The organism is Labrys sp. (in: a-proteobacteria), from assembly GCF_047605565.1.
In the GTDB taxonomy this organism is placed as follows: domain Bacteria; phylum Pseudomonadota; class Alphaproteobacteria; order Rhizobiales; family Labraceae; genus Labrys; species Labrys neptuniae.
Genome location: NZ_JASGFM010000004.1, coordinates 1 through 112712, shown reverse-complemented (window position 1 = coordinate 112712; position 112712 = coordinate 1). Strand labels below are relative to the sequence as shown.

Sequence of the window (112712 nt, the reverse complement as noted above, 5' to 3'; positions counted from 1 at the left end):
CCGCCAAGACGGCTTCGGTCCTTCTTACCTTGCTGATCGGCCTATGGCTGGCCGCACCCAATCTGATGCCGGCCAACTGGGTCAAGGCCATGCCGTCCTGGCTGCCGCACAAGACGCTGACGCTCGGGCTCGATCTCCAGGGCGGTTCCTACTTCCTGCTCGAGATCGACAAGAATGCGGTGATCAAGGAACAGGTCGCCAGCCTGCGTTCGCAGGCGCGCCAGATCCTGAACGACAACAAGATCCGCAGCCAGGCCGCTCTGCAGGGGCGCGGCATCCTGGTGACGCTGCCCAACCCGGCCGATACCGAAAAGGCCGTCCAGCTGCTGCAGGTGCTGGGCAATCCGGCCGACGGCAATCTCTTCGGCACCGGCAACCGCACCGCGACCATCGCCTCCTCGACGCCGGGGCAGGTCAGCGTGGCATTGACCGATGAAGGCCTGCGCGACCGCATGACCCGCATCGTCCAGCGTTCGGTGGAGATCGTCGGCAACCGCGTCAACCAGACCGGCGTGGTCGAGCCGATCATCCAGCGCCAGGGCGAAGATCGCATCGTGGTGCAGCTGCCGGGTCTGGATGATCCGGATCGTTTCAAGAATCTGCTGGGCCAGACGGCCAAGCTCGAATTCCGCCTGGTCGATCTGAGCATGCCCGTCGATCAGGCCATGCGGACCCGCCCGCCTGTCGGTTCCACGGTCCTGCCATCGTCGGATGGCGGCCAGAACTATCTGATCGAAGACCAGGTGATGGTTGCCGGCGACGAACTGACCGACGCCCAGGCGAGCTTCGACCAGAACACGCGTGAGCCGGTCGTTTCCTTCCGCTTCAACACCAATGGCGCACGCCAGTTCGGCCGTGTCACCACCGAGAATGTCAACAAGCCCTTCGCCATCGTGCTCGACGGCAAGGTCCTGTCGGCGCCGGTCATTCGTGAGCCGATCACCGGCGGCTCGGGCCAGATCTCGGGTAATTTCACCACACAGCAGGCGCAGGATCTGGCGCTGCTGCTGCGCTCGGGTGCCTTGCCCGCGCCCATGACGGTGATCCAGGAACAGACGGTCGGCCCGGGCCTCGGCCAGGCCGCCATTCGCGCCGGTGAGATGGCCGCCCTGGTCGGCTCGATCCTGGTCATCGGGTTCATGATCGCCAGCTATGGCCTGTTCGGCATCATCGCCTCCGTCGCCGTGGCGCTCAATGTTGGCATGATCTTCGGCATCCTGTCCCTGCTCGGCGCGACGCTGACCCTGCCGGGTATTGCCGGCATCGTGCTGACGGTCGGCATCGCCGTCGACTCCAACGTGCTGATCTATGAGCGCATACGCGAGGAAGTGCGGGCCGGACGAACCGTGCTGATGTCGCTCGATGCCGGCTTTGCCCGGGCGCTGGCGACCATCCTGGATTCCAACATCACCACCTTCATTGCCGCCGCCGTGCTGTATTTCGTCGGCACAGGCGCCGTGAAGGGCTTCGCGGTGACGCTGGGGATCGGCATCATCACGACGGTGTTCACCGCCTTCACGGTCACGCGCCTGTTGGTTTCCTGGTGGTATCGCGGGGTCAAGCCTCGTTCCATCCCGATTTGATAGATTGATGGAGTGAGCGCGGTGCGCCATCTTCGCATTGTTCCCGACAATACCAGTTTCGGCTTCATCCGGTTCCGGCGTATCAGCTTTCCGATTTCGGCCGTGTTGTCGATTCTGGCTCTGGTGCTTTTCTTCACCCACGGCCTGAACTACGGCATCGATTTCAAGGGCGGCATCGCCCTTGGCGTCACGGCCCAATCGGGGCAGGCCGATGTGCAGGCCATTCGCGACAAGCTGGCGCCGCTTGGGCTGGGCGAGATCCAGATCCAGAGTTTTGGCGACAAGGGACAGGTGCTCATGCGCATCGCCCTCCAGCCGGGCGGTGATGCCGAGCAGAATGCGGTTGCCGAGAAGGTCAAGCAGACGCTGGCGCCCGACTATATCTCCGGCAAGGACGACCAGATCCAGATCATCGGTCCGAGCGTTTCGCAGGAACTGGTGACGGTCGGTACCGTCGGCATCTTCGTCGCCATTCTGGGTATTCTGATCTATTTGTGGTTCCGCTTCGACTGGCAGTTCGCCGTAGGCGCCATGATCGCCAACGTCCATGATATCGTGCTGACCATCGGCTTCATGTCGGTGACGCAGATCGATTTCGACCTCACCAGCGTCGCCGCGCTGCTGACCATCCTCGGCTATTCGCTCAACGATACCGTGGTGATCTATGACCGTATTCGCGAGCTCCTGCGCAAATACAAGAAGAAGCCGATGGATGAGCTCCTGGACGAGTCGATCAACGCCACGTTGTCGCGCTCTGTGATCACCCACGTCACCGTGGCACTGGCCTTGCTGGCCCTGCTTCTGTTCGGGGGGCACGCCATTCACAGCTTCACCGCCACCATGCTGTTCGGCGTCGTGCTGGTCGGTACCTACACCTCGATCTTCATTGCCTCGCCCGTCCTGATCTATCTGGGCCTGCGTCCGGGCAGCCATGAGACGGCAGGCGGCGACAAGCCGGAGTAAGCTGCCATGACCGGAGGCGAACGCCGCTTCCTGCCGCGCGTGGCGCCGATCGATGCCTATGGCACCGGCGGCTTCCGCTTTGCGGAGATGTCGCATCGCGGTTCGCTTCTGTGCCTGCCCTCCGGCATGCATGCCTGGCCGGTGACGAGTGCAGCGGAGTTGTCGGCAAAGGCGTTCGAACCAGTCTTCGCCGAAGCCGATGCCATCGAGATCCTGCTCGTCGGCACCGGCCCCGACGTCGTCTTTTTCCCCGAGGCATTGCGCTGGCGTTTCCGCGATCTCAAGATCGTCGTCGATGCGATGCCGACCGGTGCGGCGACCCGCACCTGGAACGTCCTGCTCGCCGAGGATCGTCGCGTCGCCGCCGCCCTGATCGCCGTACCATGAGCGCCGATCGCCCGGCCAATGCCCTGGCCAATTCCAATATCAGCATGAGCAACGAAGCCTATTGCGCGAGCCTGCTGCGCGAACATGACCGCAATCGCTGGCTTGCCAATCTGTTCGCGCCGGCCGAGCACAGGCGCGCCCTCAATGCGCTTTACGCCTTCAACAGCGAAATCGAGCGCGTGAGGGACATGGTGTCGGAGCCTCTGCCGGGCGAGGTCCGCCTGCAATGGTGGCGGGACCTGCTGGAGGGGCAGGCGAGGGGGCAGATATCCGGACACCCGGTTGCCTCCGAACTTCTGGCCGCGATCGATCGCTACCATCTGCCGGCCTCGGCGCTCGTAACCCTGATCGACGCCCACACGCACGACCTCTATGACGATCTGCTGCAGAGCATCACCGATCTGGAAGGCTATTGCGGCGAGACCTATTCCAGCCTTTTCCGTATGGCCGGCCTCATCCTTGCCGATGGCGGTGACCCCGGCAGTGCCGATCTTGCCGGGCATGCCGGCGTGGCCTATGGCATAGCCTGCCTGATGAAGCAGGCCGCCCGGCATGCGGCCAGGGGGCAGATCTTCGTGCCGGCCGATCTCGTGCTGAAGCATGGAACGGCTCGCGAGGACCTGCTGAGCGGCCGCAACACCGGCGAGATGCGGGCCATGTTTGCCGAGCTTGCCGGGGTAGCGCTGCAACATCTGGGCACGTCGGAGCAATTGCTGTCTGCCGCCCCCAGTGCGATTGCGCCCGCCTATGTCGGTCTTGCGCTGGTCGGCCCCTTGCTCAGGCGTATGACACGGCCGGGGTTTGACTGGTTTCGCCAAGAGGCCGGCCTGCCGCAATGGCGCAGTCAATGGCATCTATGGCGTTTTTCACGCAGGCTGCGCTAGCTCGGAATAGGGCTGCCTCGGACTATTTCGGTTTGGCAGCCTGGGCCAGCGCCTTCTCCAGGTCTTCACGCTCCTCGCAGCCACCGGGGCAGAGCTTGACCAGGGCTGCGAGATTTTGCTGGGCCTTGGGAAGGTCGCCATTCTCGATAAAGAGTTCGCCCTGATATTCCAGAGTCCCCTTGTGATTGGGATCGATGGCGAGCGCCTTCTCGTAGAAGGTTTGGGCGGTCTTGCGGTCACCGCTCTTGCGCAGGCTGAATCCGAGCAGATTGTAGACGTCGGGGTCTTTCGATCCGCTATCGGCCAAGGGTTGGAGAGCCGCTATGGCGGCCTTGTAGTCCTCGGCCTTGATCTGGGTTCGGATAGAGGCGAGATCGGGCGTCGCGGCGGCGGGGGTGTCGGACGAAGTGTCGGCAGCCAGGGCCGGGCCTGCAACGAGGAGCAGGGTCAGGACGGATGCGAGGCCATGGAGGCGGAGCATTGCAGGATCCTGTTTGCTGATGGCGAAGCGGGATTACGAACGTCGTCGATCGGACCTTGGTCCCGCCATGATGCGGACAGGGCGGGAACCGAGAGCAGGCTACATCGTTATCGAACCCGTGCCCATCCCGCTTCTTGTCCCGGGACGGCAATCGCCTGAAGCAAATGGCCGCTAGGCCGGGAGTTGTTCGCCGGCCGTCGCGTTCTTCCAGCCCTCCAGGGCTTCCAATGCCCTGGCGCTCACCGCCCTCTTCTTGGCAAGGGTCTTTTCGCTGCCGCGCAGGCGTTTTCCACCTTCCCCCTTGGGAGAGATCTCCAAAGGAGGGAACAAGCCGAAATTGACGTTCATCGGCTGGAAGGAGCGCGGTCCCGCCTCTTCGCTGACGAGGTGACCACCGGTGATGTGGTTGAGCAGGGCGCCGAGCGCCGTGGTGGGCGGCGGTGCCGTTACCGGCTGGCCCAGGCGTTCGGCGGCGGCGAAGCGGCCCGTCATCAGGCCGACGCTCGCGCTCTCGATGTAGCCTTCGCATCCGGTGATCTGGCCGGCAAACCGCAGGCGTGGCTGCGTCTTCAAACGCAGCGTCGAGTCCAGCAATACCGGCGAGTTCAGATAGGTGTTGCGATGCAGCCCGCCCAGACGGGCAAATTCAGCATTCTCGAGCCCCGGAATCATGCGGAAGACCCGAACCTGCTCGGCATATTTCAGCTTCGTCTGGAAGCCGACCATATTGTAGAGCGTGCCGAGTGCATTGTCTTGCCGCAACTGCACGATGGCATGTGGCTTGACCTCGGGATTGCGCGGATTGGTTAGGCCGACCGGCTTCAGCGGCCCGAAGCGCAGGGTTTCGCGACCGCGTTCGGCCATGATCTCGATGGGCAGGCAGCCATCGAAATAGGGCGTACCCTCGAATTCCTTGAAGCCTGTCTTGTCGCCGGCAAGAACGGCGTCGAGAAAGGCTTCATACTCCTCCTTGCTGAGGGGGCAGTTGATATAGTCGGCACCGGTGCCACCCGGGCCCGGCTTGTCGTAGCGCGACTGATACCAGGCGATGTCCATGTTGATGGATTCGCGATGCACGATCGGCGCAATCGCATCGAAGAAGGCGAGCGACGTCTCACCGGTCAAGGTCGCGATCGCATCGGCAAGAGGCTTGGAGGTGAGGGGACCTGTGGCCACGATGACATTGTCCCAATCCGCAGGCGGCAGGCCGTCGACATGTTCGCGGCGGATCTCGATCAACGGATGCGATGTCAGTCGTTCCGTCACAGCAGCCGAGAAACCGTCCCGATCCACCGCGAGGGCTCCGCCCGCCGGAACCTTGTGGCTGTCGGCGCAGGCCATGATCACCGAATCCAGCCGCCGCATTTCCTCGTGGAGCAAGCCGACCGCGTTGGTCTCGGCGTCATCGGAGCGGAAGGAGTTGGAGCAGACAAGCTCGGCAAAGTCCGTGGTCTTGTGGACCTCGGTCGGCTGAACTGGCCGCATTTCGTGCACGATGACGGGAACGCCTGCCCGGGCAATCTGCCAGGCGGCTTCGGAACCGGCGAGGCCGCCGCCGATGATATGAATGGGATCGATGGTCATGCCCGGCTTTTAGACCATCAGGGCCAGCTATTGAAGCGTTGACCCAACAAAAAGCCGCCCTGAAAGGGCGGCTATGTGGCACTCGGCCCTGGTCCTGCAAGGCGGTGCCTACGACTTTTCGCTTAGGCTCGACATTGTCGCTGCCCGATCGCCTGTCGGCATACCACCAACCGGCAAAAGCGATACGACTTTCCACTGCAAAAGGCGGACGCGCGGATGGATCGTCGAAACTGTACCAATGAGCCGTGCAGCCCATTGGTCATTACCTGCAAGGTTAGGCGCGGGCGGCCTGACGCGCGATTGCGCGAACGTCGGCAGGGTTGATACCGATGTCGGCCAGATCGCGTCCGTTCAAGCGCCTGAGCTCGGCCAGCGTCTCGCGCTCACGGCGCCAGATGCGGACACGTTCGATCAAAGCTGCGAACAACATGATAAGGTTCCTCTTCTGCGAGCTTGCGTTGAAGCGAATTCCTCAACGCCGCTCACATTCCCTATATGCCGTTTTTCCCTCGAATGAGGTAGATGCTGCGCTGCACAACAATCATGCAATTTGTGCATACCGCAATGCCGCCATCGTTAGAAAACTGTCAAGAATGGCCAGAGTTGCCTCATTGTGATGCGTGATGTGCATATCTTGTGGCGTTTTGGCGCCTATAACCCTTCAGGGCTGCATATCAGAGACGAAGAGGCGGTATCCGTTCGAGTACCACCTGACGCAGCCGATCATACCGCTCGGTGCACTCAGCAGGGGTCAGAACTAATTTCGCGCCCAAGAATGCCGGCCGAGGCTTAATCGGCGTTACCCCACCAGTAGTACCGCCATACACCAAAGTTGGACTTGGCTTCCCAAGGAGAAGGCGTGCTATAGGGGGCTCGAAAAATAAGAATAAGAAATAGCCTGCATCGTATTTGATTGCGAATTTCCGAAATTGTTTTTCAATATAAAATTTCAATAAATTAGAAGATCGACACATAATATTTTTCAATTGGAGTGATGTTCTTTTTTTTATTGGGTCCTGAGCTTACGTGACGCCGAAGCGCGCCAAACCCTTGGAAGGTTAGCGGGAGACTGGAGCAATGACGACGAACGGTTCGGGAGATGGCTCGGGGATACGAGCCCGAAAATATCTGCTGGTTGCACGGATCGGGCCGAAGAGTCTTCACGCAAAGTGGCTGGCCCCTGGTGTGGATAGACTTTATGACGTTTTCCTCAGCAGCTACGATGCGGGCTTGCCCGTTGTTCGCGGAGATGGCGTTTATTTCGAATACCGATCTGGCAAAAAAGTCGCGGGATATGACGGGTTCTTGCGCGAGCACGCGGAGTTTATTGGTCGATATAAGTATATATTCTTTCTCGACGAGGACATTGATGCGTCCCCGACTTCTATAAATGGAATTTTTTCTCGTTGCGACCAGTATGATCTCAAGATCGCTCAACCGGCGCTGACATGGGATAGCTATTTCACCTATGCCTGCCTGCTTCGGCAGGGGCGATATGTCCTGCGCTATCTCAATTTCGTGGAGATGATGTGCCCGGTCTTCCGGCATGACGTTCTCGAGCGGATCGCGCCGCTATATGCCCTGGGTTATGAAAGCGGCATTGACCTGATCTGGTGCAATCTCGTCGCCGAGGGCTCCCGCGACTTTGCCGTGATCGACGAATTCCCGGTCCGGCATACCGAGCCGGTCGGCGGCAATAAGAGTGCCAACGGTTTTGCCGACGGGCGCCTCTATGAGGACGATATCCACGCCATTCTTGGGCTATTTCGCCTGCCCTGGCTGCGGGCCACGCCATTCTCGGCCGTTGGCCGGTCAGGACGTGAGACGAAGGGCCGAACAAGCCTGCTGCTATGGGCCCTGATCCTGCTTGCGGCAGCACCGCTGCGCAGACCGGTAGCAGGGCGCCTGCGCGCTATTCTGGTTCATTGGCGCCATTTGTGGCTGGGAGCCGCCGGCAATATCCCTACAAAATTTCCCGCTGGCATTGCCGGGAGATCGGCTGGCGCCGGTGTACGCGCCACCCGAAGGCCGATGGAAATGACAGGGCGGCACATGCCAATGCCGGGAGCACTGCCGGTTCCTTCGCTTCGTTCAGGGTTGAGACGGCAGGCCAACCGGCGCGAAACCATATCTGCCGAAAGTGGCCTGACCTTCCGGCGAGAGGATCGCTAGCATCAGCGCCACGGCAGCGGCATTGTCGGCATGCGCCAGGGCCAAGCCATATTCGGGGCCGGTCTCATAGGCTTCGGGCACCTGGATCACTTCCAGGTTCGGCGTAGCCGCCTTGCGCTGCGCCGCGCCGCTGCAATAGCCCATCATCACGTTGATCTGGCCGCTCTTGAAGCCGTCGGCAATCGGATCCTGCCCGGCGGGAACAGGAGCGGTCGAGCCACCAACGATCTTCTGGGCTTTGGCATCCAGCTTGGCGAAGGCTCCCGGGTTTCGCTTGTCGATCAACTGGAACATGGCCCAGGTGTAGTCACCGCCGGGATCGGCCTTGGGCGTGGAGGTGCCGAGCTTCACGGCAGGATCGAGCAGGCGCTCGGCAAAGTTGGAGCCGGCGAGTTTGGCTTCCGGCAGGGCGAAAGCGCAAAGCCGGTTGCGGGTGAACATGACGACGGCGCTCGCCCGGCCATCCTTCTGCAATTTGAGGGGACTGGCCATGTCCGCCGAGGCCAGGATGTCGACCTTGTCGCCCTGCTCGATCTTTTCCCGCATCAGGCCCGAAGGACCGAAGTCCGTATGCACCTTGATGCCGCTCTTCTTGCTGAAATCCTGGGCGATGTCGGTCAGCACCGCACGCAGGCTGCCGGCGCCATAGAGCACCACCTCGTCGGCCCGGGCAGCGGCACTGCCGAGGACCAGACTAGCGGCGAGCAGGATCCTGAACATTTGCTTCTCCCGGAAACGGAGCGGTCGCGCCGACTCGCTATATATGAATGGCTATAGCGTTAACCGGCGAAACACTCGTTTGGCAATGGGAGATCGGGCCGCGCCTGGAAAGCGCGACCCGGGGCGCGGAATCCCCCCGGCTCTTGGCTCCGCATGTCCGCGGGAAGCTGGAATGCAGGCGAGGGCGCCTGCCCAGGGGGTTATTCGGCTGCTTCGCCTCGGCGCCCCTGGGGGCGACGCTCCATCACCTCGCGCAGGAAACGCCCGGTATGGGAACGTGGCTCCCGGATGATCGCTTCCGGCGTGCCTTCGGCAACCACCTCGCCGCCGCCGTCGCCGCCCTCCGGCCCCATGTCAATGACCCAGTCGGCCGTCTTGATGACTTCGAGATTGTGCTCGATCACCACCACGGTATTGCCCTGGTCGACCAGTTCATGCAGCACTTCCAGCAGCTTGGCGACGTCGTGGAAATGCAGGCCCGTGGTCGGCTCGTCGAGGATGTAGAGCGTGCGCCCGGTCGAGCGACGCGACAATTCCTTGGAGAGCTTCACGCGCTGGGCTTCGCCGCCCGACAGGGTGGTCGCCTGCTGGCCGACCTTGACATAGCCCAGGCCGACCCGCGCCAGCGTTTCCATGGTGTTGCGGATGGTCGGCACGGCCTTGAAGAATTCGGCTCCTTCGTCGACCGTCATGTCGAGCACGTCGGCGATCGACTTGTTCTTGAAGCGCACGTCCAATGTCTCGCGATCGTACCGCTTGCCCTTGCAGACGTCGCAGGTGACGTAGACGTCGGGCAGGAAGTGCATCTCGATCTTGATGACGCCGTCGCCCTGGCAGGCCTCGCAGCGTCCGCCCTTGACGTTGAAGGAGAAGCGCCCCGGCAGGTAGCCGCGCGCCTTCGCCTCGGGCAAGCCCGCGAACCATTCGCGGATGGGCGTGAAGGCACCGGTATAAGTTGCGGGATTGGAGCGCGGGGTGCGGCCGATCGGCGACTGATCGATGTCGATGACCTTGTCGATCAGTTCCAGGCCGTCGAGCTTGTCATAGGGGGCAGGGTGCTCCAGCGCGCCGTTCAGCTTGCGGGCGACGGCCTTGTAGATGGTATCGATCAGCAGGGTCGACTTGCCACCGCCGGAAACGCCGGTAACGCAGGTGAACAAGCCGAGCGGCACCTCGACCGAGACATCCTTGAGATTGTTGCCGCGGGCGCCGGTGAGCTTCAGCGCCTTGCCCTTCTGCCGCCGGCGCCGTTCGGCCGGCATGGGGACCGAGAGCTGACCGGTCAGATATTTGCCGGTGAGGGAAGCCGGATTGGCCATCACCTCGGCCGGCGTGCCCTGGGCTACGACTCGCCCGCCATGCACGCCCGCGCCCGGACCGACATCGACGACATGATCGGCCTGCAGGATGGCATCCTCGTCATGCTCCACCACGATGACGGTGTTGCCGAGTTCGCGCAGGCGCCGCAGCGTTTCGAGCAGGCGCTCGTTGTCGCGCTGGTGCAGGCCGATGGAAGGCTCGTCCAGCACATAGAGCACGCCGCTGAGGCCGGATCCGATCTGCGAGGCGAGGCGGATGCGCTGGCTCTCACCGCCCGAGAGCGTACCGGAATTGCGGGCAAGCGTCAGGTAATCCAGGCCGACATCGACCAGGAAGCGCAGGCGCTCGCGAATCTCCTTGAGGATGCGGACAGCGATCTCGTTCTGCTTGGTGTTGAGCTCGGCCGGCAGCGCTTCGAACCAGTGCTGGGCCTGGCGCACCGACATCGCCGAGATCTCGCCGATATGCTTGTGCGTGACCTTTACCGCCAGGGATTCGGGCTTGAGGCGAAAGCCGGCGCAGGCCTTGCATGGCGTGTTCGCCATGAAGCGCGAAATGTCCTCGCGGGCCTGTTCGGAATCTGTCTCCTTCCAGCGCCGCTCCAGATTGGTCACCACGCCTTCGAAAGCCTTGCGGGTCTCATAGGAGCGCAGGCCGTCATCAAAGGAAAAGACGATCTGTTCCTCGCCCGAACCGTAGAGGAACACCTGCTGCACCTTTTCCGGCAGGTCCTTCCAGGGCGTGGTCACGCCGAATTTGTAATGTTTGGCGAGCGCGTCGACCGTCTGGCTGTAATAGGGGCTGGTCGACTTCGCCCAGGGCGCCAGCGCGCCCTTGCGCAGCGACAATGTCTCGTCAGGCACCACCAGCACGGGATCGACCGTCATCTCGGTGCCGATCCCGTCGCAGGACGGGCAGGCACCGAAGGGATTGTTGAAGGAGAACAGCCGCGGCTCGATCTCCGGAATGGTGAAGCCGGAGACGGGGCAGGCAAATTTCTGGCTGAATATCACGCGCTTGGGCGAGCCGTCGGCCTCCTTCTGGTCGGCGAGCTCGACCACGGCAATGCCGTCGGCGAGTTCGAGCGCCGTTTCGAAGGAGTCGGCCAGACGGCTGGCGATGTCGGCGCGCACCACGATGCGGTCCACCACCACGTCGAGGTCATGCTTGAGCTTCTTGTCGAGGGCAGGAGCGTCGGCGATCTCGTAGAAGGTGCCGTCGATCTTGACGCGCTGGAAGCCGCGCTTGAGGAAATCGGCGAGCTCCTTGCGGTATTCGCCCTTGCGCCCGCGCACGACGGGGGCGAGCAGGAACAGGCGGGTGCCTTCCGGCATAGCCATGACCCGGTCCACCATCTGGCTGACCGTCTGGCTTTCGATAGGCAGGCCGGTCGCCGGCGAATAGGGAATGCCGATGCGGGCCCAGAGCAAGCGCATATAGTCATAGATTTCGGTGACCGTCGCCACCGTCGAGCGCGGATTGCGCGATGTGGTCTTCTGCTCGATCGAGATGGCGGGCGACAGGCCGTCGATCTGGTCGACGTCCGGCTTCTGCATCATCTCGAGGAACTGGCGCGCATAGGCCGACAGGCTCTCGACATAGCGGCGCTGCCCTTCGGCATAGATGGTATCGAAGGCAAGCGACGACTTGCCCGAGCCGGAAAGGCCGGTAAAGACTACCAGCTTGTCGCGCGGGATTTCGAGATCGACATTCTTGAGATTGTGCTCGCGAGCGCCGCGCACGGTAATGAAGCGGCGATCGGCAGGCGATGGAACAGCGCTGCCGGAGGTGGGGCGGCCAGACATACGGACGATCCTGTGGGCTTTCAGCCTGAGATAGGCGCTTTGGCTCGCAAATTGAAGGAGGGTGTACGAAAAGACAAGAACAATTCGTGAACTTATCCGCAGAAATTAGCGGCGGCGCGCCAAGCCATACGCTATGCAGGCCGGATGATCGAGATCACACCAACTCTGTCCATCGATGAGCGCGAGATCGTCGAGGATTTCGTACGCTCCTCCGGCCCTGGCGGACAGAACGTCAACAAGCTGTCGACGGCGGTGCAATTGCGTTTCGACATCCGCACTTCGCCTTCACTCCCCAATGAGGTTGCGATCCGGGCCCAGAGGCTCGCCGGGCGCAAGCTGACGCAGGAAGGGGTTGTCGTCATTCTTGCCCAGCGTTTCCGCACCCAGGAGCGTAATCGCGAAGATGCCCGCGAGAGGCTGGTTGCGCTTCTGCGCGAGGCGGCGATGCCGCCACCGCCACCCCGCAAGGCGACCAAGCCCTCCAAAGCCGCCAAGGCGCGGCGGCTTGAGTCGAAATCGCGCCGCTCGAACGTCAAATCGCTACGCGGCAGCAAGATTTCGATGGATTGAGATCCGGAAGCGCGCCGCTACCGACCGCCATCATCCTGGCTCATGCCAGGATCAGCGCCTTCACCTCGTCCATCGTCTCGGCGATGTGATCGGCGCCGGCCGCTACCAGGGTTTCCTCGCTGGGGGGCATATGGTGCAGGCCGCCGACGAAGCCGATCGCCGTCATGCCCGCGGCCTTTGCTGCCTTGACGCCGACCACGCTGTCTTCGACCACGACGGTGTCGGCGGGATCCGCGCCGAGCGCCTTTGCCGCATGGAGAAACAGATCCGGCGCCGGTTTCCCCCGCGCCACCAGCTTCGCGCTAAAGATGTTGGGATAGACCAGTTCGAACAGGTTGGTGATGCTGAGGCCGAGACCAAGCTTGGCAGGTGGGCTGTTGGAGGCGACGCAAAAGGGCATAGGCAGGCTTTGGAGCACGTCGCGCACGCCTGGAATGGGTTCCAGACGCTCTACATAGGCCGCTCGCAGCATACTGCGCGTGGTTTCGGCATGGTTCGGCGGCAGCTTGAGTCCGAAATCGTGCTCGAAGCGCTCCTCCAAGGCCTCCTGGGTCAGACCGAGGAAACGCTGCATCACGTCATGCGCGGTGACTTTTACGCCGAGGGCCGACAAGGCCTCGGCCTCGACTTCGGCCGACAGGATCTCGCTGTCGACGAGAACACCATCGCAATCGAAAATCACCAGAGAGAAGGACATGGGAACCGCCTGATCCAAGAAGACGTGCAGAGGCCGGCGTGCCGCGATTCTTGTCAAGCCAGGTCCGAGCGGGGGGATGATGGCGCGTGGCCACGAGTTCCGGCAAGTTCTTTCCAACGATTCGAGGCTGCCATGTCCATCATCCCGTCGCTGAGCCGCGAAGAAAGCTGGATGCGCAAGTCCGCGCTCCATTATCTCGGCCAGCGATCGACCAGCGTCGCCAACCTCCGTCAGGTCCTGCAGCGAAGGGCACGCCGCAAATTGGGTCCGGAAGCTGACGTCGCCGACCTGATCGAGCGCACGATCGGCTATTGCCGGCAGCGCGGTTTCATCGACGACGCCAGTTTTGTGGAGGCACGCCTTCACGCCGGACGCAGCCGGGGCCTTTCGGCGCGCCGGATCGGCGCTGCCCTGGCTGCCAAGGGCGTCGATCGCACTTTGGTGACCGAGGCTCTTGCGGGAGAGGAAAGTGACGCAGCCGAAGAAAGGGCCGCTGCACGGCTGGCACAGCGCCGGCGCATCGGTCCCTGGCGCCGGACGGACAAGGAAGCCGAGATCGAACGGGAAATCGCTATATTGGCACGCGGTGGCTTTGCCGTTTCGCTGGCACGCCGCATCATCATCGCGGATCCCGACGAAATCCGCGCTCTTCTCGAGATTTGAAATCTTGCGTCTGCCGAGCGCAGCGTGTTTTGTATGATGAATACAGTCCTCTTGGCGGAATCGGCATGTTCGAACTTTTCTGGCGCGGCGTTGCGATTGGCGTTGGTGCAACGATCCTGATGGATCTATGGGCGATCCTGCTGCACAAATTCTTCGGTGAGAACCTGCCGAACTGGGCGCCTGTCGGCCGTTGGTTCTGGCATCTGAAAGAGGGCCGCGTCTTCCATGACGATATCGGCAAGGCCGCACCCTATGCCCATGAATTGGCGTTGGGCTGGATTGGCCATTACGTGGTTGGCATTCTCTACGGCGTGATCCTGGTGGTCTTCGCCGGAGGGGCCTGGCTGGCGAATCCGACATTCCTGCCGGCCTGGATCCTCGGCATCGTCACGGTGGGGGCTGGTTGGTTCTTGCTGCAACCTGGGCTCGGCATTGGCTGGGCTGCGTCGAAAACGCCCAATCCCACCAAGGTGCGCCTGCTCAATCTGGTTGCGCACACGGTATTCGCGATCGGCCTGTGGGGAACGGCCCTGATCATCCGCTGACGGATCAGGGCAGGTCGCGCCAGGAGGCGAACATGGCGGCTTGGCCGTGGCGGATGCCGGCCTCGTCGATGATTTCCCAGACGGTGGCATTCTCGATGAAGAAGCGCCGGCCCGATTTGGCGATGCGCACGCCGCGATAGTCGGCGATGAATCCCTGGCTCCTGACCGTATCGAGCAGGCGCTGGCGTTCGTCTCGATCCGGAAATTCCGCCGATAGGCGGGATGGCAATTGCGTCAACTCCTCCCAACCATATTCAAAACAAGCCTGTACAGCCTTGTTTCCATAGATGAAAATGGGATCTGGCTGGGTGTCGTGAGCCAGGAGGCAGAAGGGCGCCTCGGCATAGAGCCATGCTGCGTCTGGCCGGCTGCCTGGCAGGGGTTGAAAAAGCCCGTGCCCCATCAGGCGACAGAGGCTGCGGTCGAGCAGGGCAGCAAAATCCGCATTGCCGGCAAGGTCTGGCCAGGTCGCGGCGAGCCCAAGGGGGAATGTCATGATCGGATGGCGGTTGAAGGGATGGAGCCGTGCGACCGGCTCGCCGAAGCGAGAGCCGCTGGATGACGTCGCGAATGTCGTCGCCTGACGGCAATCGGTCAAGCCTGGCAGCGGAAAATGATCGGACAAAATTTCCCGTCCGACTTGCGACTGACATGTCAGTCTGTTATCGATAATTGCATATTGAAAATTCGATGGAAGACTGGGATGACGCATCAACGGTTCGGCCTTTCGGCGGCATTGACCACACCCTTCGATGGCCAGGGGCAAGTTGACGTCACCCGTGCTGTCGCCCATGCGCGCTGGTGCCTTGCCAATGGTTGCGGCAGCGTCACGTTGTTCGGCACCACCGGGGAGGGAGCCTCGATCGCTTCCGCTGAACGCGACATCTTGCTGTCGGGCTTCCTGGCTGACGGCATCGAGGCGCGGCAGATCGTGGTGGGCGTGATGGCAAATGCCATTGCCGATGCCGCCGCTCAGGCGCGGCAGGCGCTCGATGCCGGTTGTCGTGGCGTGCTTCTGGCACCGCCTTCCTATTTCAAGGGATTGCGGGACGACGGCCTGTTCGCCTGGTTTGCCACCGTGTTCGAGGCGATCGGGCCGAAGGCGAGGGGCGTCTATCTCTATAACATTCCCTCGGTTACCGCCGTGGAGCTTTCGGTGGACCTGGTCGGGCGGCTGAAGCAGGCATTCCCGTCAGTGGTGGCCGGCGTCAAGGATTCCTCGGGCAATTGGCCGTTTACCCAATCTCTCCTGGAAACCCACGGCGACCTCGCCATCCTGATCGGTGACGAGCGAGGCCTGGCGGCCGGCGTGCGTCTGGGCGGGCAGGGGGCGATCTCCGGCATGGCGAATATCTGTCCCGAGCGCCTGCTCTCCATGGTTCACGAGGGGCGGGACGATGCGGGGCTGGTCGCCTTCGTCGACGAACTCGTCCACTATCCGGTCATCCCGGCCGTCAAGGCGATGGTTGCCTATCGTACCGGCGATGCGGCATGGTCGGCCACAAGGGCGCCGCTGGTGACGTTGCCCGAGAATGATGCCAAGAAGCTGGCGGGCCTGTTTGATCGCATCGGACAGACGAAGGCAGCCTAAAGGCGTCACAATCGAGGCTGGAGAAAGGTGCGATTCGGCAAAAATCGCATTGCTCCGGACCAGGGAGGGGGGGCGAATGGAGGAAGGCGGCGAACCGCTGCGGTTGCGGGAAAAGGCCTATGCCAGTTTCACCCGCCACCTGCTGGCGCGTGATGTCCGTCCCGGCCAATTCGTATCCCAGCGCGAGCTGGTGGCCCTGACCGGCCTGCCGCTCGGCGCCATCCGCGAACTCGTGCCGCGCCTGGAAGCGGAGGGCTTGCTCTCCACCATCCCCCAGCGGGGCATCCAGATCGCCCATATTGACCTCAACCTCATCAAAGACGCCTTTCAGTTCCGTCTCTTCCTCGAAAAAGAGGCCGTGGCGCTTTTCACAGTGTCGGCGTCCGATGGCCTGCTGGCGAAGCTGCGCCGCGAGCACGAGGACATGCTGGCCCGGGGACTGTCGGAGGATCTGGCACCGGAGATGGTGGAACAGGCGCAGGCGACCGACTGGAACCTGCACGACACCATTATCGACTCCATCGGCAACGAGATCATCGCCAAAGCCTACCGCGTCAACTCGATCAAGATGCGCCTGATCAACCAGGAGCGTTTCCGTATCGACGGTCGCGTGGTGCCGGTGATGCGCGAGCACCTTGCCATTCTCGATGCCATCGAGAGCAGAGAGCCGCAAAGGGCAGTGGACGCCATTGCCGAACACATCAACAACGCCCGTGCCCTGGCGCTGAAGGTCTAGCGCCGGGACGACCCACGAGACAGACGATCCAGAAGAAGCTTTGGGAGGAGGAACCTATGAGTTTTGATTTGTTGAAGCCGTCGCGCCGGCAATTCCTGGCCGGTTCCGCCGCACTCGGTGCTGCCGGTCTCACCGGTATCCGGCCGGCCTTCGCGGCGGTAGACTGGAAGAAATATGCCGGCACCACGCTCGAGGTGAATCTGATCAAGAGCCCGCGTGGCGATACGCTGCAGAAATATCAGAAGGAATTCGAGGAACTGACCGGCATCAAGGTCAATGCCGAGCAGACGCCCGAGCAGCAGCAGCGCCAGAAGGCGGTGATCGAGCTGACTTCTGGCAAGCCGAGTTTCGACGTCATCCATGTCAGCTATCACGTGCAGAAGCGCCAGTTCGAGAAGGCCGGCTGGCTGGCCGATCTCGGCCCCTTCCTCAAGAATCCGGAACTGACCGATCCTTCCCTGGTCGAAAGCGATTTCGCCGCTGCGGGCCTTGCCTTCGCCAAGGACAAGAACGGGCGCTTCGGCGCGCTGCCCTTCTCGGTGGACTATTGGATCGTCTATTGGAACAAGGACCTGTTCGCCGCCAAGGGGCTTGAATATCCCAAGACCTTCGAGGAGATGGTCAAGGCGGCCGAAACCATCACGGATGCCGGCAACAATATTGCGGGCTTCGTGGCGCGCGGCGCCAAGAATGCCAATGTGCCGGTGTGGACCAGCTTCCTGCTCGGCCATGGCAAGAACCCCGTCGGCGCCGACGGTTCGCTGCAGACCGATTCCGCCGAGGCGATCGAGGCTGCCGCGCTCTACCAGCGCCTGATGACCAAGTCGGCGCCGCGCGGCGTTACCGGTTTCAATTGGGCTGAATGCCAGTCCGCCTTCCTGCAGGGCAAGGTCGGCATGTGGCTCGACGGTGTCGGTTTCGCCCCGCCGCTCGAAAATCCCCAGAAGTCCCGCGTGGTCGGCAAGGTCGGCTATGGCGTGATGCCCAAGGGGCCGGCGGCGCAGGCCTCCGCTACCTTCGGCGACGGCATCGGCGTCACCGAGGCCTCGGCCAAGAAGGAAGCGGCCTATCTCTATTGCCAGTGGGCGATTTCCAAAGAAATGGGGGCACGGCTGTTGCAGGCCGGAGCGGGCGTGCCGTTCCGCAATTCGATCCTGAACGACGCCAAGGTACGCGAAGGCGTCACCATGCCAGGTGCCTGGGTGGACTGCGTAGCGCAATCGGCTCCGATCAGCCAGCTCGGGCTTCCCGTGATCATCCCGGTCACCGAGTTCCGCGACATCATCGGTGTGGGCCTGACCAATCTGCTCGGTGGCGCCGATCCGGCGACCGAGATGAAGAAGGCGACGGAAGCCTTCAAGCCTGTGCTCGCCCGCAGCGAGGCGCAATGAGCGTCGAAAGCCCGGCCGTGGTGTCCGTCCAGACGAACAATGGTGCGTCCGGCCCGCTGAGGCCGGGCTATTGGCCCTTCATCCTGCCGGCACTCCTACTCGTAGCGGCGGTGATCGTCTTTCCCTGGCTGTTCACCGTCGGCATGAGCGCGAACGCCTGGCAGGTCGGCTCGGCGCCGCGCTTCGTGGGGCTGGAGAACTATATCCGCCTTGCCGGCGATATGCGGTTCTGGGAGTCGATGTGGCACACGCTCACCTACACCGTGCTCTCGGTGGTGGCGCCGCTGATCCTGGGTACGCTGGCGGCCCTGGTGTTCGATTCGAAGATGCCGTTGCGCGGATTGCTGCGCGGCATTTTCGTGATGCCGATGATGGCGACGCCTGTCGCCGTGGCTTTGGTCTGGACCATGATGTTCCACCCCCAGCTCGGCGTGCTGAACTATCTGTTGTCCCTGGTCGGCATTCCGGCCCAGGCCTGGATCTTCGAGCAGGGCACGGTGATCCCCTCCCTGGTGCTGGTCGAGACCTGGCAATGGACGCCGCTGATCATGCTCATCGTGCTCGGCGGACTGGCCTCGATGCCGCGCGAGCCCTTCGAGGGCGCGGAGATCGACGGGGCCAATGCCTGGCAGAAATTCCGCTATATCACGCTGCCGATGATCCTGCCGTTCATGATGATCGCGGTGATCATCCGCTCGATCGATGCGCTCAAGAGCTTCGACATCATCTATGCCATGACGCAGGGTGGCCCGGGCACGGCCTCCGAGACCATCAATCTCTATCTCTACAACGTGGCCTTCTCCTATTACGACATCGGCTACGGCTCGGCGATCGCCGTGGTGTTCTTCATCATCATCATCGTGATGTCGCTGGTGCTGCTGCATCTGCGCCAGCGCGCGAAATGGAACACGTGAGGCCGTGATGATGAGTATTTGGATGATGAAGCTTCGGTCGATGACACCTCGACGTCTCCTGCGTCTCGCCGGCACGCTCTTTCTCGGCTTCGTCGTGGTGTCGCCGGCACTGCTGTTCTTCATCTGGATGCTGTCGCTCTCGCTGAAATACGAGATCGACAATGGCGCCTATCCGCCGATCCTGATCCCCGAGCAGTTCGCCTGGTCGAACTACACCGAGATCTTCGCCACCAACGATTTCCTGCGCTATTTCTGGAACAGCGTGATCGTCACCGGCGCGGCCACGGCGCTGGCGCTGATCGTCGGCGTGCCGGCTGGCTATGGCATCGCCCGCATCAAGGCCGACAAGGCAGCGATGGTGATCATGATCGCGCGCATGACGCCGGGTCTGTCCTTCTTGATCCCGATGTTCCTTCTGTTCCAGTCGCTCGGCTTGCTCGGCACGCTCTGGCCGCAGATCATCATCCACCTGGTGGTGACGATCCCGATCGTGATCTGGATCATGATCGGCTATTTCGAGACGACGCCTTTGGAACTGGAAGAGGCGGCGATGATCGACGGCGCCTCGCGCTGGCAGATCTTCTACAAAGTGGCGCTGCCGATCGCCAAGCCAGGCATCGTGGTCTCCCTGATCCTGGCCGTGATTTTCTCCTGGAACAATTTCGTCTTCGGCATCGTGCTGGCCAGCCGCGAGACGCGCACCCTGCCGGTTGCCGTCTACAACATGCTGTCCTTCGAACAGGTGAGCTGGGGCCCGCTCGCCGCCGCGGCTCTGGTGGTGACGCTGCCGGTGCTGTTGCTGACTCTGTTCGCCCAACGCCAGATCGTGGCGGGCTTGACGGCGGGGGCGGTGAAGTAAGGGACGTGGCAGAACCGTGCTTGGTGACAGCCTCCACCATCACCCCATGCCAGTCAGGAATTACGCAGCGTTTTCTGAGGCGTATGCATCGTCGTGAGGGAGGCTGTAATCGGTTGGCTCAAGCCAGGCACGCATTCGGCCTCGATCGCGTGCCAGTTCGATCTCGAGGGTGACCAAACCGACGGCGTCTGCCCACAAGCTGGAAGCGATGGTGCCCCGCCCATTCGTCCAGCGCCAGCGATCGCCCTGCCATTGCTGGATGGCGTGGAACCCTTCCGAAAGACCTGCATCGTCGAGAGCAATCTTACGAAATCCGCTCGAATCATGCACGTCCAATCGGCGCAAAGGCACACCTAAACGGCGATCATCATAGGTCTCCACATCCGTATGACGAGGCACGAAAGTGGAGGAAAATAATGCGATCGCTTTGACATGAGCTGGGAAAATCAAGCGATAGAATGTGTCGGACAAGGCGTAGACGCTCAGATCCTCTTCTCCCCCTTCAGCCTCAAAGCGCAAAGCTGCCAGGTCGGATAGTGTCCAACCGAGTTGCTTGGCCTGATCCAGCAACTGAACGCGTATAGCCGCCACGATCGGGCCTTCGGTCACCAGTGGTAGGCAAGCATCCGAATTCCAGGTTCTGCGACGCGGTAACTGAGCCTGGGGCTGCCCACTGCGTGCGGGAAAACTCACCTTTCCCTCTTCGAGTTCATCTACCCTGAAGAAACTCTTGCCCCTGGTGTCGAGGAAGCTCTCTGTCGGAAGATTCTCGGCCAGAAGCACGTCATGCTGCTCCAATTCGACATGCCAATAGACCACCCTGTCGACCGGTACTTGCGAAATGGTCGCTCCGTTGTCGAGATGCTTGATCGGAATGAGCACATTTGACAGGCAGGGTACCGCCACCGCGTGATCCGGCGATAGCCACAGATCGCGAGAGGGACGATGATCGCCGAAAGCATGTGCGCGGATTCTAAAGGGATAGGTCGCCTCCGGTTGGGAATGGCGGGTTGGTTCCACCTCATTACACCCCAGCCATACAATGTTGCGACGACTGCCATTCGCAGTGATGACGACGTCGCCAATTCTCAAATGCTCAACCGCAATATTGCCCCGGGTCGTATGAATCATCGTCCCGGCTACGAAGCAGGGGGCATTGCCGAATATTGCCGTGGGTAGTGGGGCGTCAGTTGTAAGCGGGACTGTCTCGAGCTGCGTGCCGGTCCAATAAATGTTCTCGCCCGACGCCGAAACGACGTTACCAAATTTGTCAATAAAGATTGTAACAGTTTTTTCGCTTCCTTTGGAGTTGTAAACGCTGCCAACAAGCTTATATCCTTCGAAATTCTCACCATTAACCGGAGAGTCGTATTCTTCGATAGTGGTTCCGCCGCCAAGACTTCCGATTGATGCGCCGTCTATTATAACCTTTGGTCCCGGATCAAATGGATCTTCCTCTACATACTCCACTTTAATCTTGACGGGGTATGGATCGTTCACGTCGCCATTTGGGTACAATAGAAATGCAGGTACGGTAATATTCCCTGGAACGCTCATCCTCTTCCGACTCCGTATTAGGCCATAATTGGCAGGGGAGATGGGATTGCATCTGGGGTTTAAATTAAAATATTTTCTGCCTAGAAAAATAAAGTATCTATAGAAATTGTATCTGAATCTATTATTTATGCCTTCTTTTGCAATCAATCAACTACCAATTTGTTGCGCCGAATTCTTTTCACGGACGCCATTGGCGACCTGCATGATTAGCATCGAAGGTATTCCGTTGTGGGGTTCTATTGGCCCGCAGCTTTTATAGGGCGACGCCAAAGAAAAACCCGGCGAGGGAGCTCGCCGGGTTCGAATTTTCAACCGTAAAGTCGGACGGTCTCAGGCCTGCCCAACCGGCGGAATGCGCAGCACCCAGCCGGGGAGGATGTGGTCGGGGTCCTTGACCGGCGGGGTGTTGGCCTTGACGATCTCCTTGTAGAGATTGCCCTTGCCCTTGCCGTAATGCTTCTCGGCGATGGCCCAGAGCGTGTCGCCCTTCACCACCGTATACATGGTCGAGGGGGTTCCGGGGGTGTTGACGCCGAGCTGGCTGTCGACCTGCGCCACACCATTGTTGTTGCCGGCCGTGAGGATGATCTTCTCGGCGATTTCCTGGGAAGGAGCCATGCCACCCAGGACGACCTTGTCGCCGTCCACCGACACATTCAAGCCTTCGGCCTTGAGGCCAGCATCCTCGATCTGCTTTTTCACCAGCGCGGCAATGTCGGTGGGAGCCGCTGCCGCCGGCGCTGCTGGCGCCGCCTCGGCCTTGCTCGAACCGAACATCTTATGGCCGGCGTCCTTGATGAAATTGAACAGTCCCATGTTCACTCCAGGCGTGTCAGGCAAAATTACCTAAAGGGAGGCTAGCATGGAACGGTTGTGCGGTCACATAGATTCGAGTGTGACGGGGGTAGCAAGTGCAGCCCCTGTCGAAGAGATTGCCAGCGTAGTCAAAAAGGCTAAAGAACGCCTGTCTTTGTGGTGAAGCGACCCCATGCAGACGATTCTCGCATGCGAATACTGGTTCGACATGCATTGAGAAATGAGTTTCGGCATGGTCACGACAATACCGAGGCGATGTCGAAAAAAGTTCGAAATCAACGATGGATGGCGACGGCGCGAGCCGGAAAGCCGGAGCCTCCCTTCGCCTTCGGCCAGCTTGCCATGATCAAGGCACCGGCTTCCGGCAGACCGTCGAGGTTGGCGAGCAGCTCGACCTGCCAGCGATCGCGCGAGAGGACGTAGTGTTCGAGGCTGAAATCGCCCTTCGAGGTCGCCATGCCGGGATCGGTGTCGATCTGCTCGTGGCCGATTGCGACGATGCCCCGCTTCTCGAACAGTTCTTCGAGCACGGCCCGTGACCAGCCGGGACAATGGGAAACGCCGTCCGCCGAGCGGTTGTAGAAACGCTCATTATCCGGCCAGCGGCTTGACCAGCCGGTGCGCAGAGCAACGAAGCAGCCCGAGGGAATGCGCCCGTTGCGTTCTTCCCAGGCTACGATGTCGCTCAGTTCGGGGTTGGCGTCGGGGCTGTCGGCGACTTTCTCCCGGATGTCCAGCACCACCAGAGGCAGCAGCATGTCGCTGACCGGCAAATCGTCCACGGCGCGTCCGCCCTCGATGAAATGCACGGGTGGATCGACATGCGTGCCCCATTGCCCGACGAAGGCGTAGCGATGCACCTGGAAGGCATCGCCCTTGGGATAGTCGAACACGAGCTGGCGCTCCTCGTCCGGGAAGGCCGAGAAGCGAGGCTGCCCGGGGTGGAAGGCGTGGCTCAGGTCGGTGAAGATCGCGCCGGCGAATGCGGCGCGATAGACCTCCCACAAGGACAGCGGCGTGGCCATGTCAGGGCTCCGCCACGAAGGAGGGTGCAGCCTCGCCGGCGAGCGTGAGCTTGCCGCCCTTGACGCCGATCACCGAGACGGACTTGTCCGGCACCGAGACATTCGGGCGGTAGGTGATCGTACCCGTCACGCCGTCGAGACCGGAGGTCGCCGCGAGCGCGTCACGGATCTTGGCGGGCTCAGGCGCACCAGCCCGCTTGATGGCGTCGGCCATCAGTTTCACCGCGTCATAGCCGAGTGCGGCAAAGGCATTTTCAGGCACGGTGTTATAGGCCTTCTGATAGGCGTCCATGAAGGCCTTCACCTTGGCGCTGGCACCGTCACCGATGAAGGCGTGGGTGGTGAAATAGGTGTCGTTGGCGGCCTCGCCACCGACCTGCAGCAGCAAAGGCGTATCGTAGCCGTCGCCACCCACCACAGGCAGGGTGATGCCGGCTTGACGCAACTGCTTGAGGATCAGCCCGATCTCCTCGGCATTGGCGGCCGCATAGATGAAGGCTGGCTTTTCGGGCAGGGCCTTGATCTTGGCGATCTGTGCGGTGAAGGTCTTGTCGCCGATCTTGTAGCTGTCCTTGCCGACGATCTTGCCGCCGCCATGCTCATAGGCCTTGACGAAATAATCGGAGAGCAGGGTGGTGTATTCGGTGCCGATATCCGTCAGCAGGTAGCAGGTCTTGGCGTTCAGCGTCTTGAGCGCGAATTCCGCGCCCACGGCCGCCTGGACATTGTCGCCGAAGGCGGCAAGGAACACCTCGTTGCCGAGCTGGGCCGGCAGCTTGGGCGACGTGGCGCCAGGAGTGACGAAGGGGATTTCCGCCTTCTGGACCTGGGGGCCGATAGCGAGCACCGAATCCGAATCCGCAAAGCCGACGATGCCGACGACCTTGTCGCTGTCGATCATCTGGCTGGCGACGGTCGAGATCACGGTGGCGTCCGATTTGGAATCATAGGTCACCAGTTCGATCGGCTTTCCGAGCACACCACCGGCGGCGTTGATCTCCTGCGCCGCCAGTTTGGCGCCGTTCAGCATGGGGCCGTCGAGCGAAGCCTGTACGCCGGTGAGATTGGCCGAATAGCCGATCTTGATCGGATCGGCGGCGAGGGCCGGCCCGGCACCAGCTAACAAGGCGGCGGCCGACAGGCCGAGGGCGAGGGTTCTGCGTCTGTTCAACGTCAACATCTGGTCACCTCTCAATTGATGGCTTGCTTGCCGATGTTCTGGTCGCCCCGAATGTCAGTTCGCGGTCGCCCATGATCCCCTTCGGCCGGAAGATCATGATCAGGATGAAGACGATGCCGAGCACGATCTGGCTGGCACCGAACACAGGTGGCACTGTCAGGCCGAGCAGGCTGAAGCCGCGTTCGGCCGAGCGCAGCCCTTCCGAAAGGAGGGAGACGCAGACGACGCCGATCATGGCGCCGGAAAGCGAGCCCATGCCGCCCAGGACGAGCATGGCGATCAGGTTCAGCGTCATGGCGAAATAGAAGGTGATCGGCGAGAAGGAGCCGAGATAATGGGCATAGAGCGAGCCGCCGACACCCGCGAAGAAGGCCCCGATCACGAAGGCGATCAGCCGCGTGCGCAGCACGTCGATGCCGACGGCGCCGGCGGCGATGGTGTCGTCCCTGACAGCCATCATCGAGCGGCCGAAGGGCGAATAGACCAGGCGTGCCAATAGGAGCAGCGTTACCACCAGCCAGGCCATCACCCAGGGCAGGTTGGTCTGCAGCGGCACGCCGGTGAAGGTGCGCGAGCCGCGGGTGAAGTCGACCGCATTGATCAGCACGACATTGACGATGATGAGAAAGCCCATCGTCGCCACCGAGACGAAATAGCCGGATAGCCGCATCAGGGGATAGCCGACGACGACCGCGAGCAGAGCCGTGAACAGGCCGGCGGCCAGGGTGGCCGGCAGGAAGGGCAGGCTGAAGCTCGACAAAAGGCCAGGCAGATGCGGCAGCAGGGCAGCCTTCTGCTGCACCGTCAGCGACAGGATGCCCGAGGCATAGGCACCGGCGCCGACGAAGCCGACATGGCCCAGCGAAAACACGCCGGTGAAGCCGTTGCTGAGCGAGAGGGAGAGCACCAGGATCGAGTTGAGGGCAATCAGGATGAGGATGCGCGTGAGATAGTCGCTCAGGACAAGGGGCGCGCCGATGGCAATCACGCCGGCAACCACGAGGCCGACGGCTGCGAGCAGTGGGATGGGCAGGCCGGCTCTCATAGCTTGATCTCTCGATTGGGCTGCAGCAGGCCACCGGGACGGAACAGCAGGAAGGCGATCAGCAGGCTGAAGACGATGGCATCGCGATAGGGCGTCACCGCATCGGGCAGGAAGGCGACGATGAAGATCTCGAGGGCGCCGAGCATGTAGCCGCCGACGAGGGCGCCCGAGATCGAGCCGAATCCGCCGATGATCGCGGCGACGAAGGCTTTGAGCAGCGGGGTGAAGCCCATTTGCGGCTGGACCACGCCGGCCTGGGCGGCCCAGAGCACGCCGGCGAGGCCGGCATAGGCGGAGGCCACCACGAAGGCGATGACGATGACGCGGTTGACGTCGAGGCCGACGAGATGGGCAGCGGACATGTCTTCGGCTGCCGCCCGCATGCCGAGCCCGATGGTGGTGCGGGTGATGAACCAGCCGAGGCCCAGCAGTGACAGGAAGGAGAGGGCGATGGTCAGGATGTTGATGTTGGTGAAGGTGATCGCCCCATCCGCCAGTTGCCACGAACCGTTGAGCAAATCGGGCAGGGGAAAATTGCGCGGCGAGGAGGTGAAGGCCAGGATGCCGAGATTTTCCAGGATGTAGGTAACGGCGAGGCTGGTCAGCAGCCGGGTCACGTCCGGTGCGTTGCGGATCGGCCGGTAGGCGATGCGCTCGATCACGAAGCCGGCCAGGGCCGCCGCGAGGATGCCACAGAGCATGGCGAGGGCAAAAGGCATGCCGGCCACGCCGAGGATCACGGTGGTGAAGGCGCCCACCATCATCACATCGCCATGGGCGAAATTGGTCAGCTTGAGCACGCCGAAGACGATGGAGAGGCCGACCGCGACCAGGGCATAGAGGCTGCCCAGGCTGACGGCGTTGATGATCTGCTGGAGGACATATTCGAAGCCGTTCATTCATCGGCCCCCAGATAGGCCTGCGCCACGCGGTCATTGGCCGTCAGTTCGGCGGAGCTGCCGGAGAGCACCACGCGGCCGGTGCGCAGCACATAGGCCCTGTCGGCCAGTTCGAGGGCGATTGCGATGTTCTGCTCGACCAGCAGCATGGTCATGCCCTGGCGCTTGAGTTCGGCCAGGGCCTCGAAGATGTGGCGGACCAGCAGGGGAGCCACGCCGAGCGAGGGTTCGTCGAGCAGCAGGAGGCGAGGGGCCGCCATCATGGCGCGGGCGAGGGCAAGCTGCTGCTGCTCGCCGCCCGAGAGCGTGCCGGCCAATTGCGCCAGGCGCTGCTTGAGGATCGGGAACAGGGCGAACATGCGTTCCTGGTCGCGGCCGATGCCGTCGCGATCCCGCCGCGTGCAGGCGCCGAGACGCAGATTATCGGCTACCGTCAGGCCGCCGAACAGGCGACGGCCCTCCGGACTATGGGAGATGCCGATCCGCACGATCTCGGCGGGCGGAAGGGTTGCGATTGCCTGGCCCGCGAAGGTGATGGTTCCGGCTTTCGGACGATTCAGGCCGGAGATCGTGCGCAAGGTCGTGCTCTTGCCGGCGCCGTTGGCGCCGACCAGGGCAACGACTTCGCCCTGGCCGACATCGAGGGAGACACCCTTGAGCGCACGGACCGCGCCGAAATTGACTTCGAGCCCGTCGATCCGGAGCAAAGGAGAGGAGGAACGGGCATCAGGCATGGCCGAGATAGGCCTCCCGGACCCTGCTGTTGCTGCGCACTTCCGCGGGCGTTCCGGTGCAGATGACCTCGCCGGTGGCCAGGACCTGGATGCGCTCGCACAGAGTCATGATCAGGTCCATGTCGTGCTCGACCACGACGACGGCGATGCCATAGCGGTCCCGGATGGCCCGGATCAGCCCTGCGAGCACCCGGGTCTCGTTGGAATCGAGCCCGGCGGCGGGTTCGTCGAGCAGCAGGAGCCGTGGCTGCGTCGCCAGAGCGCGGGCGATTTCGAGGCGTCGCTGGTCGCCATAGGGTAGGGCGGATGCCGGCAGCCGAGCCTTCGGCTTGAGTGCCATCAAGTCGAGCAGTTCATCGGCCGAGTGTTGGGCAGCTGCCAGGCGCTCCCGATAGCGTGCTCCTCGCAAGATTGCGGCAAAAGGGCCGATGGGATGACGAAGCTGGGCCGCAGCCAGAACATTATCGCGCACGCTCAGCGAACCGAACAGACGCGAGCCCTGGAAGGTGCGGGCGATGCCCCGCTCGACGATGGCTGCCGTCGACAGGCCGGCGATCGACTGGCCCTGGAATTCGATCGTACCGGCATTGGGCCGCGAGAAGCCGGTCACCAGATTGAAGAAGGTGCTTTTGCCCGATCCGTTCGGGCCGATGATGCCGACGATCTCGCCGGCCTGTACGCTGATGGCCTGATTGCGCAGGGCGACCAGGCCGCGAAAGGCCTTGGTGAGATCGGCCGTGCGCAGCAAAGGGGCGGTTTGCGGGGAGGTCGCTTCAGCCATCACTGCGCCTCCGCGGGGCCGCCAGTTCTCTCAGCAACTCGTCGGTACTGGCCTGCCGGCAATAGCCTTTGAAGGCGCTGAGGGCATGCGCGTGGCGCTCGGGCGTATCGGTCGTGCAGGCGTCGACAGGGCAGACCATGCGAAAGCCGCGATCGGCGCCGTCGCGCACCGTGTGGTCGATGCATTGATCGGTCAGGAAGCCCGTCACCACGATGGTGTCGAGCCCGATATTGCGGACGAGATATTCGAAATTGGTGGAGTTGAAGAGACTGGATGAGGTTTTCAGCAGCACCATGTCGTCCGGGCCGGGCGCGAGCTCGGCGATGACGTGGGTTTCCGGGCTGCCGGGGGCGAAATGAAAGCCCGTCTGCTTGTAGTCGAGGCTGCGGTCGCGCCCGTCCCGGGTCAGGCTGGCGATGACGGTATAGACGATCTCGGCACCCGCTGCCCGGCCGGCAGCCAGCAGGCGCACGATGTTCGGAATCGCGACATCGCGGGCCGAGCGGTAGAAATAGGGCCGTGTTGCCTCCGCCTGTGCATTGAAGATGCCGTCCTGGGTGTCGATCACCACGATAGCGGTCCTGACGGGATCGAGGGGCGCCTTGCGATCGGGGATCATCGGCCGGCCTCCACGCCGAAATGCGCACAGGCGGCCTTCAGGACGGGAGCGAGGCGCTCCGCCCAGGTTACCTGGCCGGAGGCATCGGCAATCAGATCCTGGCGGATCTCGAACTCGACATAGGGCAGCCGCCGTTCCTCGCCATGGACGGGCACGGAATAATCTTCGGCCATGTTGACCCCATAGGGCTCGTTGCTCCCGATCACGAGATCGCGCTGATGCGCCAATTCTGTGAGGACCAGGTCCGAGAATTGGCGATTGTCATGATAGCAAAGGCCGACATGCCACGGGCGCGGTGCCGGAGCGGCCAGAAGCGAGGGCGTGAAGCTGTGCATCGACACCAGGATCAGGGGCTGGCCGGCGGCCAGCTTGTGGTCGATGTAGGTGGATATCGCGGTGTGATACGGTTCGACGATTTCGCGGATGCGCGCCTGGCGGTCATCAGCCGTCGGATCCTGGTTGGCCGGTACCGGTGTCCCGTCGGAAATGGGTGTCATGAAGCTGGGCGAGTCGAGCCGTCGATTGCATTCGGCCACCAGACGCGAATAGCGTTGGAATATAAGGGGCGCCTGCAGGCGATCGGACAGGGCCATGCTGACGCCCAGGATGCCGATGTCGATGCCGATGTGGCGGTCGAGTTCCGATTGCGGCAGGCCCAGCCCGGCGAGCACGGCGGGCACCGCATTGCCGGCATGGTCGCAGATGATCAGGAAGGGAGAGGAAGCCTCGTCATTGTGCAAGCCTACCGGCGGCGGATCGTCGGCACCGAGCAGGCCGGTCGGAACGGGGCGTGGGAATGAGCCCATCAATAGGCCCTCGCATAGAGGGCGCAGAGGTCTTCCAGGCCCGTGTCCCCGGCCATCTCGATCTCGCCGCGCTTATGCATGAGATAGGCTTTGGTCAGGACTGGGCCGAGCCAAGTGGTAGCCGCAATGTCGGCTTCCAGAGCGTCTAGCGCTTCGCCGAGGCTGTGAGGCAGGTCGCCAATGCCGCGTTCGGCCCGCTCCGTTGCATTCCAGCGCCCGGGATCGCCGCTGGAGATGAAGGGCTCGGGCAGGGCTTCGCGTATGCCCGAAAGACCGGCAAAGACCAGCATGGCCAATTGCAGATAGGGGCTCGCAGTGGCATCGGCGCCGCGATATTCGATGTTGTATCGCTTGGCGACGTCGACGCCTTCGATCTCGGGATAGGGGCAGATGCGCAAAAGCGCCTCGCGGTCCCGATCGGCGAGATTGGCATAATAGGCCGACCAGGAATGTGGTTTCAGCCGCTCATAGGAGATCACGCTCGGTGCGGTGACGGCACACAGCGCTCGGGCATGCCTGAGGATGCCGGCGCAGAAGGAAGCGCAGATCTCGCTCATGCCTCCTGGTCGTCCAGGCTCATAACAGACAGGCTTGCCGGCAAGATCGATCAGGCTGAAATGGATGTGCACGCCATTGCCGACGATGCCCGGGGTCACCACAGGCGAGAAACTGGCGTGACTGCCATGGCGGCGGGCCAGCGAGCGGCAGATCTCGCGGAGTTTCACTGCCTGATCGGCTGCTTTCAGGCCTTCCGCGGGATCGATGGTTATTTCATACTGTCGCGGGCCGTATTCGGGCAGGAAGGTGTCGGGGGCGATGTCGTTGGCACGCAAGGCCGCCAGGAAGGAGCCGATGAAGCCCTCCATGCCTCGGAGGCTGCTGGCGGCATAGGAGTCCCCCGGGCGTTCTTCACCGCCCGCGTACCAGAATTCATGCTCGAAGCTGGCGATGAGCCGCAAGCCCGCTTCAGCCTCGAGAGCGGCGAGGGCCCGCTTGAGCAGGTCGCGCAGGCAGCAATCCCAAGGCGTGCCTGCCATGGTCATGATGTCGCCGAGGATGATGTGCTCGGCGGGCGTGCCGTCGTCATAGGGCAGGCGGATATCACCGCCGGGTTGGGGCACCAGCATGAGGTCGCCCTCCGCGCCGAACGGCGTGGCGGGGATGCGGCCGAAGCAATTGATCATGATGTTGGTCGGGGTCCAGCCGACACCGAAGCGGCGACGGTTCTCCAGGTCGGCCGCTGGAAATCCCTTGCCGCGGACCTGGCCGGCAATGTCGCTGCAGCAGACCGTGATGACGCTTTCAGGCCTTGTTGCCATTGGCGTGCCGTTCCCCTGTTTTTATTGGGACGAACGCTAGCACGCGAGAATTATTTCTTACAAGATGATGTTAAGAGCGGCTATGCCGTAATTTTTGGCAAAACAAATAAAACATCACGGAAGCAATTTCTGCCGAACACCTTCGATGGTTTCGAACCGGGCCCTGGCAATCGGCCATTGCCGGGCGTCGATCGCGAGTGCGACCGCTTCCACCAGGGCGATGACACCGATCAGGCTGTCCCAGGGCGAGGGGACGTCGACGCGGGCCCTCAGCACGATATCGGCAACCTGGGCGGCATCCGACATCCACTGGTCGGTAAAGAGAGCGACCACGGCCTCGCGGCTCTTGGCGACCTCGGCCGTACGCACCGTGTCGGCCTGATAGCGGCGGATGTCGAACAGGATCACGACGTCCTTGCGCCGAAGCTCGGCGAGTTCATCGGCGCGTCGCATCAATCCTGCGGAGAACAGCCTGACCCTGCCGCGAAGCTTGCGCAGGTGGAATTCCAGATGGCGTGCAGCCGGCTCGGTGAAGTCGCCGCCAAGCAGAAAGACCTGGCGTCTTTCATCGACGAGAATGTCGACGAGACGCGCGAGCTCCGCCTCATTGATCATGGCGATCGAACCTTGCACCGTCTCGGCGAGGGCGCGCCCGAACTCGAGAAGCGCCGATGTCGAGGCATCCGCATGGGGGCGCGTCAGGGGGAATTCGGCCTGAGCCTCCATTTCCTCGCGCAATGCCCGCCGGAAATCGGCATAGCCCGGAAAGCCGAGCTTGGCCACGAAGCGCAGAATGGTGGGGGCGCTGACCTTGGCTCTCTCGGCGAACAGCGCCACCGTCTCCATGCCGGTGGTTGGGTAGCGGGCGAGGAGGGCGCGCGCTGCACGCTTTTCCGCATCGCTCAGGGACGGCATGGTCGCCGCGACGCGATCGGCTAGCGTCGTGCCGGTCTGGGGCAGGGCGACTCTCGGGGGCTCCATGGCGATACCTTTTCTCGATGTCCGCGCGGATGTTCTGACGTCCGCACGGGTGCCATTGTCTTTCACGATGTCTCGGTACAGGATAGGTCAATTACGGGAAAAACCGTAATTTGAATTACAACAAGTTCCCCATCCCACGAGGACAGCATGGCAGGCCTTCCAGCCATCGATGCGCCGGGCGGAGCCTACCGAGAGCGCGGGATCGTCCCGGCTCGAACGGCGCTGCTCAATGTCGACATGCAGAATGGCGAATTCAATGCGCAGATCCTGGCGCGTGCTCGTACGCCGGGTACGCCGGAAGCGGCAAAGCGGGCCTTCTATGAACGCATCGACAGCGTGGTGATCCCCAACCAGGTCCGCCTGCAGGAAGCGGCGAGGGCCGCCGGCATCGAGGTGATCTTCACCGTGCTGGAAAGCCTGACCCAGGATGGGCGCGACCGCAGCCTCGACCACAAGATCTCGGGCCTGAATTTTCCGAAGGGCTGCTGGGAGGCGAAAGTGATCGAGACCGTCGGTCCCAGGGGGGATGAGATCATCATACCCAAGACGGCATCCGGCATCTTCAACGCCACCAATATCGAATATGTGCTGCGCAATCTCGGTGTGGAGTTCCTGATCGTCTATGGCGTGGTGACCGATCAATGCGTCGAATCCGCCATACGTGACGCCGCCGACCGCGGTTTCCTGGTGACCCAGGTCGAGGATTGCTGCGCGGCCGAGACGCCGGAGAACCATCTGGCTTCGATCGAGAGCATGAAGGGGCACTATTGCCGTACGCGCAGCACGGATGAAATGATTGTCGAAATCAAGCAAATTTCGAGCTAAAAATCATTATTTTCAATAATGTACCATTATATATCTAATGCAGAAGCTTATCGATTTGGAAGGCCCGGGAAGCGCCCCGATCGACCCGCTTCGTCAACGGCGTGCATCGCAGCTTGAAGCGCTGGATCACGCTCGGCTTCGAGATCGGCCGCGGTGAACAAAGTTATCGGAACATCGGGTGGAACACCTTTTATATCATAGGCTTGTCCATTCTTGTTCAAGTAGATTTCATTGGGAACACCGAAGCGCCAGCCATTCGGCAAATGACGGATCAGCACATCGGAGAAGACGCCTTGTGTGTTCTCTCCGATGAAAACGGGTTTATACGTGCGCCCCTGGAGCGACATGGCGAAAGCCTCGGCCGCGCTGACGCTTTCGTGCCCCATCAACAGCGCCATCGGTCCGTAGAAGCCCGGGCGCGGAGAAGGAGCCACCATGATCGGCTGCGGCTCGCTGAATTTCGTCGGATCCGCCGGGTCGATGCGGAAAATCTTGCTGGAAGCGGGATAGGATGTCGCGGTCAGGCGCCCCGCGATCTGCAAGCCCAGCATTTCGGTGCCGCCGCCATTGAGGCGTATGTCGACAACGAGCCCACGCAATCCGGATGCCTTGCCGAAAATATCGTCCAGCGCTGCATCGAGCGCAGCCGTCTGGGCGGCGGTTTCGGCATTCTTGTCATAGTTCTCGAAACTGACGATCAGCAAATAGCCGACACCGTCGGGCAACATGCCGAATGCAAGCTGCCGGTTGCAGTACCAGGCGAGGGGCGTCGTCAGGAACCGCTTTTCAACGATGGTGAGCGCGCGCTGATGGATTGCCTCGCTCCTGGCTGCGGGTGGGCGCCAGCCGCTGAACTCCAGGCCGAGGGCTGGTGCCTCGACCCAGACATGGGCATCTTCGAGGGGCGCCAGCATCTCGCGAAAATGCCTGAAGAGCGTCTGATCGTCCGTCGTTGGTCCGATAGCCTCCCGATGTGCGGCTGTCGTGGCGTCCCAATCCACGTGATGCTGCTTGAAGAATGGATATTGTTCGGCGAAAGTCCGCGCGAAAATATCGAAATTGACGATGGGATCTGCGGTGGCGGCCTGCGAACAGGCCGCGGGCAATGCATCGGTGCGCGTGAGTTGGGTTTGTGTGGCGACCCCGTCGACAGTCAGCACGAGCTGGTTCGGCTGCCGTCCTGGCCGGAACGCGAAGGCATCGGTGACCCCGGTATCGTTGTTGATGCTGGAGCCGGCAAAGCGTGCGGCGTTTTCCGAAGACGCGACCCGTTCGGCAGAAACCGATTTCTGGCAACTGATCGCCGTGATTTCGAAACGCTGCAAATGCCCGCCGCCAATGGCATAGGCATGGCCGTATCCCGTCGTCAGCCAGATGCCATCCGTAAAGTCCGTAGCGGCTCGGGCCGGCGGCGCAAGCAGGAGCAGGCAGACAAGGAGCATGCAGCGCATTGGACGACCTCCAGGGAAACGGCGGTCCTAGCGGCTAAAATTGGCATGCCTGTGAACGGTCGTCGATGGTCGGCGCTGATATGAACTGGGCGGCACGACCGGCATGGCCCGAAAGCGATGCATCGGCGCTGAAAAACCTTGAGCGACAAGCCGGCAATTTCGGTTGCGGGGAGCGATCAGGGGCGGCAGCAAATACCGGCTGAAACCGGGCCAGGAGTGGGGCGGTGGGCCAGGTCTTTAATTCGCATAAGATATATTATGGAACATAAATCCATTCCCCAGCCTGGCCAAAAGCCCGATAAACCGGGCTTTTCTCAAAAAGCCCGGTCTTCGTTCGCACTGAGGATCGATGCGATCCGAGGCTTGATCGCTCTATCGGGCGACGGTGGCAGCAAGGCCGCTGTCGATCTGGCCCGTCACCGCCTGCGGCAGCTTCAGGCGCCCGGCCAGTACATGCAGATAGGAATTCTCGGCCGGCGATGCGGCACCGACAGCGATGCGCGAAACGGCGTAGACCTCGGCCGCCAGTTCCGGCGTGGTCGCGCCACGCACGATCGGCTCCATGTCGAAGGGCTTGCTCAACTCCTGGAAAAGGAAGTTGCGCTCGTCGTCGGAGAGACTGAGCTTGTCGGCATGTCCGAGGATCAGGCTCTGCTCCTCGGCGTCGACATTGCCGTCGGCCTTGGCTGCGTTGATCATCGCACCCAGCAAAAGCTTGGCGTGGCTTTCAGCCGCGGCGGGCGTTTCCACGGGCAGCGCCTCCACTGCGCGTGCCTCGATGACGGGCGGCAGCGGTTGTGGGCTCGACACTTGCGGCGGCAGGAAGCCGCCCGGCGCGCTATTGGCCGCGGCGGCGCCGTTGTCGCCTGTTGCCGGAGCACCGGCCTGCCCAGCCTGGCTGCGCTGCCAGGCATGCAGCGCGAGCGCGCCGATAGCGGCAATGCCGCCATATTTGACGGCGGCGCCGGCCAGGTCTCGGCCGGTTTCGGTGAACAGGATGCCTGCCGCAGCGCCACCCGCCGCCAGCTTCTTGCCTGGCGTGTTGAGAACTTGACCGCCGGCACCCAGCACTTTTCCAAGCAGATTGTTCAGATCCATTATCCGTTCTTGCTCCTCTACGATCGCCCAGCCCGAGCTCGCCACGAACTTTCGGACGTCTCCATCTTGGGATTCGACCGGATCGATCAGCACGGCCGGATGTGGTGCCAAGAACCCGGCGGCTTCAAGGCCGCCAATATGAAATCTTGGTCATGAAGGCAATGCGAATTTGATATTAAATTACATATTTATTGTTATATTTCAATATATTGAAGTTTTAATCGAATCTAATGTCTTGAGGCGTCATTGCGGTGTCGAGACGCCCGGAACCTTGTCCAGGGACAAGGTGGTGCCGGTTTTGACCCGATCCATCACCACGAAAGTCCGGAAGCGCTTGACGTTGCTGTTGGCGAAGAACAGCCGGCGCGTCAGTGCTTCATAATCAGCCATCGATGGCACGTTCAAGATCAGCACGAAGTCCGTTTCTCCGGCGACATAGTAGCATTGCTGCACGCTGGCTTCGGCGAGGAATGCCTTCTTGGCCTCGTCGATCAAGACGCTTCGCTCGCGCTCGAGATCGACATTGACCACGATGGTCAACGGCTGGCCAATCTTTGCCGGATCGAGCGTGGCAACATTGGCGGTTATGACGCCACTCTCCTCCAAGCGCCGGATGCGGCGTTGTACGGCCGGCGCCGACAGATGGATGGCCTCGGCGATCTTGCGCTGCGGCGTGTGATTGTCGCGTTGCAGGATAGCCAGGATGGCGACATCGAAGCCGTCAAGTTCGAGGGATGAACCGGAAATGCGTGGCATCGCGACCCGACGATACAAAATTGCACCAACGATCTCCAATCAGAGCGCATTCATCGGCTCTTACGCAATAGGATTGCGCTTGAGAAATGGAGATCCCCGATGCTTCTGCTCAATTCCGATGCGTACTATCGCTCCCCACTCCTCGCCGACGACCGTTCCACGCTGGGACGCGCCGGTGCGGACGAAGTCGAGCGCTTCCTGGCCGTTCGGGCCGACCACCATCCGACCCCCCTGCTCTCTCTGCCCGCTCTCGCGACGCGGCTCGGTATCGGCGAACTCCTCGTAAAAGATGAGGCTCACCGTCTAGGTCTTTGTAGTTTCAAGGCTCTTGGCGGAGCCTATGCCGTGGTGCGGCTGGTGATCGAGAAGGCCAGCCGGCAGCTGGGGCGGACAGTCGATTATACGCAACTCGGGCAGGATGAGGTCAGATCGGTCGCCGCCGAAATGGTTTTCGCCTGTGCGACAGACGGCAATCACGGTCGCTCCGTGGCCCAGGGGGCCCGGTTTGTCGGGGCGAAGGCCGTGATCTTCGTGCATGGCGGTGTGAGCCCGGGGCGCGTGCAGGCGATCGCGGCGTTCGGGGCTGAGATCGTGCGGGTGGGTGGCACCTATGACGACTCCGTGGCCGAGGCCGCGCGTGTCAGCCAAGCCAGGGGCTGGACTGTCGTCTCCGACACGTCCTGGGCAGGCTATGAGCGCATCCCGAGCCTGGTGATGCAGGGCTACACCACCATTCTGCGAGAAGCCTTGCAGCAGATGCGCGAACCGCCGACCCATTTATTCGTCCAGGCCGGTGTCGGCGGCATTGCGGCAGCGCTTGGCGGCCATGCTGCACTCGTCCTCGAAGCGCAGCGGCCGAAGCTGGTGGTGGTCGAGCCGGCGCTCTCGGCCTGTATCTTCGCCAGCGCGCAGGCCGGCCAGCCCGTGAAGGTCGACCATGGTGCTCCCACGGTGATGGCGATGCTGGAATGCTACGAGCCGTCCCAGGTCGCATGGCGGATCCTGATGCGCGTGGCGGACGGTTTCATGACGGTGGAGGACGAGGAAGCGATCGCGGCGATGAAGGCCCTGGCGCGTCCCTTGCCGGGCGATCCAGCTATCGTCGCGGGCGAGAGCGGCGCGGCCGGCCTGGCCGGCTTGCTCCGGGCGGCTCGGGGCGATGCCATGCGCCAGGCACTCGGCCTGGATGCCAATGCCCGCGTCCTGGTGATCAACAGCGAAGGCGCCACCGATCCCGCACGATACCGGGATCTTGTCGGCCTCGACCCGGCGGATGTGCGGATGGCAAATGGGGAGATTCAGGCATGAGCGAGGTATCCATCCAGGCCGAGCGCTTGCTGGGGCGGCTGCGCAGTCTCGGGGCGATCGGGCGTGGGGACGACGGCCGGCTGACCCGATTGGCCGCATCCGACGCCGACAGAGCGGGGCGCGACAGCCTGGTTCGATGGCTCGAGGATGCGGGCCTCGAGGTCGCGATCGACAGGATCGGCAATATCTTCGGTATCTGGCGTCCGGAGAGCGTAAGGGACGATGCCCCGGTCCTCCTCGGCTCGCATATCGACACCGTCATCGACGCCGGAATCTATGACGGTTGCTATGGTGTTCTGTCGGGCCTCGAAGTGATCGAGACGCTGAAATCCTCCGGCTGGCGCCCAAGTCGCCCGATCGCCATAGCCGCCTTCACCAATGAGGAAGGCGTACGTTATGCGCCGGACATGATGGGTTCACTGGTCCATGCCGGCGGATTGTCGGTCGAGGAGGCGCTGGCCTCCATCGGCATCGATGGCACCAGGCTTGGCGAGGAACTGCGGCGGATCGGCTATGCGGGCGAACGGGAGCCCGGTTTCCTCAAGCCACATGCCTATCTGGAGCTTCATATCGAGCAAGGCCCGGTACTCGAACGCGAAGGTCTGGCCATTGGTGCTGTCGAGACGCTGCAAGGCATCTCCTGGCAACGCGTCACCATCGAGGGCGTCGCCAATCACGCCGGCACCACCCCTATGTCGCTGCGCCATGATGCCGGCCATGCCGCGGCGCGCGTGATTACCTTTCTGCGCGAGCAGGCCGTTGCCGCCGACATGCCGTCGGTGGCGACCGTCGGCAGTCTTCGGTTCGAGCCGAATGCCATCAACGTCATCCCGGCACGGGCGAACCTTACGGTGGACCTGCGCGATCCCGATGAGATGCGCCTGCGCGAGGCGGAAAGCGCCCTCGCCTCTTTCCTTGATGAGCTCGCCCGGTCGGAGGGCGTCGCGGTATCCGTCGAGCGCCTCGCCCGATTCGAGCCGGTTGTCTTCGACAGGGGGGTGGTGGATCGGATCGAACAGGCGGCCGGCCGCCGGGGCCTACCCTGCCGCCGGATGACCTCCGGTGCGGGCCATGATGCCCAGATGATGGCGCGGATCGCGCCCTCGGCCATGATCTTCGTGCCCAGCATTGCCGGAATTAGTCATAATCCCAAGGAGTTCACGCCGGATGCCGATCTTCTTGCCGGTGCGAACGTGCTCCTTGATGTGGTGCGAAGTCTCACGGCGGCAGGATGATTCCGATCCACTGCAGCCGATCAATCGTCTGAAAAATTCTATTTATCTAATTGATATCAGATGATTATCCAGCATCCTTGAGGCGTGAGGTCGAAAGTTCTCCCGCTGCCTCGAGGATCGGATAGGCCACGGCCGTCAGATGAGCGACGATGCGCTTGAGGTCGCGGATGACGTCCATATGCAGCGAACTGGTCTCGATCGAGGCCAGCGTACCGGCCCGCAGGCGATTGAGGTGGCTCTCCGCCGCCGAGCGTTCGAAATTGCGGATATGATCCTTGGCCACCACCAATTGGCGGGCCATGACGGGATCCTGGGTCATGAACACCGTGATGGCGAGGCGCATCTGCGCCACCACTTCGCGATGCATGGCCTTGATTTCAGCCCAGCCCTCGCTTGAGAAGCTCAGATTGAGCCGCTGCTTCTTGGCGGCCAGTTCAAGCAGGGTCTTATCGAGGATGTCGCCGACATGTTCGAGATTGGTGGTGAACAGGATGAGCTCGAACGCCTTCCGGCTCATGTCCTTGTCGAGCGGCGTGCGGGTCAGCCGGGTCAGATAGAGTTTGATGTTCTCCTGCAACCGGTCGACTTGATAGTCGAGCTGGCTGATTTGCTTGCGCCTGGAATCGTCCTGTTCCTCGAAGGTTATGATCGATTCCCGCAGCATGATCTCAACCAGTTCGGCCAGCCGGATCACCTCGCGCGAGGCAGCCACCAGAGCGACCGAGGGGCTGTCGAAATCCCCTTCGTCGAGTACAGGCGAGGGGCGCTCGCCAATCGGCGCCTCCGGCGCCCTCACCAGCCTTTCGAGCAGGCGGGCGGTCTGGTCGATGAAAGGCAGGAAGACGATCAGAAGAGCTAAGTTGAAGCCGACATGGAAATTGGCGATCTGGCGGGCCCCGGAGGCTTCCAATTGCGCCAGCCAGGGCTGAATGAGGCCGATCAGGGGCAAGAGCACCACGGCCCCGACCAGGCGGGTGCCGAGATTGCCGAGCAAAGCGCGTCGGACTTCGATCGGGGCAGCCAGAGACAGACCGAGAGGAGCCAGTCCCGAGCCGATATTGGCCCCCAGCACCAGGGCAAGGCCGAGTGGAATGCCCACCACCCCTGCCCCCGAGAGCGACATCACCAGCAGCAGGATCGCCACGCTCGAATGCACCAGCCAAGCCAGTCCAGCCCCGATCAGCAGCGCAGCCCAGGGCTGGCCATTGAGGCGTTCGAAGATCAACGTCATGATTTCGCTCTGGCGGATCGGATCGGCGATCCCGACGACCAGGTGCAGCGACAGGATCATCAGTCCGAGGCCGATCATGGCGCGGCCGACATTCTGCGAGACGGATGAGCGCCCGAGCATGAACGAAGCCACGCCCGCGATGATCAGGACGGGCATCAGGGCCGACAGATCGAAGGACAATGCCTGAACCACGAGCGTGGTGCCGACATTGCTGCCGAGTAAGACGGCCAGGGCCATGGCGAGCGTGAGGAAGCCCCGCTCGACGAAGGACATCACCAGAAGGGTCGAGCCGGTCGAACTCTGCAGGGCTGCCGCCACCCCTGCCCCCGCCAGGCAGGCGGAAAACCGATTGGAAGTGGCCCGCGAAATCACGCCGCGCAATCGTTCGCCGAAGGCCCGCATGATCCCCGTCTTGACCAGGCGGGTGGACCAGATCAGGAGTGCGACACCTGCGAGAAGATTGAGAAAAACGTGCTGACCAGCCAACCGAGCAATTCCTTAGGACGAATCCTTTTCATGACAAGAAAGAGGAATCTATCACATAAGCAATTGAAACAGCATGAACATTAACGTCATATTTCGACGCTTGCGGTCAATTTGTTCCGAAACGTTTTGCGATCTGGCGATCACGCCACGGATCGCAAAAACGTGTCGAACCAAGGAGTGAGAGCGGTGGAGCGCTACCGTCTAGGCGCGGCCTGCTCCCGGTGGTGCCAGTTCGATGCGCATGCCGTCATAGCCCGGTTCCACGCCCGCCGGCAGGCTGCGTCGCAAGGTCTGATAATCCATGTCCGTGTGCATGTTGGTCAGGATGGCGCGGCGCGGTTTCAATTTCTCGATCCAGGCCAGTGTCTCCGGCAGTGACCAATGGCTGGGATGCGGCGTGGGGCGAAGCGCGTCGACGATCCAGATGTCGAGGTCCTGAAGCAATGCTTCGCTTTCTCTAGGCAATCCATTGATATCGCTGGAATATGCAAAGTCCCCAATCCTGAATCCGAGGGATTGGATGTCGCCGTGGTCCTGCTCGAACGGCAGAGCCGTGATCGAGCCGCCGGCGCCGTCGACACTGACCGCCTGCCCGACCGTGATCGTGTTGAGCGTCAGGATGGGAGGATAGGACGAGCCCGGTGGCGTCTCGAAGCAATAGTCGAAACGGTTTCGCAGCAGGGCAGCGGTGCGTCGGTCGGCGTAGACGTCGACAAGGCTGCGCTGATAAAGCGCCAGCACGCGCAGATCGTCGATACCATGGGTATGATCGGCGTGATCATGAGTGTAGAGCACGCCGTCGACCGCCTTGACCTCGGCGTCCAGCAATTGCTGGCGCATGTCGGCGCCGGTATCGATCAGCACCGTGGTACGGCCGCCTTCCGCTCCATCCTGTTCGAGCAGGAGGGCGCAGCGCCGGCGCCGGTTGCGTGGCTCGTGGGGATCGCAACTGCCCCAGCCAAATCCGACCCGGGGGATGCCGCCGGAGGAACCGCAGCCCAGCAATGTCGCAGTCAACTTCATGGCGTCAGGCTGCTGCCTTGATACCGTCGGGACGCGGCATCTTGGTGAAGAGGCGGAAGGCGTTCTCGCTGGTTTGCCTCGCCACCTCGCTTTCGTTCAAGCCGATGGTCTCAGCCAGGATCCGCGCGGTATTGGCCATAAAGGCTGGCTCGTTGCGCTTGCCGCGGAATGGCATGGGCGCGAGATAGGGCGCATCCGTTTCAACCAGCAGCCGGTCATGTGGGACGAAGCGGGCGATATCCCGGATCTCCTCGGCCGACTTGAAGGTGAGGATGCCGGAGAAGGAGACGTAGAAACCGAGCGCGAGCCCCCGCCGGGCCAGTTCGGGGCCGGACGAATAGCAATGGAGGACGGCGCTGAAGGCCCCCTTCTCCATTTCTTCCTCGAGAATGTCGCCGATGTCCTTGTCGGCCTGGCGGGCATGGATCACCAGCGGCAGTCCCGTGAGCCGTGCCGCGGCGATATGCTTGCGAAACCCGCGCGCCTGCATGTCGCGCGGTGCGTAGTCATAGTGATAGTCCAGCCCGGCCTCGCCGATCGCCACCACCTTGGGATGGGCGGCGAGTTCCAGGATGGTGTCGAGCGGGATGTCGTCCTCCTCATGGGCGTGCAGGCAATGCGTGCCGATCGAGCCGAAGACGTCGTCATAGCGCTCGATCAGTGCCCTGATCTTCTCGAACTGGCGGATACGGGTCGAGATGGTGATCATGCGCCCGATCCCGGCCTGGCGGGCACGTGCCACGACGTCGTCGATCTCGGCTTGCAGGTCGGGAAAATCGAGATGGCAGTGGCTATCGATCAGCATGGTTCAGCTTGTCCGTCTCAGGCCTTGCCTGCCCCGTCGACCGCCTCGACATAGCGGGGGAACACGGCTGTCGGTGCCGGCAGTTCGGCGTCCGGTGATAGGCGGCCGTCAATGCCGAGATGGTCGAAGTCGCGCGCGTCTTCCGGCACAGCCAACTGGTCGAGCAGTCGCGCTGCCCCTGCCGGGATCACCGGCTGGGCCAGGATGGCAACCTGGCGGACCACCTCGGCCGTGACGTAAAGCACCGTCTCCATGCGCGCCGGGTTGCTGGTCTTCAGCTTCCAGGGCTCTTCGGCCGCAAAATAGCGGTTGGCTTCGCCCACGACGCTCCACAGATCGGCCAGGATGGTGTGCAGGGCGAAATTGAAGATGGCGTCCCGAGCCTGCCAGATCAGGTTGTCCGCCGCCTTCAGCAATTGTTCGTCGGACGGCAGGAGATCGCCGGGGCTGGGTACCTTGCCACCGCAATTGGCCGCGATCATCTTCAGACAGCGATTGGCCAGATTGCCGAAATCATTGGCGAGGTCGGCATTGATGCGGTTGACGATCGCTTCATGCGAATAATTGCCGTCCTGGCCGAAGGGAACCTCGCGCAGGAAGAAATAGCGCAACTGGTCGACGCCGTAATGCTCGGCAAGGGTGAAGGGATCGATCACGTTGCCGACCGATTTCGACATCTTCTCGCCGCGGTTGAACAGGAAGCCATGGCCGAAGACGCGATGCGGCAACTCGATACCGGCCGACATCAGGAAAGCAGGCCAATAGACCGTGTGGAAGCGCACGATGTCCTTGCCGATGATATGCACGCTGGCCGGCCAGAATTTGGAGCGTTCGGTATCGGTATCCGGAAAGCCTGTCGCCGTCAGGTAATTGGTGAGGGCATCGACCCAGACATACATCACGTGCTTGGGGTTGCCGGGAACCGGCACGCCCCAATCGAAGGTGGTGCGGCTGATGGAAAGGTCACGCAGGCCCGAGCGCACGAAACTCAGGATCTCGTTGCGGCGTTCCTCCGGGCCGATGAAGCCAGGATGGCTCTCATAATGCTTCAGCAGGCGATCCTGATAGGCGGAAAGGCGAAAGAAATAGCTTTCCTCCTCCACCCATTCCACCTTGGCACCGGTCTCGATCACCGAACGGGAGCCATCGGAATTGAGAGCCAGGTCCTTCTCGTCGAAGAAGGCTTCGTCGCGCACCGAATACCAGCCCGAATATTTCGACAGATAGATGTCGCCGGCCGCCTCCATCCGGCGCCAGATTTCCTGGCAGGCGCGATGATGGCGCTCTTCGCTGGTGCGGATGAAATCGTCGTTCGACGCATTGAGCACCCGGGCCATCTCGCGGAAATATTCCGAGTTCTGATCGGCCAGGGCCTGGGCCGTGGTGCCCTGCTTGGCCGCCGTCTGCAGCATCTTCTGGCCGTGCTCGTCGGTGCCTGTGAGGAAGAACACATCATTCCCGTCGAGCCGCTTGAAGCGGGCGATGGCATCGGTCGCGATCAGCTCATAGGCATGCCCGATATGGGGTTTGCCATTGGGATAGGAGATCGCCGTGGTGATGTAATAGGTGTCTTTCTCGGCCATCGATGACGCTTTTCCTGACAACGATGCGCGACACCGCCAGTCAGGCCGCGCATCAGGGATTCCTGATGTAGAGCATTTTCGGAGAAAGTTGAGAGACTTTTCGCCGGAAAATGCCTGGGGCGTTTCGCGAGTCGACGCAATTTCGTCTAAACGCAAAACCCTTCAGGCTGCGGAAGCTTCGGCGAGCAAGCCGAGGGTCGCGAGCACGAAAGGTTTGCGGTCGAGATTATAGGCCTCGACATCACGCGCAGCATGGCGGGCCTTCTCCCATACATCAGCCCAGCGCGCAAGGCGGGCCACGGGTTCGCCACGTGCCGCCAGCAGGCGCTGATGCAGCCATTCGTCGAGGAAGTCGAGCAGGAGCGCGAAATTCTCGTCGCCTGCCTTGTTGGCGCAGCGGTCGGCGAGAGCATGGGCTGCAGCCACGTCGATCCGGGGCAGCTTGGCCAGCAGGTCCGTGAGGGAGCGGTGCAGGGATACCCCCTCCCCGTCCGCCAGGGTCAAGGCGCGCCTGACGCTGCCCTGCGCCAGGGCAGCTCCTGCAGCCAGCCTCTCTTCGGGCAGGTCTGGACGCGCCTGTGCCGCTGCCTTGAGGACATCGGCGTCGCCGAGGGGATCGAGCGTGAGCAGCCGGCAGCGCGAGCGGATGGTCGGCAGGAGGCGGGCCGGCTGATGCGATATCATCAGGAAAAGCACCCGCGGCGGCGGCTCTTCCAGGACTTTGAGCAGGGCGTTGGCGCCCTCACGTGCCAGGTCTTCGGCAGAGTCGATGATGGCGATGCGCCACCCCCCTGCCCCGGCGGTCGAGCCGAGGAAACGCACCACGCTGCGGACGTCGTCGACACGAATGTTGGAATAGAACCCCTTGGTCTTGTCGTTGGGAAGGCGACGCAGCACCGCAAGATCGACATGGGATTGCGACACGATCTGGCGTGCCGCCGTGGCGTCCGCGGCGACCGAGAGGCTGGTCGCCTCGCCGAGTTGGTGAGGATCGGGATGGGTCAGCACGAATTTGGCCATGCGATAGGCCAGCGTTGCCTTGCCGACGCCCTCGGGGCCACCCAACAGCCAGGCGTGATGGATGCGGCCTGAACGATAGGCGCTCAGCAAAGCCTGCTCTGCCCGGTCTTGGCCGATCAATTGCATGGTTTCGCGCGGATGCGGGCTGTCGGCCAGCATGTCGCTTTCGAGGCGTTCGCTCATGCCGGCACCCGGGCCGCATCGAGGTCGAGCCTTCTTCGCACGACGCCGAGAATCGCCGCGGCAACCTCGTCCTGCGAGGCGGAGGCATCGACGACGGCGCAGCGGCGAGGTTCGAATTCGGCGATGGCCAGGAAGGCCTCGCGCAGCTTTTCATGGAAAACCAGGCTCTCTCCCTCGAAGCGATCGATGGCCGCGCCGCGGGAGCGGACCCTGGCGAGCCCATCACGGGCCGGCATGTCGAGAATGAGCGTGAGGTCGGGCACGGTGGAACCCACCACCACGCGTTCGATCGAGCGGATCAAGGCTGGCTCGACCTCGCCCAGCACGCCCTGATAGGCGCGAGTCGAATCCATGAAGCGATCGCATAGCACCCACGCCCCCCTTGCCAAGGCCGGCCTGATCGTTGCGTTGAGATGATCGTCGCGCGCCGCATAGAACAGAATCGTTTCGGCAAAGGGGCCGAAATGCTTGGCGCCGCCGGAAAGCAGCACTTCACGCAATTCCTCGGCATGCGGCGAGCCGCCGGGCTCGCGGGTCAGCAGGGTCTCGACGCCGAGCGCGTTCAAGGATGCCGCCAGCCGGCGGATCTGGGTAGACTTACCCACACCCTCGCCGCCTTCGAACGTTATGAACCGGCCCTTCATCGCTTGTCGTGCCCACCCTGTATCAATCCGATGCCAAGCTCGTAGATAGCACCGAATGCGCGTTGGGGAAGACTGCCGACTGGCACATCGGCGGCTGCATACAGGGGAATTTCCAGAGACACCTGTCCCTCGCGCAGGATCTGGAGCCGGCCGACGGCGCTGTTTTTCTGTACCGGGGCCTCGAGGGGCCCGTCATAGAGCAATTTGGCACTGAGTTTTTCCGTGCCGCTGCTGTCTACCAGCATGGAGACGTCGCGATCGGCCACGACGGGCACGGAATTGGCCGTGCCGCCATAGACGGAAGCCTCGCCGACGATCTCCCCCTTGGCGAAGACGAGACGCGGGCGGAATGAATTTTCGGCCCATTCAAGGACCCGTTTGGCTTCCGTCGCCCGTTCGGCATTCGATTGCAGGCCGTGCAGCACCATGATGAAGTGCTGGTCGCCGTGAAGGGCCGAAACGACCACGCCATAGCCCGCCGTGTCGGATGCTCCGGTGACGCCGCCATCGACCCCCAAGCCCTGGGTGAGCAGGGGATTGCGGTTGGTCTGCCGGATCTTGTTCCAGGTGAAATCCCGCTCCTGGTAGATGGCATAGATGTCCGGCTCGTTCCGGCGGAGCCAGCCGAGCAGCCGGGCGAGGTCCCGCGCCGTGGTCAATTGGGCCGGATCGGCAAAGCCGGTGACATTGCGGAACTGCGTGTGCTGCAAGCCGATTTCGGCGGCCAGCGTGTTCATCCGCGGCACCAGGCCCTCGAGCTGGCCCGTGAGCCCCGCCGACAACGCGAGGCAGGCATCATTGGCGGCCTGGACCATCACCCCGCGCAGGAGATCATCGACACGCACCCGGCTCCTCACGGCGGCGAACATGGTGGCACTGCCCGAGGGGGCACCACCCTTGCGCCAGATGTCCTCCGAAATCGGATATTCGGTCTCTCTCGAAGCCTGGCCCTTGCGCAGGGCTTCGGCGACGACGGCGACGGTCATGATCTTGGCCATGGCGGCTGGCTCGACCGGCTTGTCGGCGTTCTTGTCGAGCAGGACCGTGCCCGAACCTGTTTCGATCACCAGGGCGATCGGCGCGGTGGTGGTGAACGGCTCCGCACGCAACGGTGGCACCAGCACGACGGCCGCCAGAAATAGCCCGATGACAACGCTTTTCATCGCCGATGTCCGTTCTGCCCGATAGTACCAAATTCGCGCGCTCCGGCGCAATTGCGCCTGGTCCGCAGCATCCGAAAACAGGTGACGTCCGCTTCAGAGAGCGTTAATTCCATTGAACATCATGCCAGCCAATCGTGAATCAAATCATCGTTCGATCGTCATTGTGGGCGCTGGGCTCGCAGGCTTGGCCTGTGCCGCGGTCCTTGCTGCAAAAGGCTTCAGGACCACCCTGGTGGGCCCGCCCGGCAATGTTGGCGACACCCGTACCACCGCTCTGCTCGACGGCAGCATCCAGGCTCTGGCGAAGGCGGGCATTCCGATTGCGGGCCATCCGGAGGCAGCGCCGCTGCGGGTGATGTCCATCGTCGATGCGACACAACGGCTCCTGCGTGCACGCCCTGTCGCCTTCAAGGCGGAGGAGATCGGCTTGGAGGCCTTTGGCTGGAATATCCCCAATGGCGCCCTGACCCAGATCCTTCAGGCCCGCCTGCAGGAGGCCGGTGTCGAACATCTGCCGGTGCGGGTGCTTGCCGCCGAACGCGGCTCGAGCGGCCTCGTTCTCAAGCTGGATGGACGGCCTGATCTGACCGCCGATCTCGCCGTTGCCGCCGACGGGCGCAGCTCCCTCGTCAGGCAGGCGGCCGGGATCGAGACGCGGAGCCATGACTATCCGCAGATGGCACTGGCCCTCAATCTGAAGATCGGCCGCCTGCATCGCGATGTCTCCACGGAGTTCCACACCGAGTCCGGTCCGTTCACATTGGTGCCCCTGCCGGGGCAGCGGGCCAGCCTCGTCTGGGTGGTCTCCCCTGAAAAGGCGGATGAGTTGCGGGCAATGGATGATGCGGCCCTCTCCCGGGCCATCGAAATCCAGAGCCATGCCCTGCTCGGCCATGTCGAGGTCGACGGCCGGCGCTCCTTCTGGCCGATGAGTGCTGTGGTGGCGGTGACCCAGGCGGCCGAGCGGGTCGCGCTGATCGGCGAGGCCGCCCATGTGCTGCCGCCGATCGGGGCGCAAGGCTTCAATCTGACACTGCGCGATATCGCGGCCCTGGCCAAGGCCCTGGAGGCCGCCCGCGATCCCGGCGATGCCGGCGTGACCGAGGCCTATGCCAAGGCAAGGCGGCTCGACATCGGGACGCGCCATTCGGCGGTCGATCTCTTGAACCGGTCCTTGCTCTCAGGGCATTTCCCTCTGCAGGGCCTGCGTGGTCTGGGGCTCTACGCCCTTGAGCGTGTCGGTCCCCTGAGGCGGGTGATGATGCGGCAGGGGCTCGCTCGCGCCGCCGAGCATTGAATTCTTCCCGCTTCTGGTTTCAATGGCCAGCGGGACGAGCACGTCGTGGAAACAGCGGAAGGCATCGTGGCAGGCGGCGCAGACGAAAAGGGGGGAAGACGCCGCACGCGGCGGATCAAATACGCCTTCGAATATAGCGCACTGCGTGCCCTTGCCGGCTTGTTGCATATATTGCCCATCGACTTCAGCTCATGGGTGATGGGGGCGATTTGGCGCCTCGTCGCGCCGCATCTGCGCCGCCATGAACGTGCCCTTCGTCATCTTGCCGCGGCCTACCCCGAAAAATCGCGTGCCGAGATCGAAGCCATCGCACGGGCCATGTGGATGCAACTCGGCCGGACTTTTGCAGAAGCGCTGATCAGCGAGCGCATCATGCGTGCCGGCCGCATCGACGACCGCACCGGCACGCTATTGGATACGCTGAAGATTTCCGGCAAGGGCAGCGTCTTTGTCTCGATGCATACCGGCAATTGGGAATTGGTGATCTATCCAACCCTGGTCCGCGGCATCAAGGCCGCCGGTGTCTATCAACGCATGAAAAACCCCAAGGTCGACGACTATATCATGCTGGCCCGGCGGGACCGCTATGCGCGCGGCCTGTTCGCCAAGGGCAACGACATTGCGCGCAAGCTGATGCGCATCGTACGCGAAGGCGGTTCGGTCGCATTGCTGGCGGATCTGCGCGACCGCCGGGGCGTCGTGGTGCCATTCTTCGGCCGTCCGGCCCCGACCACGCCATTTCCGGCCTTGCTGGCACGCAGCAACGATGCCGTATTGCTTGCTGCGCGTTGCGTACGCACCCGCGGCGTGCATTTCTATATCGAGACGGAGAGGATCGAGGTGCCGCATACCGCCGACCGCGATGCCGACATCGCCGAAGCGACGCGCAGAATTCATGTCCTGTTCGAGCGGTGGATCCGCGAACAGCCCGAACAATGGATGTGGGCACACCGACGCTGGGGATGATGGCCGGCCATGTCATCCCTCTCTTAATGAAATATTGGACGACTTTGACGAGAATACTGCTATCCTGATAACGGGATAGCAGGTCCGCGCAGTTGTGGCGGACTCGGTATCGCCCGGCTTGCAGGCATCACTATTGCAGACTTGCCGAGCACAGATGACGATTGAACGGCGTATGAATAAAGCGCGGGAAGCAAAGTTCTTTATCGGTCAAGTGGTGCGCCACCGCATCTATCCATTCCGCGGCGTCATCTTCGATGTCGATCCGGAGTTCGCCAATACGGAAGAATGGTGGCAGTCCATTCCGGAAGATGTGCGCCCTTCGAAGGATCAGCCCTTCTATCATCTGTTCGCGGAGAATGAGGAGACCGAATATGTCGCCTATGTCTCCGAGCAGAATCTGGTGATCGACGACAGTGGCAGGCCGGTCCGGAATACGCAGATCGAGGAACTCTTCGATCGCGATGACGATGGCGGCTATCGGCTGAAGCCCGGGACGCGGCACTGACAACGTGGCCCGTTGAGCGTTTCGGCGACTTCTGCGATCGGTGCGAGGCAGCCACCTTCCGATATGAAAAGGCCGGCCCGAAGGCCGGCCTCTGTCATTTCATTGCGCGGGGGCTGCCGGCGCCGCGGGAGCTGCCGGCGCAGCCGGTGTCGCAGGAGCGGCACCGCCCTGCTGTTGCTGCTGCTTGCGCTGGGCATCGATCAGGGGCTGGAAAATCGCCTGCAGCTTCTCGCCATAAGCCTTCTGCTTGGCAGCATAGCCAGCCTGGTCGATGCCCTGGGCATCGAGAGCCTTGCCGAGGCCGTCCAGGCCGATCTCCAGAGAAATGGGCTGCCCCTGGAAGGTGATCGCCTGCACCTTCAGCTTCTTGCCTTTCTTGAGGTTTGCCAGATTGGCATCGGTCAAGGGCATGTCGGCGATGCAGCTCGGCCCCGTGCAGATGCGATACTTGGCCGTGTCGATGGTCTGGTCATCGACGAGGACGCGGGCTCCCAGCGGCAGCACCACACCAGCCGGAATGATCACGGTGAGCTTAGGTTTGCCGCCCTTCTCCTGACCGACCTGCGCGGTCATCATCCAAGCGGCCGTCGGCGCCAGAAGGTCGCGCACGGTCTGGCAGGTGTCCTTGCCGTCGGGGGTCTTGGCGCAGATCTTGGTCCAGTCCGGCTGGTCGAATTTGGGCAGTTCGGGCTGCTGGCCAGCAGGCTGGGGCTGTTGCTGGGCCAGCGCCGTACCGGCCGACAGGATCAAGGCTGCCGCGGCGCCAGCGATCAGAGAGTTTCGCATAATCTGGATTCCTGTTCCTGGGCGGTCTTATTGAGCAGGCGCCGGATTGGCGTTGAGCTGCTGGCGCGCCTTCTCGGCGGCGTCCTGCAACTGCTGCTGCAGCTTCTTCTGCTCGTCGACGATCGATTGGGGATCGAGGGGCTTGTTGTCGAGTGCCTTGGCGAAGCCCTCGGTGCCCAGGGGCAGTTGGACGCCCTGGTTGGGGGTCTTGAAGGCGATCGCCAGGGTCTTGGAGGCGCGGAGGGCCTTGAGCTGTGCCTCATCGATCGGAAGTTCGACCAGGCAGCCTTCGGGAGAGCAGACGGCATATTTGCCGGTGGAGAAGGCGGCATTGTCGAGATAGAGGCCGACACCAGGCTGGATCAGGGCGCCGACCGGCAGGACGAGCCGCAGGATCTGCTTCTTGTCGGTGACGTTCTGCATCAGGATGGCCGTCATCATCGTCTGCCCCGTATCGGACCGCAGGTCGCGACGGGTCAGGCAGATTTCCTTCTTGGCCTGATCGGTCTGGCACAGCTTCACCCAATCGGGCTGGGAGCTGGAGATGGCGGGAGTGGTTGCGCCTTCCAGGCCGGGAACCGGCTCAGCGGGGGCTGCAGCTGCCGCGGGAGCGGCCGCTGCAGGCTTCTGCGCCGGCTTGGCTGCAGGTGCCTTCGGCTTCGTGGCGGGTGCGGCCGGCTTGGCGGGCGTATCCTGTGCCAATGCGGGTGTCACCGCAAGGCTGAGCGCCGCAAGAGCTGCAGTCGCAAGGAGGCGGAACGACATCATGCAAAATCCTTGGATCCTAAGTCCGCCGCCGCAACGCGCTGGGCAAGCGCGGGTTGGCAACGCACCGATGGGGCTGAATGTCTCTCATCGCCGACGAAGGCGCCAAGATGACGATTTCGGGAAAGGTCCTTAAACGAAGCGGGCACGGGTTTCCAGCCTCGAAAACGACCTATGGCGACGGTGTCGCAGCTTGTGCATGACAAATTGAAGAAAACGTGACCAGCCTGCCATATCCGGCATTCGAGTTGCGAAAATTGCGGGAGAGCAAACCGTGCCGCCTTCATCGGAAGGCGATTCGCTTGCCCTGGACCTCAGCGGCGCCCACCCTCCCCCGCCAGGGAGGCCTCTTCCTGCTCTTCCTCCGGCCGCGAAGGGGCTTCCTTGTCGGCCGAGCGCCAGACGATCAGACAAAGGATCGCGACCGGCAGGCCGATGGTCGAGGTTGCCGAGAAAAAGACAGGGTAGCCGAAAAGATCGACCATCTTGCCCGACATGCCGGCCAGCAACTTACCTGGCAGCGCATAGAGCGAACTCAGCAGGGCGTACTGGCTGGCGGCAAAGGCCGGAGATGTCAGAGAGGACATGTAGGCCATCAAGGCGGTGCCAGCGAAGCCACCCGCGAAGCTTTCGACGCTCACCGCCAAGGCCAGATAGGTCGAATCCGCCCCTTTGGCCGCCAACAGGGCCATGCTCAAATGTGAAGTGGCCGCAGCGATGCCGCCGAAGAGCAGCGACGGCATCAGGCCGAAGCGCCAGATGCAAAAACCGCCGACGAACGGAGCCGTCAGGCCGATGGCGAAACCGTAAATCTTCGAAATATTGGCGATCTCGGCCTTGGAGAAGCCAAGATCGATATAGAGGGGATTGGACATCACGCCAGCCAGAAAGTCCGGCAGGCGATAGAGTGCGATGAGCAGCATGATCGGCAGGAGGATCCAGCCTCGGCGCAGGAAGAGATCGCTCAACGCTTCCTTGTAGGCGATCAGCCAATCGGGCCAATTGGATGCTCTTTGCGGACTGGCAGGCTTGCCATCGTCGAATACGGAGACGAGCTTGCCCTCGAGTGTTTCCTTTTCAGCGGCAGGTGGGTCCGGCGCGAGCAAGGCGGCCAGGATGCCGACGAGCATCAATGCAGCCATCGCGCCATAGGCCGCCTGCCAGTCGAAATACTCGGCCAGATAAAGGGCGCCCGCCCCGGCGCACAAGATGCCGACGCGATAGCCGAGCTGGGAGACCGCCAGCATGATGCCCTGACGATCACGGGGGATGACATTGATGCGCCAGCCGTCGATCACCACGTCCTGGCTGGCGGCGAAGAATGCCGTGACCGTGGTCCAGAATATCGTCATTCCCAGCGAGCTTGCAGGATTGCTACCGGCGAGGCCGAACAGGCCCAGGATGACGCCCATCTGCGTGATCAGCAGCCAACCGCGCCATCGCCCCATCATCCGTCCCAGCACCGGCGGGTCGAAACGCTCCAGCAGCGGCGCCCAGAGGAACTTGATGCTGTAGAACAGCGTCGCATAGAACATCAGGCCGATGTCGGTGCGTGTGATCCCAACCTCGCGCAGCCTCGCTGATTGCGTCGAGAACACCAGCAGGAAGGGCAAGCCTGAACTGAAGCCGAGCAACAGCATGAAAGCGAGGCGCTTGTCGGCGGCGATGTCGCGCAGGAGCGTGAGGAATTTCTGACCGGGAATCATGTCCGCGATTATGGATCGCCCGGCCGGGCAGGCCAAATGCTTTGATGTGCAAGACCTCTTGCCGGCACGGGCATGTAGGACGGCAGCTGCTCAAGGTGTGGATGGTGCCCGCGGGTGGGACGACCCGGACCGACAAACCGGCTATGGCTTTGCCGTCATCCAGCGTTAGACTCACCTGGATCTGATTCGTGCCCCGTGAATACCTGAGGCCCCATGACGTCAGACATCACGCCCAGGATTGCCCCCGCTCCCCCGACCCTCGACCAGTTGCTGCGCCTCAGCGCCCAGCGCGGCGGCGATACGCTGGCCCTGGTCGATGCCCCGGATCGCCCGCTCTGGGCCGACGGCGCGCCTCGCCGGTTGACCTGGAACCAGGTCGATGCTGCGGTTTCCGCGGTTGCCGGCCGCTTTTTCGAAATGGGATTGCCGAGCGAAGCGCTGGTCTGCATGCAGGGGCTCAATGTCACGGATACGTTGATCGCGCTGCTCGGCTGCATCCGGGCCGGTTTGGTGGCGGTGATCGTTCCGATCGACTTCTCGCCGGCCGAGATCGTTGGCGTCGCGGAGCGCCTGAATGCCAAGGCAATCCTGGCGGCGCGGCGCATGGGCGATGTCCAGCCCCTGCGCTCCCTTCGTCACCTCGTCGACGAGTCCATTGCCGATATTCGCTTCATCGGGGCCTTCGGCGCGGATCTGCCCGGGGGAACGGTCTCGTTCGAGGATTGCATCGGCTACCCGCGTAGCGGCGTGATCACCCGCCTGTCGCGGCGCGAGCGTCCCGAGGAAAGCCTGGCGATCATGACGATCGATCGAGGTCCGGAGGGGGATTTCGCCGTCGCCCGCAATCACCGCGAATGGCATGCAGTCGCAGCGGTCCTGGTCGCCGAACTCGGCCTGTCGCGAACCTCGCGCCTGCTGTGTCCGATGGCGCCATCAGGGCTTGCCGGGCTTGCCGGCGGTCTGGTGTCATGGCTCAGCACGGGATGCCAGCTCGTCTTGCACCAGGCTTTCGATGCGACGGTATTTGCCGTCCAGATCACGATGCATGGTGTCACCCACGCCTTGCTGCCCGATGCGGTGTTGCGCGCCGGCCTCGTCGACGGCTTGTTCGATAGCCGCAAGCTCGAGAAGGTTGCAGGCCTTGCGCGCGCGCCCCATACAGCCGTCGTGCCGGCAGGTGCTCCCTGCCCCATTCCTCATTTCGCCGTGCTCGGTGAGATCGGCATCGTGCCGATGCGCCCGCTGGAGGATGGCGGGTTCGGGCTCGAAGCCCTGATCCCGTCCCCGGAAGACGCTACGTTGCCGCTGGTCGAGGCCGGCATTGAGGAAGGCGGCTATCTCGCCCTGCGTGGCCAGCAGGTGCCGGGGATCGGTTTCGACGTCAGCGAGCGGGAGGTTTCCTATCCCGTCGGGGCGGAGGGCTGGGTATCGACCTCCTACCCCGCTTCAGGAACCGCGGAGCGAAGCGGCGGCCTCCTCGAGATTACGGGCGCACGCTATGGCAGGCCCATGAGCGCACAGGAAGCATCGCTGCTCCATGAGCCTAGCCAGAGCGTCGATACTTCGAAGGCCAACCAGCCGCTTGCGGGCGCGGCCTGACGTCGGGGCAAAAACGGAGGGCGATCTCGCTCCACTTCTCGATGGAGTTGGAGAGAGCGCCCCTTCCTACCAAACCCGCCCGCGCGCTGCGACAGGCTCGGGACCGACAAGGGTCTCGCCGCGGCAGAGGACCACGAAGTCCAGCATATTGGCGACGACGCAGGCGTGATTGGGCACGATGCGCACGCGGTCGCCCACGGACAGATTGATCGGCTGTTCGGTGACCAGCCTGCCATGCTCTTCCGAGAGCTGGTCGATCGCGATATCCGGACGACCGAGGACATGGCCATGACCCGTCAGGCCGAGCAGGTCTGAGGTCAGAACCTTCGAGCCGGCATCGATGATGGCCCTGTGTGTATCGGGTACCGATACGACGGTGGCAACGACGTTGAGGGCGCAGTCATCGAAACCGCAGACGCCGCGGGTGACGAGGGAACGGTCATTATAGACATAGGTGCCGGGCCGGTATTCGGTGACGATGGACGCCTCATGCGCCCGCCACATATCCGGCGATCCGCCACTCGTGATCGTTTCGACAGGAATTCCAAAGACTTCGATCAGGGATTTCGCTCTTTGCATGAAATCCTGCACCGCTTCGGTTCCACCGACCGGTGGGTAGGTCATCAGTCCGCCGAAGGCGAGTTCGGATGATGCCGCGATGCGGTTTGCCAGTTCCGCAGCCGCCTCGGGCGTGGGAACGCCGCAGCGCCGGGCGCCGGTATCGCACTCGACCAGCACGGTCAGCTTGCGCCCCGTTCCCTTCATGGCCGCCGCCAATTCGTCGACGACAGCAGCGCTGTCGGCGACGACGCTGAGACGGATGCGTTCGGAGAGTGCCCGCAGGCGTTCACGCTTGGCCTCGCCCACCAGGTTATAGGTGATCAGGACATCGTCGAGCCCGGTGCCATCGGTCATGGCGTCGGCCTCCGACAGCTTCTGGCAGGTGATGCCGACCGCCCCTTGCTCGACCTGGAAGCGAGCCAGGCGCGGCAGCTTATGCGTCTTGATATGCGGCCGCAGCTTGAGGCCGTGTTCGTCGCAATAGGCCTGGAGCCGCACGACATTGCGTTCGGCAATGTCGAGGTCGACCTGGACGAAGGGGGTTTCGACGGAAGAGAGGGAGGGCATTGCCATCGTTGTGTCCGATCAGGCGGCTTTCTTCGTCTCGGCGATGCGAGCGAGATTCTTGAGAATGACGGCCGTACCCTTGAGCCGGTCGTCGGGCTTGTCGAAATCGCGCTGGAACAGGATGCGCATGTCGGGGCGGACCTTGGCGAAGGAGCCCTGCTCGGCGATGTAGCGCACCAGCCCGTCCGGATTGGCGAAGGCGTTGTCGCGGAAGGAAACCACGACGCCTTTCGGGCCGGCATCGACCTTCTCGACATTGGCGCGCCGGCACAGGGCCTTGATCGACATCAGCTTGAGAAGCTGGTCGACCTCGGCCGGCCGCTCGCCGAAGCGATCGGTGAGCTCGGCGCCGAAAGCGTCGATCTCGGCATCGGTATCCAGGGAAGACAGGCGGCGATAGAGGCTGAGGCGCAATGTCAGGTCCGGCACATAGTCCTCCGGGATCATCACCGGCGTGCCGATGGTGATCTGCGGCGACCACTGTTCCTCGACCTCGGTCTCGACGCCGCCTTCCTTGAGGGCCGCGACGGCCTCTTCCAGCATCTGCTGGTAGAGCTCGTAGCCGACTTCCTTGATATGGCCGGACTGCTCGTCGCCGAGCAGGTTGCCGGCGCCGCGGATGTCGAGATCGTGCGAGGCGAGCTGGAAGCCGGCGCCGAGGGTATCCAGGGACTGCAGCACCTTGAGCCGGCGCTCGGCCCCAGGGGTGATAGTGCGGTTGGCCGGCAGGGTGAACAGGGCATAGGCCCGGGTCTTGGAACGCCCGACACGGCCGCGTAGCTGGTAGAGCTGGGCGAGGCCGAACATGTCGGCGCGCCAGACGATCAGCGTGTTGGCCGTGGGAATGTCGAGGCCGGATTCGACGATCGTGGTCGAGAGCAGGATATCGTATTTGCCCTCGTAGAACGCTGTCATCACGTCTTCGAGCTGGCCGGCCGCCATCTGGCCATGGCCGATGGCGACCTTGGCCTCGGGGGCGTATTCGTCGAGGAAGGCCTTGGCATCGGCAATGTCCTCGATGCGCGGCACCACGAAGAAACTCTGGCCGCCGCGATAGCGTTCGCGCATCAGCGCCTCGCGCAGCACCACCGGATCGAAGGGCGTCACGAAGGTGCGCACAGCCAGGCGATCGACGGGCGGGGTGGCAATGATCGACAATTCGCGCACGCCGGTGAGGGCGAGCTGCAGGGTGCGCGGGATCGGTGTCGCCGACAGCGTCAGCACATGCACCTCGGCGCGCAACTGCTTGAGGCGTTCCTTGTGGCCCACGCCGAAATGCTGCTCTTCGTCGATGATGAGCAGGCCGAGATCGCGGAAAGCGATGGTCTTGGCCAGCAGGGCATGGGTGCCGACCACGATGTCGACATCGCCCGACGCCAGGCCCGCTCTGGTCTTGCGGGCCTCTTCGGCCGGCACGAAGCGCGAGAGCTGGGCGACCTTGACAGGCAGCCCCTTGAAGCGGTCGGCAAAGGTCTTGGCGTGCTGGCGAGCGAGCAGCGTGGTAGGCACCACCACGGCGACCTGCCTGCCCGTCAGCGCGCAGGCAAAGGCGGCGCGCAGGGCCACTTCCGTCTTGCCGAAGCCGACATCGCCGCAGACCAGGCGATCCATGGGCCGGCCGGAGGCGAGATCCTCGAGCACCGAGTCGATGGCGAATTGCTGGTCTTCGGTCTCGCTATAGGGGAAGCGCGCGGCGAATTCGTCGTAGAGGCCCTGGGCGGGGATCAGCTTCGGCGCCTCCCGCAGTGCACGTGCCGCAGCGATCTTGATCAGCTCACCCGCCATTTCGCGGATGCGCTTCTTCATGCGCGCCTTGCGTTCCTGCCAACCACGGCCGCCGAGCTTGTCGAGCTGCGCTTCGGCGTCTTCCGAGCCGTAGCGCGACAGCAACTCCAGATTTTCCACCGGTAGGAACAGCTTGTCGCCGCCCGCATAGTGGATTTCGAGGCAGTCGTGCGGGGCGCCCACGGCGGTCACTGTCTGCAGGCCGACGAAGCGCCCGATGCCGTGCTCGACATGCACGACGATGTCGCCGGGCGAGAGCGTGCCGATCTCGGTCAGGAAGTTCTGGGCGCGCTTGCGCTTGGCCGTGCGGCGCACCAGGCGATCTCCGAGAACGTCCTGCTCGGAGATGATGGCGAGGTCTGATGTCTCGAAGCCCGTCTCGAGCGGCAGCACGCCGAGGGCGATCTCGCTTTTCGGCAAGGCCAGGGCACGGGCGAAATCGGGAACCGGCTTGGCCTGGGTGAGGCCGTGATCGGCGAGCACGGCACCGAGCCTTTCGCGCGAGCCGTCGGTCCAGCCCGCCACGATGACCCGCTGGCCATCGGCCTGCAGGGTGCGGATGTGGCGGACGACGGCGTCGAAGACGTTGGCGTCTTCCGCTGCGCGTTCCGCCGCGAAGTTATGGCCCTGCCGGCCGCCGCAGTCGACGATTTCACGACCGGGCGCAGGAGGCGATGCGAAGGGCGTCAGACGTGCCAGGGACGCCTCGTCGAGCCGGCGGCGCCATTCCTCGGGCGCGATGTAGAGGCGATCCGGCGGCAGCGGCTTGTAGGGCACGCTCTCGCCGGGTTTGCCCAGCACGTCGCGGCGGGCGTCGTAATAGTCCTTGATCTGCGCCAGCCTTTCGCCGGCGGCATCCTCGGCCAGCGCATCGAGCGCGACGGGAACTTCGGGCAGGTAGTCGAACAGCGTGTCGAGCTTGTTGTGGAACAGCGGCAGCCAGTGTTCGAGGCCGACATAGCGTCGGCCTTCCGAGATGGCTTCATAAAGCGGGTCGCCACGGGTCTGGGCGCCGAATTCGGCGAGATAGGCCTGGCGGAAGCGCTTGATCGTCTCGGTGGTGAGCTGGACTTCGCTCATCGGCACGAGGTCGAGCATGCGCAACTGGGTCTGGGAGCGCTGGGTCTCGACGTCGAAGCTGCGGATGGATTCGAGCGTGTCGCCGAAGAAGTCGAGACGCACCGGAATGGCAAGGCCCGGCGGATAGAGATCGAGGATGCCGCCGCGCACCGCATATTCGCCGGTCTCGCGCACCGTGGAGGAGCGCAGATAGCCATTATGTTCCAGCCAGGCCGACAGCCGGTCCATGTTGACGGCATTGCCGGGCGCCGCCGAGAGCGATTGGGCGGCGATGAGGTCGCGGGACGGCACGCGCTGCAGCACGGCATTGACGGTGGTAAGCACGATACGGGGCTTGTCCCCGCCCCTGGTGGTCGCCAGCCGCGACAGTGCCGTCATGCGCCGCGCCACGACGGTGGCATTCGGGGAAACCCTGTCATAGGGCTGGCAGTCCCAGGCGGGAAAGTTGATGACGTCGATATCGGGCGCGTAGAACTGGAGGGCCGCTTCCAGTGTGGCGGAGCGCGTGCCGTCGCGCGCGACGTGTAGAAGGGCCGCCGGCCGCTCTCGGGCCTGCGCCACCAGCTTGCGCGCCAAATCGGCGAGCACGAGGCCATCCTGGCCATCGGCGCAATTGGAGAAAACGAGTTGTCCGCCGGGGCGATTCAGGACTTCGGCGAGTCGATCGGCGGCTTTCATGCAAACATCGGCTTCATGGTGAAATGGTAATCGCGCAGTCGCCGGAACACGGGCGTATCGAATTCGCCCGGTACCGGCTCTTCGTTCCTGATCCAGGCGTAGAGTTCATGATCGGGGGCATCGATGAGCGACTCGAAGTCGGCGACTTCTTCCTCGGACAGCTCGACGATGACGGCATCGCAGAAACTGCCCATGATGAGGTCCATCTCGCGAAAACCGCGATGCCAGGCCCGGTAGACGATCCGTCTGCGACGCGGGTCAAGTTCCTCAGAAGTGCGTATCGTTCCGGACATGTTCTCGATCCTGTTGGCTCGCTGTATAGAGAGTAAGAGGCCTTGTGGAAACCATGGAAGATCGAAATATCATCCGTGCGGTCAAATTCCCTGGGCGCGGGCTGCGGGGTGACGGGGGGGCCGTGATGCCGATCGGATTGAAACGCGCTTATGATCCACCCGCTTCCTCTGATGGCCTGCGCATCCTGGTCGATCGCCTATGGCCTCGGGGCCTGTCCAAGCCGGAGGCGCATATCGACATCTGGGCCAAGGATGTCGCCCCCAGCCCTGCCCTGCGGCAATGGTTCGGCCACGACCCGGCGAAATGGCAGGAATTTCAGGCCCGCTACGAAAGTGAACTCGCGCACAACAACGAGGCTGTCGTCGCGCTCCGCCGCCTGATCGGTGACAAGGTCGCCACCCTGATCTATGCCGCCAGGGATGCCGAACACACCCATGCGCTGGTAATCAGAGGAATACTGGAGCGCATGCGGGTCTAAGTACGACAATCCGCTTTGTTTTTCTTGCCTTGCCTCGCAATACCCCCTTCTCCCCTTGCGGGAGAAGGTCCCGGCAGGGGGATGAGGGGGAAATGCAGAGCGCCCAAGCAAACCAAAACACTAGATTGCACGGTGCCGCCACCTGTTCTCTTTCGAGGCAATGCGACCGGTTTCCTTCCTCTGAAACTTGCCTCTTGCCGCCTGCCCGGTCAAAAGAGCCGGTGAGGCTTTCATGCGTCCGGCGATTCTGACCCCCCTGTTCGCTTCCGTCTCATCCCTGCCAGGGATCGGGCCGAAGCTGGTGAAGCTGCTCACCCGCCTCCTCGGAGGCGCGGAGCCGGTTGGAGCGCGGGTCGTCGATGCCCTGTTCCACCTGCCGGCCAATGTGCTCGATCGCCGCCGCCGCCCCAAATTGGCGGATGCGCCGATCGGCGAATTGGTAATGGTCGAAGTCGTGGTGGAACGCCACCGGGCCAGCGGCGGCAAAGGCCCCTATCGCGTTTATGTCCATGACGATACGGGGGACCTGACCCTCGTCTTCTTTGCAGCACAGACGAGTTGGATCGAGCATGCCCTGCCCGTCGGCGAGCGGCGATGGCTGAGCGGCAAGATCGAGCTGTTCGACGGTATGCGCCAGATGGTGCATCCCGATCGGATCGTCGATGAGGAAGGGCTTAAATCACTGCCTTTGGTCGAGCCAGTCTATCCGCTGACGGAGGGGCTCTATCCGCGCCAGATCCAGAAGGCAGCTCAGGAGGCTTTGGCGCGCACCCCCGAACTCGCCGAATGGCAGGACCCGGCCTGGCTCAAGGCCCAGCGCTGGCCGGGGTTCCGCGAGGCCTTGGCCGCACTGCATTCGCCGGAGACGCCCCAGATTGTGGCGCCGGACTCAGCGCCCAGGCTGCGACTTGCCTATGACGAACTCTTGGCCTCTCAGCTCGCCCTCGCCATGGTGCGCGCCCATAACAAGGCTCTGCCTGGACTGTCCGTCGCCGGAACGGGGAGCATCTCGGCCCGGATCGAGGCCGCCCTGCCCTTCAAGCTCACGGCGAGCCAGGTCACGGCGTTGGCCGACATTCGTGCCGATATGGCGGCTCCGACGCGCATGCTGCGGCTGCTGCAGGGCGATGTCGGCTCGGGCAAGACGGTGGTGGCGCTGCTCGCGATGGCCACCATGGTGGAAGGCGGCCGGCAGGCCGCGCTGATGGCGCCGACCGAGATCCTCGCCCGCCAGCACCTGACCACCATCCAGCCCCTTGCCGAGGCCGCCGGTCTGCGCGTCGGCCTGATCACGGGGCGCGACAAGGCGCGCGAACGTACGCGCATGCAGGCCGCGCTGAAGGATGGCAGCATCGACATCGTGGTCGGCACCCATGCCCTGTTCCAGGAAGATGTCGAGTTTCGCGATCTCGGGCTTGCCATCGTCGACGAGCAGCATCGCTTCGGCGTGCATCAGCGCCTGGCTTTGAGCCGCAAGAATGCCGGCATCGACGTTCTGGTGATGACGGCCACGCCAATTCCGCGCAGCCTGGTGCTGACCTATTTCGGCGACATGGACTCCTCCCAGCTCCGCGAAAAGCCGGCCGGGCGCAAGCCGGTCGACACGCGCCTGATCTCGCTGGAACGGCTCGACGAGGTGGTGAACGGGTTGGGGCGCCTGCTGCAGACCGGCGCACGGGCCTATTGGGTCTGTCCCCTCATCGCTGAATCCGAGACCCTCGATGTCGCAGCCGCCGAGGATCGCTATGCCCACCTCGTCTCCCTCTTCGGCGACAAGGTCGGCCTGCTGCATGGCCAGATGAAAGGTGCGGCCAAGGACGAGGTGATGGCCCGGTTCGTGGCGGGCGATCTGCGTGTCCTGGTTTCGACCACCGTGATCGAAGTTGGTGTCAATGTGCCGGAGGCGACGGTGATGGTGGTGGAGCATGCCGAGCGCTTCGGCCTCGCCCAGCTCCATCAGCTCCGCGGGCGCATCGGGCGCGGTTCGGACAAGTCGACCTGCCTCCTGCTCTACAAGGGCCCGCTTGGGGAAATTTCCCGCAAACGGCTCGAGATCATGCGCGAGACAGAGGATGGCTTCCGCATTGCCGAGGAGGATCTGAAATTGCGCGGCGAAGGCGACGTGCTCGGCACGCGCCAGTCCGGCATGCCGGGCTTCCGGGTGGCCGATCTCGACAGCCATCGCCATCTGCTTGCCCCCGCCAATGACGATGCCAGGCTGGTGCTGGCCCGCGATCCGGAACTCGTCTCCCCTCGCGGCGTTGCTCTGCGGACCCTGCTCTATCTGTTCGAGCGCGATGAAGCCGTGCGCCTGCTGCGATCAGGATAGCGCAAGGGAAACTGGCGTGTATTCTACGGGTCATGCCAGCCTCTGCCCGGGGAATATCGCAATGACATCAGATGCCCATCCGGCCAACTTCGCCGAAGCCCAGGCCAGGACCCGGGCGAGCTATGACGAGATACCCTATGTTTCCCATGCCTTCCCGCAGACCCATCCGGCAAGGCTCGCCGCCACGGCCAGGCTGTTCGGTCTCGAAATGCCGCCGCTCGGCAAGATGCGCGTGCTCGAGATCGGCTGCGCCAGCGGCGGCAATCTCATTCCCCTGGCTGCCGCCTATCCCGAGGGGCGTTTTCTCGGGCTCGACCTCTCCGGCATCCAGATCGCCGACGGCCGCAAGCGGATCGAGGCGATCGGCCTGACCAACATCGAATTGCGCCAGCAGGACATCACCTTTTTCGACAATCCCGGCCACCGCTTCGATTTCATCCTCTGTCATGGCGTCTATTCCTGGGTGCCCGAACCCGTGCGTCATGCCATCCTCGACATCTGTTCGAAATATCTCGAATTCCAGGGCATCGCCTATGTCAGCTTCAACGTATTGCCGGGCTGGCGACCCAAGCAGATCCTGCGCGATGCCCTGATGGCGCATGTCGGCAAGGCCAGCAATCAGCGCGAGCGCATTTCCAAGGCGCGAGAGTTCATGGGGTTCCTGGCCGAACATGCCCCGCCCGGACCCTATGGGGCTGCGGTCAAGGAAGGCGTTGCCCAGTTGCAAAAGGTTTCTGACGATTATCTGGCCCATGAGTTCCTGGAACTCGAGAATGCGCCGTGCTCGTTCCACGACTTCATGTATGCGGCCGGACGGCATCAGCTTGCTTATCTCGGCGAGAGCGATGTTCACATGATGGTCCCGGAAAACTTCGGCGGCGAAGCGGCGAAGGCCTTGAGAATGCTGGGCGGCAACACCCTGCTCGAGACCGAGAACTACATCGACGTCCTGACAGGGCGCACCTTCCGCCAGACACTATTGATCCCGCCGGCCCGGGCCGCGGCGACAAAACGCAATATCGATGCGGAGCGGATCGAGGATCTGCATCTCATTGCCGATATCGCGCAGGTTCCCTCAAGCGAGCCTGACATGCCCTACTGCTTCGAAAATCGCATCGGCCGGCAGATCCGCACGCGGGTGGAAGTCGTGCGCAAAGCCTATCAGTTGATTGCCGCGAGACGTCCGGCAACCTCGAACTATCGGCAGCTGGTTGCCGATATCGAGGCGACCGACCAGAAAAAGCTCACGCCGCAGGAAAAAAGCGAGATTCGCGGCGCCCTTCTCCAGGGGGTTCTTTCAGGGCTGACGATTGCTTCGACCGAGGCAGTGGCAGTCGGTGCGGCTGAAGTCGATCGTCCCAGGGCGACCATGCTCGCGCGCAGGGATGCCGCCAGCGGCCGTACGCGCACGGTGAACCGACGCCACGAGAATTTCGATCTCGGCGTGGTGGCGCAGCATGTCGTGCCGGTGATGGACGGCTCTCTGACCCGCGGGCAGTTGCTCGATCACCTCAAGGCAAAGGCGGCCGAGGATACTCTCCATTTCCAACGCAACGGCCAGCGTGTCCGCGATGAGGCCGATATCGCAGCCTGCGCCCAGGAACACCTTACGGCCATGCTCGACACGGCCTGGAACAATGCCCTGATCGAGCCCTGAAGCAAGGGTAACAGCAAGCTCAGCTTGGCCTTAATTCTTCTGAGACGGTCAACGTCTCGGGCTGGATCAGGCCGGCTGAGATCACCAGCTTGGTGGCCTGCTCGACGCTGATGGGCAATTCGATCACCTTGGCCTTCGGCAGCAGGAAGAAGAATCCTGTCGTCGGGTTGGGGGCGCAGGGCATGAACACCGAAACCCAGGCTTCGCCATTGCCGCCGGGTAGCCTCTCCTCCACCACCGGGCTCGGTTCGGCGGAAATGAAGACGATCGACCAGGCCCCCTGGGGGAACTCGACCAGCCCCACTTTCCGGAACGAGGTTCCGGATTGCGAGAAGATCGTCGAGAACACTTGCTTGAGAGCCTTGTAGATGCCACGCACCACCGGCGTGCGGTCGAGCAGCTTCTCGCCGAGGCGCACCAGGGTACGGCCCACCAGATTGGCGGTGAAGAAGCCGATCAGGGTAAGGCCGATGATCGCCACGACCAGGCCGAAGCCCGGGATCTGAAAAGGGAGGTAGGTCTCAGGCAGGTAACGCTCGGGAATGAACGGCTTGACCCAGCCGTCGACCCACTGAATGAAGGTCCAGATCAGGTATAGCGTGATCGCGACCGGCCCGGTGACCACCAGGCCGGTGAGAAAGTAGCTGTGCAAACCGCCAAACCTGCTGACCCGTTGAGGCGGACCGGAAGGTGTCACCGTGTGGGGAGGCGTATCTCGTACCATGTCACGCTTCTAGCACGCCCTTGTCACCGCCTGTCGATGCAAATTTGTGCAACCGGTCCAATCGGGCGGCGCCCACGAGTATTCCTACTCGACGGTGACGCTCTTGGCCAGATTACGCGGCTGGTCGACGTCGGTGCCGATGATCACAGCAGTGTGATAGGCGAGAAGTTGAATCGGAATGGAGTAGACCAGCGGCGTCAGGATCGTGGGCATCGATGGCAGGATGATCGTCTTCAGCGTCGTCATCGCGGCCGCCGCCGCCCCCGCCTCATCGGTCATCAGAATGATGCGGCCGCCGCGCGCGGCGACTTCCTGCATATTCGAGACGGTCTTTTCGAAGATCGTGTCGAAGGGCGCGATCACCACTACCGGCATGGTCTCGTCGATCAGGGCAATCGGGCCATGCTTGAGTTCGCCCGCTGCATAACCTTCCGCGTGTATGTAGCTGATTTCCTTGAGCTTCAGCGCGCCTTCCAAGGAGAGAGGAAAGCTGGTGCCGCGGCCGAGATAGAGGACGTCCTTGGCCTTGGCGAGGTCCCTGGAAAACGTCTCGATCTCGTGTTCGAGCCGGAGCGCCTCGGCCATCAGGCGCGGCGCCTCGATCAAAGCGTGCACGAGTTCGCTTTCTTCCTCTGCCGACAGCACACCGCGTGCCTTACCGGCACCGATCGCGAGTCCCGCCAGGGCTGCGAGCTGGCAGGTGAAGGCCTTGGTCGAAGCGACCCCGATCTCCGGGCCGGCCAAAGTGCGCACCATCACCGAGGCCTCGCGCGCGATGGTCGAGGTTGGCACGTTGACGATGGCGAGCGTGTGCTGGCCCTGTTCTTTGCAGTAGCGCAAGGCCGCGAGCGTATCGGCCGTCTCGCCAGATTGAGACACGAAGATCGATAGGCCGCCCTTGTCGAGGGGCGCTTCGCGGTAGCGGAACTCGGAGGCTATATCGACTTCGACCGGCAGACGGGCGTAACGCTCGAACCAGTATTTGGCGATCATGCCGGCGAAAGATGCCGTACCGCAGGCCGATATGGTGACGCGGCTGAGCGCCGCCCAATCGAAAGGCAGATTCTCAGGCAGTCGGATCGTCTCGCCGACCATGTCGATGAAGGAGGCCAGCGTATGGGAAACCACTTCCGGCTGTTCATGGATTTCCTTGGCCATGAAATGCCGGTGGTTGCCCTTGTCGACGATAGTGGCCGAGGCCTGCGATTTCTGGATCGGGCGGTGAACGCGCTTGAAGGAGGCATCGAAGATGGTCGCCGAGCCACGCGTCAAGGCAACGCTGTCGCCGTCTTCGAGATAGGCGATGGTGTTGGTGAAGGGAGCCAGCGCAATGGCATCCGAGCCGAGGAACATCTCGCCCTCGCCATAACCGATCGCCAGCGGAGAGCCCAGGCGCGCGCCGATGAGGAGGTCGTCCTGGCCGGCAAAGAGAAAGCCCAGCGAGAACGCGCCGCGCAGGCGCCTGAGGCTGGCATGCACTGCCTCGATCGGCGGCAGGCCACGATCGAGCTCGCGATTGACGAGATGGGCCACCACCTCCGTATCGGTCTCGCTCCGGAAGCGGGCGCCCTCGGCGCTCAGTTCCTCGCGCAGCTCACGGAAATTCTCGATGATGCCGTTGTGGACCACCGCGACCCGGGCCGTGGCGTGCGGGTGCGCGTTCTCTTCGGTCGGCCTGCCATGGGTTGCCCACCGCGTATGCCCGATACCGATCATGCCGGCGAGCGGATCGCGATCAAGCTTGCCTTCGAGATTGCGCAGCTTGCCTTCGGCGCGACGGCGCGTAATGGCTCCGTCTTCCAGCGTGGCGATACCGGCAGAGTCGTAGCCGCGATATTCCAAGCGCCGCAGGGCGTCCACCAAGGGTAGCGCAACCGCTTCCCTACCCAGAATACCGACAATGCCGCACATACGCCCTACCCTTCATCGATTCGAGACGAACTCTAGACGGGAGGGATTTAGGGCTTCGTGAATGCGCTGAGAAATCAAAATGCCTGACGGTTTGTGACAGAGAGCCTCAGCCCGTCACGACCGTCCGGAAATGCGCTCGATCTCCTGGCGGACCAGGCGCTCGACCAGAGACGGCAGATGGGCATCGAGCCAGGTCTGCAGCATGGGTCTCAGCATCTCCTGCACGACATCTTCGATCGTTCGCGCGTTCTTGGAAAATACCGTGTGATTGAGGGAGGCGAAGGCGGAAGCCGCCTCGGATTGAGGCTCCGCCGAGAGCAGGCCGCCGGCGCCCCGCTCCGGACTGGCCGGGCTGGAGGGTGAAGCCGGTTCTTCCCGGGGGAGAGCGGCCGGACCTGGCAGGTCAGCCAGCGAAGAAGCCTCCGGGGTGGAACGGCGTCCAGGCTTTGCCGGTGGATCGTCGGAGATGATGCGCCGAATGGAAGTGAGAATCTCGTCCATCGAGGGTTCCTTGAGGGTACGAGGCGGATCTGCCCGCGTAGGTGACGACATCGGGCGACTCCTTCCACATCGAGCGCGCCCTGCCACCATGGCGCGCTGGAGCAAAATGCAATGTCTTCGAAGCGCGCTTGGCGCCGGCTCATCGTTTCGAGCTGACTTGGCGATTCTCGACGATTCCATCCAAGCGCGAAACGCTTTGGCGGCACTTCAAGCAAGAACGCCCTCCGATCGCAAGGATGCGGAGGGCGCTGCCGTCATCTTCCTGTGGGCAGGCGCCGCTTAGCGCCCATCCGGAATGTCGGTGCCGATCCACTTGTCACGCACCTGATCGTAATGCGTGGTGGGGTCGTAACGGGCAACCTTGAGGCCGAGCGCCGAGGCGTTGAGCTTGCCGACGGTCGACAGCACGGTATAGGCCGCCACGATCTGGTCGCGCTGCGCCTGGATCAGGCTGGCCCGCGCCTGCAAGAGCAATTGCTGCTGCTGCAGCACGTCGAAGGTGGTGCGCTGGCCGACTTTGGCTTCCTCGCGCACGCCGGCGAGGGCCACGCCCTGCGCATTGACGGCGGCCTGGAAGGCCTGGATTTCACCGCGGGCGCCGTCCAGGGAGCCCCAGGCCTGGATGACGTTGGAGCGTACCAATTCACGATTGACGTCGACCTGGATGCGCGCCTGGCCGAGCAGCTCCTTGGCCTGGCGGATCTTGGAATAGTCACCGCCGCCCGAATAGATTGGCACGGTGAGGAAGGCACCGATCGCGGCCGAGGTGCCCATCTTCGCGCCGGAGGGCTCATAATTGTGTGAGATCGTGCCCTGGGCGTTCAAGCTGGGATAAAGTGCACCCTCGGCGACCTTCACCTGCATGGCGGCCTGGTCGACAGCATGAAGCGCGGCCGTGATGCCAGGATGGTTGGCAAGCCCGGCCTGGATTGCGGCGTTCTGGTTCCTCGGCAGCGAGCGCGGCACCTTGACCGGCTGCAGCTTCTTGGGTTGGGAGCCGATGATCTGCCGATAGATGGCGACCGACGATTTGAGCTGTGCATCGGCGGCGACCCGCTGGGACTGCGCGCTCGCCAAGCTGGAATTTGCCTGCTCGACGTCGGTACGCGTCACTTCGCCGACATTGAAACGATCCTTGGTCTGTTTGAGCTGCTCCTCGAGCACCTCGACATTGTTCTTCTGCAAATTGAGCAGAGCCGCGTCGCGCAACACATTCATATAGGCCGTTACGGCGTTGAGGAGTACCGACTGCTCGGTGTCACGCAACGTCTCGCGCTGGCTGAGCACACCCGATTCGGCGGCACGTACCGAATTCGCGGTCTGGAAGCCGTTGAACAGATTCTGCGTTACTGTGATGTCGGCGCCGCGCGGAAATCGGGTGTCGTTGGACCGTCTTCCCTGCAGAGACTTGGTGAAATCCCGTTCGGCACTGATGCTCGCCGAAGCCGAAACGTTCGGCCTGTAACCACTGAGCGCCTGCGAGACCGTTTCGTCATTGGCCCGGGTGCCGGCGCGTTGGGCATTCAAGGTGGGGTTGGCCGCATAGGCTTGCGCAAGGGCCGATTGCAGCGATTGAGCTTGTGCTCCGCCCATGAAGAAAACAAGCGAAGCACTTGCAGCCAATAACGAAAATACGCTTACAGTTTTCATGACTCGACCCGACCCAAATCAAAAGAGGCAGACAAACCGCCATATTTTTTAAAAAAATAGCCTGTCGAGCAGCTTTCACCAACAACTGATTTCGGCTGCCCAGAGATAAATCCGAGGTTGAAGCAAAAAAGAGACAGTGAACCCCGGGTTCGGTTAATTGCTGGTTAATTTTCTCCTAAGATGCTGTTTTGATAGTCAGAATGAAAAGGCGGGCGCCTTGGCGAAGGCTGCCAGGGCCGGCACGGAGGCGTCGAAGGCGATGCGTCCGGTATGATCCGATCCGACCTTGACGAAGACGGTGGCGCGTCCGGGACGGCCATGGCCGACCACGGCGATGAGGCGACCGCCCTCCTTGAGCGAGGCGAACAAGGCGGGCGGAATGTCTTCGGCGGCGCCTTCGATCAGGATCACGTCATAAGGTCCGGAACCGGCCACTCCCTGCTCGAGCGGGCCGGCCACTACCGTCACATTGGGGTAGGATGCCAGCGCAGTCTTCGCCGAAGCGGCAAGCCCCTCATCACTCTCCAGTGCCACCACTTTCTCGGCGAGTTCTGCGAGAATCGCGGACGAATAGCCCGTCGCCGTGCCGATATCGAGCACGGTGTCGGTGGATTTGATGCCGGCGGCCTGGATGAGCTTGGCCAGATACATCGGCTGAATGAGATAGCGCTGGCCGGCCTCGCCGCCCACTGCCAGATCGGCATCGAGATAAGCCAAGGGCTGCTTGGAGGCCGGCACGAAAGTCTCGCGGGGAACGGTAAGGAAGGCATCCACGACGCGCGCCTCGGTCACGTCATTGGTGCGAATCTGGCAATCCACCATGGTGCGGCGCGCTTGGATGAAGTCGGTCATCGCTCGATATCTCTGTTTGTCACAGCGTTGTTTGCGGCATGGCCTCGCAAAAGGCAAGAAGGCTGGCCTTGCAGCGAGATGGGAGGCTTCAGTTTTACAGCCTGCAATCCGCATTCACGGAAATATTGCTTCGGTCGAGAAAACCGGTTGAACGCGTGAGGCTTGCTTGTTATAGCGCCTGCCTCCGCTTTGTCCTGCACAGCGCGACAATGGATGGCCACGTGGCGGAGTGGTTACGCAGAGGACTGCAAATCCTTGCACCCCGGTTCGATTCCGGGCGTGGCCTCCACTTTTCCTGATACATCGGAACGCCCTGTCCGGGCCGCTGGCAATAATGACGGCGGAATGGATGTGTCCGTTGTTCGATTGCGCCTTGCACCAGTTCGGCACGATGTTCGTGGTTCGGGCGATTCTCGCCCGCTTCCCTTTCTTCCTTGCGGCGCGAGATTTTCCCAAGATGGGCTGGGTCCTTCGTCGTGGAAGAAAACAGGAGGCCCGGAGGGCAGATTTGCAGGATCGCCTTCCGAGCCTCCCTGCTCGATCGGCCGGGGCCCCGGCTGAGAGCGTCTGAAGCCTAAGACGCACCCAGACGCCCGGCAATTTGGCTATGGGGCTTACCCCCTCAATGACAGTGCGACGCAGTCTGTGCGAGGGCGACCGTTTTCGGCGCCCGGGGCGGCAAGAGCCGGATCGATTCGCGATCCACCCTCGTCGCAGGGACGCGGTGGCGAGCAATGCTGCGCCTGCTGACATCCAAATGACGCCTACGCGCGATATGGTGCACTGGTGGGGGCGACATGGGCGATCTGGAATACCCAATTCTGGTCGAGCCGCGGTCCGTTGCGGATGGAGGCGGCTTTGCCGCAATAGTCCCTGATCTTCCCGGCTGCATGAGCAATGGCGAGACCCCTGAGGGCGCGGTCGCCAAGGCGCAGGACGCAATCCAAGCCTGGATCGAGAATTCACGCAGGCTTGGCCGTGCCATTCCCAGGCCATCGCGCCATCATGTGGCGATTTGGGCGGCTCTCAAGACGGCCTAGCCGGGAGCGTGATGCCCAAGGCAGATCGCAAGGAACGGTGATCAGTCGTCACCGTCGCCTTCGTCATCGCCATTGTTGTAGTAATAGGGGCGCTGATAGCGGCGGTCGTAGCCCGGCTGATCATCGTCATAACGGTAATACCGGCGCGTGCGCTGATAGTTCTCGCTATAGGGATCCTGACCCGGGTGTCTCTTGAGGTAGTGGCTCGGCTTGCAGACGCCATGGCCGGTGACCTTATAGCCGGGCGGGCAAGGTGGATAATATTGGACCTGCAGGGCCGACGAGACATTCGGGGTGGCCAAAGGCGCCGATACTGAAGCACTGGCTGCCGATGAAAAGGCAATACCAGCACCTGCCAAGACGCCGACGAGGACCGATCGGGACATAGGGTATCTCCCTGCTACTCTTCGCGCAAAAGTAGTGGGAGTAGACTGAATGCCGCCTGAATGATCGGCCGGAGGAGCCATGGCGACGAATTCTCCCTCGCGGCTTGGCGCAGTTCAGGCAGCCTGAAACGACTGCGAATATCAAGGGCCATAGCTGCGTCCCCTGCCCTGTCGCGTCTTGCCGGAAGCTGACGAAACAATTCTTGCGAGCGGAAGGCAAACGTCGCCTGCCGGGGCTTGCAAGCGATGGCTACCAGGCAAGGACACCGGCCGATCTCGGCGTAGCCTATCGTGATTCTCGTGGCGCCTGCGCCACGAGGGGATTTCCGTTGCCACATTCAATCGACAGAATTGCCGAGCCCGAAAGAGCTTCCGGTCTTCAGCGAATGACACAGTACAGCGGTACTTTCAGTGTGCTCGCGATGAAATGGAGGCAATGGTTGCGCATCACCTGCGTATCGTCGTCGACCATCTGGGCCCGAATGGCCGCCCCCGCCGACTGGGCCACACGCTGCTTGAAATCCTGGTCGGTTTCTTCGAGAGCCCGGGCCATTGCCCCCAACAAAGCATACAGGCTCTCGATTTCGACCTGTAGCGCCTGCGCCTTTTGTTGCAGCGTGCTGAAGTCATCCACCATCGGATACCTCCCCCTTTTTCTATCATTAGGCGACCACGCTCGTGATCGGCGCGTGATAGCCAGGCACCTCAAGCGAGAGAGACGAAACGGCGGCAGCCTGCTTCTGTGGTGGCAGGTAAGAGCCCTCGCAAGCCTGATGCAGCATGATACCGCCATTTCGGCTCTGCGTCATGCCAAACACCAGCTGGCGCGCCATGATTCCATGGACGGCATGCCGTTCGGTGACCTTGGATGAGAGTCTGTTAACGCAAGCCGGTCCATTGATCGCGACCGTCGGCCTTCCGGCCGGCCGCCGTTTGATTCGACCGGCGCGGCCAGCCAAGGGAACACGGTGCATGACGGATGCCAATGACAGCTACTATCCGCTCGGTCGGGATCGAGCTCCCAACGAAGTCGACCGTCAGCGGGAATGGCTGACGCGCAACCGCGACAAGCCGGGTGTGCCGACACGGAGCGATCTCGATGTGCTCGAGGCGAGCGAGCTGGAGATCAAGATCTGCCCTTGCCATGCGGCGCCGGATCAGCCCTATGCCCTCTATCTGGAAGTGTTTGCCTTCGAACTCTTCCTCGGCCAGATCAAGCTGGCCGATTTCCTTGCCCGCGCTTGTGCCGTCGAAGGGAATGAAGACCTCGAGCAGATTTCCCGCCGAGATCGGCTGGTTGCGCTCAAGGAACTTCAACGGGTCGTCAATCACCTGGTTGTTGTCGAGGAAACGCGCGTGGTAGCCGGCCACGCCTGAAGCGCTGACGGAATCAGCGATCCTCCACCGGGCGTGGCTGACGCCGACGCCCCCACCAGACCGCGAGTTTGCGGCGGTGACGCCGTACCAGCGCAATATCGATCGACAGAATCAGCAGGCCGAGCGGAATCATCCAGAAGCCCAGAATCGGCAGGAAGCCCAGAAAACCGCCGATCACCAGCAGAACACCCAGAATCACTCGCAGGCTTCGCGAGGCCGGCAGATGAAAATGTCGTCCGGCGAGTTTCACCTTTGGACGATTGATCTGTTCGTTGGGTGCCAAAAAGCCCTCCAGACGGTCAAAACCGGACCTTTGATCCGGTTGTGTTCCCTTACCCTTAGATATTAATCCGAAAAGAAGATGCAATCAGGGCAGGATAGGCCTTGGCAAGTGAGTTTCTTGGAGCTATACACCCGCTCCACCGGGGGACACCCTCTGTTCCGCGATAGCTCAGCCGGTAGAGCAAGCGACTGTTAATCGCTGGGTCGCAGGTTCGAGTCCTGCTCGCGGAGCCATTCTCCTTCTCCTACACCATGTGACGGCTGAACACCCCAATCGCGCAGCGCGTGCGATATGGATGTTTGGCGCGAAATCCCCGCATGACCTCCCATCCGGTCGCGGAGTGGCGGAAACCGGCCACCGGCCGGTCTCCGGCGGAGAGGATCAAGCCCGCTTCAGGTCGTTTGTCCTCCGTCCACTGTCAGAATGGCGCCTGTGACGTGTCGCGCCGAAGGGCTTGCCAGAAAGGCGACGGCAGCGGCGACGTCCTGCGGTGCACCGTAGCGTCCAAGCGGGCTCAGGCTACGCTGGAAATCGGACGATTCACCATTGGATGGGTTCATGTCGGTATCGGTCGAGCCCGGCTGGACCAGATTGACCGTGACATCGCGCGGCCCGAGCTCCTGGGCAAGGCCGCGCGTGAACGAGTGTAAAGCAGACTTGGTCATGTAGTAGAAGGTGCCGGGATGCCCGACGATGCGTTCGGCACCGGCGGACCCGATCGTGACGATGCGCCCGCCCGCGCCGAGATGCGGAATGGCGGCTTGCGCCGCGAGCACAGGTCCACGCACATTGACCTCGAGCATCGCATCGATCGACTCGACACTGATCTCGGCCGTGGATGCATAAAGGGCAATCGCGGCGTTGTTGACGAGGATGTCGAGGCCGCCCAACACCCTTGCCGCTTCATCGACGGAGCGCTTGACCGCCCCCGGATCGGCGCTGTCTGCCTGAATCGCAACGGCCTTGCGCCCCTTCCCTTCGATTTCCCGAACGACTTCGGCAGCCCGATCGGCGGCCTTTTCGTAGGTGAGGGCTACATCCGCCCCCTTCTCCGCGAGAGCGATTGCAATCGCAGCACCGATGCCGCGCGACCCACCCGTTACGAGCGCGCGCTTTCCAGACAGTTCCGTCATAGCCTTAGCCTTTTTCTAGTGATCGATACAGAAAGGCTAAAAGTGTTGTCGCTGCGGGTCAATATGATTATATAGCGATCGATGCAAAATTCTGAACCGAAGCCCGAGACCGGCGTTGCAACGGGGCCTGTGCGCGGGCGACCGCGTGCGTTCGATCGGACCGCAGCGCTGGAGCAAGCGACCCGGCTGTTCTGGTGCAAGGGGTTCGAAGCGACCTCCATCGCCGATCTGACGCAGGCGATGGGTATCGGCGCTCCCAGCCTCTACGCCGCTTTCCAGTCCAAGGAAGCGCTTTATGCCGAAGCGCTGCGGCACTATGCCGAGACCAACGAGAGTTATGTTTGGGCGGGGTTTCAGTCGGCTGCGACCGCCCGCGATGCTGTCCGGTCCATCCTCGCGGACTCGGCCGCGGCACTGACCGGTTGCGTCGCGGATATCCCTCGCGGTTGCATGGTGACGCTGTCCTCGGTCGGCAGCGAAGGTCATGCGGAACTCGGGGAGCTGGTCAGGTCCGCGCGCGCCGTCACGCTCGAACGGCTATTGACCCGCTTCAGCCGGGCGGTGGCGGATGGTGAAATCCCGGTATCAACCGATCTTCACGCGCTCGCTCGCTTCGTGCAGACCGTTCAGAACGGCATGTCGATCCTGGCCCGCGATGGGGTGAGCTGCGCAGAGCTGGAGGCGGTGGCGGATGTCGCCATGGCGGGATGGGACGTCCGAACCGCCAAAGCCGAAGTCGAGGGCGGCTGATCCCCTCGAAGGGCTCGGTTGACGACTAAATCTCATGCGGCTCGGCGACAGCCCTGACGATCGGCCGAGCTGCCTTCGCTGGAGCGAGCTATCGACATGAGAGGCCCTCCATCTCGCGCGAGAGGATCAGGCAGCGACCAAGGCGGCGGCGGTCGCTTCGAGGACAGTCTTGGCGTCATGCGGAGCGAGCCGGATCTGCAGCCCCCGCTGGCCCCCATTGACATAGACATAGTCGGCACCGAGCGCGGTTTCCTCGATGGCGGTTCGCACTTTGCGCATCTGGCCGAAGGGGCTGATGCCGCCGACCTTGTATCCGCTGCTGCGCTCTGCATCGGCCGGCTTCATCATCTGCGCCGACTTGCCATTGAAGGCCGCCGCCAGCTTCTTCATGGAGACCTCGTGGTCGGACGGCACGATGACGCAGACGGGCTTGCCGTCAACCAGCGCCATCAAGGTCTTGAGCACCCGGCTGGGCGGTTCGCCAAGGGCGTCGGCAGCCTGCAGGCCGATGCTGTCGGCATCGGGATCATAGTCGTAGCTGTGGACGGAAAAGGCGACGCCTGTCTTGGCGAGCATCTGGGTGGCGCGTGTCACCTTCGACATGGCGGCTTCCTATAGCGTGTTGTGACTTGGCGGAATCGCCAAGAATTGCAAAGACGCGTCGAACCAAAGAGCTAGAGCAAAATAGCGTTTCCGTCTAAACGCGCTTTGCTCTGGCGATGATCGATGAGGCGGGTCGGTGATGACGGGCCCGCCTGCCGGGGCGAGAGCTATCATGGCACCGCGGCTTGGAAAACCCGTCGTCGGCATGCCTCTCCCCTATGCCGATCAGAAAAGTCGGGTTAGGGTCGCATCCCCTCCAATCAGCAGACGATCACACATGGCTTTCCGTACCGGTCTCGTCGATGCCATCGGCAATACCCCCCTCATTCGCCTCAATCGCGCGTCCGAGCTGACGGGCTGCACCATTCTGGGCAAGGCCGAGTTCATGAATCCGGGCCAGTCGGTAAAGGATCGGGCGGCGCTCTTCATCATCAAGGATGCGGTGGCGCGCGGCGCGCTGAAGCCCGGCGGCACCATCGTCGAAGGCACGGCCGGCAATACGGGTATCGGCCTGGCGCTGGTCGCCGATGCCATGGGCTTTCGCACGGTGATCGTGATTCCCGAGACCCAGAGCCAGGAAAAGAAGGACATGCTGCGCCTGGCGGGAGCCGAACTGGTGGAAGTACCGGCGGTTCCCTATGCCAATCCCAACAATTACGTGAAGGTCTCGGGCCGGCTGGCAGCCGAACTGGCGAAAACCGAACCGGGCGGCGCGGTCTGGGCCAACCAGTTCGACAATGTCGCCAACCGCCAGGCCCATATCGAGACCACGGCGCCGGAAATCCTGGAGCAGACCGACGGCAAGCTCGACGGCTTCATCTGCTCGATCGGTTCGGGCGGCACGCTGGCCGGCGTCGGCATCGCCCTGAAGGCGGCCAATCCTGCCATCAAGATCGGCGTGGCTGATCCGATGGGGGCCGCCATGTATTCCTGGTTTACCGATGGCGAGCTGAAATTCTCCGGTTCGTCGATGTCGGAGGGCATCGGCCAGAACCGGGTCACCAAGAATATCGAGGGCGCGCCGGTCGACCTTGCCTATCAGATCCCTGATGAAGAAGCGGTGCCGTTGGTTTATGATCTGTTGCAGGAAGAAGGGCTTTGCGTGGGCTTGTCGACCGGCATCAACATTGCCGGTGCCATCCGCATGGCTCGGGAACTCGGGCCCGGCCACACCATCGTGACCATCCTGTGCGACCATGGCTCGCGCTATCAGTCCAAGCTGTTCAATCCTGCGTTCATGCGTTCCAAGAACCTGCCCGTGCCGGAATGGCTTGAAAAGCGTTCCACCATCAAGGCTCCATTGGAATAGGTGACGACATGGCGACAGACCTGCTGTTCAGAGACGATCCCTACAGCCCCGGCGCCAGCGCTACGGTGATCGGGCTGTCGCAACATGGCATCATCCTGGATCGCACGGTCTTTTATGCCATGGGTGGGGGGCAGCCCGGCGATGTCGGCACCATGACATTGTCGGATGGGCGTACCATCGCCATCACCAATACGGTCTGGAACGACGAGACCAAGACCGAGATCGCCCATGTGGTGCCGCCGGAAGGATTGCTGCCGGCTGTCGGCGACACGGTCGAACTGGCGCTGGACTGGTCGCGGCGTTATGCCCGCATGAAAGTGCATACCGCCTTGCATCTGCTTTCGGTCGCCCTGCCCTACCCCGTCACCGGCGGATCGATCGGCGATGGCGAGGGGCGGCTCGATTTCGACATCCAGGATGCCGGGCTCGACAAGGATGAGATCGCCCACAAGGTCAATACTATGATCGGCCAGGGCGCCGAGGTCAGCGAACGCTGGATCACGGATGCCGAGCTCGACGCCAATCCTGGTTTGGTGAAGACCATGTCGGTCAAGCCGCCGCGCGGCTCCGGGGTGATCAGGCTGGTCGAGATCGAGGGCCTCGACCTGCAGCCTTGCGGCGGCACCCATGTGCGCAACACCGAGGAGATCGGCCGCATTGCGGTGACGCAGATCGAAAAGAAGGGCAAGCAGAACCGGCGGGTGCGTATCGCCCTGGCTTGACGGTTCGCTCATAGCCGACCAGCGGATGCCGTTCGGTCAGATCATGGTGCCGCACCCACGACGTCTCGGGCCTGAGAAAAGAGCGCGAAAACGTCGTCGTCTTCCTCCTGGTTCATGGCCGTGTCGAAACGGGTATAATGGTCAGGGCTGCACAGCCAGGCGACACAGAGACATTCCTGATCCGGAACGTCGGCCCAGAAGGCGTTGGTGAGTTTGGCGAATCCGACTTTCCGCTTTGACCAATGCAAATTGGAAAGCGTGTTCGCCAGCCGGATGGTCGCTTGCCGAGACTGGTCGGCCTGCCACGCCGACAGGATGGGAGGCAGGTAAGCACTTCCTCGCGCAATGGCGCACAACACATCTTCGATTGCGTGGCATTGCCATTGCGGATTTGGGAGCCCAGCCTGCCAGGATAATTCGGCCAGGGCCAGGAAATAGCGATCGATCAGAGCGATCTTCTCCCTGCTCCAATTGTGCCGATAGTCAGCACCACGCGTGCCGAGATGATTGAAATTGCACTCGAACCCACCCGTGCCGAGTTGATGCCCCTCGGCGGAGAGCTCGAGCAAGCGCGGCAGGAAATGCTCGGTTTCCTCTGCATTCAGGCACCCGTTGAATGCCGCACCATAATAGGCTTGCATCAGCGGGGCGGGAATGGCCTGGCGCGGCGTGCGGATCAGCAGCGCCTGCTCGTCGGCGGTGACGCAACAGCCCGTGCAGACATTCTGCAGCTGTGCTCCGAAACGGTGGGGCGGAAACAGTTCATAGGCCTCGGCAACGACGGCGCGCAGTGTTTCGTTCATCGAAGTGAGGGCCTCCGCCGGCAGCAATGTTCGGTTGCCTCGCCAAGGATTGGCTGGCGGGACGGGGCACGCCTTGCGCCCCATCCCTTATCGTCTCCTAATCCTATGCCGCCCAGCCCTTGGCGAGTTCCAGGGCCTGGCGTTCGAACAGACCGCGATAGATGCCGTCGGGGTGGCGGATCAGGCTGGCGTGATCCCCCTCCTCGACGATCTTGCCCTTGTCGAAGACAAGGATGCGGTCCATCGCCTGCACGGTCGAGAGCCGGTGGGCGATGACGATGGTGGTTCGCCCCGCCATCAGCCTTTCCATCGCCTCCTGGATCAGATGCTCCGATTCCGAATCGAGGCTGGAAGTCGCCTCGTCCAGGATCAGCACCGGCGCATCCGCCAGGAAGGCCCGGGCGAGCGCCACGCGCTGGCGCTCGCCGCCGGACAGCTTCACGCCGCGTTCGCCCACCATCGTGCCATAGCCCTTGGGCAAGGCCGAGATGAAGGCGTGCGCATTGGCAAGCTTTGCCGCGTGCTCGATCTCGGCCATGCTGGCGCCGGGCCGGGCATAGGCGATGTTTTCGGCAAGCGAGCGGTGAAACAGGATCGGCTCCTGCTGCACGATGGCGATCTGGCTGCGCAGGCTGGCCTGCGTCATGTCGGCGATGTCCTGGCCGTCTATGGTGATGCGGCCGGCATTCACATCGTAGAGACGCTGGATCAGCTTGACGAAGGTGGTCTTGCCCGAGCCCGACCGACCCACCAGGCCGATCTTCTCCCCTGCCCCGATCTCGACGGAGAAGTCGCGATAGAGAGCATCGGCATGGCCACCATAGTGGAAGGTGACATGCTCGAAGGCGATGCGTCCGTCCGTGATCATGGCCGGCATGGCATCATGCCTGTCCTTCACGCCCATCGGCTGGTCGTAGAACGCCACCAGTTCCTCCATGTCGTTCACCGAACGCTGGAGATTGTGGATATGCATGCCGATATCGCGCAGATAACCATGGACCACGGCATAGCTGGTCAGGACCAGCGCGACGTCACCGACGCCGGCCTGTCCGCGCGCCCATAACCACAGCACCACGCCCAGTACCGCGGCTCTCAGCCCCAGTAGGAACACGTTCTGGGCCGTACCGGCATTGGTGCCGCGCATCCAGGTGCGATTGGTGCGCGAGCGCCATTTGGCCAGCACGGCCGTCAGCCGGGCATCCTCGCGCGTTTCGCCGCCGAAGGCCTTCACCACTGCGTTGCAGGTTACGGCGTCGGCAAGGGCACCGCCCACGCGCGTATCCCAGCTATTGGCCAAGCGCGCCGCCGGCGCGACATAATTCACCGACAGCACCACCGTCATCGCCACGAAGGCAATGGAACCGATGAGAACCACCAGGCCCAGCATCGGCCAGACCGTCGCCAGCACCACCGTCGAGCCGAGCAGGACGAGGATGGAGGGCAGGATGGCCACCAGCAGCGTGTCGTTGAGCATGTCGAGTGCCCACATGCCGCGGGTGATGCGCCTGACCGTCGAACCGGCGAAATTGTTGGCGTGCCAATCGGTGGAGAAACGCTGCACGCGCGCGAAGGCTTCGCGGGCGATCGTGCTCATCATCCGTGTGGTCAGGATGGTGATGGCATAGAAGAACAGCTGCCGGCAGCCCACGGCAACCGCACCGAGGACCAGCATGGCCCCAAGCGCCCACCAGGCCTCGCTTGCTCCACCAAGGCCGGTGGTGACGGCATCGACCATCTGGCCGGCATAGATTGGCACGACCACTTCGGCGACCGTTGCCACGCCGACGGCGATTACGATCAAGGTCACGAGATCGGCCTGGCTGCGCCAGTGATCAAAAGTGAATCCAAGCACAGCCGCCATGGGATTGCGGCCGGGCTCTTTGCGAGAAAGAGTCATCGGGGTAACCGGCGCAGCCCCGCGCCGTCTCCAAAATGCAAGGCGCACACGAAAGTGCGGCGCAAAATATGTTCAGGAAAAAGACCCGGAGGGTGTTCGGGAGAAAAGGACGCGACCTAACGCGTCAGGATCTCATATGGCCGAACGTTCGACACGTGAGCGAGAATCAGAAATGTGGTCATGCAATTCTCCCTCATGCTGGGTGTGAACCGGGAAGGGCAACCTAGGGGCAGATTCGCGCGAAGGCAACCGATTTTTTCGGCCGATCCGATGTGCTGCTACCCCTCATCCCCCTGCCGGGACCTTCTCCCGCAAGGGGAGAAGGCATCTCATCTGGCAGGTGGTGAGCCATTTGAAAGCTGTTCCGCTGACGCGCCGTATCCCAATCCTGTTCCTTCTCCCCTTGCGGGAGAAGGTCCCGGCAGGGGGATGAGGGGTGACAGCGCGTTGCTTGCATTACGTTGATGCAACCCGCCTTGCGCTTGCCCGACGCTTGCCGATCATCGGCCACAACAGGCGCCAGGCCAGCAATACGAGCACGATCGCCGCATAGACCAGCGGCTCGATCAGCCAGACCTTCTTGATCATGATGAAATGCAGCGCTCCGAGCGCGATGGCGGGATAGACGAGCTTGTGCAATTTCGACCAGGCCTTGCCGCCGAGCTTGCGGATCGACCAGTTCGTCGACGTCAATGCCAGGGGCACGAGCAGGGCGAAGGCGGCCATGCCGATGGTGATGTAAGGACGGCGCAGGATATCCTGGACAGCCGCGTGGAGATCGAGGCCGCGGTCGAGCCAGAGCCACACGCTCAGATGCAGCAGCACGTAGTAGAAGGCCACCAGGCCAAGCGCGCGCCGATAGCGCAGGAGGTTGACGCGCAGGAGCTGGCGCAAAGGCGTGATGCAGAGGCAGGCGATCAGGAAGCGCAGGGCCCACAGCCCCAGCCCCCATTCGAGCTGGGCGACGGGATCGGCGCCGATACGCCCGCTGAAGGCAAGATAGAACAACCACACGGCCGGCAGCATGCCGACGACGTAGATGAGCCATTTGAGCACGGCTTGCAGGCTGGCGCGCGAGGGTTGCATCAGTAGTTGGCCTTCAGATCCATGCCGGCATACATTGCTGCTACCTGTTCGCCATAGCCGTTGAACATCAAAGTCGGCTGCCGGCCGGCCAGCAGGCCTGCACCGATCCGACGCTCGCTCGCCTGGCTCCAGCGCGGGTGATCGACCTCAGGGTTGACGTTGGAATAGAAGCCGTACTCGCTCGAGTTCTCCAGGTTCCACGAGGTGGACGGCTGCTTCTCGACCAGGCTGATGCGCACGATCGACTTGATGCCCTTGAAGCCATATTTCCAGGGCACGACCAGGCGCAGCGGCGCGCCGTTCTGGTTTGGCAGCGTTTCGCCATAGAGCCCGACAGCCAGCATGGTGAGCGGGTTGAGCGCCTCGTCGAGGCGCAAACCCTCGACATAGGGCCATTTCAGGGCCGGGAAGAAGGCCGACTGGCCCGGCATCTCCGAGGGCCGCACCAGCGTCTCGAAGGCGACATATTTGGCGCTTCCCTGGGGCTCGGCCTTCTTGATCACGTCGGCGAGCGCGAAACCGAGCCAGGGAACCACCATCGACCAGGCCTCGACGCAGCGATGGCGGTAGATGCGCTCCTCGAGGCGATAGGGCTTGATGAACTCCTCCAGCGCATAGGTTGCCGGCTTGTTGACGAGCCCATCGACCTTGATGCTCCAGGGCGTGGTGGTCAGCTTGCCGGCATAGGCGGCCGGATCGGACTTGTCGGTGCCGAATTCGTAGAAATTGTTGTAGCTGGTGACGTCTTCGAAGCTGGTCTGCTTCTCATCGGTGGAATAGGCGCTCTTGGCTCCCGACAGCTTGGCTGCATCGGCGGAGACAGGCAGCAGCGCTGCGCCGGCAACGGCTCCGAGGCCGGCAAGAAAATGCCTGCGGTCGACATAGGCCTGCTTCGGCGTGACATGGGCCTCTGTGAGGTCGGGTGCGTGGCGGATCAGCATGATCTTCCCTGGTCGATGGGCGTGGACTTACTCCTCTTATACGCCTGTGCCGGGACCGATGTTTCTCACGATCACGTAAGACCGGTGGTAAAATCGATGTGCGCGATCGTGATCGGCGCGTTACCTCAGGCAGCTGCATGCTTTTGGGCTGCACCTGCGGCGAGACCGGCACACCGATAGATTACAGCCTGGCCATATCGCCCCGGGCCCAGTTTTCCTTGGTCTCGGCCTTGAAATCGGCAAAGCGCCCTGCGGCGATGGCGGCGCGCATGCCGGCCATCAGCTCCTGATAGTAGGCCAGGTTGATCCAGGTCAGCAGCATCATGCCGAGAATCTCATTGGCCTTGGTGAGATGGTGCAGATAGGCGCGGCTATAGTCGCGGGCGGCGGGACAAGACGAGGCCTCGTCCAGCGGGCGCGGATCCTCGGCATGGCGGGCATTCTTGAGATTGACCTTGCCGAAACGAGAATAGGCCAGGCCATGGCGCCCGGCACGGGTCGGCATCACGCAATCGAACATGTCGATGCCGCGCGATACGCTTTCGATCAGGTCGTCCGGTGTGCCGACGCCCATCAGATAGCGTGGTTTCTCGCGCGGCAGATGCGGCTCGACCGTTTCGATCATCTCCAGCATCACGGCCTGCGGTTCGCCGACGGCGAGGCCTCCCACGGCGTAGCCGGGAAAGTCCATGCCGGCCAGTGCCTGCGCAGAGGCAATGCGCAGATCGGGAATGTCGCCGCCCTGCACGATGCCGAAGATCGCCTTGCCGGGCTGGGTTCCGAAGGCGCGCTTCGAGCGCTCGGCCCAATCGAGCGACAGCCGCATGGCGCGCTCGATATCCTTGCGGGTCGAGGGCAGGCGCACGCATTCGTCGAGCTGCATGATGATGTCGGAGTCGAGCAGGGTCTGGATTTCGACCGAGCGCTCGGGCGTGAGGCGATGGGAGGAGCCGTCGATATGGCTGCGGAAGGTGACGCCGTTCTTGTCGAGCTTGCGCAGTCCCGCCAGCGACATCACCTGGAAGCCGCCGGAATCGGTGAGGATCGGGCCCTGCCAGCGTGAAAATTCATGCAGCCCGCCGAGTGCGGCCACCCGCTCGGCTCCCGGGCGGAGCATGAGGTGGTAGGTATTGCCCAGGATGATGTCGGCACCGAGGTCCTTGACCTGGTCGATATACATCGCCTTGACCGTGCCGGCGGTGCCGACCGGCATGAAGGCTGGTGTGCGCACGCTGCCGCGCCCCAGATGCAGGGCACCGGTGCGAGCCGTACCCTCGGTGGCATGGATGGCGAAGGAGACCTCACCGACGGTCGATGTCGAAGTTTTCAGCATGGTGCCCGCCATAGCAGACTGGCATCGCCATAGGAATAGAAGCGGTAGCCCGCGGCGATGGCATGGGCATAGGCGGTCTTCATGGTGTCGTAGCCGGCGAAGGCCGAGACCAGCATCATCAAGGTCGATCGGGGAAGGTGGAAATTGGTCATCAGGGCATCGGCGGTACGGAAGCGGTAGCCCGGGGTGATGAAGATCGAGGTCTCGTCGGCGAAGGGCTCGAGGGTGCCGTCCTCAGCGGCGGCGCTTTCGAGCAGGCGTAGCGAGGTGGTGCCGACGGCAATGATGCGCCCTCCCCTGGCCTTGCCGGCATTGAGCGCCTGCGCCGCCTCCGCGGTCACGACCCCGAATTCGGCATGCATCTTGTGTTCGGATAGATCCTCACCTTTCACGGGCAGGAACGTGCCGGCGCCGACATGCAGCGTGACGAAATGGCGGGCAATTCCGGCCGCGTCCAGCCTGGCGAAGAGGTCCGGCGTGAAATGCAGGCCGGCCGTGGGGGCGGCAACCGCGCCATCGGCCTTGGCATAGATGGTCTGGTAGTCCTCGCGGTCCCTGGCATCGTCGGCGCGTTTGGAGGCGATATAGGGCGGCAGCGGAATATGGCCGACCGTCGCGATCGCCACGTCCAACGCTGCGCTTTCCAGCGAAAAGCGCAGCGTGACCTCGCCGCCTTCGCCCTTCTCCTCGACAGCGGCGCTCAAATTCTCGCTGAATTCGATGATGTCCCCCACCGCCAGACGCTTGCCGGGGCGAGCGAAAGCTTTCCACTGGGCCGGTCCGAGACGCTGGTGCAGCATCGCCTCGATGGCGGCCCCTGCCCCGCCCGGGCGGCGGCGCAGGCCGTCGAGCCTGGCGGGGATGACCTTGGTGTCGTTGAAAACCAGCATGTCGCCTGCCCGCAGCAGCTTGGGCAGGTCGGATACGATGCGATCGGCCAGGCTGCCGTGAACCGGGCCGACTTCGAGCAGGCGTGCGTGGTCGCGCGGCTCGGCGGGGCGAAGCGCGATGTTTTCGGCAGGCAGATGAAAATCGAAATCGGAAACGCGCATGCTCAACGTCCGCGCAGCCAAATCTGGTCTTGCTTTGTCATTGGAACGTCATTGCGCGTGGGGCCAAGCAATCCAAGTCTACGCTTCATGAGAATTGGATTGCTTGGCTGCACTCGCAATGACGCCAAAAATAGGATGGGCACCACCGGATCTCTCCGGTGATGCCCGATTGCTTGTCTCAGGGCGTGCTCAGGCGATGTCGGCCTGGACGCGCATGGAGACGATCTTGTCGGGGTTCACCACCGGCTCGCCGCGCTTGATCTTGTCGACGTTCTCCATGCCTTCCACGACCTTGCCCCAGACCGTGTACTGGCGATCGAGGAACTTGGCGTTGTCGAACACGATGAAGAACTGCGAGTTGGCGGAGTTCGGCATCGAGGAACGGGCCATCGAGCAGATGCCGCGCACATGCGACTCGTCGTTGAACTCGGCCGGCAGGTTCGGGTGCTTGGAGCCGCCGGTGCCGCGACCGTCGGGGCAGCCGGCCTGCGCCATGAAGCCATCGATCACGCGATGGAAGACGATGCCGTCATAGAATTTCTCGCGGGCGAGCAGCTTGATGCGCTCGACATGCTGGGGGGCGAGGTCCGGACGCAATTCGATGACGACACGGCCTTGCGTGGTTTCCATGACGATCGTGTTTTCGGGATCAGCGGCCATCGGCACGCTCCTTTCTGTCGGAAAGCGAAGTGGAATGACGGCTAGATAGTGCCTGGCCGCCCGTCTTGCAATTGGCGAATGCAGCCGGTGCAAACCTTACTTGGCCAACTGCATCTTGATGATCTTGTCGGGATTGCTGACCATGCCGTTGTCGCTGGCATCGCCCTTCTTGATCTTGTCGATGGCGTCCATGCCCGACACCACCTCGCCGACGATGGTGTACTGGCCATCGAGGCTGGCCTGCGGGGCATACATGATGAAGAACTGGGAATTGGCCGAATTCGGATCGGAGGAACGGGCCATGCCGACGACACCGCGCACGAACTTGGCCTTGTTGGTGAACTCGGCCTTGAGGTCGGGCAGGTCCGAACCGCCGGTGCCAGTGCCGGTGGGATCGCCGGTCTGGGCCATGAAGCCCTCGATCACGCGGTGGAAGACGATGCCGTTGTAGAAACCGCGCTTCACCAGCGTCTTGATCTGCTCGACATGCTTGGGCGCGAGGTCGGGACGCAGCTTGATGGTGGCGCGGCCGTACTGGGTGTCGAGATAGACGGTGTTGGCATCGGCCTGGGCAGCCTGGGCGGGAGCCACGGCGAAGAGGCCGATCACGACGGCCAAAGCAGAAAGAATACGAAGCAAGGATTGTCTCCCTCGAAGACGGAATGGATTGCAGGGTTTGCCCTAGGGCGTCGATTTGGCGAACCGCGCCTTCAGGCGGCGCAGCACGCCTGCCGGTACGAATCCGGAGACATCGCCGCCCATGGCCGCGATCTGGCGCACAAGCGTGGCGGTGATAGGGCGCACGATCGGCGAGGATGGCAGGAAAACGGTCTGGACACCGGGTGCCAAGGCGGCATTCATGCCGGCCATCTGCATTTCATAGTCGAGATCGGTGCCGTCCCTGAGACCGCGGATCAGCAAGGTCGCTCCCACGCGCCGGGCCGCATCGACGGCGAGATCCGCAAAGGTGACGACTTCCAATCGGTCAGGGCCAAGCAACGGGCCGCAATCCTCGCGGATCATGTCCATGCGCTCTTCGGCCGTGAACAAAGGAGCCTTGCCGGGATGCACGCCAATGGCAACCACCAGTCGATCAGCCACGGCCGCAGCATGCCGGATGACGTCGACATGGCCGTTGGTCAGGGGATCGAAGGAGCCCGCATAGAAGGCCGTCCTGGGCGTCGCATGGGCTGAGGTCATGGCACTCTCATCGTTGGGGCGGGTTGTGGTTTCGTTTTGATGGGAGCGATGTTTGCCGAGAGGAAGGCATCCGATGACGCAAGCCTTGCGGCTTGGTCGCTTCGCTTGCCCTGACGCGAAATCCTGGCAGCGCTTGCCCCTTCCGTCCCACCATTTTGACCTCGTCAAACTCCAGACCATAACCGATGGCACGCCCTAAGGCTTAAGCCGAAGGTCCAGGCATCAGGAATGTTTCATTTTGGTACACTCTGCGCCGACCATCGAGGCGAGGCCCGTCTGCCGAAGGCAACGAAAATCGTTCCGATGATCGACCGCTCAGGGAACTTTCTGGCCGGCCATCGCATTATCCGGGGCACGATACAGTTCAAGCGAAATGCCTCGGAATTTGCGGTCCTACGGGCAAATCCTGCCCCCAAATCGGTTGATGCACATGGCCCTCGCTGTTCTCGTCTCCACCGTCCCTGTCGCGCAAACGCTGCCTCCGCGAGGACGGCGTGTGCGAAAGCGCACGGCGAGTCACGGTCGCATCATGGTTAATGGGTCATAAGTGATCAAACAAGGTTGAGACACACCTGAACTGATAGGATGCATGGCTATGACAACCCTTCGCCCCGCCCTGGCAATCGGTGCAAGCCTCTTCGCCCTCGCCGCCGCCTCTCTCCTCGACGTGGCCCGCATGCAGCCTCAGCAGGTTGCCGCAAGCCGCGGTGACAGGCTGAACGTTGCATCCCTCGCTGCCGATTGCAGCAAGAATTCACTCATTGCCGCCTGTGCAGGCGACGTCGCTGCCAAGCAGGCGATGCCGCCGGTGACGCTGGTCCAAGTCTACCAGGACACCGGCAAGACCACGCTGGTCAAGATCAAGCTGGCGCAATGATCCCCCCGTTTTGCCTCGCATCGTCCGCAACCTGCGGCGATGCGATGGTTTCCGCCCTCCAAGACCGCCGGTTCGGCTGATCGAAAAGCCCTTCCGGAACCTGCAAACGGCACCCTTAGTGGGTGCCGCTTTTTTTGTTGGGGCTATTCCTCGCCGCCTTCTTCGTCCTCGTCACCCTCATCGCTGACGCGCTCGACGGAGACGACTTTCTCACCCTCGGCGGTGTTGAAGACGATGACACCCTGCGAGCCGCGTCCAACGATACGGATGCCTTCGACCGGACAGCGGATGAGCTGGCCGCCATCGGTCACCAGCATGATCTGGTCGCTGTGCTCGACGGCATAGGAGGAGACCAGCTTGCCATTACGCTGGTTGACGGCCATGGCGACGATGCCTTTGCCGCCACGGCCGGTGATGCGATATTCGTAGGACGAAGAGCGCTTGCCATAGCCATTTTCGGAAATGGTAAGGATGAACTGCTCTTCGGCCGAGAGTTGAGCGTAACGCTCGGTGGTGATCTCCACCGCGGCTTCGCTCGTTTCCTCGACTTCCTCGACGCCATTGTCACCGTTTTCGGTTTCGCCGGCCACGGCGCGACGCATCTTGAAATAGGCGGACCGCTCCTCGGGGGAAATCTCGCGATGGGCGATGATGTCCATGGCGATGACGGTGTCTTCGCCCTCCAGCCTGATGCCGCGTACGCCCATGGAGTCACGCCCCTTGAACACGCGTACATCGGGCACGGGGAAGCGGATGCATTGGCCAAGGGCGGTGGTGAGCAGCACGTCGTCCGCCGCGGTGCAGATCGAGACGTCCCGGATCTGCTCGCCTTCCTCCAGCTTCATCGCGATTTTGCCGGCGCGGTTGACCTGGACGAAATCCGAAAGGTCGTTGCGCCGCACCGTGCCGGACGAGGTGGCGAACATGATGTGCAGCGTCGCCCACTGGTTCTCGTCCTCGGGCAGCGGCATGATCGAAGTGATCCGCTCGTCCGCTTCGATCGGCAGCAGATTGATGAAGGCCTTGCCGCGTGCCTGGGGCGCCGCCAGGGGCAGGCGCCAGACCTTTTCCTTGTAGACGCGGCCCTTGGAGGAGAAGAACAGCACCGGCGTGTGGGTGTTCGCCACGAACAGATAGGTGACGAAATCCTCTTCCTTGGTCTGCATGCCGGAGCGACCTTTGCCGCCGCGATGCTGCGCCCGGTAGGTAGAGAGAGGCACGCGCTTGACATAGCCGGCATGGGACACGGTGACCACCATGTCCTCTTTCTGGATCAGGTCTTCGTCCTCGAAATCGGCGTCCGAATCGAGGATTTCGGTGAGACGAGGCGTGGCGTGCAGCGCCTTCATCTCTTCCAGTTCGGTGCGAGCGATCGACATGATGCGCGCGCGCGAGCGCAGGATCTCGAGGTAGTCGCGAATCTGGTCGGCCAGTTTCTGCAGATCGTCGCCGATTTCGTCGCGGCCGAGAGCGGTCAGGCGGGCTAGGCGCAGTTCCAGGATGGCGCGAGCCTGGGCATCCGAAAGACGGTAGGTTCCGTCCTCGTTCATCGGATGCTTGGGATCGTCGACCAAAAGAATCAGCGGCGCGATGTCGCCCGTCGGCCAGTCGCGGCCCATCAAGGCCTCACGGGCTGTGGTCGGGTCGGGGCTTGTGCGGATGATACGGATGACTTCGTCGATATTGGCGACGGCGGTGGCGAGGCCGCACAGGATATGGGCGCTGTTCCGCGCCTTGTTCAGCAGATATTTGGTGCGGCGGCTGATCACCTCTTCGCGGAAATCGACGAAGGCCGAGATCATGTCCTTGAGATTGAGCAGTTCGGGCCGGCCGCCATTCAGCGCCACCATATTGGCCCCGAAGCTCGTCTGCAGCGAGGTGAAGCGATAGAGCTGGTTCAGCACCACTTCGCCGACCGCATCGCGCTTGAGCTCGATGACGAGGCGCATGCCCTGGCGGTCAGACTCGTCGCGCACTTCGGCGATGCCTTCGATCCGCTTCTCGCGCACCAACTCGGCAATGCGTTCCTGCAGCGTCGCCTTGTTGACCTGGTAGGGAATGGCGGTGACGATGATGGCGTCACGATCCTTGCGGATTTCCTCGATCGTGGCGGTGGCGCGCATGATGATCGAGCCGCGCCCGGTATTATAGGCCGAGCGAATGCCGGAACGGCCGACGATATTGGCCGCGGTGGGGAAATCCGGCCCCGGGATCAGTTCCATCAGATCGTCGATGGTGATGGCCGGATTGTCGATATAGGCCAGACAGCCGTCGATCACCTCGCCGAGATTGTGGGGCGGAATGTTGGTGGCCATGCCGACGGCGATGCCACCGGCACCGTTGACCAGCAGATTGGGAAAGCGCGCCGGCAGAACCGTCGGCTCCGACTTGGTGCCGTCATAGTTTTCCTGGAAGTCGACCGTATCCTTGTCGATGTCATCGATCATCGCCACAGCGGCTTTCGACATGCGCGACTCGGTGTAGCGCATGGCCGCCGGCGGGTCGCCGTCGACCGAGCCGAAATTGCCCTGCCCGTCCACCAGCATCAGCCGCATCGAAAAAGGCTGAGCCATGCGGACCAGGGCGTCGTAGATCGACTGGTCGCCATGGGGATGGTACTGACCCATCACGGCGCCGACGATATTGGCCGATTTGACGTATTTGCGGTCGGGCGTGTGGTTGTTCTCGTACATGGAATGCACGATGCGCCGATGGACCGGCTTCAGGCCGTCACGCACGTCCGGCAGGGCGCGGCTCACGATCACGCTCATGGCGTAATCGAGATAGCTGCGCCTCATCTCGTCGGTGATGGAAGTCGAGCGGATGTCGGACGGCTCCCCGTCATCCGGCCTCTTGTCGTTTTCGTCAGTCAATGCACGGCCTCAAACCGATTCTGCGGCGTCCTCATGGGCAAGACGCGTTTGGGAAACGCTCCTTGCTCACGCTCTTCGTTCTCGACGCGTCCTGAAGCAAAGCGCGTTCGAGCGTGAACGCCAATTTGCTCTAGCTCCTTGTTTCGACGCATCTTTGCGATTTGAAGTCGTCCGTTCAAATCGCAAAACGCTTTGGCGACTCTCAGTGATTCCATTAAATCGCCAAACGCTTTAGCCCATTCCGCCCCCCGGTGCCACCCTGGCGCTCCCTGTGCCAACAGCATTCTTCGATTTGTCTTTCAAAGGGTTATTCGTGACTCTTACCGAATGCTCTGGAGCTGAAAAACATGGCATGCATGAGGCGAGCGGCTATGAAGGTGGAAGCATCCGCCCGGTTGGCTTGCGCCCACATACGCCGGTTGCGCATCCGTAAAAGAACTTCCGGTAGCTCACCTGCAGGCCTTCCGCCTCCAGCATTCGGGCGAAGGCGGAAGCGTCGCCGAAATTGGTGCTGTAGGTGCCGATCATGGCGAAGTCCTGTGCTCCCTTCAGCAGGAAGCGCTCGATCATGGGCAGCACTATCTTGAGATGGAACAGATAGAGCGGTCGGAGCCACCATCCCTTGGGATCGGAAGCTTCGATCAGCGAGAAACTGCCGCCCGGCTTGAGGCAGCGGGCGATAAGGGCCGCGAGCTTGCGATGCTGGGTCGGGTTGAACGTCTTCAGGCCGAAGGTCGAAATCACGAAATCCGCGCCGCCGTCGGGCAGAGTGCTGGAGAGCACGTCGTCCTCGATGAAGGCGATCTTGTGGGCTCGATGTGCATGAAGGCGGGTCATGGCGCGCTGATGCATGCCCGTTGAAATGTCGACGGCGACGATGCCGGCAATCGCCGGATAGCGTTTCAAGAGATGGGGCCAGACCTCGCCGGTGCCAGCCATGAGATCATAACCCGTGGCAGCCGGGGCCTCTGGTGCCGGCAGCGCCTCGACGCATTGCCGGCGCCAGCGCTCGGTGAAGCCGAGCGAGCACCAGGTGCTGAACGCGATATATCTATCGGAACAGCGATCGAAGACGCCTTTCACGAATTGAGGGTCGTAGATGTCTTCGGCCATGCGCCACCGTAACGGAAGTCTCGTGACGCGCTTAGGGCAGCAGGATCGAGGATCCCGTCGTACCCCGCCCTTCAAGGTCCTCATGCGCCTTGCGGGCATCCTTGAGCGGATAGCGCTGGTTGACGGGGATCTTGACCTTGCCGGAGGCGACCGTCTCGAACAGGTCGCTGGCCGTCGCCAGAAGGTCGGCGCGCTCGGCGACATAGGTCCCCAGCGTCGGGCGGGTGGCGAAGAGCGAGCCCTTCTGGGACAGGAGCAGCATCGGAACAGGCTCGACGGGGCCAGAGGCATTGCCGAAGGAGACCCACATGCCGAGCGGCCTCAGGCAGTCGAGCGAACCGGGGAAGGTATCCTTGCCGACGCCGTCATAGACCACCTCGCATTTGCGGCCATCGGTGATCTCGGCGACGCGCCTCACCCAGTCCTCGCTGCGATAGAGAATGGTATGGTCGGCGCCGTTGGCGCGCGCCAGGGCCGCCTTTTCCTCCGAACCCACCGTGCCGATTACCGTTGCCCCCAGCGCCTTGGCCCATTGGCAAAGGATCAGCCCGACACCGCCCGCAGCCGCATGCACCAGGACTGTCTGGCCGGTCGCGACCTTGAAAGTGCGCCGGATCAGATATTGTGCCGTCATGCCCTTGAGCATCATGCCGGCGGCCTGCTCGTAGGAAATCGCGTCCGGCAGCGGCACGAGCCGGTTGGCGGGATAGGTGCGCTCCGCGGCATAGCTGCCGATCGCACCGGCATAGGCCACACGGTCACCGGGCTTGAACTCGGTCACGCCCTCGCCGACAGCGACCACTTCTCCCGCCCCCTCCGCGCCGAGTGTGAAAGGCAGGGATGGCGCCTTGTAGAGGCCGGAGCGGTAATAGGTATCGATATAGTTCACGCCGCAGGCATGCTGACGGATCAGGACCTCGCCGGGTGCCGGCAGCGGCGTCGCGACTTCCTCATAAGTCAAAACCTCGGGGCCGCCGGTCTGGTGAACGCGAATGGCTGCGGGCATGGCAAATACCTGTCGTTGAAATCAAGTCGTGTCGGAATGCAGAATTCGGCTCAGATGGAAAACGCTCGATATTAGAGCGCCCAGGGCTCACTCGGCAATGCGGCCTTGGGGTGGTGCCGTGCGGAAATATCCGAGAATCAGGAAATAGACGCCGATGATACAAAGCGCCCAGGTGACCCAGGGGGCCGGATCGACATTCTCCCAGATCGCCTTGATCGCCAGAACCGACCATACCACCAGCAGGATCAGGGTGGGCATGCGCAGTTTGGCCACCCGCAGCGGGTGCACGAAAACGAAGGATGCGAAGGTCATCAGGCCGAGTGCCAGAACCACCAGGAAGATGGCCGTCATGGAGAGGATCGTCGGTTCGGCCGGGCTGAGCAGGAAGAAATAGAACACGATCAGGTTCCACACCGCCGGGAAGCCTTTGAACCAGGCGTCTTCCGTCTTCATCTCGTTGTCGGCGAAATACATCGCGCTGGTGAGAAGGATCACCGCCATGGCGATGAGGTTGAGCGCATTGCTCGAACCGCCGAGCATGCCCGAACTGTAGAGGGCATAGGCGGGAACGATGACATAGGTCAGATAGTCGATGATCAGATCGAGGGCGACGCCCGACCAGCGGGGCGAGGCTTCGGTGATATTGATCTTGCGGGCGATCGTGCCGTCGATGCCATCAACGAACAAGGCAAGCGCCAGCCAGGCGAACATCGTGCGCCAATCGTGCTGGACAGCCGCTATCAGGGCAAGAAAACCCCACAGCACACCGCTGGCCGTAAACAAATGCACACCGAAAGCCAGCCGCTTCTGCTGCGGGGTTATCGGATTGCCGGAAGGTATAGGAGGTGATGAAGCCAACGCTGCTCGGATTCTCTACTGAAGGAGCGTCATCATATCGCCACATAACCCCGGCGCTAGAATATTTTCGCCTCCAGGCCCGGGTGCCCACAAGAACGTCCGCGTTGCTACGGCTGTCCGCCGCGCAATCTCGAAGGATGCGCGGGGCGGTTGACACATCCCCTCCCCGGCACCATCACTGCACGAACCACCCACATCGCCGAGCCGGAAGCCGAAAAACGAGCGCGCGATCCATGGAATGGTCCGGACTATCTCTGGCATCCGACGACATGCTCGGAGCGCCGCCGTGGTTCTGGGCGATCTTCGCATCGTCCATCACCGCCATTCTCATCTTCGATCTGGGCTATCTCAATCGCCGCATTCCAGTGCTGTCGCTCGGCCAGTCGATTGTCTTGACGGCGGCCTATGCCGTGCTGGCCGCCATGTTCGGTTGCGGCGCATGGCTCTATTTCGGGCCGGAAAAAGGATCACTGTTCTTCACCGCCTATGCGCTCGAGCAGTCGCTTTCGATCGACAATGTCTTCGTGATGTCGGTGATCTTCGCCTTTTTTGGCGTGCCTCGCCAATATCAGCATCGCGTGCTGTTCTGGGGGATCGTCGTCGCCATCGTCCTGCGGGGTGTCTTCGTCGGCCTGGGCGCGGCGATCGTGGCGCGGTTTGCCTGGGTGCTCTATCTGTTCGGCTTCTTCCTGATCGTGACCGGACTGCGCATGCTGCGCGGCGTCGACGATCGGCTGGACCTCGACCAGAACAGGGCGGTTGCCTGGTTCATGCGCCATTTGCGCATGACGACGAGGATCGAGGGCGAGCACTTCTTTGTTCGTCTGCCGGGCGGCGACGGCAAGCCCGTCCTGTACGCGACGCCCCTGTTCGCCGCCTTTTCGGTGATCAACGTGGCTGACATAGTCTTCGCCGTAGACAGCGTGCCGGCGGTACTGTCCCAGACGCAGGATCCCTTCATCGTCTACACCTCGAACATCTTCGCCGTTCTTGGTCTGCGGGCCCTGTATTTCGTCATCGACGCGCTCATCGCCAAATTTCGGTATCTGAAGGTCGCGTTGGCGGCGCTGCTGGTTTTTATCGGCGTCGTGATTTTTTACGAACGCCTCATCGGCGAGTTCGACAATGTGCTGACCATGGCGATCACTTTCGCAACGCTGGCGATCGCCATCCTCGCCTCGATCCTGACATCCGCGAAAACCTGATCGCATCAATAGGATCGGGCGGTGCCGCGTCCGTAGAGGTGCTCGAATTGCGCAATCAGCCAGGCAAGGCCGGCGTCGGCATCGCTGATGGCCGTCCATAGCAGGCTGACTTGCGTGGTCAGGCTTTCGAAGGGCAGGCTGGCGGTTGAAAGCTGCAAGGTTTCTGCCCAGGCATCGGCGACAAAGGACGGCACAGTGGCGAAAGCGGCCATCTGCCGGACGATCAGAGGATTGGTCGCAAAGTTCCGGCTGGCGAACAGCACGTTGCGTCTATGCCCCAGCCCTTCGAGCTTTTCGTCGATGAAGCCATGCAATTCGCCGCTGAAGGAAGTCAGCAGGTGCGGATAGGCCAGATAGTCCTCCAATGTGAGACAACCGCCGGGCAAGGCGATGTGGCGGGGATCGAAGACGCAGACGAAGGTCCAGTCGAACAAGGCCTGGCCTCGATGCCAGGTGGACGCCTCGTCGAAGACGCCGATCGCGAGATCGATTTCGCCCGCGTCCAGCATGGACGAAGCGCGCGTTCGATCCGTGAAGGAGGATATCAGTCTGATGCCGGGCGCCGTGCGCGCGAATTGCTGGACCAGCTTGGGCATCAAGGCCACTTCGAGGGCGTCGCTGAGCCCGATGTGAAAGACCCGTTCGGCCGTGCCCGGATCGAAACTGGGTTTGCGGCGAAGAGCCTGCTGGAGGGAGAGCAGCAAGGGATCGATCGCGCCGGCGAGTTCGACGGCGCGCGGCGTGGGCGCCATGCCCTGTCGCGTGCGAACGAACAATTCATCGCCGAAGGCCGACCGCAATCTTTTGAGTGCGCCGCTGAGCGCCGGCTGGCCGATGAACAGCCGTTCGGCGGCGCGGGTGACGTTGCGCTCCGCCATAAGAGCATGGAAGGCCAGGAGAAGATTGAGATCCAGCCTCCTCAAATCACTGTCGATGATAGACATCATAAATCCAAACGATTTGAATGATAATCGAGCAATTCCTAGGCTTGTGCACGAAACGAGGCAAGGCGAACCGGGCCTCGCAGCACTGGAGAGCAAGCCATGGAACGCAGCAGGCAAAAGGTCATCGTCATCGGTGGTTCGTCGGGCATCGGGCTCGCCACCGCACTTCGCCTGAGCCTTGCCGGGGCCGAGGTTGTCGCCACCGGGCGCGACCTTGCCAAGTTGCGGGCGGCCACGGCCGGTCATGCCATCGAGATTGCGGCCTTCGATGCTCGAGAGCGCAGCGCACTTGAGCAGTTTTTCGATCGGATGGGACCCATCGACCACCTGATCCTGGCTCTGAGTGGTGGCCAGGGGGCCGGTCTCCTGGCCGAGCTCGACCTTCAAAGCCTGAGAGCCGGTTTCGAGGAGAAGTTCTGGCCGCAGATCCAGGCGGCGCAGGCAGGAGCTGCCCATCTACGGGCGGGAGGCAGCATCACCTTCATCACGGCGATCTCTGCCCGCATCGCCCGACCGGGGACCGCCGGCCTCGGCGCCATCAATGGGGCCATAGAAGCCATGATCGGCAGCCTCGCGCGTGAGTTGAAGCCGAGTCGTGTCAACGCCGTCTCCCCCGGCGTGGTCGATACCCCCTGGTGGGATCGGTTTCCCGCGAGCTTCAGGGACGATCTCTTCCGCGAACAGCGGGAGATCCTGCCGGTCGGCCGGGTCGGACACGCCGACGAGGTCGCCCATGCCGTTCAATTCCTGGTCGAGAACGGCTATGTCACCGGCACCGTGATCGCATGCGACGGCGGCCTGCATCTAGTATAGACAACTTAGTCCTTGCGCTGATGCGGCAAACTCTGTATGGACCCGGCTTCGCTTTGGCCGGAGGCTGAACGGATGGCTGCGCTTGCGCAGTGGAACCCCAGGGTTCCGGCATCCCGTGTCTTCGCCCTCTTAAGACATTCCTCGACGGCCTGCCGGGTCACGAGGGGCTTCGCGCCAGGCGAACGTGACAACCACGACGCGTTGTAACCAAAGGACAGGCCATCTCATGCCGAATTACGAGCATGTCTTCCTGGCTCGCCAAGACGTGACCTCCCAGCAGGTCGAAGCGCTGACCGCCCAGTTCAAGGGCGTCATCGAAGCGCATGGCGGCACCGTCGGCAAGACCGAATATTGGGGCGTAAAGTCCCTGCAGTATCGCATCAAGAAGAACCGCAAGGCTCACTTCACGCTGCTGAACATCACCGCGCCGCATGCGGCCGTGGCTGAAGTCGAGCGCCAGATGTCGATCTCCGAAGACATCCTGCGCTTCCTCACCCTTTCCGTCGACGAGCTCGAGGAAGGCCAGTCGGCGATGCTGCGCAAGTCCGACCGCGACGAGCGTCGCGATGACGACCGTGGCTTCGGCTTCGGTGGCGGCCGTGGCGGCCCCCGCTCCGGCGGCAATGATCGCCCCCCGCGCCGTGAGCGCTTCGAAGGCGCTTCTGAAGAGCAGCAGGGAGAAGAGTAATCATGGCTACCGCACCTGGACGCCGCCCCTTCTTCCGTCGCCGCAAGACCTGCCCGTTCTCGGGCCCGAATGCGCCGAAGATCGACTACAAGGACGTCAAGCTCCTGCAGCGCTACATTTCCGAGCGCGGCAAGATCGTTCCTTCCCGTATCACTGCGGTTTCGGCCAAGAAGCAGCGCGAGCTGGCTCAGGCCATCAAGCGCGCCCGCTTCCTGGGCCTGCTGCCCTACGTGATCGGCTGATGATTTTGCGGCGAGGCGCTTTCGTGCCTCGTCGCCTATCTCCAACGACAGTCAGCCGGACAATCCGGCCATGGCTGGGGTCTTCACCGCAAGGCCTCTAACCGCGACAGCGGGACAGCTCGACGATGCAACGCGATATTCCCATCGGCCTTGGTGCCGGCCTTGCTGCAGCCATCCTGGCGCTCGCTCCCCTGAGCGGCTCGGGTTTTGGCATCTTGCTCTCGGTCCTGTCCGCGTTGCCGATTACCCTGGCCACGCTGTGCTGGGGATACCGCGCCGGCCTTGCCGCCGCCGTCTCTGCCATGGCAGTGCTGGCTCTGGTCGCATCGGGCGTTGCCGCCCAATCCCCCGATTCCTCCCCACTCCGCCTCGCCCTGCAGTTCGGTGTTTCCCGAGCCTTGCCGGCCTGGGGGCTGGCTTATCTCGCCGTTGCCGGCTATGGCGACAGTGCGATCGATCGTGCGCCCCTCTCGCTTGGCACCTTGGCGGTCGTCGCTGCGGTGCTGGGAATGGCAGGGACCCTTTTCGGCATTCTCGCACTCGGCTCGACGCCTGAACAGGCGCTGGCCAATCTGCGCACCGAACTCATGCAGGCCTATCGCATCATGATGGGCGGATCGAAGGATCAACCGATTCCCGCCAAGGACGGCGTTGATCCGGAGGCGTTCCTGCAGGTCTTCAGCGTGATCCTGCTGCCGCTCGCCGCCTTGTTCACCACGGTGTCCAATCTCGGCGGCCTGTGGCTGTCGGCGCGCATTGCCCTGATCTCGGGCCGCCTGCCCCGCCCCTGGCCCGACGTCGCGGCGGAACTCCGCCTGCCGACCTGGTCGCTGGGCCTGTTGGCGATTGCCTGTGCCGTCTCGCTGCTTCCCGGCACGGTCGGCTTTGCCGGGCAGTTGCTGCTGGCAGCGCTGCTCGGTGCCTTCCTGATCCAGGGATTTGCGGCGGTGCATGTCCTTACGCGTGGCGGCGCCATGCGTCCTCTGATCCTGGCCGTGACCTATCTGCTGTGCGTGTTCCTGTCCTGGATCGCGATGCCGCTGATGATCGTGTTCGGCCTGGTCGAGACTTTCTTCAATCTGCGCGGCCGCTTTGGCGACCGTTCCAATACCCCCAGTACCCCCCGATAGACGAACAAAGGAGACAAACATGGAAGTCATTCTGCTGGAGCGCGTTTCCAAGCTTGGCCAGATGGGCGAGACGGTGAAGGTGAAGGACGGCTATGCCCGTAACTTCCTGCTGCCCAACAACAAGGCCCTGCGCGCCACCAAGGCCAACAAGGAGCGCTTCGAGAAGGAGCGTGTGCAGCTCGAAGCCCGCAACCTCGAGCTCAAGAAGGAAGCCGAAGCCGTCGCCGCCAAGCTGGAAGGCCAGACCTTCACGCTGATCCGCCAGGCCGGCGAGACCGGCCAGCTCTATGGTTCGGTCACGGCCCGCGATCTTGCCGAGACCTCGACCACCGGCGGCTTCACCGTGGCTCGTTCGCAGTTCGTGCTGAACACCCCGATCAAGACCATCGGCTTGCACAAGGTGCTCGTCCACCTGCATCCGGAAGTGGAAGTCACCGTCACCGCCAACATCGCCCGCTCGCCCGAAGAAGCCGAGCGCCAGATCCGTGGCGAGGACGTGCTGGCCCCGCAGGACGACGAGGACACCTTCGAGAACCCCGAGGACATCGAGATCCCCGGCGTTCCCGGCACCGGCGAGCAGCCCGAGGTCTGATTCTCGGTCCTTTGACACGATCAAGAGCCGGGCGCTTGTCGCCCGGCTTTTATTTTGCCCGGTTGTGAATCACTGTGAATTGCCGATCGAAGGCCAAGGGCCCCCGCGAGCGTGCTAAGCTTGCCGCCCGACGAATCACGATCCCAAGAGCCTGATGTCCACACCTGTCGAAGCCACCGTACACAAGCTCGAGACCGGCCAAGCCGTGACCTTTCGGCAGGCCCCCAGCAATGTCGAGGCCGAGCAGGCCCTGCTCGGCGCTATTCTCGTCAACAACGAGGCATTCTACCGGGTTTCCGACTTCCTGCTGCCCGAGCATTTCTTCGATCCCTTCCATCGCAGGATCTACGAAATCGCCTCGAGCCTGGTGCGGGCCGGCAAGATGGCGACGCCCATCACGCTGAAGACCTTTCTCGGGCCGGACCAGGACATTGGCGGGCTCACCACCCAGCAATATCTCATTCGCCTCGCCACCGAGGCCACCACGGTGATCAACGCGGCCGACTATGGCCAGATCATCTATGATCTCGCGCTCCGGCGCTCCCTGATCCAGGTCGGGGAAGAACTGGTCAACGTCGCCTATGACGCTCCCGTCGACATGACGCCCGGCGATCAGATCGAGGAGGCCGAGCGCCGGCTGTTCGCACTGGCCGAAACCGGGCGCAACGAAGGCGGGTTCGCGACCTTCTCGGACGCGCTGAAGGATGCCATCGACATGGCTTCCGCCGCCTATCAGCGCGATGGGCAGTTGTCGGGGCTTGCCACCGGTCTAGACGATCTGGACCGCATGATGGGCGGCCTGCAGCCGTCCGACCTTATCGTCCTCGCCGGGCGCCCGGGCATGGGCAAGACGTCGCTCGCTACCAATATCGCCTACAACATCGCCAAGAACTACAAGTTCGAGATCCAGCCCGACGGTTCTCGCAAGACCATCGATGGTGGTGCGGTCGGCTTCTTCTCGCTGGAAATGTCGGCCGAGCAGCTTGCAACCCGCGTGGTGGCCGAGCAGGCCAACGTGCCCTCCTACAAGATCCGACGCGGCGACCTATCCGAGGACGAGTTCAGTCGTCTCGTCACCGCCAGCCAGGACATGCAGACGACGCCGCTCTATATCGACGACAGCGGCGGCATCTCCATCGCCCAGCTCGTGGCGCGTTCGCGCCGCCTGAAGCGCCAGCGCGGCCTCGATCTCCTGATCGTCGACTACATCCAGCTCCTCACCGGCTCGGGCAAGAAGGGCAGCGAGAACCGCGTGCAGGAAATCACCGAGATCACCACGGGCCTCAAGGCACTGGCCAAGGAGCTGAACGTGCCGCTCATCGGCCTGTCCCAGCTTTCGCGCCAGGTGGAATCGCGTGACGACAAGCGCCCGCAACTGTCGGACCTGCGTGAATCCGGCTCGATCGAGCAGGACGCCGACGTGGTGATGTTCGTCTTCCGCGAGGAATATTACGTGAAGAACAAGATGCCCAAGGAAGGCACCGAGGAGTTCTTCAAGTGGCAGGCCGAGATGGAAAGCCTGGCCGGTGTCGCCGAAGTGATCATCGGCAAGCAGCGCCACGGTCCAACCGGCACCGTGAAGGTTCAGTTCGATGCCGACGTCACCCGTTTCGGCAATCTTGCCCGCACCGATCACTTGCCGATCCAGACCGGCGAGTAGGCGCCGACCATCTTGATGGCGCGATCTTTGCGGTCTCGCCTTCCGCCCGATTCCAACCCGCTCTATGGTCTGCGCATGACCGATTCCCTGCCCCCCGTTTATGCCCGCCTGACCATCGACACCGACGCCCTCGCCGCGAATTGGCGGCGCTGTGGGCAGCAGCGGCCCAAGGCCGAATGCGCGGCCGTGGTGAAGGCCGATGGCTATGGGCTGGGCATCGACAATGTCGTACCCGCCCTCAGCCAGGCCGGATGCCGTACCTTCTTCGTCGCCCAGATCGACGAGGGCATTCGCGTGCGCAAGCTTGCCCCGGATGCGACGATCTATGTCCTCAGCGGCCTCGCGCCCGGCCATGGCGACAGGTTTGCCGCGAATGCCCTGCGGCCGGCCCTGGGCTCACGCGAGGAGCTGCAAGAATGGTCCGCCTTCGTTGCCGCCACCGGCTGGCAGGGAGGCGCTGCCTTGCATGTGGATACCGGCATGTCCCGGCTCGGGCTGCGCGTGGATGAAGCCCGTGCCTTGGTCGCAGAGGGAGAGCTCTTCAAGCCTTCCTTGCTGATGAGCCACCTCGCTTGCGCCGACACGCCCGAACACCCACTCAATGCCCGGCAGTTCGAGGCTTTTACCAGCGTCAGGTCGCTCTATCCGGATGTGCCCGCCTCCCTCTGCAATTCCAACGGCACCTTCCTGCCGGCAGAGATCGGCTACGATCTGCTGCGCCCAGGCGTGGCGTTGTACGGCTCCAACCCCCTGCCGGGTCAACCCAATCCGATGCAGTCGGTCATCACCCTTTCAGCCCAGGTCCTGCAGGTTCGCAGCGTGCTGCCGGGCGAATATGTCGGCTATGGTGCGACCTGGACGAGCCGGCAGCCCGCCCGCATCGCCATGGTGGCCATCGGCTATGCCGACGGCTACATGCGTTCGGGCTCCTCCTCCGACGATTTCGACTCGGCGCTGGCTTATGTCGCCGGCAAATACTGCCTGATCGCCGGACGCATCTCGATGGACATGACGGCGATCGACGTGACGGATCTGCCGGCGGGCACTGTGAAACGGGGCGATTGGGTCGAACTGATCGGGCCGCATCTGCCGGTCGACGAGGTAGCGCGCCGTGCCGGTACCATCGGCTATGAGATACTCACCAGCCTGGGTACGCGTTATGATCGGCACTTGGCGGTCTAGGCGATAGCGCCTGCCCTTGCCGCCGGTCACCACAGGCGCTGCTCGGGAAGAATGCAATGATCGACCATTTCGGCTTTCCGGTTCGCGATTATCGACATTCCCGTGCCTTCTACGACCGGGTTCTCGCACCGCTCGGCTATTCGGTGCAAAAGGAAGTCACGCGGGAGATGACCGGCAGCAGCGCCCATTGCGGCTATGGTGCGGATGGGCGGCCCCAGTTCTGGATTGGGGATGGCGACACCCGGGAAGGCAGCTTCCACATTGCCTTCGCTGCGAAAGACAGGAAGGCGGTGGATGCCTTTTATGCCGCCGCATTGGCCGCCGGTGCGCGCGACAACGGCGCACCAGGAATTCGGGCCCACTACCATCCCAACTACTATGCAGCCTTCGTGCTCGATCCGGATGGCCATAATATCGAGGCGGTCTGCCACCTGCCGGGCTGACGGGAGCTCTTCCTCGGCGGTCCGGCGAAGGTCGCTGCCCTTGACCTTCGTTTCACCCATGCATCGTGTCGACTGAGCTTATTTCTCTACGAGATTGTTCCCGAGGGGCTCGATTTCGCCGACGATGTTGACTTTCATCGCCGTCTTTGACAATCGAGATTTTGCAGTTTGCTGCTCTTGATTTCTCATTTGAGAGCTTACGGAAAGTAATCTCATGCCGATCGTTTCGGATATCATCGCTGCTGTTACTGATTTTGCGATGGCACGCATCAATATATTGTTGATGATGGCAACATTCGTATCGGGTGGTGTGTTTGCTTTCTTGTTCTTGCTGACAGATGCGAGCGCCAGTCGAAATATTCGAGGATTTCTTCGCTTTTTTATGCCTGCTTCGGGATGGCTTAGCCACTCGACGAAAATCGACGTTCTCCTCTACTTCGTTATCAAATTCTCTTTTCGATGGGTGGCTCTTTTCGCAGCGATCCTGACCACGTTCCTGGCGGAAAAAGCCGGGGTGGCGTTGAGTGCCTGGTTCCAGTTCGATCAGAAGTTGCAAGCTGGGCCGGTGACGATTGTCATATTATGTATAATTATGTTCATGTTTTCCGATCTTGGAGAGTTCATAAGTCATTATACCCAGCACAAGAATCGTTATCTTTGGGAATTCCATAAGATTCATCATTCGGCGACCTTCCTGACGCCACTTACCGCCTCGCGGGTGCATCCGGTAGGCGTACTTCTCGATGCCGTATTCATCGGCGTATGCCGTGTCATCCCGGTCACCTTGATCGTATTCTTCTACGGTTTTTCCATCGTCGAGCTCCTGGCGATGCAGGCGAGCGCATCGCTGGTCTTCTCGCTGCTGACATTGGGCACGCTCCAGCACACGCATTTTTCCATCAGCTTCGGGATCCTGGACCGCATCTTCATCAGTCCCCGCATGCATCAGGTCCATCACAGCGTGGCCCGCAAGCACTGGGACAAGAATATGGGTTCGAGATTGTCGATCTGGGACTGGATCGCCGGCACGGCCTATCTGGCGACGCGGGATGAAGTGCACAAATACGGCATCGGCACGGTGGAGGACGAGCGCGGCGACTATCAGAGGATCTGGTGGTGTTTCCTCGGCCCGATCGTGAAATGCACTGTCGCCCTACGGCGCACCGTCGCACGCACGAAGCGTATGATTCTGCATCCGGAGCGAGCCGGCGGCGAATGATGCCGCCGCCCCGGAATGCGTTCGGGCATCGCTCTGCGGGTTAAGTCTTGTGATCCAGCAACACCTGGCCGCGCTGTTGTATCAGCGTAGTGACCTTGTCAGCCAGCATGGTCAGGAAGATCGGCAGCAGGATGCTCACCGTCACCGTGTCGTCGCCGACGTCGACGCTACCCGAAATGGTCTGCTTGAACACGCTCAGGCGGCATTCGAACCTATCGCCGTTCCAATTCTCCTCGAGCGCCGTGAATTGCCCGGCATAGCTGTCGCGCAATTGCGCAATGCCATCCTCGATGCGCTTGCGGGCGGCGGCACGGCCAAGGCTGTGGGGAATGGTGACGGTCAGCGGGCGCGACATGGACTGTTCCAGGGGGGCATGATTGCCCAGATATAGGTTGTGGCTCGGCGTGCCTGCAAGGGGCGGTGGTTCCTGGTCTGTGGGTTGAACTCGCTCGCTCGGCGGGCAATTCATCGCCGAGAATTTCGTGGCACGCGTCAAGCCTCGTGATTGTGGCCCGGGCCGGTCTGTCGGATTTGATCAGACTCGACCCGCCCGCTAGAAGGGCGTCATGGCCAAACGAAGCCCCTCCTATGTCTGTCAGAATTGCGGTGCCGCCTATAATCGCTGGCAGGGCAAATGCGATGCCTGCGGCGAGTGGAACTCGATCGCCGAGGAAACCAGCGCCATCGCGGCCGTTCCCGCCTCGCAGCGTCCAAGAGGCCGGGGGCGCGTCTTTGCACTCGAAAGCCTGACGGGATCGACCGACGAAGCACCGCGCCTGGTCTCTGGTATCGGGGAACTCGACAGGGTCACCGGCGGAGGCTTCGTGCGGGGCTCCGTCCTCCTGCTGGGAGGCGACCCAGGCATCGGCAAATCCACCCTTCTGATCCAGGCCTGCGCCGCGCTTGCCAACCGCAACGCCCGGGTCATCTATATATCGGGCGAAGAGGCCGCGGCACAGGTGCGCCTGCGAGCCGAGCGGCTGGGGCTTGCCAGCGCTCCGGTGGAGCTGGCTTCCGAGACTTCGGTCGAGGACATCCTGGCGACCTTCGAGCACGGCCCGCCGCCCCGCCTGGTGGTTATCGATTCGATCCAGACCATGTGGACGGATACGGTCGAATCGGCTCCCGGCACGGTTACGCAGGTGCGCGGCTCGGCGCAGGCGCTGATCCGCTACGCCAAGCGTTCGGGCAGTACCGTCATCCTCGTGGGCCATGTCACCAAGGACGGGCAGATCGCAGGCCCGCGTGTCGTCGAGCATATGGTCGATGCCGTGCTGTCGTTCGAGGGCGATGGCGGGCGTGATTTTCGCATCCTGCGCGGCGTGAAGAACCGTTTCGGCCCCACCGACGAGATCGGCGTGTTCGAGATGACCGGGCTTGGCCTGCGTGAAGTGACCAATCCCTCCGCCTTGTTCCTGTCGGAGCGCGATCTCGGGTCACCGGGCACGGCCGTATTCGGCGGTATGGAGGGCACGAGGCCGCTTCTCGTCGAGATGCAGGCTTTGGTGGCGCCGACGAGCCTGGGCACGCCGCGGCGCGCCGTGGTGGGGTGGGATACCAGCCGCCTGTCCATGGTGCTCGCCGTGCTCGAAGCCCATTGCGGCGTCAAGCTCGGGGGGCACGACGTCTATCTCAACGTGGCCGGCGGCTTGCGCATCCAGGAGCCTGCGGCCGATCTCGCCGTGGCGGCTGCTTTGATCTCCTCCCTCACAGGCGCCCCCCTGCCGGCGGATGCCGTGTATTTCGGCGAAGTCTCACTGTCCGGATCGGTGCGGCCGGTGGCTCACACCGGCCCCCGTTTGAAGGAAGCGGCCAAGCTTGGTTTCCATCGCGCCGTCTGTCCTGTGCCGGGAAACGAGTCGGGCTCGGATAGCGGCATACGCGTGAATGGCGTTGCCTCACTTGCGACACTTGTTGCGGATATTGCCGCCTCTGGTGAAAGCCAAAGGCGGAAATCCACTAAAGTTTCGCCATGAAGCGGGCATTTCCGCCGATTGCGCTGCAGCAAATGGGTGACGCCGTGTCGAACCGTCGTTATAGAAAGGCGCGCGGCCCTGTCTGTCGCGTCGCCTATGCAGGTATTTGCAGTGTTTCCCGGTAAAACCCATTCGTGGGCTTTACCGGGAAACACTGCTTCCAAATCAGGATAGACCGCCAATGCCCGTAACGCTGCTGGATCTGATCGTCATCGGCGTCATGCTGATTTCGGCCCTTCTCGCAATGGTACGAGGCTTCACCCGCGAAGTTCTGGCCATTGCCGCCTGGGCCGCTGCCGCAATAGCCACCTTGTTGCTGTTCTCGCGGGTGCTGCCGCTGGTCACGCCTTATATCAAGAACGATACGCTGGCTCGTATTGCGACAGGTGCGGGCATCTTCCTGCTCGTTCTCCTGATCGCCTCCTTCATTACCATCCGCATCTCCGACATGATCCTCGACAGCCGGATCGGGGCGATCGATCGTACGTTCGGCTTCCTGTTCGGCGCGGCTCGTGGCCTCCTGCTCGCCATCGTCGCCTTCATCTTCTTCAGCTATCTGGTACCGCCCAAGTCGGAACCGACCTGGGTGCAGGATGCCAAATCCCGTCAGCTTTTGGTGTCCGGGCGTGACTGGATCCTCACCCTGCTGCCGAGCGATCCCGAAAACGTGATCCTCAAGCAGTTGCGGGCCAACGAAGTGATCGGGCCTGGTGCCGATACCAACACCAACACGCAGGAGCCGGATCCGGACGCCGCCGGCGCTCCCGCCGCTCCGCAGACCCAGCCGGCAACCCCGGCTCCGGCGGCGCCAGCGCAATGATGCGATTGCATTGCCACAGCAAACTTCCCAGCAGGCATGCTGGAAAAGTCGATCGGTGGTACTATCTCAATGTCGAACGGAGCGGCGAAACCTGGTTTCGGGCCGCTCACCCCTTTTTGGAGAAGAAATCCAAGTGAGCGCCATGGCCCGTGACAACGACGATCTGGATCTCGACGCCGACCGCCTGCGTGAGGAATGCGGTGTGTTCGGCATCTTCGGACACAGCGAGGCCGCGGCGATCACGACCCTCGGCCTCCATGCCCTGCAGCATCGTGGCCAGGAAGCCTGCGGTATCGTGACCTTCGACGGTGCGCGCTACAATTCGGAACGGCGGCTCGGGCTGGTCGGCGACACATTCTCCAAACGCGAGGTCATCGAGCGCCTGCCCGGCTCCCAGGCCATCGGCCACACCCGCTATTCGACGACGGGCGGCACTATCCTGCGCAACGTGCAGCCCCTGTTTGCGGAACTCGAGGGCGGTGGCTTCGCCGTGGCCCATAACGGCAATCTCACCAATGGGCTGACGCTGCGGCGCGAACTGATCGCCCGCGGTTCGATCTTCCAGGCCACCTCGGACAGCGAGGTGATCCTCCATCTGGTCGCACGCTCGACGCGTGAAAAGTTCATCGATCGCTTCATCGACGCCCTGTTCCAGATCGAGGGAGCCTATGCCTTTGTCGGACTGACCAACCATATGCTGGTTGGCGCCCGCGATCCGCTCGGCATTCGCCCCCTGGTGCTGGGCGAACTCGATGGCTGCTACATCCTTGCCTCCGAGACCTGCGCCCTCGACATCATCGGTGCCCGCTTCGTGCGCGACATCGAGAATGGCGAGGTCGTCGTCATCACCAAGGACGGCGTGGAATCGTTGAAGCCCTTCCCGCGCGTGCCTGCCCGCCCCTGCATTTTCGAGTATATCTATTTCGCCCGTCCGGACTCCATCGTTCACGGCCGTAGTGTCTATGCCGTGCGCAAGAGTTTCGGTGCCCAGCTTGCCGCCGAAGCCAGCGTCGAAGCCGATGTGGTGGTACCGGTGCCGGATTCTGGCGTGCCCGCGGCGATCGGCTATGCCCAGGCGGCGGGCCTGCCTTATGAACTCGGCATCATTCGCAACCATTATGTCGGGCGCACTTTCATCCAGCCGACCCAGGCCATTCGTGAAATGGGCGTGCGTATGAAGCACAGCGCCAACCGTTCGGTCATCGAAGGCAAGCGTGTCGTGCTGATCGACGATTCCATCGTGCGTGGCACCACTTCGGTGAAGATCGTGCGCATGATGCGCGATGCCGGCGCCAAGGAAGTGCATTTCCGCATTTCCAGCCCGCCCATCACCCATCCCGACTATTACGGCATCGATACGCCCGACAGGGAAAACCTGCTGGCGGCGCGGATGGATCTGGAAGCCATGCGTGCCTATATGGGCGCGGACTCACTGGCTTTCCTGTCGGTCGATGGCGTCTACAAGGCATGCGGCTACGACCAGCGCGACTCTGTCCGCCCGCAGTTCACCGATCATTGCTTCACCGGCGACTATCCGACCTTCCTGACCGATGTGGTGGGAGAAGGTGCCAAGCAGCAGTTCTCCCTGCTCGCCGAAGCAAGCTGACGCGTTCCCACCCCGGTTCGGGGGTGGGACATGGCAGACTTTTCCATCCTGTGAGTTTTCCGATGTCCGATCTTCTCAAAGGCCGCCTGGCGCTCGTCACCGGCGCATCGCGCGGCATCGGCCGTGCCACGGCCGTGGCCCTGGCCGAGGCCGGTGCGCATGTCATCGCCGTGGCCCGCACCGTTGGAGCGCTCGAGGATCTCGATGACGAAATCCGCCAGAAGGGCGGCGCCGCGACCCTGGTTCCCCTCGACATCAAGGACGGGGACGGCATCGATCGGCTCGGCTACACACTGTTCGAGCGCTATGGCAAGCTCGACATCCTGATCGGCAATGCCGGGGCGCTCGGCGCGATCTCTCCCCTCGGCCATATCGAGCCCAAGGACTGGGACAATGTGTTTGCGGTGAACGTCACGGCCAATTGGCGGCTGATCCGCTCTTTCGATCCCCTGCTGCGCAAATCCGATGCCGGACGCGCCATTTTCATCACGTCGGGCGCGGCCTGGAAGTCGACGGCCTATTGGGGGCTCTATGCTGCGACCAAGGCGGCCCTCAACTCCATGGTGGCGACCTACGCTGCCGAGACGGTGAATTCGCCTATCCGGGCCAACCTCTTCTCCCCCGGCCCCGTCCGCACCCATATGCGCGCGGCCGCCATGCCGGGCGAAGACGCCGATACCCTGCCGCATCCCTCCAGCATCGCGCCCTCGATCCTCAAGCTCGCGAGCCCGGATCTTATCGAGACCGGGCAGGTCTACGAGATGCGGCAGGAGCGCTTCCTGAGCTTCAAGGCGCCGGAATAAGGCAGGTTAGATCTACATGCGCATTGCCTTGGTCGCCCGAGAAGATGAACTTGCCAAGGCTTGGTCTGCTGCATTTGCGGGTTTGAGCGATACGGAGATCTATCGAGGATCGATCTTCGACGTTGAATGCGAGGCCATGGTCAGTCCCGCCAATAGCTTCGGCTTCATGGATGGTGGTATTGATCTGCTTTACTCCCGCCATTTCGGGTGGCAGGTGCAGGAACATCTACGAAGAGCGATTTTCCAACGACATCACGGGGAGTTGCTCGTTGGACAGGCAGAGATTGTCGAGACGGGCGTTCCAGCACCTGCCTTTCTGATTGCTGCTCCGACCATGCGAGTGCCTATGGCTCTCGACGAGAATTCCATCAACCCGTACTTGGCGACTCGCGCCGTTCTCCTGCTGGCCAGATATGGCCAGTTTCCAAGTGGTCCAGCCATGGGTACGCCGCTGTCCGCGCACCTCAAAACGATTGCTTTTCCTGGCATGGGGACCGGTGTCGGCCGAATACCTGCCGAAATCTGCGCGCGGCAGATGCGGGCCGCCTATGATGACGTTATGGGCGGACGAGGGTCGATGCCCCAAAGCTGGGCCGAGGCGAGCGAAAGACATCAATTGCTCTATTCGGACCATCCCATTCGCCTGCAGTGAATCATCCTGCCTATTTTTTCCGATCGAAGGGATTCTTCGGCGAACGCAGGCTGAGCCGGATCGGTACGCCGGGCATGTCGAAGGTCTCGCGCAGGCCATTGACCAGATAGCGCTGGAAGCTGTCGGGCAGAGCGTCGAGCTGGTTGCCGAAGATGGCGAAATGCGGCGGGCGGGTCTTCACCTGCGTCATGTAGCGGATCTTGATACGGCGACCCGACACGGCCGGCGGCGGATGATGTTCGAGCACGCCCCCGAGCCAGCGGTTGAGGCGAGCGGTCGGCACGCGGCGGTTCCAGGTCGTGAAGGCACGGAAAGCGGCCTCCATCAAGCGGTCGAGGCCCTGCTCCGACAGACCGGACAAGGTCACCACTGGCGCACCGCGCAATTGCGGCAGCAGGCGCTCGAACATCTCCCGGGCGCTGGCCAGCGCCTTGTGGCGATCCTCGACCAGATCCCATTTGTTGAGGCCGATGACGATTGCCCTGCCCTCGCGTTCCACGAGGTCGGCGATCTGCAGGTCCTGCTTTTCGAAGGGCGTGGCGCTATCGAGCAGCAGCACGACCACTTCCGCGAAACGGACCGCCCGCAGCCCATCCGAAACGGAGAGCTTTTCGAGCTTGTCCTCGATGCGGGCCTTCTTGCGCATGCCGGCGGTGTCGAACAGCTTGATGCGTTTGTCGCGCCAGGTCCAGTCCACCGAGATGGTGTCGCGGGTGATGCCGGCCTCGGGGCCGGTCAACATGCGATCCTGGCCGATCAGGGCATTGACCAGGGTCGACTTGCCGGCGTTCGGCCGACCGATGATGGCGATACGCAGCGGCCGAACCACGCCGGCACCGAGATCGATCGCCTCTTCCTCGCCTTCCTCGCCACTGACGACTGCATCGGTTTCCGCGACTTCTTCCTCGGGCTCATAGCCGGTGGCTGGCGCGACCGCGACGATCGCCTCGGCAAGATCCGCCATGCCCTCGCCATGCTCGGCCGAGATCGGCACGGGATCGCCGAGCCCGAGCGCATAGGCTTCATAGGCGCCCTGGAAGCCGGTGCGGCTCTCGGTCTTGTTGGCGACCGCTATGACGGGCTTGCCGGAGCGCCGCGCCACTTCCGCGAAATGTTCGTCTGCCGGGGTCACGCCGACGCGCGCATCGAACATGAACAGGATCAGGTTGCATTCGGCGATGGCCGCTTCCGTCTGAGCGCGCATGCGCCCGGCGAGCGAGGCGTCATCGGCAACTTCGAGGCCTGCCGTGTCGATCACCTTGAAATGGAGGCTGCCGAGCCTGGCGTCGCCCTCACGCCGGTCGCGCGTCACGCCCGGGCGGTCGTCGACGATGGCAAGCTTGCGGCCGACCAGACGGTTGAACAGGGTCGACTTGCCGACATTGGGCCGGCCGACGATGGCGATGGAGACAGCCATGGTCAGGCCTTGGCAGGCTGGTCGGAGGCGATGAGCTGCAGCATCAGTTCGGCCCGCTGACGCAGTGCCGGCGGCACGTCCTTGTCTGTGATCACGGCCTGGTACCATTTGGAGGCATTGGCGAGATCCTTGGCTTTCCACGCCGCCAGGCCGAGGACCTCGCGCGCCGAATGCCGCCAGGGCTCGCCCGCTGCGGTCAGGGGCTCGATCTTGCCGGCGAGATCCGCATAGGAGGCGGTGTCGACCATGAGATAGCCGCCGCGCACCTTGGCGAGGCTCTGCAGCACCGGACCGAGCGAGGAATCGGCGGCCAGCGCCTCATAGGCCTTGATGCCATCCTCGACCTTGTCGTTGGCGGTCTCCGCCGCCAGGCGGAAACGGGCAAGGGTCTGATAGCCGGCGCTGCCGTCCTTCATCAGCGCGCCGAGGGCAGCCGCAGCCTCCTTGGTCTTGCCGCTCTGGGCCAGGGAAATCGCTTCCTGGAAACGCGCGCCGGTGGCTTCGGCCTGCTGCTTCAGGTAATGCTGGTAGGCGACGTAACCCGACACGCCGATGACCACGGCGAGAGCGGCGCCGAGAACGTAATTGCCATATTTCGCCCAGAGCTTCTGCGCCTTTTCACGGCGCATGTCCTCGCTGACTTCCTGGAAGATATCGGTCATAGACCCGGCTCGTATCCTCTAGAGCATGGCGCGCTGTAGCAAGAACGCCCTTTGCCCTGACTCTTTGGTTGGATGCGTCCTTGCGATTCGAGGTTTTTCCACCCAATCGCAGGACGCCTTGGTTCGCGCTGGCGCGAGATGTGTTTTCGGCGTAGAGGAGCGGCCCCTTGCCGTCAAGCAAACAGCGCTCCTAGCCGCCCAAACCGAGATTAAATCTCGGTATTCCAGCGGTTTTCACCGCCGCAGGGCTCGCAGCGCGCTGCCGGCGAGAATGGCCAGTACCAGCAGCACTGCCACTAGCCACAACCAGTTCGCCTTGAGATAGGCCAGCGCCGTAGCGCGAAGGTCGGGCGAGGTGGGGGCTATCAGGCTCGTGACCGGTCGTACTTCCAGCTTTGCCTTCGCCGCATCCTGGTAGCGATTGCCGGCGGTGAATTGCAGGCCCGCGAGGAAGGACCGGGCGATCGGCACATAGGACGGCACCTCGGCGGCCGGCGAGACCAGGGTAAGCTCGAAATAGCCCTCATTGCCCAGTGCATAGCCGTGGATATTGGCCGTGCCCTCATCGGCTTCCCCACCCTTTTCGGGGCTGATCGCGCCCCAGATCAGCGTATTCTGCGCCTCGTCGTAATGGGGCCTGACCAGCCAATCGCGAACCTCGAGCTGAGGCTCGCCGCGTTTTTCACGCGCGGCATTGCCTTCCTCCGTGTTCGCCTTGAGGCGCGCCAGCAGATCGTCTGCATTCCAGCCGGTGGCTTCGGCATCGTCGATGCGCACACCGGAGCGATAATGGATGAAGACCACCCAGTTCTGCTCGCTGGTCGGCACCAGCATGCCGAGAACACTGGGATCGCTCGGGTAGTCCGAGGCGGAAGCCCAAGCGCCCGCTTCCGGCTGGCGTACGAAACCAGTGCCTTGCGGGAGCTTCAGCGTTGCCCGATTGTCCAGGGTCACCACGGAAGGGCCTGACAGCAGCACCTTCTGCATCGCCTCGACGGCCTGTTGCAGGACCTGTGCCTTGCGGATGCCTTCGGCTTCCTGCGCCAGCCCGTGGCCGGGCAGCAGCAGGAAGGCCATAGCCGCGATGGCAAGCAGATACCTGGCGAACATGAGCGGTCTCCATTCGATGATGACGCCCTATACCGCCAAATCCTTTGCAGTCCATGTCACGGTTGGAAATTTCATCGGCGCCGCGATGGGATGTCGTTGCGATGTCACCTGGGCTGAACTAGAAGATTGAAAAGGGAGAGCCGCAGCGCGGCTTCGAAATTGGAATGACTACTAAGCCCCGCCGCTTCGACAATGCGAGAGCGGCCGTAGCGGCGATCACGCAGCTCTATGACGCGAACACCGCGCGCCTGCGGGAGGCCTTCACGGCGTTCACCCGTGGCAAGGATTTCGATCACCGCATTCGCGCCTATTACCCCTATGTCAGTGTCAACACCGACAGCCTGCCCACGCTCGATGCGCGTACGCCGTTCGGATTCGTGGCCGATACCGGCACCTATGCGACGACGCTGACGCGGCCGGACATCTTCAGCCGCTATCTGGAGGAACAGATCGCGCTGCTGCTGCGCAACACGGGTGTGGATGTCGAAGTGGGCGAGAGCTCCACGCCGATCCCGATCCATTTCGCGCTCGGCGAAGACTTCCATGCCGAAAGCGGCCTCGATTATGGGCGTCTCGCCCTGCTGCCGCAGATCTTCGACGTGCCCGATCTCACCATCATGGACGATCGCATCGCCAATGGCATCGATGTGCGCTCAGCCGACGGCGCCAAGCCGCTGGCGCTGTTCACCGCGCCGCGCATCGATCTCTCGCTGATGCGCCTGAAGCACTATACGGGTACCTCGGCGCGGCATTTCCAGAATTTCGTGATCTTCACCAACTACCAGTTCTACATCGATGAATTCGTGCGGCTGGCACAGACCATCCTGGCCAAGGGTGAAGGGGGCTCGCTAGGGTCCGGCTACACGGCCTTTGTCGAGCCGGGCAATGTCGTCACCGAGCTTGGGGGCGAAACCCAGCAGCTCGACGTGACTGGCCACCATCCGCCGCGCCTGCCGCAAATGCCGGCCTATCATCTCAAGCGCGCCGATGATTCCGGCATCACCATGATCAATATCGGGGTCGGACCGTCCAACGCCAAGAATATCTCCGACCATGTCGCGGTGCTCAGGCCGCATGCCTGGCTGATGCTCGGCCATTGCGCGGGCCTGCGCAATTC

108 protein-coding genes and 2 tRNA genes (1 of these 110 running past the window's edge) are annotated in these 112712 nt (G+C 62.6%); 47 read left to right on the top strand and 63 right to left on the bottom strand.

Annotated features, from left to right (window positions below; translation table 11 throughout):
- The 4 genes in view from secD to QM672_RS05970 are tightly spaced (at most 21 nt apart) and all read left to right on the top strand, a layout consistent with a single transcriptional unit that may run on beyond the window.
- Window positions 1-1583: the 3' portion of a protein translocase subunit SecD gene (gene secD / locus QM672_RS05985; protein ID WP_311935983.1), read on the top strand. It extends 16 nt beyond the left edge of the window; the window shows 1583 of its 1599 coding nt (coding positions 17-1599); its start codon lies beyond the left edge, outside the window; its stop codon occupies window positions 1581-1583.
- Window positions 1584-1604: 21 nt separating this feature from the next.
- Window positions 1605-2546, top strand: coding sequence for a protein translocase subunit SecF (gene secF, locus QM672_RS05980; RefSeq protein ID WP_311935986.1), 942 nt, complete (start codon window positions 1605-1607; stop codon window positions 2544-2546).
- A 6-nt stretch (window positions 2547-2552) separates the two neighbouring features.
- Window positions 2553-2933, top strand: a complete 381-nt coding sequence (locus QM672_RS05975) for an Mth938-like domain-containing protein (protein WP_311935989.1) — start codon at window positions 2553-2555, stop codon at window positions 2931-2933.
- On the top strand, window positions 2930-3817 hold the full coding sequence (locus tag QM672_RS05970) for a phytoene/squalene synthase family protein (protein ID WP_311935994.1): 888 nt from the start codon (window positions 2930-2932) through the stop codon (window positions 3815-3817). The genes QM672_RS05975 and QM672_RS05970 overlap by 4 nt, the downstream gene beginning before the upstream one ends.
- Before the next feature lie 22 nt (window positions 3818-3839).
- On the opposite strand, the gene QM672_RS05965 is transcribed toward QM672_RS05970, so the two are convergent.
- The 3 genes from QM672_RS05965 to QM672_RS05955 all read right to left on the bottom strand — a co-directional run bounded on the left by QM672_RS05965 (window position 3840) and on the right by QM672_RS05955 (window position 6312).
- Window positions 3840-4298 (bottom strand): tetratricopeptide repeat protein, encoded by a 459-nt coding sequence (locus QM672_RS05965; protein ID WP_311935997.1) that lies wholly within the window; start codon window positions 4296-4298, stop codon window positions 3840-3842.
- A 171-nt stretch (window positions 4299-4469) separates the two neighbouring features.
- Window positions 4470-5882, bottom strand: coding sequence for a methylenetetrahydrofolate--tRNA-(uracil(54)-C(5))-methyltransferase (FADH(2)-oxidizing) TrmFO (gene trmFO / locus QM672_RS05960; RefSeq protein ID WP_415081257.1), 1413 nt, complete (start codon window positions 5880-5882; stop codon window positions 4470-4472).
- A 274-nt stretch (window positions 5883-6156) separates the two neighbouring features.
- Entirely contained in the window at window positions 6157-6312 is a 156-nt protein-coding gene (locus QM672_RS05955; RefSeq protein ID WP_082979542.1) for a DUF1127 domain-containing protein, read from the bottom strand.
- A 647-nt stretch (window positions 6313-6959) separates the two neighbouring features.
- Between QM672_RS05955 and QM672_RS05950 the strand changes: the two genes are divergently transcribed.
- The gene (locus tag QM672_RS05950) at window positions 6960-8054 is read left to right on the top strand and encodes a hypothetical protein (RefSeq protein WP_415081255.1); all 1095 of its coding nucleotides are present in this window, start codon (window positions 6960-6962) and stop codon (window positions 8052-8054) included.
- On the opposite strand, the gene QM672_RS05945 is transcribed toward QM672_RS05950, so the two are convergent.
- A complete protein-coding gene (locus QM672_RS05945) occupies window positions 7974-8774 on the bottom strand; it encodes an extracellular solute-binding protein (RefSeq protein ID WP_394308867.1) in 801 nt (266 codons plus the stop codon). The genes QM672_RS05950 and QM672_RS05945 overlap by 81 nt on opposite strands.
- 200 nt (window positions 8775-8974) lie before the next feature.
- Window positions 8975-11899, bottom strand: a complete 2925-nt coding sequence (uvrA, locus tag QM672_RS05940) for an excinuclease ABC subunit UvrA (protein ID WP_415081252.1) — start codon at window positions 11897-11899, stop codon at window positions 8975-8977.
- Between the two features lie 144 nt (window positions 11900-12043).
- Here uvrA and arfB point away from each other — a divergent pair, with 144 nt between their 5' ends.
- Entirely contained in the window at window positions 12044-12469 is a 426-nt protein-coding gene (arfB, locus tag QM672_RS05935; RefSeq protein ID WP_415081250.1) for an alternative ribosome rescue aminoacyl-tRNA hydrolase ArfB, read from the top strand.
- 40 nt (window positions 12470-12509) lie between these two features.
- Here the strand turns inward: arfB and QM672_RS05930 are convergent, their stop codons facing one another.
- Entirely contained in the window at window positions 12510-13166 is a 657-nt protein-coding gene (locus tag QM672_RS05930; protein ID WP_367622774.1) for an HAD-IA family hydrolase, read from the bottom strand.
- 132 nt (window positions 13167-13298) lie between these two features.
- Between QM672_RS05930 and QM672_RS05925 the strand changes: the two genes are divergently transcribed.
- Together QM672_RS05925 and QM672_RS05920 are read left to right on the top strand one after the other, a co-directional pair.
- A complete protein-coding gene (locus tag QM672_RS05925; RefSeq protein ID WP_415081248.1) occupies window positions 13299-13829 on the top strand; it encodes a regulatory protein RecX in 531 nt (176 codons plus the stop codon).
- A gap of 65 nt (window positions 13830-13894) precedes the next feature.
- Window positions 13895-14374, top strand: coding sequence for a DUF2938 domain-containing protein (locus QM672_RS05920; RefSeq protein WP_311936024.1), 480 nt, complete (start codon window positions 13895-13897; stop codon window positions 14372-14374).
- A 4-nt stretch (window positions 14375-14378) separates the two neighbouring features.
- Here QM672_RS05920 and QM672_RS05915 read toward each other — a convergent pair whose 3' ends face one another.
- Window positions 14379-14870 (bottom strand): MEKHLA domain-containing protein, encoded by a 492-nt coding sequence (locus tag QM672_RS05915; protein ID WP_311936026.1) that lies wholly within the window; start codon window positions 14868-14870, stop codon window positions 14379-14381.
- Window positions 14871-15077: 207 nt separating this feature from the next.
- Between QM672_RS05915 and QM672_RS05910 the strand changes: the two genes are divergently transcribed.
- The 5 genes from QM672_RS05910 (at window position 15078) to QM672_RS05890 (ending at window position 19865) form a co-directional block, all read left to right on the top strand.
- Complete coding sequence (locus tag QM672_RS05910; protein ID WP_415081246.1) at window positions 15078-15965, top strand: dihydrodipicolinate synthase family protein; 888 nt, start codon at window positions 15078-15080, stop codon at window positions 15963-15965.
- Between the two features lie 76 nt (window positions 15966-16041).
- Window positions 16042-16701, top strand: a complete 660-nt coding sequence (locus tag QM672_RS05905) for a GntR family transcriptional regulator (RefSeq protein WP_311936031.1) — start codon at window positions 16042-16044, stop codon at window positions 16699-16701.
- 56 nt (window positions 16702-16757) lie between these two features.
- Window positions 16758-18092, top strand: a complete 1335-nt coding sequence (locus QM672_RS05900) for a sugar ABC transporter substrate-binding protein (protein ID WP_311936034.1) — start codon at window positions 16758-16760, stop codon at window positions 18090-18092.
- A complete protein-coding gene (locus tag QM672_RS05895) occupies window positions 18089-19006 on the top strand; it encodes a carbohydrate ABC transporter permease (protein WP_367622770.1) in 918 nt (305 codons plus the stop codon). The genes QM672_RS05900 and QM672_RS05895 overlap by 4 nt, the downstream gene beginning before the upstream one ends.
- Before the next feature lie 40 nt (window positions 19007-19046).
- The gene (locus QM672_RS05890) at window positions 19047-19865 is read left to right on the top strand and encodes a carbohydrate ABC transporter permease (RefSeq protein ID WP_149250883.1); all 819 of its coding nucleotides are present in this window, start codon (window positions 19047-19049) and stop codon (window positions 19863-19865) included.
- A 60-nt stretch (window positions 19866-19925) separates the two neighbouring features.
- On the opposite strand, the gene QM672_RS05885 is transcribed toward QM672_RS05890, so the two are convergent.
- The 12 genes from QM672_RS05885 to QM672_RS05830 form a co-directional block, all read right to left on the bottom strand.
- Window positions 19926-21422 carry a Hint domain-containing protein gene (locus tag QM672_RS05885; protein ID WP_415081242.1) on the bottom strand — a complete coding sequence of 499 codons (1497 nt, stop codon included), beginning with the start codon at window positions 21420-21422 and terminating at the stop codon, window positions 19926-19928.
- Window positions 21423-21752: 330 nt separating this feature from the next.
- Window positions 21753-22238: a peptidoglycan-binding protein LysM gene (lysM, locus tag QM672_RS05880; protein ID WP_311936043.1), complete on the bottom strand. Its 486-nt coding sequence runs from the start codon at window positions 22236-22238 to the stop codon at window positions 21753-21755.
- 275 nt (window positions 22239-22513) lie between these two features.
- Window positions 22514-23263 (bottom strand): cyclase family protein, encoded by a 750-nt coding sequence (locus tag QM672_RS05875; protein ID WP_415081240.1) that lies wholly within the window; start codon window positions 23261-23263, stop codon window positions 22514-22516.
- Between the two features lies 1 nt (window position 23264).
- Window positions 23265-24443, bottom strand: a complete 1179-nt coding sequence (locus QM672_RS05870) for an ABC transporter substrate-binding protein (protein WP_415081238.1) — start codon at window positions 24441-24443, stop codon at window positions 23265-23267.
- Between the two features lie 4 nt (window positions 24444-24447).
- On the bottom strand, window positions 24448-25488 hold the full coding sequence (locus QM672_RS05865) for a branched-chain amino acid ABC transporter permease (protein ID WP_415081236.1): 1041 nt from the start codon (window positions 25486-25488) through the stop codon (window positions 24448-24450).
- Complete coding sequence (locus QM672_RS05860; RefSeq protein WP_415081234.1) at window positions 25485-26387, bottom strand: branched-chain amino acid ABC transporter permease; 903 nt, start codon at window positions 26385-26387, stop codon at window positions 25485-25487. The genes QM672_RS05865 and QM672_RS05860 overlap by 4 nt, the downstream gene beginning before the upstream one ends.
- Window positions 26384-27121, bottom strand: coding sequence for an ABC transporter ATP-binding protein (locus tag QM672_RS05855; protein ID WP_415081232.1), 738 nt, complete (start codon window positions 27119-27121; stop codon window positions 26384-26386). The genes QM672_RS05860 and QM672_RS05855 overlap by 4 nt, the downstream gene beginning before the upstream one ends.
- Window positions 27114-27902 carry an ABC transporter ATP-binding protein gene (locus QM672_RS05850; protein WP_415081230.1) on the bottom strand — a complete coding sequence of 263 codons (789 nt, stop codon included), beginning with the start codon at window positions 27900-27902 and terminating at the stop codon, window positions 27114-27116. Before QM672_RS05850 ends, QM672_RS05855 begins: the two co-directional genes overlap by 8 nt.
- Window positions 27895-28521, bottom strand: a complete 627-nt coding sequence (locus QM672_RS05845; RefSeq protein ID WP_415081228.1) for a cysteine hydrolase family protein — start codon at window positions 28519-28521, stop codon at window positions 27895-27897. The genes QM672_RS05850 and QM672_RS05845 overlap by 8 nt, the downstream gene beginning before the upstream one ends.
- Window positions 28518-29327: an N-formylglutamate amidohydrolase gene (locus QM672_RS05840; RefSeq protein WP_415081226.1), complete on the bottom strand. Its 810-nt coding sequence runs from the start codon at window positions 29325-29327 to the stop codon at window positions 28518-28520. The genes QM672_RS05845 and QM672_RS05840 overlap by 4 nt, the downstream gene beginning before the upstream one ends.
- Window positions 29327-30646 (bottom strand): glutamine synthetase, encoded by a 1320-nt coding sequence (locus QM672_RS05835; RefSeq protein WP_415081224.1) that lies wholly within the window; start codon window positions 30644-30646, stop codon window positions 29327-29329. Before QM672_RS05835 ends, QM672_RS05840 begins: the two co-directional genes overlap by 1 nt.
- A 114-nt stretch (window positions 30647-30760) precedes the next feature.
- Window positions 30761-31627: a MurR/RpiR family transcriptional regulator gene (locus QM672_RS05830; RefSeq protein ID WP_311936071.1), complete on the bottom strand. Its 867-nt coding sequence runs from the start codon at window positions 31625-31627 to the stop codon at window positions 30761-30763.
- A 147-nt stretch (window positions 31628-31774) separates the two neighbouring features.
- Here QM672_RS05830 and QM672_RS05825 point away from each other — a divergent pair, with 147 nt between their 5' ends.
- The gene (locus QM672_RS05825; protein WP_311936074.1) at window positions 31775-32452 is read left to right on the top strand and encodes a cysteine hydrolase family protein; all 678 of its coding nucleotides are present in this window, start codon (window positions 31775-31777) and stop codon (window positions 32450-32452) included.
- A gap of 47 nt (window positions 32453-32499) precedes the next feature.
- On the opposite strand, the gene QM672_RS05820 is transcribed toward QM672_RS05825, so the two are convergent.
- The 3 genes from QM672_RS05820 to QM672_RS05810 all read right to left on the bottom strand — a co-directional run bounded on the left by QM672_RS05820 (window position 32500) and on the right by QM672_RS05810 (window position 35757).
- A complete protein-coding gene (locus QM672_RS05820; RefSeq protein ID WP_415081223.1) occupies window positions 32500-33903 on the bottom strand; it encodes a S41 family peptidase in 1404 nt (467 codons plus the stop codon).
- Between the two features lie 372 nt (window positions 33904-34275).
- Window positions 34276-35001, bottom strand: coding sequence for a tellurite resistance TerB family protein (locus tag QM672_RS05815; protein WP_415081221.1), 726 nt, complete (start codon window positions 34999-35001; stop codon window positions 34276-34278).
- Window positions 35002-35244: 243 nt separating this feature from the next.
- Complete coding sequence (locus QM672_RS05810; protein WP_415081219.1) at window positions 35245-35757, bottom strand: Lrp/AsnC family transcriptional regulator; 513 nt, start codon at window positions 35755-35757, stop codon at window positions 35245-35247.
- A gap of 99 nt (window positions 35758-35856) precedes the next feature.
- Between QM672_RS05810 and QM672_RS05805 the strand changes: the two genes are divergently transcribed.
- On the top strand, window positions 35857-37065 hold the full coding sequence (locus tag QM672_RS05805) for a diaminopropionate ammonia-lyase (protein WP_415081217.1): 1209 nt from the start codon (window positions 35857-35859) through the stop codon (window positions 37063-37065).
- Entirely contained in the window at window positions 37062-38300 is a 1239-nt protein-coding gene (locus QM672_RS05800) for a Zn-dependent hydrolase (RefSeq protein ID WP_415081215.1), read from the top strand. Before QM672_RS05805 ends, QM672_RS05800 begins: the two co-directional genes overlap by 4 nt.
- A 64-nt stretch (window positions 38301-38364) precedes the next feature.
- Here QM672_RS05800 and QM672_RS05795 read toward each other — a convergent pair whose 3' ends face one another.
- The 7 genes from QM672_RS05795 to QM672_RS05765 all read right to left on the bottom strand — a co-directional run bounded on the left by QM672_RS05795 (window position 38365) and on the right by QM672_RS05765 (window position 46438).
- On the bottom strand, window positions 38365-40017 hold the full coding sequence (locus QM672_RS05795) for a Na/Pi cotransporter family protein (protein ID WP_311936090.1): 1653 nt from the start codon (window positions 40015-40017) through the stop codon (window positions 38365-38367).
- Between the two features lie 201 nt (window positions 40018-40218).
- A complete protein-coding gene (locus QM672_RS05790) occupies window positions 40219-41040 on the bottom strand; it encodes an MBL fold metallo-hydrolase (RefSeq protein ID WP_415081213.1) in 822 nt (273 codons plus the stop codon).
- A 4-nt stretch (window positions 41041-41044) separates the two neighbouring features.
- The gene (locus QM672_RS05785; protein WP_415081211.1) at window positions 41045-41845 is read right to left on the bottom strand and encodes a TatD family hydrolase; all 801 of its coding nucleotides are present in this window, start codon (window positions 41843-41845) and stop codon (window positions 41045-41047) included.
- A 17-nt stretch (window positions 41846-41862) separates the two neighbouring features.
- Window positions 41863-43428: a methionine--tRNA ligase gene (gene metG / locus QM672_RS05780; protein WP_367622754.1), complete on the bottom strand. Its 1566-nt coding sequence runs from the start codon at window positions 43426-43428 to the stop codon at window positions 41863-41865.
- 162 nt (window positions 43429-43590) lie between these two features.
- On the bottom strand, window positions 43591-44631 hold the full coding sequence (locus tag QM672_RS05775) for a DNA polymerase III subunit delta' (RefSeq protein ID WP_415081209.1): 1041 nt from the start codon (window positions 44629-44631) through the stop codon (window positions 43591-43593).
- On the bottom strand, window positions 44628-45275 hold the full coding sequence (tmk, locus tag QM672_RS05770) for a dTMP kinase (RefSeq protein ID WP_415081207.1): 648 nt from the start codon (window positions 45273-45275) through the stop codon (window positions 44628-44630). Before tmk ends, QM672_RS05775 begins: the two co-directional genes overlap by 4 nt.
- Window positions 45272-46438 carry a D-alanyl-D-alanine carboxypeptidase family protein gene (locus QM672_RS05765; protein ID WP_311936116.1) on the bottom strand — a complete coding sequence of 389 codons (1167 nt, stop codon included), beginning with the start codon at window positions 46436-46438 and terminating at the stop codon, window positions 45272-45274. Before QM672_RS05765 ends, tmk begins: the two co-directional genes overlap by 4 nt.
- A 121-nt stretch (window positions 46439-46559) precedes the next feature.
- Between QM672_RS05765 and QM672_RS05760 the strand changes: the two genes are divergently transcribed.
- The 3 genes from QM672_RS05760 to hspQ all read left to right on the top strand — a co-directional run bounded on the left by QM672_RS05760 (window position 46560) and on the right by hspQ (window position 49206).
- Window positions 46560-47735 carry a UbiH/UbiF family hydroxylase gene (locus QM672_RS05760; RefSeq protein ID WP_415081205.1) on the top strand — a complete coding sequence of 392 codons (1176 nt, stop codon included), beginning with the start codon at window positions 46560-46562 and terminating at the stop codon, window positions 47733-47735.
- Window positions 47736-47780: 45 nt separating this feature from the next.
- Window positions 47781-48701 carry a lysophospholipid acyltransferase family protein gene (locus tag QM672_RS05755; protein WP_415081203.1) on the top strand — a complete coding sequence of 307 codons (921 nt, stop codon included), beginning with the start codon at window positions 47781-47783 and terminating at the stop codon, window positions 48699-48701.
- Between the two features lie 172 nt (window positions 48702-48873).
- Entirely contained in the window at window positions 48874-49206 is a 333-nt protein-coding gene (hspQ, locus tag QM672_RS05750) for a heat shock protein HspQ (RefSeq protein ID WP_068284888.1), read from the top strand.
- 99 nt (window positions 49207-49305) lie between these two features.
- Here the strand turns inward: hspQ and QM672_RS05745 are convergent, their stop codons facing one another.
- From QM672_RS05745 to QM672_RS05735, 3 genes are all read right to left on the bottom strand, one after another.
- Entirely contained in the window at window positions 49306-49992 is a 687-nt protein-coding gene (locus tag QM672_RS05745) for an invasion associated locus B family protein (RefSeq protein WP_311936128.1), read from the bottom strand.
- Between the two features lie 27 nt (window positions 49993-50019).
- Window positions 50020-50760: an invasion associated locus B family protein gene (locus tag QM672_RS05740; RefSeq protein WP_394308915.1), complete on the bottom strand. Its 741-nt coding sequence runs from the start codon at window positions 50758-50760 to the stop codon at window positions 50020-50022.
- A 311-nt stretch (window positions 50761-51071) separates the two neighbouring features.
- Entirely contained in the window at window positions 51072-52463 is a 1392-nt protein-coding gene (locus QM672_RS05735; protein ID WP_415081200.1) for an AmpG family muropeptide MFS transporter, read from the bottom strand.
- 213 nt (window positions 52464-52676) lie between these two features.
- Here QM672_RS05735 and QM672_RS05730 point away from each other — a divergent pair, with 213 nt between their 5' ends.
- Window positions 52677-54062 carry an AMP-binding protein gene (locus tag QM672_RS05730; protein ID WP_415081198.1) on the top strand — a complete coding sequence of 462 codons (1386 nt, stop codon included), beginning with the start codon at window positions 52677-52679 and terminating at the stop codon, window positions 54060-54062.
- Between the two features lie 66 nt (window positions 54063-54128).
- Here QM672_RS05730 and QM672_RS05725 read toward each other — a convergent pair whose 3' ends face one another.
- The 3 genes from QM672_RS05725 to QM672_RS05715 are packed head-to-tail and all read right to left on the bottom strand — an operon-like array spanning window position 54129 to window position 59026.
- On the bottom strand, window positions 54129-55190 hold the full coding sequence (locus tag QM672_RS05725) for a D-TA family PLP-dependent enzyme (RefSeq protein WP_415081414.1): 1062 nt from the start codon (window positions 55188-55190) through the stop codon (window positions 54129-54131).
- Between the two features lie 18 nt (window positions 55191-55208).
- Window positions 55209-58733 carry a transcription-repair coupling factor gene (mfd, locus tag QM672_RS05720; protein ID WP_415081196.1) on the bottom strand — a complete coding sequence of 1175 codons (3525 nt, stop codon included), beginning with the start codon at window positions 58731-58733 and terminating at the stop codon, window positions 55209-55211.
- Window positions 58730-59026: a succinate dehydrogenase assembly factor 2 gene (locus QM672_RS05715; RefSeq protein ID WP_311936142.1), complete on the bottom strand. Its 297-nt coding sequence runs from the start codon at window positions 59024-59026 to the stop codon at window positions 58730-58732. The genes mfd and QM672_RS05715 overlap by 4 nt, the downstream gene beginning before the upstream one ends.
- A gap of 125 nt (window positions 59027-59151) precedes the next feature.
- On the opposite strand from QM672_RS05715, the gene QM672_RS05710 reads away from it, so the two are divergent.
- The 3 genes from QM672_RS05710 (at window position 59152) to QM672_RS05700 (ending at window position 63491) form a co-directional block, all read left to right on the top strand.
- Window positions 59152-59505, top strand: a complete 354-nt coding sequence (locus QM672_RS05710; RefSeq protein ID WP_311936144.1) for a DUF488 domain-containing protein — start codon at window positions 59152-59154, stop codon at window positions 59503-59505.
- A gap of 232 nt (window positions 59506-59737) precedes the next feature.
- Window positions 59738-61834 (top strand): ATP-dependent DNA helicase RecG, encoded by a 2097-nt coding sequence (gene recG / locus QM672_RS05705; RefSeq protein ID WP_311936146.1) that lies wholly within the window; start codon window positions 59738-59740, stop codon window positions 61832-61834.
- Window positions 61835-61895: 61 nt separating this feature from the next.
- The gene (locus QM672_RS05700) at window positions 61896-63491 is read left to right on the top strand and encodes a methyltransferase regulatory domain-containing protein (RefSeq protein WP_415081193.1); all 1596 of its coding nucleotides are present in this window, start codon (window positions 61896-61898) and stop codon (window positions 63489-63491) included.
- A gap of 19 nt (window positions 63492-63510) precedes the next feature.
- On the opposite strand, the gene QM672_RS05695 is transcribed toward QM672_RS05700, so the two are convergent.
- The 5 genes from QM672_RS05695 to QM672_RS05675 all read right to left on the bottom strand — a co-directional run bounded on the left by QM672_RS05695 (window position 63511) and on the right by QM672_RS05675 (window position 69129).
- Entirely contained in the window at window positions 63511-64143 is a 633-nt protein-coding gene (locus QM672_RS05695; protein WP_311936150.1) for a DUF502 domain-containing protein, read from the bottom strand.
- 156 nt (window positions 64144-64299) lie between these two features.
- Window positions 64300-66126, bottom strand: coding sequence for a glutamine--fructose-6-phosphate transaminase (isomerizing) (glmS, locus tag QM672_RS05690; protein WP_311936151.1), 1827 nt, complete (start codon window positions 66124-66126; stop codon window positions 64300-64302).
- A gap of 114 nt (window positions 66127-66240) precedes the next feature.
- Window positions 66241-66678, bottom strand: a complete 438-nt coding sequence (locus QM672_RS05685; RefSeq protein ID WP_311936153.1) for a PopZ family protein — start codon at window positions 66676-66678, stop codon at window positions 66241-66243.
- A 228-nt stretch (window positions 66679-66906) separates the two neighbouring features.
- Window positions 66907-68220, bottom strand: coding sequence for a TolC family outer membrane protein (locus QM672_RS05680; protein ID WP_311936156.1), 1314 nt, complete (start codon window positions 68218-68220; stop codon window positions 66907-66909).
- A gap of 252 nt (window positions 68221-68472) precedes the next feature.
- The gene (locus QM672_RS05675) at window positions 68473-69129 is read right to left on the bottom strand and encodes a protein-L-isoaspartate O-methyltransferase (RefSeq protein ID WP_311936158.1); all 657 of its coding nucleotides are present in this window, start codon (window positions 69127-69129) and stop codon (window positions 68473-68475) included.
- A 215-nt stretch (window positions 69130-69344) separates the two neighbouring features.
- Here QM672_RS05675 and QM672_RS05670 point away from each other — a divergent pair.
- Together QM672_RS05670 and QM672_RS05665 are read left to right on the top strand one after the other, a co-directional pair.
- Window positions 69345-69418: transfer RNA gene (locus tag QM672_RS05670), tRNA-Cys, on the top strand.
- A gap of 508 nt (window positions 69419-69926) precedes the next feature.
- The gene (locus QM672_RS05665; RefSeq protein WP_311936160.1) at window positions 69927-70169 is read left to right on the top strand and encodes a type II toxin-antitoxin system HicB family antitoxin; all 243 of its coding nucleotides are present in this window, start codon (window positions 69927-69929) and stop codon (window positions 70167-70169) included.
- Window positions 70170-70210: 41 nt separating this feature from the next.
- Here the strand turns inward: QM672_RS05665 and QM672_RS05660 are convergent, their stop codons facing one another.
- Window positions 70211-70555 carry a hypothetical protein gene (locus QM672_RS05660; RefSeq protein ID WP_311936163.1) on the bottom strand — a complete coding sequence of 115 codons (345 nt, stop codon included), beginning with the start codon at window positions 70553-70555 and terminating at the stop codon, window positions 70211-70213.
- A 379-nt stretch (window positions 70556-70934) separates the two neighbouring features.
- The gene (locus QM672_RS05655; protein WP_311936165.1) at window positions 70935-71192 is read right to left on the bottom strand and encodes a hypothetical protein; all 258 of its coding nucleotides are present in this window, start codon (window positions 71190-71192) and stop codon (window positions 70935-70937) included.
- Window positions 71193-71362: 170 nt separating this feature from the next.
- On the opposite strand from QM672_RS05655, the gene QM672_RS05650 reads away from it, so the two are divergent.
- Window positions 71363-71932: a hypothetical protein gene (locus QM672_RS05650; RefSeq protein ID WP_311936168.1), complete on the top strand. Its 570-nt coding sequence runs from the start codon at window positions 71363-71365 to the stop codon at window positions 71930-71932.
- A gap of 13 nt (window positions 71933-71945) precedes the next feature.
- Here the strand turns inward: QM672_RS05650 and QM672_RS05645 are convergent, their stop codons facing one another.
- Entirely contained in the window at window positions 71946-72215 is a 270-nt protein-coding gene (locus tag QM672_RS05645; protein WP_311936171.1) for a hypothetical protein, read from the bottom strand.
- A gap of 157 nt (window positions 72216-72372) precedes the next feature.
- Between QM672_RS05645 and QM672_RS05640 the strand changes: the two genes are divergently transcribed.
- A tRNA-Asn gene (locus tag QM672_RS05640) sits at window positions 72373-72448 on the top strand.
- A gap of 159 nt (window positions 72449-72607) precedes the next feature.
- Here QM672_RS05640 and QM672_RS05635 read toward each other — a convergent pair.
- A complete protein-coding gene (locus QM672_RS05635) occupies window positions 72608-73348 on the bottom strand; it encodes an SDR family NAD(P)-dependent oxidoreductase (protein WP_311938490.1) in 741 nt (246 codons plus the stop codon).
- 81 nt (window positions 73349-73429) lie between these two features.
- On the opposite strand from QM672_RS05635, the gene QM672_RS05630 reads away from it, so the two are divergent.
- Complete coding sequence (locus QM672_RS05630) at window positions 73430-74098, top strand: TetR/AcrR family transcriptional regulator (protein WP_367622739.1); 669 nt, start codon at window positions 73430-73432, stop codon at window positions 74096-74098.
- 126 nt (window positions 74099-74224) lie between these two features.
- On the opposite strand, the gene ybaK is transcribed toward QM672_RS05630, so the two are convergent.
- Window positions 74225-74701, bottom strand: a complete 477-nt coding sequence (gene ybaK, locus QM672_RS05625; RefSeq protein WP_394308946.1) for a Cys-tRNA(Pro) deacylase — start codon at window positions 74699-74701, stop codon at window positions 74225-74227.
- Between the two features lie 277 nt (window positions 74702-74978).
- On the opposite strand from ybaK, the gene QM672_RS05620 reads away from it, so the two are divergent.
- Entirely contained in the window at window positions 74979-76010 is a 1032-nt protein-coding gene (locus QM672_RS05620) for a cysteine synthase A (RefSeq protein WP_394308948.1), read from the top strand.
- A gap of 8 nt (window positions 76011-76018) precedes the next feature.
- On the top strand, window positions 76019-76732 hold the full coding sequence (locus QM672_RS05615) for an alanyl-tRNA editing protein (RefSeq protein WP_311938482.1): 714 nt from the start codon (window positions 76019-76021) through the stop codon (window positions 76730-76732).
- Between the two features lie 41 nt (window positions 76733-76773).
- On the opposite strand, the gene QM672_RS05610 is transcribed toward QM672_RS05615, so the two are convergent.
- The 9 genes from QM672_RS05610 to coaD form a co-directional block, all read right to left on the bottom strand.
- Window positions 76774-77535, bottom strand: coding sequence for a hypothetical protein (locus QM672_RS05610; protein ID WP_311938477.1), 762 nt, complete (start codon window positions 77533-77535; stop codon window positions 76774-76776).
- A gap of 103 nt (window positions 77536-77638) precedes the next feature.
- Window positions 77639-79432 (bottom strand): ABC transporter ATP-binding protein, encoded by a 1794-nt coding sequence (locus tag QM672_RS05605; protein WP_311938475.1) that lies wholly within the window; start codon window positions 79430-79432, stop codon window positions 77639-77641.
- Window positions 79433-79888: 456 nt separating this feature from the next.
- A complete protein-coding gene (gene msrQ / locus QM672_RS05600; protein WP_311938473.1) occupies window positions 79889-80518 on the bottom strand; it encodes a protein-methionine-sulfoxide reductase heme-binding subunit MsrQ in 630 nt (209 codons plus the stop codon).
- Complete coding sequence (gene msrP / locus QM672_RS05595) at window positions 80518-81459, bottom strand: protein-methionine-sulfoxide reductase catalytic subunit MsrP (protein WP_415081186.1); 942 nt, start codon at window positions 81457-81459, stop codon at window positions 80518-80520. The genes msrQ and msrP overlap by 1 nt, the downstream gene beginning before the upstream one ends.
- 181 nt (window positions 81460-81640) lie before the next feature.
- On the bottom strand, window positions 81641-82792 hold the full coding sequence (gene tgt, locus QM672_RS05590) for a tRNA guanosine(34) transglycosylase Tgt (protein WP_415081184.1): 1152 nt from the start codon (window positions 82790-82792) through the stop codon (window positions 81641-81643).
- Complete coding sequence (gene queA, locus QM672_RS05585) at window positions 82786-83844, bottom strand: tRNA preQ1(34) S-adenosylmethionine ribosyltransferase-isomerase QueA (protein ID WP_415081182.1); 1059 nt, start codon at window positions 83842-83844, stop codon at window positions 82786-82788. The genes tgt and queA overlap by 7 nt, the downstream gene beginning before the upstream one ends.
- A gap of 189 nt (window positions 83845-84033) precedes the next feature.
- A complete protein-coding gene (locus QM672_RS05580) occupies window positions 84034-84504 on the bottom strand; it encodes a peptidylprolyl isomerase (RefSeq protein WP_068295034.1) in 471 nt (156 codons plus the stop codon).
- Between the two features lie 96 nt (window positions 84505-84600).
- Window positions 84601-85143, bottom strand: a complete 543-nt coding sequence (locus tag QM672_RS05575) for a peptidylprolyl isomerase (protein ID WP_376717694.1) — start codon at window positions 85141-85143, stop codon at window positions 84601-84603.
- A gap of 42 nt (window positions 85144-85185) precedes the next feature.
- Window positions 85186-85704 (bottom strand): pantetheine-phosphate adenylyltransferase, encoded by a 519-nt coding sequence (gene coaD, locus QM672_RS05570; RefSeq protein ID WP_311938464.1) that lies wholly within the window; start codon window positions 85702-85704, stop codon window positions 85186-85188.
- Between the two features lie 595 nt (window positions 85705-86299).
- On the opposite strand from coaD, the gene QM672_RS05565 reads away from it, so the two are divergent.
- On the top strand, window positions 86300-86581 hold the full coding sequence (locus QM672_RS05565; RefSeq protein WP_415081179.1) for a hypothetical protein: 282 nt from the start codon (window positions 86300-86302) through the stop codon (window positions 86579-86581).
- 143 nt (window positions 86582-86724) lie between these two features.
- Here QM672_RS05565 and gyrA read toward each other — a convergent pair whose 3' ends face one another.
- The 4 genes from gyrA to QM672_RS05545 all read right to left on the bottom strand — a co-directional run bounded on the left by gyrA (window position 86725) and on the right by QM672_RS05545 (window position 92362).
- Window positions 86725-89454, bottom strand: coding sequence for a DNA gyrase subunit A (gene gyrA / locus QM672_RS05560; RefSeq protein ID WP_415081177.1), 2730 nt, complete (start codon window positions 89452-89454; stop codon window positions 86725-86727).
- Between the two features lie 369 nt (window positions 89455-89823).
- A complete protein-coding gene (locus tag QM672_RS05555; RefSeq protein WP_415081175.1) occupies window positions 89824-90567 on the bottom strand; it encodes a class I SAM-dependent methyltransferase in 744 nt (247 codons plus the stop codon).
- Window positions 90568-90598: 31 nt separating this feature from the next.
- On the bottom strand, window positions 90599-91573 hold the full coding sequence (locus QM672_RS05550) for a quinone oxidoreductase family protein (protein ID WP_311938456.1): 975 nt from the start codon (window positions 91571-91573) through the stop codon (window positions 90599-90601).
- 87 nt (window positions 91574-91660) lie between these two features.
- Window positions 91661-92362: a CDP-alcohol phosphatidyltransferase family protein gene (locus QM672_RS05545; protein ID WP_311938454.1), complete on the bottom strand. Its 702-nt coding sequence runs from the start codon at window positions 92360-92362 to the stop codon at window positions 91661-91663.
- 59 nt (window positions 92363-92421) lie between these two features.
- On the opposite strand from QM672_RS05545, the gene QM672_RS05540 reads away from it, so the two are divergent.
- Complete coding sequence (locus QM672_RS05540; RefSeq protein ID WP_311938452.1) at window positions 92422-93636, top strand: TerC family protein; 1215 nt, start codon at window positions 92422-92424, stop codon at window positions 93634-93636.
- A 5-nt stretch (window positions 93637-93641) separates the two neighbouring features.
- Here the strand turns inward: QM672_RS05540 and QM672_RS05535 are convergent, their stop codons facing one another.
- Window positions 93642-94580 carry a LysR family transcriptional regulator gene (locus QM672_RS05535; RefSeq protein WP_367622727.1) on the bottom strand — a complete coding sequence of 313 codons (939 nt, stop codon included), beginning with the start codon at window positions 94578-94580 and terminating at the stop codon, window positions 93642-93644.
- 99 nt (window positions 94581-94679) lie between these two features.
- Here QM672_RS05535 and QM672_RS05530 point away from each other — a divergent pair, with 99 nt between their 5' ends.
- The 9 genes from QM672_RS05530 (at window position 94680) to QM672_RS05490 (ending at window position 102549) form a co-directional block, all read left to right on the top strand.
- Complete coding sequence (locus QM672_RS05530; protein WP_311938448.1) at window positions 94680-95393, top strand: SDR family oxidoreductase; 714 nt, start codon at window positions 94680-94682, stop codon at window positions 95391-95393.
- 226 nt (window positions 95394-95619) lie between these two features.
- Window positions 95620-96081: a 30S ribosomal protein S6 gene (gene rpsF / locus QM672_RS05525; protein ID WP_311938446.1), complete on the top strand. Its 462-nt coding sequence runs from the start codon at window positions 95620-95622 to the stop codon at window positions 96079-96081.
- A gap of 2 nt (window positions 96082-96083) precedes the next feature.
- On the top strand, window positions 96084-96323 hold the full coding sequence (rpsR, locus tag QM672_RS05520) for a 30S ribosomal protein S18 (protein WP_068295067.1): 240 nt from the start codon (window positions 96084-96086) through the stop codon (window positions 96321-96323).
- Window positions 96324-96448: 125 nt separating this feature from the next.
- Window positions 96449-97453 (top strand): hypothetical protein, encoded by a 1005-nt coding sequence (locus tag QM672_RS05515; RefSeq protein ID WP_367622726.1) that lies wholly within the window; start codon window positions 96449-96451, stop codon window positions 97451-97453.
- Between the two features lie 19 nt (window positions 97454-97472).
- Complete coding sequence (rplI, locus tag QM672_RS05510; protein ID WP_311938441.1) at window positions 97473-98045, top strand: 50S ribosomal protein L9; 573 nt, start codon at window positions 97473-97475, stop codon at window positions 98043-98045.
- A gap of 154 nt (window positions 98046-98199) precedes the next feature.
- Window positions 98200-99705, top strand: a complete 1506-nt coding sequence (locus QM672_RS05505; RefSeq protein ID WP_311938439.1) for a replicative DNA helicase — start codon at window positions 98200-98202, stop codon at window positions 99703-99705.
- A 75-nt stretch (window positions 99706-99780) separates the two neighbouring features.
- Entirely contained in the window at window positions 99781-100887 is a 1107-nt protein-coding gene (gene alr, locus QM672_RS05500; RefSeq protein WP_415081169.1) for an alanine racemase, read from the top strand.
- 56 nt (window positions 100888-100943) lie between these two features.
- Window positions 100944-101330 carry a VOC family protein gene (locus tag QM672_RS05495; RefSeq protein WP_311938435.1) on the top strand — a complete coding sequence of 129 codons (387 nt, stop codon included), beginning with the start codon at window positions 100944-100946 and terminating at the stop codon, window positions 101328-101330.
- Between the two features lie 214 nt (window positions 101331-101544).
- Window positions 101545-102549, top strand: a complete 1005-nt coding sequence (locus QM672_RS05490; RefSeq protein ID WP_415081167.1) for a sterol desaturase family protein — start codon at window positions 101545-101547, stop codon at window positions 102547-102549.
- Between the two features lie 40 nt (window positions 102550-102589).
- Here the strand turns inward: QM672_RS05490 and QM672_RS05485 are convergent, their stop codons facing one another.
- On the bottom strand, window positions 102590-102904 hold the full coding sequence (locus tag QM672_RS05485) for a polyhydroxyalkanoic acid system family protein (RefSeq protein WP_311938431.1): 315 nt from the start codon (window positions 102902-102904) through the stop codon (window positions 102590-102592).
- Between the two features lie 211 nt (window positions 102905-103115).
- On the opposite strand from QM672_RS05485, the gene radA reads away from it, so the two are divergent.
- The 5 genes from radA (at window position 103116) to QM672_RS05460 (ending at window position 108406) form a co-directional block, all read left to right on the top strand.
- Window positions 103116-104525 (top strand): DNA repair protein RadA, encoded by a 1410-nt coding sequence (gene radA / locus QM672_RS05480; RefSeq protein ID WP_311938429.1) that lies wholly within the window; start codon window positions 103116-103118, stop codon window positions 104523-104525.
- 181 nt (window positions 104526-104706) lie between these two features.
- Window positions 104707-105345 (top strand): CvpA family protein, encoded by a 639-nt coding sequence (locus QM672_RS05475; protein WP_311938427.1) that lies wholly within the window; start codon window positions 104707-104709, stop codon window positions 105343-105345.
- Between the two features lie 142 nt (window positions 105346-105487).
- Window positions 105488-106951: an amidophosphoribosyltransferase gene (gene purF, locus QM672_RS05470; RefSeq protein ID WP_311938426.1), complete on the top strand. Its 1464-nt coding sequence runs from the start codon at window positions 105488-105490 to the stop codon at window positions 106949-106951.
- Window positions 106952-107013: 62 nt separating this feature from the next.
- On the top strand, window positions 107014-107754 hold the full coding sequence (locus tag QM672_RS05465) for an SDR family NAD(P)-dependent oxidoreductase (RefSeq protein WP_311938424.1): 741 nt from the start codon (window positions 107014-107016) through the stop codon (window positions 107752-107754).
- Between the two features lie 16 nt (window positions 107755-107770).
- Window positions 107771-108406: a macro domain-containing protein gene (locus QM672_RS05460; RefSeq protein ID WP_311938422.1), complete on the top strand. Its 636-nt coding sequence runs from the start codon at window positions 107771-107773 to the stop codon at window positions 108404-108406.
- A gap of 10 nt (window positions 108407-108416) precedes the next feature.
- On the opposite strand, the gene der is transcribed toward QM672_RS05460, so the two are convergent.
- The 3 genes from der to QM672_RS05445 all read right to left on the bottom strand — a co-directional run bounded on the left by der (window position 108417) and on the right by QM672_RS05445 (window position 111595).
- On the bottom strand, window positions 108417-109823 hold the full coding sequence (gene der / locus QM672_RS05455) for a ribosome biogenesis GTPase Der (protein WP_311938420.1): 1407 nt from the start codon (window positions 109821-109823) through the stop codon (window positions 108417-108419).
- Window positions 109824-109825: 2 nt separating this feature from the next.
- Window positions 109826-110485 (bottom strand): tetratricopeptide repeat protein, encoded by a 660-nt coding sequence (locus QM672_RS05450; protein WP_068295105.1) that lies wholly within the window; start codon window positions 110483-110485, stop codon window positions 109826-109828.
- A gap of 234 nt (window positions 110486-110719) precedes the next feature.
- On the bottom strand, window positions 110720-111595 hold the full coding sequence (locus QM672_RS05445) for a DUF2167 domain-containing protein (protein WP_311938417.1): 876 nt from the start codon (window positions 111593-111595) through the stop codon (window positions 110720-110722).
- 164 nt (window positions 111596-111759) lie between these two features.
- On the opposite strand from QM672_RS05445, the gene QM672_RS05440 reads away from it, so the two are divergent.
- The coding region (locus QM672_RS05440; RefSeq protein WP_415081161.1) for an AMP nucleosidase at window positions 111760-112712 on the top strand (953 nt) is incomplete at its 3' end.

Excerpts from the sequence above, each read along its gene's own strand:
- QM672_RS05930 (WP_367622774.1), bottom strand. The coding sequence starts at position 13,166 with ATGTCCTTCTCTCTGGTGATTTTCGATTGCGATGGTGTTCTCGTCGAC.
- QM672_RS05925 (WP_415081248.1), top strand. The coding sequence starts at position 13,299 with ATGTCCATCATCCCGTCGCTGAGCCGCGAAGAAAGCTGGATGCGCAAG.
- msrP (WP_415081186.1), bottom strand. The coding sequence starts at position 81,459 with ATGCTGATCCGCCACGCACCCGACCTCACAGAGGCCCATGTCACGCCG.
- QM672_RS05735 (WP_415081200.1), bottom strand. The coding sequence starts at position 52,463 with ATGATTCCCGGTCAGAAATTCCTCACGCTCCTGCGCGACATCGCCGCC.
- QM672_RS05905 (WP_311936031.1), top strand. The coding sequence starts at position 16,042 with ATGGAGGAAGGCGGCGAACCGCTGCGGTTGCGGGAAAAGGCCTATGCC.
- QM672_RS05945 (WP_394308867.1), bottom strand. The coding sequence starts at position 8,774 with ATGTTCAGGATCCTGCTCGCCGCTAGTCTGGTCCTCGGCAGTGCCGCT.
- ybaK (WP_394308946.1), bottom strand. The coding sequence starts at position 74,701 with ATGTCGAAGGTGACACGCGCCACCCAGATGCTCGCCAAGACAGGCGTC.
- QM672_RS05445 (WP_311938417.1), bottom strand. The coding sequence starts at position 111,595 with ATGTTCGCCAGGTATCTGCTTGCCATCGCGGCTATGGCCTTCCTGCTG.
- QM672_RS05620 (WP_394308948.1), top strand. The coding sequence starts at position 74,979 with ATGGCTTTCCGTACCGGTCTCGTCGATGCCATCGGCAATACCCCCCTC.
- QM672_RS05700 (WP_415081193.1), top strand. The coding sequence starts at position 61,896 with ATGACATCAGATGCCCATCCGGCCAACTTCGCCGAAGCCCAGGCCAGG.
- QM672_RS05840 (WP_415081226.1), bottom strand. The coding sequence starts at position 29,327 with ATGGGCTCATTCCCACGCCCCGTTCCGACCGGCCTGCTCGGTGCCGAC.
- QM672_RS05740 (WP_394308915.1), bottom strand. The coding sequence starts at position 50,760 with ATGATGTCGTTCCGCCTCCTTGCGACTGCAGCTCTTGCGGCGCTCAGC.
- QM672_RS05635 (WP_311938490.1), bottom strand. The coding sequence starts at position 73,348 with ATGACGGAACTGTCTGGAAAGCGCGCGCTCGTAACGGGTGGGTCGCGC.
- QM672_RS05660 (WP_311936163.1), bottom strand. The coding sequence starts at position 70,555 with ATGTCCCGATCGGTCCTCGTCGGCGTCTTGGCAGGTGCTGGTATTGCC.
- hspQ (WP_068284888.1), top strand. The coding sequence starts at position 48,874 with ATGAATAAAGCGCGGGAAGCAAAGTTCTTTATCGGTCAAGTGGTGCGC.
- QM672_RS05630 (WP_367622739.1), top strand. The coding sequence starts at position 73,430 with ATGCAAAATTCTGAACCGAAGCCCGAGACCGGCGTTGCAACGGGGCCT.
- QM672_RS05450 (WP_068295105.1), bottom strand. The coding sequence starts at position 110,485 with ATGACCGATATCTTCCAGGAAGTCAGCGAGGACATGCGCCGTGAAAAG.
- QM672_RS05815 (WP_415081221.1), bottom strand. The coding sequence starts at position 35,001 with ATGGATCTGAACAATCTGCTTGGAAAAGTGCTGGGTGCCGGCGGTCAA.
- metG (WP_367622754.1), bottom strand. The coding sequence starts at position 43,428 with ATGGCCGAGAAAGACACCTATTACATCACCACGGCGATCTCCTATCCC.
- rpsF (WP_311938446.1), top strand. The coding sequence starts at position 95,620 with ATGCCGAATTACGAGCATGTCTTCCTGGCTCGCCAAGACGTGACCTCC.
- QM672_RS05845 (WP_415081228.1), bottom strand. The coding sequence starts at position 28,521 with ATGATCCCCGATCGCAAGGCGCCCCTCGATCCCGTCAGGACCGCTATC.
- QM672_RS05675 (WP_311936158.1), bottom strand. The coding sequence starts at position 69,129 with ATGACCGACTTCATCCAAGCGCGCCGCACCATGGTGGATTGCCAGATT.
- purF (WP_311938426.1), top strand. The coding sequence starts at position 105,488 with ATGGCCCGTGACAACGACGATCTGGATCTCGACGCCGACCGCCTGCGT.
- QM672_RS05495 (WP_311938435.1), top strand. The coding sequence starts at position 100,944 with ATGATCGACCATTTCGGCTTTCCGGTTCGCGATTATCGACATTCCCGT.
- QM672_RS05665 (WP_311936160.1), top strand. The coding sequence starts at position 69,927 with ATGGGCGATCTGGAATACCCAATTCTGGTCGAGCCGCGGTCCGTTGCG.
- QM672_RS05555 (WP_415081175.1), bottom strand. The coding sequence starts at position 90,567 with ATGGCCGAAGACATCTACGACCCTCAATTCGTGAAAGGCGTCTTCGAT.
- QM672_RS05835 (WP_415081224.1), bottom strand. The coding sequence starts at position 30,646 with ATGGCAACAAGGCCTGAAAGCGTCATCACGGTCTGCTGCAGCGACATT.
- QM672_RS05550 (WP_311938456.1), bottom strand. The coding sequence starts at position 91,573 with ATGCCCGCAGCCATTCGCGTTCACCAGACCGGCGGCCCCGAGGTTTTG.
- QM672_RS05615 (WP_311938482.1), top strand. The coding sequence starts at position 76,019 with ATGGCGACAGACCTGCTGTTCAGAGACGATCCCTACAGCCCCGGCGCC.
- QM672_RS05505 (WP_311938439.1), top strand. The coding sequence starts at position 98,200 with ATGTCCACACCTGTCGAAGCCACCGTACACAAGCTCGAGACCGGCCAA.
- QM672_RS05965 (WP_311935997.1), bottom strand. The coding sequence starts at position 4,298 with ATGCTCCGCCTCCATGGCCTCGCATCCGTCCTGACCCTGCTCCTCGTT.
- QM672_RS05865 (WP_415081236.1), bottom strand. The coding sequence starts at position 25,488 with ATGAGAGCCGGCCTGCCCATCCCACTGCTCGCAGCCGTCGGCCTCGTG.
- QM672_RS05465 (WP_311938424.1), top strand. The coding sequence starts at position 107,014 with ATGTCCGATCTTCTCAAAGGCCGCCTGGCGCTCGTCACCGGCGCATCG.
- QM672_RS05650 (WP_311936168.1), top strand. The coding sequence starts at position 71,363 with ATGCCAAACACCAGCTGGCGCGCCATGATTCCATGGACGGCATGCCGT.
- queA (WP_415081182.1), bottom strand. The coding sequence starts at position 83,844 with ATGCGCGTTTCCGATTTCGATTTTCATCTGCCTGCCGAAAACATCGCG.
- QM672_RS05765 (WP_311936116.1), bottom strand. The coding sequence starts at position 46,438 with ATGAAAAGCGTTGTCATCGGGCTATTTCTGGCGGCCGTCGTGCTGGTG.
- alr (WP_415081169.1), top strand. The coding sequence starts at position 99,781 with ATGACCGATTCCCTGCCCCCCGTTTATGCCCGCCTGACCATCGACACC.
- glmS (WP_311936151.1), bottom strand. The coding sequence starts at position 66,126 with ATGTGCGGCATTGTCGGTATTCTGGGTAGGGAAGCGGTTGCGCTACCC.
- QM672_RS05790 (WP_415081213.1), bottom strand. The coding sequence starts at position 41,040 with ATGAAGTTGACTGCGACATTGCTGGGCTGCGGTTCCTCCGGCGGCATC.
- QM672_RS05895 (WP_367622770.1), top strand. The coding sequence starts at position 18,089 with ATGAGCGTCGAAAGCCCGGCCGTGGTGTCCGTCCAGACGAACAATGGT.
- QM672_RS05920 (WP_311936024.1), top strand. The coding sequence starts at position 13,895 with ATGTTCGAACTTTTCTGGCGCGGCGTTGCGATTGGCGTTGGTGCAACG.
- QM672_RS05530 (WP_311938448.1), top strand. The coding sequence starts at position 94,680 with ATGGAACGCAGCAGGCAAAAGGTCATCGTCATCGGTGGTTCGTCGGGC.
- QM672_RS05485 (WP_311938431.1), bottom strand. The coding sequence starts at position 102,904 with ATGTCGCGCCCGCTGACCGTCACCATTCCCCACAGCCTTGGCCGTGCC.
- recG (WP_311936146.1), top strand. The coding sequence starts at position 59,738 with ATGCGTCCGGCGATTCTGACCCCCCTGTTCGCTTCCGTCTCATCCCTG.
- QM672_RS05825 (WP_311936074.1), top strand. The coding sequence starts at position 31,775 with ATGGCAGGCCTTCCAGCCATCGATGCGCCGGGCGGAGCCTACCGAGAG.
- QM672_RS05460 (WP_311938422.1), top strand. The coding sequence starts at position 107,771 with ATGCGCATTGCCTTGGTCGCCCGAGAAGATGAACTTGCCAAGGCTTGG.
- QM672_RS05540 (WP_311938452.1), top strand. The coding sequence starts at position 92,422 with ATGAAGCCAACGCTGCTCGGATTCTCTACTGAAGGAGCGTCATCATAT.
- QM672_RS05475 (WP_311938427.1), top strand. The coding sequence starts at position 104,707 with ATGCCCGTAACGCTGCTGGATCTGATCGTCATCGGCGTCATGCTGATT.
- QM672_RS05870 (WP_415081238.1), bottom strand. The coding sequence starts at position 24,443 with ATGTTGACGTTGAACAGACGCAGAACCCTCGCCCTCGGCCTGTCGGCC.
- QM672_RS05855 (WP_415081232.1), bottom strand. The coding sequence starts at position 27,121 with ATGCCTGATGCCCGTTCCTCCTCTCCTTTGCTCCGGATCGACGGGCTC.
- arfB (WP_415081250.1), top strand. The coding sequence starts at position 12,044 with ATGATCGAGATCACACCAACTCTGTCCATCGATGAGCGCGAGATCGTC.
- QM672_RS05800 (WP_415081215.1), top strand. The coding sequence starts at position 37,062 with ATGAGCGAGGTATCCATCCAGGCCGAGCGCTTGCTGGGGCGGCTGCGC.
- QM672_RS05730 (WP_415081198.1), top strand. The coding sequence starts at position 52,677 with ATGACGTCAGACATCACGCCCAGGATTGCCCCCGCTCCCCCGACCCTC.
- msrQ (WP_311938473.1), bottom strand. The coding sequence starts at position 80,518 with ATGCAACCCTCGCGCGCCAGCCTGCAAGCCGTGCTCAAATGGCTCATC.
- radA (WP_311938429.1), top strand. The coding sequence starts at position 103,116 with ATGGCCAAACGAAGCCCCTCCTATGTCTGTCAGAATTGCGGTGCCGCC.
- QM672_RS05565 (WP_415081179.1), top strand. The coding sequence starts at position 86,300 with ATGACAACCCTTCGCCCCGCCCTGGCAATCGGTGCAAGCCTCTTCGCC.
- QM672_RS05775 (WP_415081209.1), bottom strand. The coding sequence starts at position 44,631 with ATGAGCGAACGCCTCGAAAGCGACATGCTGGCCGACAGCCCGCATCCG.
- QM672_RS05860 (WP_415081234.1), bottom strand. The coding sequence starts at position 26,387 with ATGAACGGCTTCGAATATGTCCTCCAGCAGATCATCAACGCCGTCAGC.
- rpsR (WP_068295067.1), top strand. The coding sequence starts at position 96,084 with ATGGCTACCGCACCTGGACGCCGCCCCTTCTTCCGTCGCCGCAAGACC.
- QM672_RS05760 (WP_415081205.1), top strand. The coding sequence starts at position 46,560 with ATGCCAGCCAATCGTGAATCAAATCATCGTTCGATCGTCATTGTGGGC.
- QM672_RS05885 (WP_415081242.1), bottom strand. The coding sequence starts at position 21,422 with ATGAGCGTTCCAGGGAATATTACCGTACCTGCATTTCTATTGTACCCA.
- QM672_RS05890 (WP_149250883.1), top strand. The coding sequence starts at position 19,047 with ATGACACCTCGACGTCTCCTGCGTCTCGCCGGCACGCTCTTTCTCGGC.
- QM672_RS05915 (WP_311936026.1), bottom strand. The coding sequence starts at position 14,870 with ATGACATTCCCCCTTGGGCTCGCCGCGACCTGGCCAGACCTTGCCGGC.
- QM672_RS05710 (WP_311936144.1), top strand. The coding sequence starts at position 59,152 with ATGCCGATCGGATTGAAACGCGCTTATGATCCACCCGCTTCCTCTGAT.
- trmFO (WP_415081257.1), bottom strand. The coding sequence starts at position 5,882 with ATGACCATCGATCCCATTCATATCATCGGCGGCGGCCTCGCCGGTTCC.
- coaD (WP_311938464.1), bottom strand. The coding sequence starts at position 85,704 with ATGACCTCAGCCCATGCGACGCCCAGGACGGCCTTCTATGCGGGCTCC.
- QM672_RS05610 (WP_311938477.1), bottom strand. The coding sequence starts at position 77,535 with ATGAACGAAACACTGCGCGCCGTCGTTGCCGAGGCCTATGAACTGTTT.
- QM672_RS05955 (WP_082979542.1), bottom strand. The coding sequence starts at position 6,312 with ATGTTGTTCGCAGCTTTGATCGAACGTGTCCGCATCTGGCGCCGTGAG.
- QM672_RS05715 (WP_311936142.1), bottom strand. The coding sequence starts at position 59,026 with ATGTCCGGAACGATACGCACTTCTGAGGAACTTGACCCGCGTCGCAGA.
- rplI (WP_311938441.1), top strand. The coding sequence starts at position 97,473 with ATGGAAGTCATTCTGCTGGAGCGCGTTTCCAAGCTTGGCCAGATGGGC.
- QM672_RS05805 (WP_415081217.1), top strand. The coding sequence starts at position 35,857 with ATGCTTCTGCTCAATTCCGATGCGTACTATCGCTCCCCACTCCTCGCC.
- QM672_RS05490 (WP_415081167.1), top strand. The coding sequence starts at position 101,545 with ATGCCGATCGTTTCGGATATCATCGCTGCTGTTACTGATTTTGCGATG.
- QM672_RS05830 (WP_311936071.1), bottom strand. The coding sequence starts at position 31,627 with ATGGAGCCCCCGAGAGTCGCCCTGCCCCAGACCGGCACGACGCTAGCC.
- QM672_RS05970 (WP_311935994.1), top strand. The coding sequence starts at position 2,930 with ATGAGCGCCGATCGCCCGGCCAATGCCCTGGCCAATTCCAATATCAGC.
- mfd (WP_415081196.1), bottom strand. The coding sequence starts at position 58,733 with ATGAAAGCCGCCGATCGACTCGCCGAAGTCCTGAATCGCCCCGGCGGA.
- QM672_RS05725 (WP_415081414.1), bottom strand. The coding sequence starts at position 55,190 with ATGCCCTCCCTCTCTTCCGTCGAAACCCCCTTCGTCCAGGTCGACCTC.
- tmk (WP_415081207.1), bottom strand. The coding sequence starts at position 45,275 with ATGAAGGGCCGGTTCATAACGTTCGAAGGCGGCGAGGGTGTGGGTAAG.
- uvrA (WP_415081252.1), bottom strand. The coding sequence starts at position 11,899 with ATGTCTGGCCGCCCCACCTCCGGCAGCGCTGTTCCATCGCCTGCCGAT.
- QM672_RS05580 (WP_068295034.1), bottom strand. The coding sequence starts at position 84,504 with ATGGCCGCTGATCCCGAAAACACGATCGTCATGGAAACCACGCAAGGC.
- QM672_RS05910 (WP_415081246.1), top strand. The coding sequence starts at position 15,078 with ATGACGCATCAACGGTTCGGCCTTTCGGCGGCATTGACCACACCCTTC.
- QM672_RS05745 (WP_311936128.1), bottom strand. The coding sequence starts at position 49,992 with ATGCGAAACTCTCTGATCGCTGGCGCCGCGGCAGCCTTGATCCTGTCG.
- QM672_RS05900 (WP_311936034.1), top strand. The coding sequence starts at position 16,758 with ATGAGTTTTGATTTGTTGAAGCCGTCGCGCCGGCAATTCCTGGCCGGT.
- QM672_RS05680 (WP_311936156.1), bottom strand. The coding sequence starts at position 68,220 with ATGGGCGGAGCACAAGCTCAATCGCTGCAATCGGCCCTTGCGCAAGCC.
- QM672_RS05850 (WP_415081230.1), bottom strand. The coding sequence starts at position 27,902 with ATGGCTGAAGCGACCTCCCCGCAAACCGCCCCTTTGCTGCGCACGGCC.
- lysM (WP_311936043.1), bottom strand. The coding sequence starts at position 22,238 with ATGGGACTGTTCAATTTCATCAAGGACGCCGGCCATAAGATGTTCGGT.
- QM672_RS05785 (WP_415081211.1), bottom strand. The coding sequence starts at position 41,845 with ATGCTGATCGATAGCCACTGCCATCTCGATTTTCCCGACCTGCAAGCC.
- QM672_RS05655 (WP_311936165.1), bottom strand. The coding sequence starts at position 71,192 with ATGGTGGATGACTTCAGCACGCTGCAACAAAAGGCGCAGGCGCTACAG.
- QM672_RS05685 (WP_311936153.1), bottom strand. The coding sequence starts at position 66,678 with ATGTCGTCACCTACGCGGGCAGATCCGCCTCGTACCCTCAAGGAACCC.
- QM672_RS05975 (WP_311935989.1), top strand. The coding sequence starts at position 2,553 with ATGACCGGAGGCGAACGCCGCTTCCTGCCGCGCGTGGCGCCGATCGAT.
- QM672_RS05950 (WP_415081255.1), top strand. The coding sequence starts at position 6,960 with ATGACGACGAACGGTTCGGGAGATGGCTCGGGGATACGAGCCCGAAAA.
- QM672_RS05515 (WP_367622726.1), top strand. The coding sequence starts at position 96,449 with ATGCAACGCGATATTCCCATCGGCCTTGGTGCCGGCCTTGCTGCAGCC.
- QM672_RS05820 (WP_415081223.1), bottom strand. The coding sequence starts at position 33,903 with ATGCGCTGCATGCTCCTTGTCTGCCTGCTCCTGCTTGCGCCGCCGGCC.
- der (WP_311938420.1), bottom strand. The coding sequence starts at position 109,823 with ATGGCTGTCTCCATCGCCATCGTCGGCCGGCCCAATGTCGGCAAGTCG.
- QM672_RS05810 (WP_415081219.1), bottom strand. The coding sequence starts at position 35,757 with ATGCCACGCATTTCCGGTTCATCCCTCGAACTTGACGGCTTCGATGTC.
- QM672_RS05605 (WP_311938475.1), bottom strand. The coding sequence starts at position 79,432 with ATGACTCTTTCTCGCAAAGAGCCCGGCCGCAATCCCATGGCGGCTGTG.
- QM672_RS05535 (WP_367622727.1), bottom strand. The coding sequence starts at position 94,580 with ATGTCTATCATCGACAGTGATTTGAGGAGGCTGGATCTCAATCTTCTC.
- QM672_RS05875 (WP_415081240.1), bottom strand. The coding sequence starts at position 23,263 with ATGGCCACGCCGCTGTCCTTGTGGGAGGTCTATCGCGCCGCATTCGCC.
- tgt (WP_415081184.1), bottom strand. The coding sequence starts at position 82,792 with ATGCTGAAAACTTCGACATCGACCGTCGGTGAGGTCTCCTTCGCCATC.